The sequence below is a fragment of the Trinickia violacea genome, assembly GCF_005280735.1.
Classification (GTDB): domain Bacteria; phylum Pseudomonadota; class Gammaproteobacteria; order Burkholderiales; family Burkholderiaceae; genus Trinickia_A; species Trinickia_A violacea.
Map to the genome: position 1 here is coordinate 1654577 of NZ_CP040078.1, position 112250 is coordinate 1766826.

The window sequence follows — 112250 nt, forward strand, 5'->3', positions numbered from 1 at the left end:
CATCGAGAACGGTATTAGCAGAGCCATTTCCGGCCTTGGCGGGAAACTCGCGATCGAGCGCTCCGCCGACGATGAGCTCGACGATTTGCTGCTCGCTGAGTCCCTCGGCGTCGTAGGTGCCCTGTCCTTGTCCGTCGCGAAGTACCGTAATGCGGTTGGCGATTTTTTGCACTTCGCGAATCCGGTGCGAGATATAGACGACCGAGCAGCCCGAGGCGGTGACGCCGCGAATGCGCTCAAAAAGACGCTCGACGTCTTCCGCGAGCAGATGCTCGGTGGGCTCGTCGAGAACCAGGACTTTCGGTTTGGCCGCGAGCGCTTTCACGATCTCGACGATGAAGCGCTGCTCCGGGGTCAAGCTCGAGACTCGTTCGTTCGCGTCGATCGCAACGTTCTCGCTCCATTGACGAAGCCGCTGTTGAGCCCATTCGCTCGTGCTCATCAAAGACGGGCGTTGCTCGGACGGCACGCCGAGATAGAGATTTTCGGCGACAGTCAGGTCGGGCATGAGCGCCGGCTCTTGTCGAACGATCGCCAGCCCCAGGCGGCGCGCCTGTTCGGTATCGCCTTGGGTTTGAGTGCCATCGATGACGACGCGTCCGCTTTCAGCGACGAGCGCGCCCGATGCCACCGCCATGAGGGTGGATTTCCCGGCGCCGTTCTCTCCGACAAGACCGTGGACTTCGCCCGCAAGCACCGAGAACGTCACATTATCGAGTGCCCGCACGCCGGGAAACGTCTTGGTGACCCCATCGATCTGCAGCAGTGAATGCTGTTGGTTCATGACTCGTCCCGAGCTATCAATGTTCAAACACGGCCTTCAGCTTTTGAGGCGGGAGTGCAGACGAGAGGTCGGCATCCGGCGGAGCCGACGGATCGCACTGCGGGTCGAGCCCCTTGGCGCTGTCCGCATAGGGGTAGGGGAGAACGGCGGGAGACTCCTTATCCGCGGTGCCCTCGTAGGCGGCTACGCCTTGGCGTACCGCAAAGCGCACGTAAGTGGTCGTGCCGTCGAGCGTGTAATACGGAAATGACGTTCCTGCCTTCTTCGCAGCGAGGTAATGGCAATTCAATTCGTTGTCGCTTGCGATGGTCGCGATGGCCGGTACCGGAAGGTGGGCCTGCTCGAACGCCTTCACTGCGGAAAACGCGGTTTCGCCAAAGTCCGTCACGATGGCATCGATCTTCGGGTAGTGGGCAATCAGGCCTGCGGTCGCCTTTTGGGCGTCGACGGGGTTCCAGTTCGTCACGACGTACTGCTCGTTCAACAGCTTCAAGTCGGGGTACTTCTTGAGGCCGCTTTTCAGGCCATCCATGAAGTTTTGCGAGGTGGTCGCTCCGGGCGATCCCCCCATGAACACGACGTTGCCTTTCTTGAGCGTGGTTCCGAGCCAGTCGGCCCAAAGGACGCCGACTTCCTTGGTATCGCCGACGACGTTGACGACATAGTCGCGTCCGGGCACGCCGGGAATTTGCGCGGAGTAGGGAATGACCGATACGCCGGCTTTCATGGCGGCGCGCATGGCGGGGAGCTGCACGGCACCGAAGTCCGGAACCATGATGAGCACGTTGACGCCTTGCGCGACCATGCTGTTGATGTCGGAGTTCGCCTTCTGCGGGTCGCCGTTGGCATTGCTGTAGATGACTCGCGTGACGTTCTTGCAGCGGCTGAGCTCGTCCTTGACCTCTTCGAGACCGGTCTTGCGCCAGGTGTTGCCGCCATACCCATCGGATACGCCGACGATTATCGGCTTGGTGCCGCAGAGCGGCGCGATGTTGCCTTGATGGTTCGCGACGGAATCTCCCGCGGCGTGTGCCGCGGTACACATCAAGCCTGCTGAAACCAGCAGACCGGCACTTCTGAGAGCGCTCGAAATGACTTTGGAAAACATGACGATCCTCGACGTGGATGATGGGTGCGAATACACGCTTCGTTTGCACCGTCGACTTGCCGCCGCAAGCGACGCGGTGAGCTGGCTACATGATCCTGCTGGAGATGATGCGATACAAAATCGATTTATATCGAATCATGTGTTCCGGTGTGAATGAAGTCAAGAATCCTAGGGAATCTCCCTAGCGAAGGCGCGCGTGAAGGCGGTGAGGGCGACGGAACGCGATTGCGTGTCGTGATGAGGAAGTCGGGGGTGCCGATTGTTGCGGTGCCAAGCGCAATCGAAGCCCCGGCGTTGCCGGAGCGGCTTCTTAGTTAATCCACCGTATCGCCATTCGCCATCGACATGAGGTTCTGCTCGATCTGATGCAAGACCTTCCAGAAGATGAGTCTCTCTTCCTCATCGACCCCGTCGAACGATGCGTCGATCATCTTGAGGACATCCGGCAGCAATTGATCGACTAGACATTTGCCAGCGTCGGTCAGGCTCACGTAGTACTTTCGCCGGTCCTTCGGATCGCGGGTTCTCTTCAGCAGGCCGCGCCTCTCCATGCTGTCCAAAGCGGGCACGGCGGTGGTCGAGGCGATCCCGATACGCTTGCTGAGCTCCAGCTGATTCAGCTCGCCCCCCTGAGCCAGCACGCGGAGGTAGTACCAATGCGCGATCGAAATCCTCTCTTTGCCGAGCACTTTCTGCGCCTGGAGGTCGTAGAGGCGATGCAGCGTTCGCGTCATCCACGGAACGGTCCTGCTCCGCTCATCGAAGACCGGATGCGTCTCCATTCCCCCTGAGCCGCAAGCCGGCTCGGGGAGATCCAGGACCACGTCAATTGCAGTCGAGCCAGACTTGTTCATTCGCTCATTCCTCGGCAAACGGGATGCACTGGGCGGGAGCCGCGAGGCGCAAGGCCAGCCGCCGCGCCATCTTGCTAGGGGATTCCCTAGGTGCCTTGACTTTGTTCATTCCAAAGCTAATCATTCGATATAAATCGATCCCCTGTAGAATCATCGTAGCACAAACGATATGATCAGGGGGCGATGGGATCGTTACTCTCACTACCGACGTCGAGGTTCACATGATTGAAAAGTTGCCACTCTGGGAAGCCGCCAAGCGCGAAATGGAGGAGTACCAGTTCATTGCGGGGGCCGAGTTGCAGCCCAAGTGGAATGTGCCGGAGAGGATCGCAATCAACGCCGCGGTCTCCGGGCGCTTTGAAGACACGACGTCGTTCCAGGCGTACGTGGATGAAGCGACCAGGGTGATCGAAGCCGGCGCCTGTGGCGTTCACATCGACTTCTCGTTCATGACCGACGCACAGGGGCGCCGCATGGATCGCGACATCGTGCCGGTCGAAGCCTACAAGCAGGTTGTCGAGCCGCTGCGCGCCCGCTTCGGCAACGACTTCGTGCCGAACGTGAACGTGCTGCACGGCACGACGTTCGACATGTGCATGGACCCGGCGCGCGCGGGGATGTGCGAGGTGGCGCCGTGCGCGCCGGGCCATCCGGAGGCCTTTGCGGTGCCGGCCGTCGCCACGCTCGAAGAGGTCGGCGTCAAGCCCGAGCTGGCGGTCCACAGCTCCGGCGAAATCGAGCTGGCCAAGCGCAAGCTGATCGATACCGGCATTCTCAAGAAGCCGTACAACTGGATCATCCTCTACGGCCTGCCGTTCAACGTCGGGCGTACCCTGGTGTCGGGCACCTGGGTCAGTGACGCCCAGGACATGGCTCAACACATGTTCCTGATGGTGGACCAGATCCGCAAGATCGATCCGACGTCGGTCATCACCGTCTGCGCGGCGGGCCGCTCAACGCTCTATATGACCACCCTCGCCACCATGATGGGTCTGCATATCCGCGTCGGCACGGAAGACACGCCGTGGAAGTACCCGAACAGCGACGAGCGCCTCCAGAGCAACCTCGAGATGTTCAACATGGCGAAAGACATCGCGGAGCTGCTCGGGCGCAAGCCGGCAACGGCGAATGAGTACCGCACACTGTTGGGCAAGCCGACCCGTTAAAGATGAGCCATCCGGTGGCGCCGCTTCCGGCGCCATTGCATAGACTGGGTGTAGGACCGCCGAAGAAAAGCGCTGCCGAGCGCCGGACGGCGGCAGCGTACGAGAGCCAAGGAGGTTGACAAATGAGTGATAAGCCGCAGGACGCAGGGCCTCCCGTGCAGTTGTGGACTCGGGACGGGTTCCAAGGCGCGCTGTCGGTCGTGACGCGGCCGACTTACGCGCCGGACTATCTTTCGGTGCAAGGCCCGCACGCACCGCGAAGAGCGGTTCTGCAACGATTGACGCCTGACGATCAGGACGACGCCGAAGCCCTCCCGACCACGGTTGCCACCTCGAGGCAGGGCGTCAAGCTGCATGTGTCGGGACGGCGCAAGCCGATGCCGTACGTCGTTCGAAACGTCGAGGCGGACGAGATCCACTTCATCCAATCAGGCACGGTCAGGTTCGAAACGGATGTTGGGTGCCTCACCGCAGGCGAGGGCGATTTCGTCTGCATCCCACGAGCCGTGGCCTATCGGTACGCGCCTATCGGCGATGCCATGCGCAGCGTGATTGTCGAAAGTCCCTCGGCCTTGAAGCTTTCGCCGCCCATGCCTTCGGGAATGCTCAACGTCGCGCGGGACGTGAAGTACGCCGAGGTCGATCCCGGCATGGCGGCTGGCGGCCCGACAAAACTGGTGTTGAAGACCTTCGACGCGGAGAACACGGTCTTTACGATGCCGCACGATCCGCTTGCGCTTGGCATGCGGCTGTCGGAGTCCGTGCCGGTGTGGAAGCTGAACCTGGCCAGCATTCAGGTTCACGCCTATTTGCCCGAAGGCGGCCCGCCCAGCTCGTTCTTGTCGTCAGGCACGGGCGACATCCTGATGTTCAACCTGAGCGCGCGTCCCGGCGGACGGCCGCCGGTTCACATCAACGCCGATTTCGACGAATTGATCTGCTATGTGCGGGGCCCGGGCGTCTGGGGCGGCGTGTCGGAGCCCGGCACATTGACCTGCGTGCCGAAAGGCGTCATTCACCACGGCCCATCGGAGGACGTGCCTGAGGGCTATCAGGCCTGGCTGCTCGAAACGCGCGCGACGATGCGTTGGACGCCGAAGGCGCTTGCCGTCTCGGAGCTGATGGAAACAGGCCAATACGGACCGCATCCGAGCGTGGGCAAGTGATATCTGCAATTAAACAGGATACCTAACTTGGAACCGAAACTTCAACAGCTTCTGGACGAGGCGGAAATTCGCCGTGTCCATATCCGCTACTGCCGGGGCGTCGATCGCATGGACTGGGATCTGATCCGCTCGTGCTATCACCCGGATGCGATCGATCGGCACGGGGCCTATGAGGGCGGCGTGGAGGGCTTCATCAAGTGGGCCGCGGCGTTGTTGCCGGACTTCGAATGCACGCAGCACTTCACCGGCAACCAATATGTCAAGGTCGATGGGGACGTGGCTTACGCGGAGCATTACGCGCAGGCAATCCATCGGACCAAGCCGACGGGCGACGCGCCGGCCATGGATTGGATCGCATTCGTCCGATATGTCGACCGGATGGAAAGGCGCAATGGCGAATGGCGCATTGCCGACCGGATGGTGGTGCTCGATTCGCAGCGCTCCGATCCGGTTCCCGCCGATTCGGCGCCGCTCGCGGACTTCCACATCGGACGGCGCGACAAGGACGATCCGTCGTACCAGTACGGGCTCGCGTGAAGCGAGCGCCTTTGCCGACGCGGCGCCCGCAGGGCGTCGCTCGTGCCAGTGAATGAATTGACTTAGCGGTTTCGAGGAAGCAATGAAAAGACCTATTCGAGTGGGTATCGTCGGCCTTAGCGCGGAGCGCGGCTGGGGCACCACGGCTCACATTCCTGCCTTGCGCGCACTGCCCGATGTGTTCGATATCGTCGGCGTCGCCAACACGAGTCTCGCCAGCGCCCAGGCCGCCGCGGCGGCCTTCGATATTCCGCACGCTTTCGAAAACGTGGCGGCGCTCGTCGCCTCCCCGGATATCGACGTCGTGGCCGTGACGGTCAAGGTTGCGCACCATAAGGAAGTCGTCGCGGCGGCTTTGGAGGCGGGCAAGCGTGTCTACTGCGAATGGCCGTTGGGAAATGGTCTGGCGGAAGCGGTCGAGCTTGCCCGGCTTGCGCGCGAGAGAAAAGTGCCGACGGTCGTGGGAACCCAGGCCATCGTTTCGCCGGAGGTCGAGTTCGTGCGCAAGCTCGTAGCCGACGGATACGTGGGCGACGTGCTGTCGTCGACCTATCTCGGCAACGGCTTCACCTGGGGCGACGAAGTCACCCGCGGCGACGCCTACGCCATGGACTCGCGCAACGGCGCGACCATGCTGTCGATCATCGGCGGACACGCGATCGCAGCCGTGCAGCGCGTGCTCGGCCCCATCGACGAGGTGGGCGCGGTGCTGTCGCAGCGCCGCCAGACCGTACGCATCGTCGAGACGGGCGACACCATCCCGATGCGGACGCACGATCACGTGATGGTCAACGCCGTCCTGCAATCCGGGGCGCCGTTGTCGCTGGAGCTTCGCGGCGGCAATCCGCGCGGCACGCGGCTCTTGTGGGAGATCAACGGAACGGAGGGCGACCTGCGCATCACGGCGAGGAACGAGCACGTGCCCGTGATCAATATCTCGCCGTTGCGCGTCGAAGGCGGCCGGAAGGGGGAAGAGGGCTTTCGCGAGCTCGAGATCCCGCAGTCGTACTACTTCGGTCTCGAGGATGCGCTCGCGGCACGGAACGTCGCCGGCATCTATAAGTGGATGGCCGACGATTGGTTTCATGGAACCGGCACGGCACCCGACTTCGACGACGCGGTGGCCTTGCACCGGGTCGTCGACGCCATCGAGCAGTCGGATCGGACCGGCAAGCGAGTGCGAATCGGTTGACCGCCGTGCGGCCGCCCTGGGCGCTTGCTCCTCGGCGCGCAGTTAGAAGCCAAGCTTGCCGATCGACGCGCCGCCATCCACGTACAGCGTTTGCCCTGTCATGAACGCGGCGTCGTCCGAGAGCAGGAACGCGACCGTGGCGGCGATTTCCTCGGGCTTGCCGAAGCGCCCCATCGGCACGGCGGACAGGTAGCGCCGCTCGCCCTCGCTGCCTGGCGCGTTGTTCGCGCGGAACAGTTCGGTCTCGGTCGGTCCTGGCGCGACGGCGTTGACCGTGATCCCTGTGCCCGCCATTTCGAGGGCCCACGAACGCGCGAAGCTGACGAGGGCCGCCTTGGCCGCTGCGTAGGCCGTGCGATGGGTGATGCCGAGAACCGTCAAGCTGGAGATGTTGACGATGCGGCCCCAGCCCCGCGCGCGCATGCCAGGCAATAACGCCTGCACGGTCTGCACGGCGGGATGCAGATTGACGGCCAGCACGTCGTCGAGTGTGCTCAGGTCCACTTCGCCGATCAGCTGTGGCTTGACCAGACCGACGTTGTTGACCACGCCGTCGAAGCTGTAGCGCTGCGTCAGCTCGCCGAGAACCGCTTCGGTCGCTTCGGGGTCGCCAAGATCGACGCAGACGAGTTCGCCGGGGTACGCCGCGCTCTGGCGCGCGAGGCCGACGACGCGATGGCCCGCGCCGACGAGCCGCTCGCTCAGCGCGAGGCCAATCCCCTTGGTCGCGCCGGTAATCAGAAAAGTGCGTTGCGTCACGGAAGGCTCCAGGCAAGCATCACGCGGCGGCGGACGTCGCAGACGCGTCCGCGGGCTTTGTCCACTCGTTGCCCTTCATGAAGGCGTCGTACGGTGTGTGAACGATGTGATTCGTGTAATTGCTCATGACCTTGGTCGCGACGCCGAGAATGACCTCGAGCACATTGCGGCGCGTGTAGCCGGCCGCGAGGAAAGCCTCCACGTCCGCGTCCGGCACGAAGCCCCGCTCGCGCACGACGATCGTCGTGAAGCGATGCAGCGCTTCCAGTTTCGCGTCGGGCAGCGGCGTGCCGGCGCGCAGTGCGGCGATCACGGCCGGGTCCATCTTGATCATCTTCGCGAGCGTGCTGTGGCCCGCCATGCAGTAGTGGCAGTTGTTCTCGAAGTTCGACGTCAGGTAGACGACCTGCTGCTCGTGCGGCGTGAGCGAGCTTTTCGCAAAGAGATCCCACAGCGCCGTATAGCCGGCGAGCAGCTCGGGCGACTCGGCCATATGCGCCTGCAGGTTCGGGACGAAACCGAAAGTGCGCTTCGCTTCTTCAAGGGTGGACTTCGATGCGGCGGGGGCGGAGTCGATCGTGTAGGACGGGAAGGAGGTCATCATCTGCACCTGGTTGGTTGACGGTGAGCAGATGATGCGACGGGCGGTGCGCGCGAAGAAGGTGGGTGTGGTTGATAACTGTCATTCCCTGGGGGAATGGGGGGGAAGAAGGTTTGTCGGTCTGGCGCTGCCGTCTGGCTCGCGCTGAACCACCAGCTCCATGAATCCGGTACCGGCATCGAGCGCGCGGGAGAAGCGATGTTCGGGAAGCAGTACGAGCAGTATCTCGGCGGTTGTGCGAACCGTGCATCCACACGCCACATGGCCGCCGAACACTTGACCGCCTGCGTCGGAAACGGACATGTGCAGGTGCGCGCCATCGGGGGATACCGAGCCGGCCAAAGTCAATATTTCGAGGTCGCCGCGTAGCGTTACCGGTGTTTCGGCGCCTGCGAATCGCAATTGGGCGACGCTAAGGCTCCCGATGCCCTGGAGGACGAACGCCGCGCGCAATTCGCGCTGACGCAGCGCGTCTTCGACAGACGCGCGCAAATCATCGCCGGGCAAAAGGCGCAAAGGATGGGGCTGCATGCTTGGGAACCTGCTCTAGGACCGCGATTCCGACAAAGTTAAGGCCGAATAGACCTTACGCTTTAGACAGTACCCGCGCCGTTTCGTATGTGTGAAACCGCACGCCTGCCTTCAACTTCCCCTGCGCGCCGAGCCTAGATCGATCATATGCTGACCAGATGGCCCGGCCACTGATATTTTCGATCCGCTCAGCCTGATGAGAACGCTCATGAAGAGAATACTTGCTGCATGGATGCCAGCGATCGCACTGCTTGCCGCAGCTGGCATCGCCTTGATACCAGCCCCCACACGAGCCGAGGATGGCGCCCGCATTGCCGGGCAGATTTGCTCTGGCTGCCACGGCGTACACGGGCGCAGCGAATCGCCGATGTTTCCGAAGCTCAACGCCCAGACACCGGAATACATCGAAGCCCAGCTCAAGGGTTTCCGCGAACACGCGCGCGGCGAATCCGCTGCCCGGGATTACATGTGGGGCATGGCCGCACTGCTGGACGAGGCAGCCGTCAAATCGCTGGCCGATTATTACTCGCATCAGCCCGCAACCCGGGGCGCGGCGGGTGACCCCATCTTGATGGCGAAGGGGCAGGAAATCTTCGAACACGGCGTGCCGGACAAGGGGGTGCCGGCCTGCGCTTCATGCCACGGCGCGCAGGCCCAGGGAGCCGGTACATTTCCGCGCCTCGCAGGGCAGCATCGGGAGTATCTGCTGCGTCAGATCGAGGTCTTCCAGAACGGTACCCGCGCCAACGCGCCCGTGATGACCGCCGTCGCACATACGTTGAGTTCCGAACAGGCCAAGGCCGTTGCCGCCTATCTGCAATCCAGATAAGCGGTTGCCAAATTATGCAGTCGACGGGCGCTGAGATTATGGGCCTCCATGCCCTCCCAGCCGTTGATGGGCGGAAATCGACGCCGCCTTTGGAGCAAATCGTGATCCGTTCGACGGGGTAAAATTTGAAGACGATCTCGGCAAACTATTCTCGATGATCGTCAATACGATCCCGCAGACGGAAAGCTAGCAGTTCTGAGCGCCCGAGTCAGTTGACGCAGTCTGCCGCCAGCGTTCCCCCCGGATCAACGAATCAAGCGTCGCCTTTCCTGGCAGACCCACTTGCGCCGACCTTCGGCGATACGCGGAAATTGTCGACCAGGATGTGGAGGCTGAGAAGGAGAATCCAGATCGGGAAAACAAGCACGATCCAATCTATGTAGTGGCCAGCAACGAGCAACGCGAGCGCGGTGGCGTATCCAATAAACGCAATCCAACGCGAAACAAACCCAGTACGAAGCGCAAGTGTACTGGTGGCCGCCGTGAATACTGCGGCCATGCGGACCGCGTAAATATTCATGGCTTCGTTGGCGAACTCTCGCGCGACGGTGAACGTGACCGAGCCGGGAAGTCGATCGAACCCAATGCGATACGCGGCCACAATTCCACCGACGAACGCGGCAGCGGCAAACAGCATCGCCAGGAACAGGAGGCCACTTCCCATGAACACAGTAGCAAAGAAGCGATCCTCGCGATCTCCGAGGCGATCCCGCAGCACGCCAATGAACCAGAGAAAGGCAATGCCGGCAAACGGCACCAGGTTGAGCGCAACAGCTACCGTACCCGAACTTTCTCGAAGCCACTGGCCCGCTTCCAGGGGGCCAACCGGAACAGAACGCCGCAGCAGCAGAAGGCCGGTAATCAGTAAGACAGAAAACAGGATGCCGGCGACGGCAGCAGCGCGGGGGGCTCGCAGACGCGTGCTCGGGTCGATCCCCTGAAGTCGCCAGTCGTTCGGGTTCATGTTCAGCGTCCTTCGTACCCTGCTGCGATCTGCGCGGGCACATTGTTCATGCTAGGACAAGCAGCGTCCAACTTGAAGTCTTAACAGGGATCAATCCAATGGGGCGCAGTGAAACGGCTGGGAGAACTGTTACCTGCGTTTGGGTTCACGATGCGGTGCCGATTTCCATTCGGCGCGGAAACAGCGGAGTGCGCCCGCTGGAGAGAACGAGTGCGCGATACGGCCGCTCGCGAGGCGGGCGGATAGCCCACCCGCCTCACCCCGCGGGTAGCGCGATGCCCTCCTGCGCGAGCACGTCGGCGATCGCATCGCGCAACAGCTGCGCGGGCCGCATTAGCCGTCCCGGCAGCGAGCCGTGGATGAACCATACGGTCAGGCCCGCGCGAAAATCGACGGTGTCGACGACGTCGAGCTCGTCCCGATACGGCGAGCGCGCGAGCTTGTCGGGTGAGACGAGCCCGATCCCGAGCCCGCGCACGACGAGCGACAGTTGCAGGTCCGCACCAAACGCCTCGACGGCGACACTGAACGGCAGCCCGGCCGCGGCGAGCGCCCGGCTCAGCGCCGAGCGGAATCCGCAGCCGTCCTGGTTCAGCACCCAGTCGTAGCGCGAGAGCTCGGCCAGCGTGAAGGGCTTGCCGGACAGCCCGAGCGAGTGCGCCGCGACGACCACGGTCGGCCGGAACGCGAGCGACGTCGCATGCAGCGTGTCCGGCATCGAGAAGGTGTCAGGCATCAGCACGACCGCCGCATCCAGCACACCGCGCTCGACGTCCTGGATGAGCCCCGGCGACCAGCCGGACGTGACGCGCAGCGTCAGCTTCGAAAACGCGGCGCGCAACCGGTCGATCGGCTTCTCGAGTGCGAGCTCGGAGAGGAACGGCGGCACGCCGATTCGGAATTCGCCGGTCGATACGATGTCGGACGACGCGATCGCGAGCAGGTCGTCCACGGCCCGCAGTGCCGATCGCGCGAGCGTGTAGACCTCGTCGCCGGCGCGGGTCGGCTTAAGCGGCTTGCTTTGACGATCGAGCAGCTCGACGCCCAGCAGCGTCTCCAGGCTTTGCATCCGACGCGTCAGGCCGGGCTGCGTCAGGTGCAGCTTCTGCGCCGCGCGGACCATCGAACCACTCTCGACCACCGCGACAAACGCCTCCAGATCCCGCGTGTTCATAACATCTCCGCATATTGACTATCATCATATTTCAATTGTGGCATAGTCTGCGCACCATTACGCTTGGCTCAATTCGTTTGATCGAGAGCCAGCCCGATGAGCAGTTCCGTGAACACGCGCAAGTGCGAGGCCGCCGCCCCCGAACGCTCCGTTGCCGCCGACGACGCGCCGTCCGCGCTGACTGGCCCGATGACCGTGTTCTTTGCGGCAGCGGTCGGCGTGATCGTGATGAATCTCTTTGCCGCGCAGCCGCTGACCGGGCCGATCAGCCGCAGCCTGCACCTGGCGCCGGGCCTCACGGGGCTCGCGGCGACGCTTCCCCAGCTCGGCTATGCGGCCGGCCTCGTGCTGCTCGTGCCGCTTTGCGATCTCGTCGAGAACCGGCGGTTGATCGTCTGCGTGCTCGGATGCTGCGCGGCGTGCCTCGCGACCGCGGCGCTCGCGCATTCGGGCACGGTCTTTTTGCTCGCGTCGTTTCTCGCCGGCGCCACGTCGAGCGTCATCCAGATGCTGGTGCCGATGGCGGCGTCGATGGCGCCCGCGCATCATCGCGGGCGCGCGGTCGGCAACGTGATGAGCGGCCTCATGCTCGGGATCCTGCTCTCGCGTCCCGCCGCCAGTCTGGTCACGGGATTGGCTGGCTGGCGGTCGTTCTACCTGATTGCGGCACTCGTCGACGCGATCCTCCTGGTCGTGCTGCAGGCCCGCTTGCCGATGCGCAAGCCCGCAGTTGAGACGACTTACCCGGCGCTGCTGGGCTCGCTCGTGACGCTGCTGCGCGTCGAACCGGTGCTGCAGCAGAACGCGCTGTCGGCCTCGCTCGTGATGGGCGCATTCAGCGCGTTCTGGACCGCCATCGGGCTGCGGCTCGGCCAGCCGCCATTTGGCTTCGGGATGAACGACCTCGCGCTGTTCGCGCTGGCGGGGGCGGGCGGGGTGGTCGTGACGCCGTTCGCGGGCCGCGCCGGCGACCGCGGGATTGGGCGCCAAGTCTTGTTCGCCGGCCACGTGACGATGCTTGCCGCGTGGCTCGTGATCGGGGCCGCCGGCGCCGGCTGGCTGGGATTCTCGCCGGGGGCGCACCGAGCGGTCGCCATCTGCCTGCTCGCGGCAGGCGCCATCGCGCTGGATGCCGGCGTCGTGACGGACCAGACGCTCGGCCGGCGCGCGATCAACCTGTTGAGCGCGAGCGCGCGCGGCAGGCTCAACGGGCTTTTCGTCGGCGCGTTCTTCGTCGGCGGCGCGCTGGGCGCGATGCTCGCTGGGCTTGCATGGACGTCTGCAGGATGGCCTGGTGTGTGCGCAATCGGATTTGGCTTCACGGGCCTTGCGTTTGTGCTGCGGCGCGTGGGGCCGCAAACGCGCGATGATGTCCGGCTGTGATGCCGAGCGTCTTCGACGCGAGCTCCTCCCGTTCCGCTCTCTGCTCGACCCAATGTGCCAGCAGACGATGGTGTGCGGCCCGGTTCCAAATGGACTTCTCATGAAGCTCGCGCGTGAAAATCCTCAAGCTGGTGACACGTGACTTCGAAGAAGTGCAGGCGTCGATCACCAATGTGCTGGATAACAATCGATTGATTGCAGAAGCGGCCAAAAGAGGCGGGGTCGCGTCGCCACTGCTAGATGCCTGCTACGCGCTATACGGCGAGGCGCTGGCGTTGGGGCATGGGCAGTCCGATATGGCGGCCGTCGTCCACGCATTCGAGGCAAGAACCGATTCGGGCAAATGAGCGCGTTCGACTAGACCAACAATTTCGTTGCAGCGTCGATGAGGTCGCCCCTCAAATCCCGCGATCCCGCTATCAAACCGGTGACGTATGCGCCGTTGATGATCAGCATTATCTGAGAGGCCGTGCGCTTGGGATCCCTGACGCCCAGCCTTGCAACGATCGTCGCAAGCCTCGCCCGCAATTCCTCCTTGTTGTTTCGGGCGATAACCCGGCCAGGATGGTTGTCGTCGGGAAACTCCGTCGCCAGGTTAAGAAAGGGGCAGCCACGAAAGGCGGGATGCGCAATCCGTTTCGCAATTCCAGATAGCAGCGCGTCCAACAGGGCGCGCGGGTCTTCAGCGTGCTTCTCTTCAACGCCATCCCACCACGCCCAGAACAATTGATCTTTCTCGGCGGCGAAGGCGCAGATCAAAGCGTCCTTGGAATCGAACACGCGATAGAGGCTCGTCTTCGACACCCCAGATTGCTCGACGACCGTGTCGATGCCGATGGCACGGATGCCTTCGCGGTAGAACAGAACGCTTGCCGTCGCGAGGATACGCTCACGTGCGCTGACTTCGCCCTTTCGCGGGGCTCCCCGCCGGGGTCGGACTTCTGCTTTCATGTCCGCCAACTCCTTTCATTCGGATTATCTGTTTGACAAAGTAACAGATCTGTACCTAGTATAAAAGTAACTTACAGGTTTGTCACTTTATAGGACTCTATCCATGCGTGTGATCGAAGCGGAAACCTTTTCGGGCTATGGCGGATTGCGGCAGATCGAACTATCCAAGCCGCAACCGAGGAAGGACCGGGTGCTGGTTCGCGTGACGGCCGCTGGCGTCACGCCGCTCGAATACACCGTCCTGTCGGGCGGACACCCTCGCGCCGAGTCGCCGCTGGTGCTCGGCAATGAGGGTGTCGGTGTCATCGAGGATGCGGGCGACTCAGGACTTGCGGTCGGCAGCCGCGTGATGTTCACAGGACCCTACGGTGTTCGTGAGAATGGCGCGTGGCAGGAATGGTTGCTGGTAAGACCCGATGAGCTGGCGCTCGTCCCCGACGCGATCGACGACGTAGTCGCGGCCAGCCTTCCAGTGGCCTATCTGACGGCGCAGATCACGCTGGCACTGGCCGGATTCAAGCCGGGCATGACGGTGTTGGCTTCCGGGATCGGCGGGTCGGTCGGCAACGCGACCTATCAGCTTGCACGGGCGAAGGGCGCCGGCAAGGTGCTTTCGACGGCCGGCAGTGCGGCGAAAGCCGCCCGGGCTCGCGAGCTTGGCTTCCAGCACGTGGTCGACCTAAGCGCAGAAGGTCTCGCCGACGGCATTCACCGGATAACGGACGGCAAGGGCGTCGATATCGTTATCGAGAGCATCGGCGGCACCGTGACGAGCGAGGCGTTGAGCAGCCTGGCTCCCGGCGGCGTCCTGATCACATTGGGCTACTCCGCTGGCCGCAGAACCACGATCGATGTCACAGACCTGATCTGGAAACGCGCGTGGATGGCTGGCTTTTCCCTGTTCGCCCAGTCACCGGCCACGATCGCCACTGCGTGGCGGGACATCATCCCGTTGATCGTAAGCGGATCAGTCAAGCCGATCGTCGAACGGGTCTTCCCCCTCGCCGAAGCAGGCGAAGCCTTGCGTCACCTGATAGAGGATCGGCCGTTTGGCAAAGTCGTTTTAGCGATGCAACCATGAGGTCATAGACTCGACGGTAAGATGGCAAGTCTAGGACGCTGTTTGATCAGCCCAGGAACAGGAGCTGGCAATGGAACAGAAGGTTGCGCTCGTAACGAACGCCTCGGACTACGCGGGCCCTCCCGCAGTGACCGCGCTGCTGGAAGCGGGCTTCCGCGTTCTCGTTCACGATGACGTCTACACCGACGAGAACACCTGGACGAAGTTTGCGACCACGCATCCCGGAGCAGAGCGGGTGAATGCCGATACGCCCGAGTTGCTCGTGGAAGCCGCATGGCGCTCTTCAGGACGTGTCGATGCCATTGTCAGCAATGACCACTTTCCCGCGATACATCGGCCATCGCCCGAAGCATCGCTGGACGACATGAGGCAGACACTCGAGAAACTCGTGATTCGTCCGTTCGCACTCCTCAGGGCTGCGATTCCCTATTTCAAGGCGCAGGGCGGCGGAAACGTCGTCATGGTCACGTCATGTCGGACCCATCTTCCGATGTATGGTGGGGCAATCCCCGATGCGGCAAGGGCTGCCGCAAACGCGCTCGTTCGCTCGTTCTCCGTCGAACTTGCCCCGCTCAATGTTGCCGTGAACGCAGTGGCGCCGAACTTCCTCTACAGCGAGGCCTACTATCCTCGTGCGATCTTCATCGACGATTCCGCCGGCAGAGATTACGTTAGGTCGGAGGTACCCACAGGACGGCTCGGTCGTCCGGACGAAGTCGGTGATCTGATCAGATACCTGGCATCAACGCAGTCCCGGTTTTTGACCGGTGCGATCGTCGACTTCTCCGGTGGATGGCCAGCCGCGAAAACGAGACCTGGCAGCTAGCCCGTAGTAGCGCGTTGGTAGACCGACGACTAGCGCGCGCCGTGCGCGATGTCGCCGAAGAGCGACGCGTGTTCCTGGGGAGGCGCCCGCCAGTATTGCGGCGGCGCGTCGACATGCGCACCGAGTTTGGCTGCCGCGTGCCAGCCCCAGCGGGGGTTGTACAGCATCCCTCGGGCAATCGCGACGAGATCCGCCTGACCGTTCGCAACGATCTTCTCCGCCTCCTTAGGGTGGATGAGCTGATCTCACGCGTCGCGAAGAGGTCGTCATGATCCGAGTCCCAGTCAACGGCATGTGCCAACGGCGAAGCAGACGTTCGAGGCCGATCAACCCTGGTCGGCGGCGTTGCCGAGGTGGACATCCGCTACGTCTTCGCGCTGCGCTGGCTCTTCGCAGTCGATTCATTGCTCGCAAACAGTGCGGCGAGCCAGTCGATGAACACGCGAACCTTCGTGCTCAAGTGCCGGTTTGGCTGATACGCGACGAAAACGGGAACGGAATCCGATGCCCAGTCGTTCAGGACGGCTTCGAGCGCGCCGCTTCGAAGGTGTGCAGCGGCCGTAAACGTCAACGCGTGTACGACGCCGAGACCGGCGAGGCTCATGGTCAGACACGCCATGATGTCGTTCGAGGTGAGTCCGCGCCGATTCTGCACTTCCACGCGTTCACGATCTTTTGTTACCACAATCGGAAAGGGCCGGTTGGTTCGGGAAGCGATGGTTCGGATGACGACATGGCCATGCTCGAGGTCCGAGGGATGCGAAGGCCGCCCGTGCTTGTCCCAGTACGCCGGCGTCGCACACAGAATCTGCTTGACGGCGCCGATCTGTCGCGCCACGAGCGATTGATCGAAGATCTCGCCCGCGCGCACGACGCAGTCGACGTTCTCTGCGATGAGGTCGACCGGGCGGTCGCTGAGTCCGAACTCGAACTCAATGTCCGGATAACGCCCGATGAACGCGGGTAACGCAGGAAGGATCACGGACAGACCTAACGGCACAGGCAGATCGACACGCAGGCGTCCTCGCGGGCTGCTCTTCGCACGCGACATCGAGCCCTCGAGCTCTGCGAGATCGCTCATCAACTGCAGTGCGCGCTCGTAGTACGCGGCGCCATCCGCTGTCGTCGACACCTTGCGTGTCGTCCGGTTGAGCAGCTTCGTGCCCAACTCGACTTCGAGCGACGCGATCAGACGGGTGACCGCCGTCTTGGGTATATCGAGCATCTGAGCAGCTTTGGTGAAGGTCCCGCTTTCGACCACTCGAATGAACGCCTGCATGGCCTGAAACTTGTCCACGATCGGTCTCCTCGCTTTCCCAACCGGCCTGCATTGTTTCACGGAAGAAATAATGTGGAATCGTAGCAGCGGTTTATCCCTTTGCACGCGCTAGGTATTGTTCACCCATCGCAATCGTTGACGAACTTAAACGGCGCTTCGATTGGACCAAGCAGGTCACTCGTGCTCCAAGCGGCTCTGCCGCTGCCCTTGTGATCGACATTGTCTTTTCGGTTGGGCCGGGTGGCCCAGCCGCCAATCGAGGAAAAGGAGGGCTTTATGTCAGTTGCCAAGGCAGTAGTCGTGGGTGTCGGTGCCGAGGATGGTCTTGGAGCGGCGATAAGCCGTTGCTACGCGGCCAACAATCGTCACGTCCTGGTCGCCGGACGCACGCTCGAGAAAGTGGAGAAGGTTGCTGCCACGATCCGGAGAAACGGTGGCCGCGCGACTGCCTATGCCATCGACACAACGCGGGAAGAGGATGTAATTAGGCTGTTCGATGCCGCAATGACCCACGACGACGATGGCGCTCCCGCCGACCTGGTCACCTATAACGCCGGCAAGAACCTGAAGATCGACTTCCGGCAGATGGATGCCTCGACGTTCGAGGATTTCTGGCGGATGAACACGCTTGGAGGCTTTCTGGTGGGCCGTGAGGCGGCGCGGCGTTTGGTGCCGCTCGGTCGCGGTTCCGTCTTCTTCACCGGGGCCACGGGGGCGCTTCGCGGCATGCCTGGTTTTGCCCATTTCGCTGCGAGCAAGGCGGGTCTGCGAATGATCTCGCAAAGCATGGCGCGAGAGTTCGGACCACAGGGTATTCATGTCGCGCACGTCGTCGTCGACGGCGCGATCGACGGTGACCGGGTGCGTTCGCTGTTTCCTGGTGCCTTCGAGCAGGTGGGGGAGAACGGCATGCTCAATACCCAGGCGATCGCCGAGGCTTATTGGCAGCTCCATCTCCAGCATCCATCCGCCTGGACGCAGGAGCTGGACCTCCGCCCGTTCAAAGAACAGTTCTGATGCTTTGACACTTGCCACAACATGGAGAAAATGATGAAGCTTGTTGGCCCTTGGCTTTCTGGATTTACGCGCCGGACTGCGATCACGATGAAACTGCTCGGCATTCCTTTCGAGCATCTCGACCTCAACGCCTACACCGATAAAGACGAGGTTCGTCGCTACAGCCCGATGGGTAAGGTGCCGGCGCTTGTTTTCGATAACGGCGAAACCATGATCGATAGCAGCGGCATCATCGACGTGTTGCATGAGATGGCCGGGCCCGAGAAGGCGCTCATCCCGCCGTCAGGTCCGGCGCGTTTCAGGGCGTTGCAGCTCCTGGGAATCGGCATGAACATCTACCCGAAGCTCAGCTCCCTATTCGACGAAACCCTTCGTCCGAAAGAGCATCAACTGCAATCCGTGTTCGAGGGCCTCGCGGAACAGGTGATCATCGGGTTGACCTTGCTCGAAAAGGAGACCGGAGACGGCTGGCTCGTGAACGACAAGTTCGGTCAGGCCGATATCATGACGGCCATCTGCTATCAGGCGGCGTCCATGTTTATCCTTCCCGATCACGTCACCGCAAAGAATTTTCCTCGCCTGGCGGCGCTTACCGAGCGCGCGATGAAGATCGACGCCTTCGCATCTACTGTTCCGCACTTCTAAGCACTTTGTATGGCCGAGTCGTGGTTGCGGCATGGCGCAACCACGAGCGGACGAATTTGAATCTCGGTTAGCTCGCGGCCGCTTCCTTTTTTGCCCCGAGGTATACCATAGCTCGAGCGCCCTTCGCTTGACGGCTAGGGCGGCGTGATAGACAGGAGAAGCGGCGATGCTCGATTCCGCAGATGTGATCGTCATTGGCTCTGGCGGGCTTGGAGCGGCGACAGCCTACTACCTGGCAAAGCGGGGCACCCACCGGGTCGCACTGCTCGAGCGGCTCGAAATCGGCTCGCAAACCTCTCCGCGAGCGGCTGGCATGGTCAGTTGCATGCGCAAGGGCGACTTGATGATCGACCTGATCAAGCTGGCGGCTGCCAAGATCAGGCAATTCTCTGCGGACACCGGTCAGCCTCTGGATTGGGTGCAGTCGGGCAGCCTCAAGGTCGCGCGCCGACCGGAGGATGCCGAGGTCATTCAGGAAGACATCCTGCGCGGCCGGCGCCACGACCTGGGCGTGGAGGAAGTGTCCTTCGACGCGGCCCACGGGCTCAACCCGTTTCTTCAAACGACGGGAGTCGTTGCAGTGATGCGCATCGACGACGACATGTATTTCAATCCCGCTCAACTGGCCGTCGGCTTCGCTCGTGCTGCGCAGGCAAACGGCGCAGTGGTACTGCCGAACACGGCGGTTACGCGCATCCTGATTTCAGACGGCGAGGTGAGCGGGGTCGACACCTCGAGCGGCCGCATACGAACCCCCATCGTCGTTGATGCAGCCGGCGCCTGGACGCGACAAATCGCCGAAGCCAGCGGAATTCGAGTTCCTCTTGTTACGACAGCGCAGCAATTGTTCGTCACCGAGCCAGTGTCCGATGCCCGAGCCGAATTGCCGATGATCCGAATTATGGATGCTGCGGTGTATATGAGACCCTGCGACGGAGGATTTCTCTGGGGCGTCTACGAGGAAAATCCGAGATTCTTCGACATGAGTGGCTTCGACGCCAACTTTGACATGAAGGATCTGTCGCTCGATGCCAAGGTTCTCTGGCACTACGCTCGGGACGTTGAAGCTCAGCTTCCGGTTCTTCTGAAGGCAGGGGTCCGCGAGCATCGTGGCGGGCTGCCGACGATGACGGCCGATGGCCAGCACATCGTCGGACCCGCGCCCGCCATTCGGGGGTTTTACTTCGCGAGCGGTTGCAATGTCGCGGGACTCTCCATTGCGCCGGCACTGGGGGAAGCGCTTGCCGCGTGGATCGTCGACGGTGCGCCTCCTATCGATCTGGCGCCTCTTTCGATAGACAGATTTGGCACCGGCCTGTGGCCCGACGACGAGTTGATCAGGCAGGCTGCGTGGCAGTACCGTCATTTCTACGGTGCGAGATGACTTAAGCATCGACGCATTCCAGTCTGACGCCGAGCTTCCGAGTGCGACCAAGACGCGACGGTCGTTTCATCGCTTGGGACGTCCCATTCTCAAGGTATGGAGCCGTCATCAATGGCGCAGCTGGCGTTTCTCGATCAATGAGTTCCGGCGCGCTCCGATGCTCGCACGCTCGCCTGAGAGGCATGGCCGATACCGCCTTCCTGTAGCCAGTATCCAAGGCCCATGAAGATAGCTCCGCCCGCCAGATTGCCCGCAGTCACGAAGAATTCATTGTGGATCGCCCCTGCGAGCGTGATTGAGGCCGGGTGATCTGCCATCAATGCAAGCGCGAACGCAAACATGTTTGCGACGCTGTGCTCGAAGCCGCTTGCGACAAATGCGAATATCGGCCAGAAGATCAGTCCGAGCTTCGCTGCGTCGTTCGTCGTACGCGCGGCCATCCAGATCGCGAGGCAGACCAGCCAGTTGCAAAGGAGGCCCTTCGCGAACAGAGGGAGATCCGCTGCAGACATCTTTGCCTCCACGGCCTTGAAGAACGCCTCTGAACCGTCGGTCAATAGAACCCCGCCGCCTGCAGCGTGCAGTATGGCAGCCAGCACAATGGCGCCTAGAAGATTTCCAATCCAGCAGGTCACCCACACGACCAGCATGCCCCCGATTCCCGTCTCGCCTTTCAATACGGCAAACGGCATGTACATGGCCGTTCCCGTGAATAGATCGGACCCGGCAAACACAACGATGGTAAGGGCGCATGCGAATACGGCGCCCATCACGAGATGCACGTAGGCTGGGTCAACGTGCGCGCCAACCGAGAACATGAGAATGTCGCCGAAGCCAATATAGGCTCCGGCCATGGCTGCACCAATCAGAAACACCAGTGGCGAGCGTTGGACAGCCGATGCTTTGTGTGCACCCACCTTTGCGAACTTGTCGATACTTTCTGCGTACATGGCTGCTCCACATAGAGATGCACCTCCGCTGACCGGGAGGTGTTGGGGCAAACTGAGCCTGGCTTTATTCTTTGCCGCGACGGCTGTCCCCGCGATGACTCCCGCATTACAAGCGCGTTATCTTTTGCCGCAGGGCGTCTGTGCACATGCGGCCGCTTCCTGATTTCAGATTTGTGATTTGGCGGTTAGCTGCGGGTAGCAACACCTACCGCGGGCAGTGAGGGACGATGTGCAAATTCGGTGCTGAGATGCAGCCTTTAGTGTGTTGCATCCACCGATTGAATCCGCAAGGCAAAGCGGCCACGCCAGAGTTCGCCCAACGAGGGGTCGTCAGTTCCTGTCCTCACGGGTGTTAGCGCCGGAAGCGCGCGACGGCCATACCTACGAAGACCACCGCCCTGAAACACCGAGTTCGGGCTCGTGTCTTGAAGAGCGTTACGCATACTGGCGCTGCCTGGTGGAAGCCTTGATCTCCATCGAGATTGTTCCGTTCAGCAACTTGTGCGGAAGTGAGATATGATGAGCATCATGCAAAAATCATCATTCAATCGAAAAGCGGCCAGCCGTAAGGAAATCACACACGAGCGCATCGTCGAGGTTGCCGCGCGCGCAATTCGCCGCAGCGGCTACGACGGGACGGGAGTAGCCGACATCATGAAGGAGGCCGGCCTGACACATGGCGGCTTCTATGCGCACTTTCCATCGCGTGAGGCGCTGCTTGCCGAAGCGGCTGACCGTGCCGGTGCTGAGGCCGTGGCCCTGTCGGAGCAGATCGCCGCCTCCGTGCCGCCGGAGCAGGCATTGCCGTCGATGGTGCGCGCCTATCTGTCGAAGGAGCACCGTGAAGCCATAGAAACGGGCTGTCCGGTCTCCGCCCTTGGCTCGGAGATGCCGCGCCAGGCGCCGGTCGTGCGGCGCGCGGCCACCCGCCGTATCAAGGAGATGATCGATGTCATTGCGCGCCAGCTACCCGATTGGGGCCAGCCGGGCGCGCATGAGCAGGCACTTATTACCGTTGCCACTATGGTCGGCACCATGGTGCTGGCGCGTGCTGTCGACGACCCCAAGTTGTCGGACAGTTTTCTTGAAGCCGCATTAAAAAAATTCGCACCCGCTAATGAGTAAATCCGCTTGCTCGGTGTGCTTTTTGTTGGATTGAAAATATGATGATTATCATATTTTTGTCGAAACAAACGCTCGATGTAAACACATTCCACACTACCGGAAGGACATGATGAAAAGCGGAATAGCCCTCGTTACGGGCGCCTCATCAGGCATTGGCGAAGCAACGGCAAACCGCCTTGCCGAGGCCGGGCACAAGGTCTACGGCACCAGCCGGCGCGGTGCGGAAGCCGGTCAGTTGACGTTCGAGATGCTGCCGCTGGATGTGACTTGCGAAGCATCAGTCGAAGCAGCCGTCAAGGAAGTACTGCGTTTACACGGCCGCATCGACCTGCTGGTGAACAACGCTGGCTTCGGCATCGCCCCTGCGGCTGCCGAAGAAAGTTCGCTTGACCAGGCCCGTGCGATCTTCGATACGAACTTCTTCGGGATGATCCGCATGACCCGCGCCGTGCTGCCCCATATGCGGCGACAAGGTAGTGGCCGCATCATCAACATCGGCTCTGTCCTGGGATTCTTACCCATGCCCTATATGGCGCTGTATTCAGCCACCAAGCACGCGGTTGCAGCTTATTCGGAGTCGCTCGACCACGAGTTGCGCATGATGGGCATCCGCGTATCGGTCATTGAGCCTGCCTACATCAAGACGCCGTTCGACGCGAACTTCATGGCGCCCGACGCCCCCCTCGACGCGTACCGCGATGTGCGCGCGGCCGTAGGTAAGCGAGTCAAGGAGGTGGTCGAGGGCGCTGACGGTCCGGAGGTCGTGGCTGAGACTGTGCTGCAGGCCGCTCTCTCAGCTCGCCCGAAACTCCGCTATGCCGCGGGCGGACTCGCCGGCCGTCTGCGATTGCTAAGCAGATTTGCGCCTGTGGGTCTGGTGGACGCCGGCATCCGCAAAGATCTGCGGCTGGCAACGTAGACAGTATTACTTCACGCACCGAGAAACTGACAAGGAACAACGAATCATGATGAAGGCATTCGTCGTCGATCGATATGGACGCAAGAATGGCGTACGAGCCGGCGATATGCCGGTTCCGGAACTGCGTGAGGATGACGTATTGATCCAGATTCACGCCGCTGGCGTGAACCCGCTCGATTCAAAGATCAGGGATGGAGAGTTCAAGCTGATTTTGCCCTATCGTTTGCCGCTGATTTTGGGCAATGACCTTGCCGGGGTCATTGTCCGCGTCGGATCGCGCGTGCGGCGATTCAAGCCGGGCGATGAGGTAAATGCGCGACCGCCAAAAGATCGGATCGGCACCTTCGCGGAGCTTATCGCGATCAAAGAAGACGCAGTGGCGATCAAGCCCAAAGGGCTCAGTATGGAAGAAGCGGCTTCAATCCCATTGGTGGGCTTGACTGCGTGGCAGGCGCTGGTCGAACGAGCGCAACTGAAGAAAGGGCAGAAGGTGCTCATACACGCCGGCTCGGGTGGCGTTGGCACCTTTGCTATTCAACTGGCGAAGCATCTGGGCGCGACCGTCGCGACGACAGCGAGCGCCGCGAATGCCGGATTGATGAAGCAGCTCGGTGCGGATATCGTCATCGATTACAAGAAAGACGACTTTGCCGCTGTATTGAAAGATTGCGACGTGGTGCTGGATACGCAGGGCGGAAATACACTCGAAAAATCACTGCAAGTGCTCAAGCCGGGTGGCGAGCTCATCGGGATCGCCGGTCCTCCCGATCCTGATTTTGCTAAGCAGATGAGTGCCTCCTGGTTCCTGAAAACGGTGATGCGATTTCTAAGCTATCGCATCCGAAAGGCGGCGAGACGTCGCGGCGTCGGCTATTCATTCCTCTTTATGCGTGCCGATGGAGACCAACTAGCCCAGATCGCCAAGCTCGTCGACGCAGGCGCGATAACGCCTGTGATCGATCGGATTTTCCCGTTTGAATCAACGCGAGAGGCTTTGGCTTACGTCGAAACAGGACGTGCAAAGGGTAAGGTTGTCATCAAGATCCGATAGAAGGAGGGATCTCTGTGTATTTCCTCGCAGAGGCAACGGCGCTTGCTCGACGTGAAGTTCTTCCGACGTGGAACGTCACCGTCCGTTGTCAGCGTAGGAGCCGCGCTTGCACCGCTAACGGGCGCTTGCGCGCTGGGTCCTTCATCGGCGGTGGCGCGGCGTCTGGCAGGGGGTAGACACCTGCTGCAACAATAGCGCTCTGAGGGGAGGCGCGTAACCTTGGTGTTGCAATGACCTCAGCTCCATCGGACTCTTCCTGTTATTCACCAAAAGGTATCGAAATTGCCAGTTTCAATATATTGGAACGGCTTCCCCGTTGCCAGATACTTCTCTCACCGCAACTAACTCACGAGAGAACGACATGGCTGACACAACTTTGGCCGACCAACTGGCAAAGACCCTGGAACAGGCCGGCGTCCAGCGTATCTGGGGCGTGACTGGCGACAGCCTCAACGGCTTGAGCGATGCGCTACGCCGGATGAAGACCATCGAATGGATGCACGTGCGCCACGAGGAAGTCGCGGCATTCGCCGCCGGGGCCGATGCCGCTGCCACCGGCGAGCTCGCGGTCTGCGCGGGAAGCTGCGGACCGGGCAACCTTCACTTGATCAACGGATTGTTCGATGCCCACCGCAACCACGTGCCGGTGCTGGCCATCGCGGCGCACATTCCGTCGTCCGAGATCGGGCTGAACTACTTCCAGGAAACCCACCCGCAGGAATTGTTCAAGGAGTGCAGCCACTTCGTCGAACTGGTCACCAATCCGGCACAGATGCCGCAGGTCCTGCATCGCGCCATGCGCACGGCAATCCTCAAACGCGGTGTGGCCGTGGTCGTGATTCCGGGGGACGTCGCGTTGCAGCAGGCGGTGGGGCCCGCGTCGCGCTGGTCCCCGCCCGCGCCGGCGCAAGTGTTGCCCGATGAGCGCAGCCTCGATGACCTTGCCGCGCTGCTCGACGGCTCGGAGGCAATCACGCTGCTGTGCGGCAGCGGCTGCGAGGGCGCCCACGACGAAGTCGTCGCGCTTGCCGACAAGCTCGGCGCGCCCGTGGTGCATGCATTGCGCGGAAAGGAGCATGTCGAATGGGACAACCCGTTCGACGTCGGGATGACCGGGCTCATCGGATTCAGCTCCGGTTATCAGGCCATGCTGAACTGCGATGTGCTGCTGATGCTGGGCACCGATTTTCCGTATCGGCACTTCTACCCTAGCCAGGCGAAGATCGTACAGGTCGATATCGACCCGGACGCGCTGGGCCGCCGCGCGCAGCTGGACCTGGGAATCCTGGGAGGCGTTGCGGAGACGATCGACGCGCTACTGCCACGGCTGCAGCGTAAGACCAACCGGCAGTTTCTCGACGCCTCGCTGAAGCATTACCAACAGGCGCGCGAAGGGCTTGATGATCTCGCGGTGCCATCGGCGCCAGGTCGGCCGATTCATCCGCAGTACCTGACCCGTCTGGTGAGCGAACTGGCCGACGATGACGCGATCTTTACCGCCGATGTCGGTACGCCCACGGTGTGGGCGGCGCGCTACCTGACCATGAATGGACGCCGCCGCCTGCTGGGTTCGTTCAATCATGGGTCGATGGCCAACGCCATGCCGCAGGCGCTCGGTGCGCAGGCTGCATTCCCTGGGCGGCAGGTCGTTTCGCTGTCGGGTGACGGCGGCTTCTCGATGTTGATGGGCGATTTCATCTCGCTGGTGCAGCTTGGGCTGCCGGTGAAGGTCATCGTCTACGACAACGCGTCGCTGGGCTTCGTCGCCATGGAAATGAAGGCAAACGGCTACCTCGATACATCCACCGACCTGCGGAATCCCGACTTTTCCGCGATGGCGAATGCGATGGGGGTGCTCGGTCTGCGAGTTGAACATTCCGAAGACCTCGGCCCGGCGCTCCGCAAGGCGTTTGCGCACGATGGCCCGGTCCTGGTGGATGTGGTGACCGCCAAGCAGGAACTGGTGATGCCGCCAGCCATCAAGCTGGAACAGGCCAAAGGCTTCAGTTTGTACATGCTCAAGGCCATCATCAACGGCAGGGGCGACGAAGTGATTGAACTGGCGAAGACCAACCTCCGCCGCTGATGTCTGACATTCGCGAAATGCCCAGCGCATGTTCAATAATCTGATCAACGTCAGGATGCCTACGCGCGGCGCCATATTGCTGGCGCCGATTTTTCGGGTGCGAGGGCATGGCATTTGATCGCTGACAACTCTGGCCAGGCACCCGCAGTTCCACCTGTATGTTCAACGAACTAATCAATATCCGGATGCTGTCGCGTGGCGCCGTACTGCTTGCGCCGATTTTCATCGCGGGACTCGTGACAGGCGATCCAATGTGGTTTCGCGCTGAGATCGTGACGGTGTCCGTCTTCATTGCCGCGGAACGCTCGCGCCTTGCACCGGTTGGCGTGCTGCTGCATACGCTCGCAATAGGGTTCGGCGTCCTGGCCATGATCCTGTCGCTTGGAAGACCGGAGACGTTCGTGATGGCGTCCGTCCTGCTCGCCATCGTCTGCGTGGCTCTCACTGCCGCAGGGCCCAGCATGCGCTGGACCGGTAGCTTCACTTTCATTCCTGTCCTCTACATTGCCTGTGCATTGGCGGACAATGCCAACGGAGGTCGATTAGGGCAGCTCGGCCTGAAGGTGCTTCCGTATCTCCTTTGTTCAGCGATTCCCGTCATCCTCGCCTCGAGCGCGTCCCGGCTTTCGAAGCAGTTAGCGGGCAGATCGGCCGGCGGTGGTTGGCTCACGCTTCGGCAGGTGACTGAAGCGCCGGCGCCTGGATGTTTCGAAGGGATTGTCGCCGCTGCCCTAGCCGTCGGCGTGGCGGCGTCGCTCGTCGAATGGCAAGGCATTCACTTTCACTTCGCACAATGGCTGGTGTGGTCGGCGGCCAGCGTTGTCACGGGTGATGTCGCGACGGCGCGCGCCAAATGGAAAGACCGGATGACCGGCGCAATCGTTGGCGTTCCTGCAGGGATTCTGGTCGGAATCTTCATGCCCCACGCGCCGGTGTTCTTCGATGTACTGACAGCCGCCACCGTGTTGACGCTCGTCGCTTTCAACAGGTATGTCATTGCGTTCGGTACGAGATGCGCTCTACATGCCGTCACAATCATTGTTGCGGGGCACGCCGTTTTCTTGGCCGACTATCGGGCGATAGACGTCGTCGTCGGTAGCGTAATCGGCATCGTCTTCGTCTTGGGGACCCATCTGATTGCCGGCTCGCTCGGCGGCAACCGTACCTATGGCTGACTCAGGTCCCGACATATCGAGTGATGTTCATCGGGACCGATTCTGTCACCGCTGAGTCTTGCGCCACTCCCGTGCCATCTCCCGGGCTACCGCCAGAAAAAGGCGCACAACTGGCGAAGGGTTATGGCGTCGCCACGCAAGGCTTATCGGCGCCTTGGGCGCATTCCCCGCAATCGGCAGATACACCACTTCGTCCGTCTTTATTTGAGTCGTTGAGCGCGGGACAATCGATACGCCGAAGCCGGCTCCGACCAGCGGTGCGATAGACACGATCTGCGGCGCCTCCTGGCCGAGCCTCGGAAGAAAGCCCGCACGCTGACAAGCTGACGTAATCGCGTCATACAGACCCGCGCCGACTGCACGGGGGAACAGAAGGAACGTCTCCTCCGCGAGCGCGGACAGCGATACCGCCGCGCCGGCTCTCGCGAGCGGATGGTTGTGCGGCAGCACCACCACCATGTCCTCCCTTACGAGCAATTCAACTTCCAGTTCATCGGCGGCCATGATGGGTGGCCGGATGAATGCGGCATCGACGCGTCCCTCCACCAGCCCTTCCACCAGTGACGGCGTATTGCTTTGCTCCGGCGACAGCACGACATCGGGACGCCGGATACGGTATTCGCGAATGATGGCCGGCACGAGCGGTTGGAAGTAGGTAGCGCCTGCAAAACCGACACGCAAGTGACCGATCTCGCCGCGGGATAGCCGCTGCACGTCCGTACATGTGCGATCCACCAAGGCGAGGATATGCCGTGCACTGTCCAGCAACAGCGTACCGGCATCGGTCAGTTCGACACCCCGCGACAAACGGCGAAACAGCGTCGCACCCAATTCGCGCTCGAGCCGCTGGATTTGCAGACTCAGCGGTGGCTGCCCGATACCGAGGCGCTCCGCAGCGCGCGTGAAGTGCCGTTCCTCGGCCACTACAACGAAATACCTCAGATGTCGAAGCTCCATGGGGCACCTCAGCTATTTACTGAATGATATCGAAATTGCTACCGTCGATATATTGGACGATCTGCCGGACCAATAGATACTAAAACCCGTGGTGCTGATACGTAAGTGCGTACAGGACGACGCCATCTATAGGAGATCGAATCATGTCCAGCAATGTCGCGAGCACAACTGCAAACCATGCATCAGAACGCGAATCCATACACATTGGATTTGTGATCGCGTGGATCTTGTGCGTCGCGTTCTACTTTATGCAGTACGCGCTGCGTTCCGCGCCGGGCGTGATGATGCCCGAGCTGAGCGCGGCGTTCGCCCGCGATGTGGTGGGGGTGAGCGCGCTCGTTGGCCTGTACTACTACAGCTACGCAGTATTTTCGATCGTCGTCGGGGCGGCGCTCGACCGGCTTGGCGGCAAGGCTATTATTCCAGTTGGCATCGTTCTCGTTGCCGTCGGGGCAGCACTGTTCGGCATAGGCACCGTGCAGACTGCAGAGATCGGCCGCTTGCTGCAAGGTGCTGGCTCGGCGTGCGCATTTATCGGGGCGGTGTATCTCGCCACGCACGGCTTTCCGTCGCGCTATCTCGCGACGGCAGTCGGCTTCACACAGTGCTTCGGCATGCTGGGCGGCTTTGGCGGCCAGTTCGCCGTCGGTCGTCTGATTCACAGCCTTATCACGTGGCAGCAGTTCTGGTGGCTGTCCGGCGTCGTCATCTTTGTGATTGCAGTACTGGTGTTCATTGCGACGCCGGCAGGCCACGACGATAGCCCCGCAAGTCAGGGCTCGTGGGTGAAGATGTTCGCGCCATACAAAGAGGTGCTGTCCAACCCACAGTCGTATCTCTGCGGTCTCTGTGCTGGCCTGCTGTTCGTGCCGACCACGATCGGCGACATGATCTGGGGCATTGCGTTCCTCCGCCATGGTCTCGATGTCAGCTATGCCGAGGCCGTCAACCGCGCCAGCATGGTGCCGCTCGGCTGGGTGATCGGCTGCCCGCTGCTCGGCTACCTGTCTGACCAACTGGGCCGCCGCAAGCCGGTGCTGATCGGCGGCGCGCTGCTAATGCTTGTATCGGGCGCTGGCATTTTCTATCTGCCGGCAGGCGTGGCGCCGCCTTACGTGCTCGGCCTCCTGCTCGGCATTGGCTCGGGTGCGGCTATGCTGCCTTACACCGTGATCAAGGAAGTCAATTCCGACAACGTGAAGGGCAGCGCGACCGGAGCGATCAACTTCCTGGTGTTTGCATTTAGCGCCTTGCTCACGCCCGCATACGGCAAGCTGCTCGCCCACGTCGCGAATGGCGGCCCAATGAACCTGACAGTGTTCCGCACGACAAGCGTGTGGCTGCTCGGCGGCATCGTGCTTGCAATCGTCCTTGCACTGTTCCTGCGTGAGACCGGGCCGCGAGCTCGCGCGAACGCGTGAGCCTGCACTTGGGCGATATCGTGCGGTGTTGCTGTCATGGGCAGGCGGGGGCGGCCTGGCTCCGTACTGTAACGAGGTATTGCTGGTTATTCCTGCCTCGCTGGATGTCGACCAGGCACAGCATGACAAGCGATATGAGGTGTATTCCGCCGAATGCGACGGGTTTTCAGATCACAGCGCTTCGCCCAAAATTGTTTGGCGCTCCAATGAACTTCTAGATGTCTCGTTTTCAATCAACAGCACGGCTCTGTTCCCGAAAAACGTGGCGCTAAAAAAGGTTGATGCTTCGGGGAGCGTGAAGCTTGAATTCTCTGCGAAAGAATAGGTGTGCAAGGTCGAGGTGGTTGATGACTCTCCAGCTTGCCGGGTTGGCTGTGTGTTCGCGAGTCCTCGGTCTTGCGCAGGCATTGCGAATTTGAATGACCGTGTGAGAAGAGAAAAGCCAATCACACTACCAGGGTAACGCCAGCCCAGGCGATCAGCACGACACCCAGCACGCGGCCGGCACGCTCACCGCCGGGCAGGATTTTCTCCACGAAAACAATCAGCGACAGCGCCGCGATCCAAACAAGATTCATGATGCCGCCAACAAACAACAACGCCATCAGCAGCCAACAGCAGCCCACACAGTAAATGCCATGACGCATCCCGAGCAGGAAGCTGCCTGCGACGCCTGGACGCCAGTGCGCGGTAAGAAAATTCACGGGTGAACGGCACTGCGTCAGGCAGGCGTGCTTGAGCGGCGAGAACTGATAGACGCCCGCCGCGGCCAGCACGATCGCGGAAAGGGGCGCGCTCTTCGACCACAACATCATTTCCGAAATGAGGCCGGTCGGTTGCAGCACCTTCTGCAACGCTGCCGCGCAGATCGAAAATGCCAGCCATGCGGTCAGGTAACCGCCCAGGAGAAACAACGACGGGATGGCCGACTTGGCCTCGATTGCCTCGTGGTGCCGCAATACGCGTCGATACAACAGGACGAGCGGCGCCGCGCTGGGCGTCATCATCGCGATCATCATCACCCACCACATGAGGATCACGATCGGCAGCGACGGATCCATTCCCCCGCCGCCGTCCGCCAGTCGATGCGGGAACAGCGCGACGGCCGTCATCTCGCGCGCGGACATGCCGATTCCGGCGCCTGTCCACAAGTAGGCCCATGACAACGCGACGACGGCGACGATGCCGAACGCGGTGATGACACGCTCACGTCCGAGGATAGTGTCGATGCGGCTCATGCGGCGGCGCGATGCCGGATCAGGCCTTGGTTATTCAGGTGCAGTCGCGCGAACTGCGCGTAACTCCCCTTGAGATCCAGTGCGATGTTGCCTTGCGAGCGGCTGGTGCCGGAGCCGATTTCGGCAAGCTCGTATTCGAAGCCGTGCGGCAAGTCGATTCGAACGCGATGCTCGTCGCCCGTCACCGGATTGCGGATCGGTTCGCCGACGGTGTCGAATACGCCCTCGACATGAATCCGGCCGCGTCTGGCATCGACGTCGACATCGAAGTCGATCTTCGTAAAGATCGGATCGAATGCCTGCTCGAGTGTCGATGCGAATACGGCGAACATCGTGGCGAACGGCTCGGTGTCCTGCCCCGTCATGATTTTCAGAATGGCTTCGCGTTGCTCCGGGCTGGCCCGTTCGTCGACGATCGGCTGGCACTTGCCTTTCCCTTCGTGGATCGGTCCCGGCCACTGAAACACAACCGCGATGTTGACGCCGTCGAGTCGCACGTCGCCGTAGTAACCGTTGCTGATCGAGATGGCGCCCATTGCTTCGCAGAAGCCGTTGTTCGGCAATGCGTTGAATTGGCACGGGCAACCGTACGAGCAATTGCAGTTGATCAGTTCGGTGCCTTGGATTTCCCAGGGAGTCATGGTTGTTCTCCTTGTGCTCCGTGACGAGTGGCGTGCTTCGAATCTAGTGTATGGCGGGCGAAAGGGAAGTCAAAATTTGGGTTGACCGGGCGCGCGGGCGATTGTGGCGGGCGTTACATATGATGTTTTCCTCTTCTTCTTGACCGCCCCCGAGCGCATAGCTACAACGCTGAATATCAACGTTCCCGTAAATCAAGGAGGTTCGCATGGAAGACCCGTTCCGCCGTCCGACTTTCGGTTCCTGCGTGTTCTATCAAGACCCGTTCGCTGCGCTCGATTGGCTCGAAAAGGCGTTCGGTTTCGAGCGGTCGCTCGTCGTCGTCGATACCGACGGTCGGCTCGGCCACTCGGAGATGCGCTTCGGCGACGGCTACATCATGGTGTGCACGGAAGGTTGGGGCGCGTCGGCAAGCCCCGCTTCACTCGACGGCCGCAACTCGCAAACGGTTCATGTGCACCTGAAAGAGGGTATCGACGCACACTGTGCGCGAGCTCGCGCAGCGGGCGCCGTCATCACGCGCGAACCGGAGGACCAGTTCTACGGCGACCGCGTTTATGCCGCGCGCGATCCGGAAGGACACGTCTGGAGTTTCGGGCAAACGGTTCGCATCGTGTCGCGCGAAGAAGCCGAGCAAGCCGGCGGCGTGAAGATCGAAGGGTGGGCGTAGCGCGAAAAAGCGCCGGCCGGAATGCGTTCCGGCCGGCGCGTTGCGCGCTGAAGCGATTACACGACTAAGCGGTTACACCGCTTCGAGCGCCGGGTAATCGGTGTAACCCAATGCGCCTTCCGCGTAGAACGTCGCGGGATTCGGCTCGTTGAGCGGCGCGTCGATTTCGAAGCGCTTCGGCAGATCCGGGTTCGCGATGAACAGCTTGCCCCATGCGATGGCGTCGACGTCGCCCGAATCGAGCGCTTGCTGCGCCGTTTCCTTCGTGAACTTTTCGTTGGCGATATAGACGCCGCCGAATTCGGCCTTCAGCAAATGACCGATACGGTCGTCGCCGAGCGCTTCGCGCGCGCAGATGAACGCGATCTTGCGCTTGCCGAGTTCGCGTGCGAGATAGCCGAACGTCGCTACCGGATTGGAGTCGCCCATCGTGTGCGAGTCGCCGCGCGGCGCGAGGTGCACGCCGACGCGGTTGGCGCCCCACACGCCGATGCATGCGTCGGTGACCTCGAGGATCAGGCGCGCGCGGTTTTCGATCGAGCCGCCCCATTCGTCGGTGCGCAGGTTCGTGCTGTCCTGCAGGAACTGATCGAGCAGATAGCCGTTCGCGGCGTGAATTTCGACGCCGTCGAAACCGGCGGCCTTCGCATTTTCAGCGCCGCGGCGGAACGCTTCGATGATGCTGGGGATTTCCGAGGCTTCGAGCGCGCGCGGCGTCACGTACTCGCGTTGCGGACGCACGAGGCTCACGTGGCCTTTCGGCGCGATGGCGCTCGGCGCGACGGGCAGGTCGCCGTTCAGGAAGACCGGGTCCGATACGCGTCCCACGTGCCACAGCTGCAGAAAGATCTTGCCGCCCTTCGCATGGACGGCGTTCGTCACGAGCTTCCAGCCTTCGACTTGCTCTTGCGACCAGATGCCCGGCGTCGCGGCGTAGCCGACGCCTTGCGGCGTGACCGCGGTCGCTTCGCTCAGGATCAGCCCGGCGCTCGCGCGTTCCTCGTAGTATTGCGCCATCAGCGCGTTGGGGACGCGCACGTCGCCGGCGCGCTGACGCGTCAGCGGCGCCATGATGATGCGGTTCGCCAAGGTCAGGTCGCCCACGCGGAGCGGATCGAATAGTGTCGGCATAGCAATTCACCTCTTCGGCGGGCACGTGCCCGCGCTGGTCGGTTCAAACGTTGACGATGGGAGACGCTGCACGCGCGGACTAAAGCTCGGTGTGCAGCGCATCGAGGAATGCCTGAATGACGGCTTCGTTGCGCTTGAAGAACGCCCACTGGCCGACGCGCGTCGAACTGACGAGCCCCGCGTTTTGCAGCACGGCGAGGTGCGCCGAAACGGTCGATTGAGAGAGACCGCAGTGCGCGTTGATCGCGCCCGCGCACACACCGTTCTCGAGCGACAGCACTTGCTCCGGAAAGCAGGTGGCCGGCTCTTTCAGCGACGAGAGAATTTCACGCCGCACGGGGTTGGCAAGGGCCTTGTGGATTGCGTCGATGTCGATCGTCGTCATGGTTCAGGCAGGGTTTCGCTAACCAGCGCAAACGGCGTTCGCCGCCGAGGCGGCAGCAGCCATCTGAATCGCTGTTGTCAGAATCATATATCGTAATTTGACGATATGTGAAAAGGCACTTCCCGATATAGGTGTATTCGTTGTCGACATACTTGTGAAAAACATCGATAGACCCGTGTATTTGTTGAGATATTTTTGCGAGTGCTCGGTGCGGCGCCATGAGGATCGCCAAAGGGCGGGAGTAAAGCGCACCGGATTCCAGCGAGCGTTGGAGCGGGTTCGTTCCTGTTTCGTATGACAAGACGAGATCGCCGGATAACGCTATTACAGCGTGTTTTCCATGACTAGAATATTTGGCGAGGGCGTGCTGGCAGCCATCGCCCGGCAAAAGCCGCCCGTGGCGACAGGTGCCGGTTTCGTACGAGTGCGCAGTGATTAAACAGGGGGATGAAGATGAACTCGGCGCCCCGTGCTGGCGGGGCAGGGGAATCGATGGTCTACGTCCTGGACGACGACCAATCGATACGGCTATCGCTGAGCAGCCTGCTGCGGTCAGTGGGACTGAATGTGGAAGTATTCGAATCGTCTGAGCAATTTCTCGCGTTTCCCAAGCGCGAGGTGCCCAGTTGCCTGATCCTCGACGTCAGACTGCACGGGGAGAGCGGGCTTACGTTTCAGGAGGAGCTGGCCAAGAGCGGCCGGCGCATGCCGATCGTGTTCATAACCGGACACGGAGACATCGCGATGACGGTGAAGGCCATGAAAGCGGGCGCGCTCGACTTCTTTGCGAAGCCGTTTCGCGACCAGGACATACTGGACGCGGTCACGCAAGCGCTGGCGCACGATGCCGAGCGTCTTGCCGCCGAGCATTCGACAGACGAACTACGCACGTCCTACGCATCATTGACGCCACGCGAGCAGGAAGTCATGGCATTCGTGGTGGCCGGACTCATGAATAAGCAAATCGCCTCCGAGATGAATCTCAGCGAAATCACCGTGAAAATCCATCGTGGTCAGGCAATGAAGAAGATGGCGGCGCGTTCGGTGGCCGATCTGGTCCGCAAGGCGGAAGCCATCGGCGTTGCCCCCCAGCATCGAAAGACGTGACAGGCGGGCCGATTCTGACGTGCGCAAATATGAAGGCGAGCTGGAACGCTACGGTTGACCTAAAAGTTGTTTGAGACAGGAAGCGACTACCGTGGCATCGATCGGTTTATCGAGAAAGGCGAGGACTTCCTTTGCCTCAATGGTTGCCCGAAGCGCGGAGGTCGAATACGCGGTCATGAAAATGGTTGGAGGCGCAGATCCGAGTTCGAGCAGGCGGTCATGGAGATCGATCCCTGACATGCCCTGCATCATGATGTCGGAAATCAGGCACGAAGTTTTCCCCGCGCATCCGGACTGCAAGAATTCCTCGGCCGACGCGAAAGTACGCGCCTGCCATCCGAGCGAGCGCACCAAGCTCGACGTCGCCAGGCGAACCGCCTCGTCGTCGTCGACAATAGAAACTATTTGATCATTGTTCAAAAGATAGACCTCGGGTTGCGGTGCCAGAGCCCAGGGGTTGAAACCGCTTCGATCGTTAAGTGGAAGCGTAGAACGTGAATCGCCGCAAGAAAATCATACGAACGTATAGGCGAATTGTCAGTTATCAGGAAACGTCATCATGATCTCGCTTTTCGAACCGCGGCAGGGAACGAAACGATGGACGGCATCCCCCGTGCAATGGATGGCAATGCATGGAGTCGACCGCATCCGGTACCTGATGTCGCTCTGGGTCTTTGGCTGCATTGTCTTGGGCGCGGTAACCTGGGTGTGCTACCGGCTCCAGCTCAGCATTGCCACGACCGGGTTCATCTATTTGATCGTCATCGTGCTGCTGTCTGTCATGGATAGCTATGTTTCATCCATCATCTTCTCGATGGCCGCCGTCGCACTGCTCAACTACTTCTTTACGCCGCCGTTATTCACCTTCCAGGTATTTTACGGAGACGACGTCACCAAGCTGGTCGCGTTTCTGATCACCTCACTTGTCGTGACGGCACTGATCAGGCAGGTCCGCCGGCTCTACGAGACACAACGTCGGAACGAGGCCGTCTTTCTGGCGGAAGCACAGAATCTGAGCCTCACCGGAAGTTTTGGCTGGAATGCGTCGAGTGGAGAGATTGTCTGGTCGGAGCAGATCTTTCGTATCTTCGGGCTCGAGCTGTCCGAGGATCCCTCCATCGAACTCGTGTTGCAACGCGTGCACCCTGACGATATCTCGCGCGTCAGGCAGGTGATCGGGCAAGCCGCAACCGCCAGACAGGATTTCGATTGCGAACATCGCTTGCTGATGCCGAACGGCTCGGTGAAGCACGTGCACGTTGTGGGGCATGTGGTGATGGATGAGCCAAATCAACTGCAATTCATGGGTGCCATCATGGACGTCACGGCTGCGAAAAGAGCCGAGGCGCAGCTTCAAGAGGCACAAGCCGAACTCGCGCATGTCACGCGGGTGACGACGCTTGGACAGTTGAGCACATCCATCGCGCACGAGCTGGGCCAGCCGCTGGGGTCGATCGTGACCGACGGCGAGGCGAGTCTGCGATGGCTCGACCGGCCGCAGCCGGATCTGGACGAGGTGCGCGCGTGTGTCAAGCGCATGATCGGCGACGGCAGGCGCGCAGCTGAGATCGTGCAGCGCATTCGCTCGCTCGCCAAGCGGGCGACCCCGCAGAAGACGCAATTGGAGATCAACGATGTCGTTCGCGATGTCGTATCCCTCATCAACCGCGAGGTGTCGGATCATCGCGTGGTGCTGCGCCTGAAACTCGGCTCAGGGCTTCCGCGGCTGCTTGGAGACCGGGTTCAGCTTCAGCAGGTATTGATCAATCTGGTGATCAACGGCATGCAGGCAATGGACGACGTCGGCGACAGGCCGCGCGAACTGCTGATCGAATCGAGTCAGGACGCATTGGGGCAACTGGTTGTCGCCGTACAGGACTCGGGCCTGGGCATCGATGCCGACAATGCGGGGAGGGTGTTTGCCCCATTCTTCACGACCAAGTCGCAGGGGTTGGGGATGGGGTTGCCGATTTGCCGTTCGATCATCGAAGCTCACGGGGGGGAGATATCGGCATCCAACAACGCCAAGTATGGCGCGACGTTTCGATTCAGTCTGCCTTCGGCGGAAATGGGCGCGCCGGCTTGATGATCGGCCCGTTGAGGGCATCAAGCATCATGATTCGGCGGCACGCCGCGATGGCGTGATCGCGAGCGGATGACCTTGGCATGGCGTTACAGCATACAGACCTGGCTCAGGTCCACGGTGCGCCGATATACGTTGCGATTCAGCCAGGGCACGAAAGTGTACTCGTCGTACGCGTTGAATCCGATGTAGATCCAGTTGTGCAGCGTGTTCATGATGGGCTCCGCGGGGCTGTCCTTGTCCCCATGAGACAAAGGTAGGCGCCTGCGAGCGGCAAAGCTATTCTACGAACGGTTGGCGGCCTCCTGCGAAAGCGTGGCGGGTTCATACCTTGGTATGAGGCGCGCGCGGCGCGACGGGCGAACGAGCGGCGCTTGGTCGTCGACGGCAAGGTGGACCTCGCACGCTCGCCGATCGGCATGGTGGTTCGCGAGGGTGCGCCGAAACCCGACATCAGCTCTGCCGACGCATTGCGCAGCACGCTGCTCGCAGCGAAGTCAATCGTCTATCCGGACAGCGCGAGCGGAATCTATATCGGCAACGAACTGTTTACGCGTCTTGGCTGTCGCCGCTCACCGACTCGCGCTTGAGGGTTTTCCTTAGCCTCGAGCACGGCAACAATGCCGATGGTTGGCCGTAGGCGGACATGCTAGGATTTCTTTCAAACAACTCCGGAAACTGCTATGCCGTTCATCTGCGAAAATGTTGAATGTCGTGCCGTGCTGGCTCGCGGGCAAGTCAGATCCAGTCACGAGGACGAGGGGTGGTACTTCTACTGCCCGGACTGCAAAACCAGGAACGAGTTGAAAGATATCGGCGTACCTGGCGGACCTGTCGAGTTGGTTCAGCCAGAAAGATCCGACCTTCCGCACAAGATAATAGCGACTGCTCGACCATTGGAGGACGGGCGGTACGCAGCGCAATTGCGCGTTCAAAGGGCACTCGGAACCAAAGGAACTTACGCGGTCGAAGAGCACTGGGAGCAGCTCGGTGTATTCCCCGACGCGCAAGAGGCCATAGCGCATGCGAAGTCTATGGCAATCGACTTGCTGGAACGAAAGGCATAGTCTCGAGCGGCACGCTGAATTGAGCCATACGTATCCATGAGCGGATCGTTACTGCCGGCCCACGACCATCGATCCGCACGGCAGCTTGGTGCTGTGCGGTGCGCATGCCGTGCAGAAAGCGATTCAGCTTTCGGGGCGCTCAATAAGCGGCATAAGCGAATGCTGAATCACGCCGAATACGTCGTTAGACACGATGTGACTGGCTTGTATTCAACGAACCTTAACTCACGAAGCACCACTGGCAGCGAGCTTGACAAATAGTTTGGCTGCTTCGTTGCCATGGGACAAGGCGCGCAGTGCAAGGGAGAGCGCTAGCTGGGCGTCGTGGGAGGCTGCGCTACGATCCTGATCGAAGAGCTTGGCCGCGTGGCGCATATGCTGAGCCGCCTGCGTGTGAAGATCCACAGCTGCCGCATGATGTTTTGCAACGTCTGCGGCACTGACGTCTGAGCCGGTCGATGGAGGCGTTATCGACGGCGGATTGGCGCTATGCGCGCCAGCTTCGTGTGCCTGATCGATCGCGTGCAACGTATGGCCATGGGCCATCATCGCCAGTTGTGCGGCGTGAACAAGGTCTCGACCGTCCTCGAAATGCCGCGACGCCTCGCGGTGATGTCGCGCGGCCTGCTCGTGGTGCGACGCCGCGGCTTCGAGATGCCCCTTCTTACTGTGCTTCGTGTTCATACGGGCTCCTGTGCAACTTCAGGACTGACTCCGATGGCGACCGATTTGAAGGCACAGTGGCGGGTCGCAAACTACCAGATCCTAGTCTACATCAGGGTCACGGGTTGATCTGGCGAGCAATGTAATCCCAATAGAGGTGGCAGCGCGAACGGGGCGGTGGCGGCCCGTCCGCAAGCGGTCATCGAGGCCGGCTAGCGATGGCCTGCTAATATTTGCTCTCTTGAGAGACAGTTACAGGACGAGGCATGGGTTTCGAGCAACTCGCAGTACTTAAGCAGCAGCTGACAAAAGAAGCGAAAGAAGCAAAGCGGCAGGCGGCGAAGCCGCTTCGCCTCGCACAGCCTGCCGAATCCAAGGCGACCGGCCGTGGCCCGAAGAACGGGGCGGTCGACCCGGTCCTGCGCGCGATCGGCAAGTTACAGAAGCGCTTTCCGGCGGCCTTCCCCAAAAATCCAGCGCCGAAGGTGCCGCTGAAGATAGGGATTCTGACAGATCTCCTTACTCACGCTGGAGAACTCGCGCTGAATGAAGCAGAGATCCGTCACGCGGTCGGCACGTGGTGCCGCGGTAGCCGTTACTGGGCATGCCTGACCGATGGAGCAGCACGCGTCGACTTGGCCGGCGCGTCGGCGGGCCTAGTTACCGCGCGCGACGCTGCGTTCGCGCGCAACCAGGCGAAGGGTGCGTACGCTTCGCGCCGGCGAGGCCGAGGAGCGCCACCGCCGGACAACGCGCCGACGAGGCAGCCGCCATCCGCCGCGGGAGAGGTAGCGTAATCGCGGTCGATCTGCTTCGCAATCTGCCGCCCATCACGACAGTCACTTCAATCTTCCGAAGTTCGACAGTGCGATTAGTGCTGTCTGGACTAACGGCCGGTCAATGTGCCGTAGATTGCTCCGAACCATCGAGCAATAGCTCGTCGATCAGGCGCGTGGTCAGTGCCAGCTGCTTTTCGAGCGACACGCGCGCCACTTCCGCACCTACTTTGTCGCCACGTGCGACGGCGATGTGAGTCTGCGTCGCGAGGCGCAACACGGACTCCGATGCGAGATGCAGACCGCGCATCATGCCCGCGTCGAAGTCCTGCGACGGACTGTTCCATTCGGACATCGATGCGTCCGGCAGGCCAACTTCGAACTGACGACTTTTGCGGTGACGGAAGGACATCTCAAGCTCCCTGCGCGATTGGCGCGATGTTAGTGTGCGCCGACGAGGGGGAGTCCAATTGGTTGAAAAGAAGCCAACTTTTGAGTTAATCCCTCGCGATCGAAAGGACGAGAATGTTGCTGAGAATGGGGCGGGTCGCGCTTTCTAGCAGCGACGGGGGAACGCCTGAAGCCCGTGCTGGCGAGGAGTTGGGTTGCAGGCTTTCTTGTGTGCTCACATTCGTACCGATTCGGCTACCCGGCGATTTGTGTCGCAATGTATCCACGGCCCGTCGCGATACACAACCTTTCAGAAGCGCGGTGGGCTCGACACAAGCCAGATACGTCCGCGGGGTCTAATCGATTCGACCCAACAAGGAGAATGACTCATGTCCAATGAGATCAACAACCGTCGCCGGCGCTTTTTCGGGGCGGCGGTCGTCAGCGTCGGTGCGATGGAATCCCTCTTGAGCGGGCTCGTGCACGCGCAATCCGCGCAAGCGAGCGAGCCTTCCGCCAAGGCGGGTATCGCGACATCGAGCGCCGTGTTCACCGACATCAAGCAGATCAACGCCGGCGCTTTGAATATGGGCTATGCGGAAGTCGGCCCCGCCAATGGCCCAGTGGTCATCTTGCTGCATGGCTGGCCGTATGACATCCAGAGCTATGCGGATGTCGCGCCTCGGCTTGCGTCGGCGGGGTATCGTGTGATCGTTCCGTACTTGCGCGGCTACGGGACGACGCGCTTTCTTTCCAGTGAAACGGTCCGCAACGGCCAGCAGTCGGTAGTCGCCGTCGACATCATCGCGCTCATGGATGCGCTGAAGATCCAGAAGGCCATCCTTGGCGGTTACGACTGGGGCGCACGCACGGCCAACATCATCGCGGCGCTGTGGCCGGAGCGTTGCAAGGCGATGGTGTCGGTGAGCGGTTATCTGATCGGCAGTCAGGCGGCCAACGCGGCGCCGTTGCCGCCGAAGGCGGAGCTGGCATGGTGGTATCAGTTCTACTTCGCGACGGAGCGGGGCAGGCTAGGCTATGAAGCGAATCGGCACGATTTCGCGAAGCTGATCTGGCAACTTGCCTCGCCGAAATGGAACTTCGACGATGCGACCTTCGATCGAACCGCAAGCGCCTTCGACAATCCGGACCACGTCGCCGTCGTGATCCACAACTACCGCTGGCGGCTGGGCCTCGCAGAGGGCGAACCGCAGTACGACGCGCTGGAAAAACGTCTTGCCACGGCGCCGTTGATCGCCGTGCCGACGATCACCCTCGAAGGCGACGCCAATGGCGCGCCTCATCCCGAGCCGGCTGCGTATGCGAAGAAGTTTTCGGGCAAATACCTGCATCGGACCATCACAGGCGGCATCGGCCACAACTTGCCGCAGGAAGCGCCGAAGGCGTTTGCGGACGCGATCATCGAGGTCGCCAGTTATTGAGTCCGGTCGAAGCAGCGCTCCGGCATGCCTTGTTTGAGGCGGGCGTCGATTCATGAAAAAGGGCACGACATTGTCGTGCCCTTTCGTCTTAGCAAGTCAACGCGCCACCACGCGTTGACGAACCGCCGCTGTTAGAACGCGACGTAAGGCCCGGTGCCGCCGGGCGTCGAGTGGCCTTGAATCGCCGTGTACACCGTGCGGCCAAAGAAGAACGGCAGCCCCAGATCCGCGAGCTGGCCAGTGCCGAACGTTGCGGTGAGCGGGGTCGACGGCGTCGAATCGGCGCCGAGCGAATTCTGCACCCAGTTCCCGGTCGCGTGCAGCGTCTGTTCGCTGACGATATCGAAGCTCACCGACGCGTTGGTGCCGCTCACCCCTTGCAGCGTCCCAGCGATCACCCACGGCACGGTGGGACACAGCCAGCTCGTGCTGGCGCAAACCGGAAGCCCGGTGTTCGGCAGGAAGTAGTTGTTCGTGCCGCTATCGATGATCGTGAACGGTGTCGAGTTGCCGTTCAAATTCGAGCTGAAATAGTGCGTGCCCGCTTGGGTCGTGAAGATCTGCGCCGACCCCAACTGGTTGTTCGACTGCGTGCCGATGCCGAAGGTCAGCGTGCCGAAGATGGCTGGCGCAGTCGTCGCCACTGCCGGGAGTTGTAGCGCGACGCCGTTGTTGTCGGTTGCGAAGTGCGCCACGGGATTGACGACCAGCGAGGACGTCGGCGTCAAGACCGGCGTGCAGGCGGTCGACGACGACGTGCACGAGTAGTACGACGGCGTGCCGGTCGTGCTCGACGTGCAGCCCGAGCAGTCTTCGGCCTGTGTGCCGATGCCGAGAATGCCGTTTGCGCCCATGATCGACGGCGTGTCCATGGCCTGCGAGCCGCTGCAGTTGCTGGTCGGCACGGGGCCGACCGAGTCGCCGGCGATCTGCACCGGAATGTTCGACGCCGTTTCGCTCGCGAGCTTCACGTCGAGCATGCGGACCGAACCCCACGTGTAGCCGCTGCCGAACTCCGCGCACTCGGCGAGCGAGCCGCCGCCTGTCGCGGTTGCAGGGGCGAGCGCGGCGAACGTCGAGTTCAGCACCGATGCCTGGAGACGCAGCCCCGACGAGCCGGTATCGACGAGCACGTTGTTGATCGTCTGGCAGTTCGTCGTGTTGGGAACGCAGATCGTCACGCTCGTCATCGGCACGTTGGGCGCGTTGTTGAACGAGTTCTGGGTGACGATGACGAGCTGCTGGTTGCTCGCCAATGCCGGCGTGGGCGTCGAAGCCGGCGTCGACGGGCTCGCGGTGGTCGAGCTGGAATTGGCGGCCGTGCCGCTGCTGCCGCCGCCACCGCCGCATGCGGTGAGGGCGAGTGCCGCGATCAGGGCGGAGAAGGGTGCGAGGAGGCGAGTCATCTTCATGTCCGCGCCTCCTTATTGAATCGCGCTGGCGGCGACGCCAGACGGCAGTGCGTTGGGCAGATAGGCGTGGCCGCTGAAGGCGCCGGCCCGGCCGCCGACCTGGGCGACCAACCCCGCTTGATTGACGATGACCATGCTCAAGCCGCCGTTGGCTTTGCGGTAGTCGCTCGCGCCTTGCTGCAGCGGCGCGTAGTAGCTGCCGAACAGCACCGTGAGGTCGGGCATCGACGGGCCGCTCCAGCTCACGCCGAACACGGCGCCGTTCGCGACGTACTCGCGCACGACCAGGCCATCGCTGAACGTCGTGACATTGACCGAGTAACCGGACCCGGCTTGCGTCGCGACGCTGGCCGAAGCGGTGGGGTGGAGGTTGGCGGGGGTGGAGGGGCTACCTCCGAGTGCGGCGTATGCCGTGGACGTGAAGCAAAAGGCGACCGTCGCGGCGCAGGCCGCGATTCTTGTAATGCGCATGAAAACCCTCGTAAGCCATTTATTTTGTAAAGGTCCGCTCGATATCGAGCGGGGCCCGAGGGAGTATTACGGCGAAGATTTGGAAATATTTAGGGGCGGGATGCTGAAGCGGGCTGTAAGGTAATCCGTACATCGCAACTAACGGTCAGCCCCGCCAACCCCCGCCAAATTGGGCGAGGGCGCGGCTAGATAGAAACGTCGACGCCCTTATCCCGTGCGCTCAGGGCGTGCGCACGGCTACTTCGCTCAACGGTTGCCGTCAAGCAAATCGCCCAGGATTTCGTCGAACGCGGCTTGCGCGTCTTCGAGTTCTTGCAGGGCGGCGTCGAACGTTTGCAGCGCGAATTGTGACGGGTTGCCGGCGCCTTGCGGCGGGAACTGTGATTGCAGCGACGCGAACGCCGTCTGGACTTGGCGCGTGGCGTTCAGGACGCGCTCCATCGCGCGGGTTTCTTCGGCTCGTGCCTGTTCGGGATTCATCGGAAAGACTCCATGGTTCGTTGGCGTCGCCACTATGCCATGCGCGGCCCAGGCAGGTTAGGGGAAAGCTCCAAAATATCGATATGACGCTTTGAAAATGGCCAGAAATCTCTCCGCCGTCGATTGCAAGATAGAGCCCTATTTAGAACCTTATTCATCCACGTCGCGCGTCATGGTTTCCAGTCATTTGCTGATCGTTTATATCGCTGCATTGGTCGTCGTTTTTGCGGTGCCGGGGCCGGACATGGCCCTCGTGCTGCAAACCAGCATCGGACGGGGTGCGCGCTCGGGGCTCGCCGCCGCGGGCGGGCTCGGCGTTTCGCGGGCGACGCACGTGACGCTCTCGGCGTGCGGCGTGGCGGCGCTTCTGCAAAGCGCGCCATGGCTCTATGAAGCGGTGCGGTATGGCGGCGCGGTGTATCTGGCCTACGTCGCGATTCAGATTTTCCGCTCGCCTGTGTTCGCCTTGCCGGCGGGCGACGAGGCGGATCGCTCATCCAGCCCTTCGCGCGCGATGTTCGTCAAGGGCTTGTTCACGAACCTGCTCAATCCGAAGGCGCTGTTGTTCTGTTCCGTGCTGCTGCCGCAGTTCGTGCGTCCCGAGGCAGGCCCGGTCGCGCTGCAAGTGACCGAACTCGGCGTTCTGCTCGTGGTGACCGGCGCGTGTTTCGACATGGTCTACGCGTTCGGCGCCGCGCGGATCTCGAACTGGATGCGCTCGCATCCGCTCGCGCAGACCCTGCAGCGTTGGACGTTCTCCGCCGCGCTGATCGGCTTTGCGTTGCGCCTGTCTTTGGACTGAACGCCGGACTGCAATCCCCTCAGCGGATAATTCGGATCGATAGGGAATCCGAACTAACGGGTGTGCCTTGCGAAGCGGCGGCGGCCTTCGCCCGCGACTTGCGCGGCGTCGGCTTTGCTTGATGAGGGTGGTGGGCACTCTCGGACGCGCGGCGCACGGCCGCCGCAAAACGTTCGAGCGCGGATACCGAGCCGGACACGCTTTGGTAAATCTCGCTGCCGATCCGGCCGTCGAGGATGACTTGCATGCCCGAAGCACGCGCCAAGTCGATGATGTCCATTTGCGCCCCCTCTTTCGAATTTCACAGTTCTTGATTGGATAACACGGCGTCGCGGGTGTTTATTCCGCGTGTTGATCCAGTTTCGGCGAGGCTTTCGTTCGCGGTCCGGGCTCGCTTGGATGGCGGCCCTCATGCCGTCAAGACGAATGCGGCGGCCGGGCTTTTCAAGGGGGAGGGGGTGTGGATTACGCGGATAGGCGGCGCCCCGCTGCCGGGGGCGCCGCCGTCGTGCTTAGTTCGACTTGCCGAGATAGTCGAGCTTGCCGATGTCGACGCCGTTGTGACGCAGGATGTCGTACGCAGTCGTGACGTGGAAGTAGAAGTTGGGCATCACGAAGTAGAGCAGGTAGCTCGAGCCGGTGAACTCGATCGGGCCGGAGCGCATCTTGAGGACGATGTTGCGCTCCTCGCTGCCGTCGACCTGCGCGGGCGTGAATTCCTTCAGATACGCGATGGTCTTGTCGAGGCGTTCGCACAGCTCGTCGAATGTCACTTCGACGTCTTCGAATTTGGGCGCATCTACGCCGGCGAGACGGGCCACGCAGCCCTTCGCCGTGTCGGTGGCGATGTGCACCTGCCGGTTCAGCGGCAGCATGTCCGGAAAGAGGCGGGCGCTTACGAACGCCGCTTGGTCGATCTGCTTTTCGGCGGCGTGTGCCTGGGCTTTGCCGAGGATGGTCTTCAGATTGGTCAGGCCGCGGACGAGCACGGGCACCGATGCTTGGTACATGGACAGGGTCATGGAGGGTTCCTCGAGTTCTTCGATGGGCGCGCGCGACGTGCGCCGCAGGTGCCGCCTGTAACGCGGCGGTGGCGGACAAAAACCGCCGCCAGCATGATATGCCGAAAGCGGCTCGGCGCGCCGGCTTCCAAATCGGCCGCGATGATTCGTCCAACGGATATCGAGGCCGCGCGACGCGTGTTGCGGTGCGTTTCTCGCGCCGCACAAGAATAGGTGGTGCGGCATCGTGTATCCCGGAACTGCGCACGAGCGCTATTGTCGGAGCTTTGGCGTAGTCCTCGAATAGGAGCGTCAGACCATGGCAAAACATCCACTGGCCGGCAGTGAACGAGCGGTAGCGGAAGGATCGAAATGTTTGGGGCAGTGCGACCCAGGCGAAGAGATTCAAGTGGTAGTGATGCTGCGCCGCCAATCGGAAGCGGCGTTGCAGCAGCTACTGGGAGAAATCGGCAAGGGTTCGGAGGTCGCGCCGCTCGCGCGCGATGCGTTCTCGCAACGCTTCGGCGCCGCGGCCGAAGATATCGCCAAGGTGCGCGACTTTGCGGCGCAACATGGGCTCGCGGTCGTGCGCGCGAGTTCGGCCGAAAGCACGGTCGTGCTGTCGGGCACCATCGCTCAATTCCAGGCGGCGTTCGACGTCAAGCTCGAGCGCTACGAACACCACACGATCGGCCACTATCGCGGCCGCACCGGCGCCATCAACCTGCCGGACGAGCTGCACGGCGTCGTCACCGCCGTCCTCGGGCTCGACAACCGGCCGCAGGCGCGCACGCATTTTCGGATTCGCCCTCGTTTTCAGCCGGCGCAAGCGGCGGCGGAATCGTTTACACCGCTGCAGATCGCGTCGCTCTACGACTTCCCGGCCGGCAATGGCAGCGGTCAGTGCATCGGCATCATCGAACTCGGCGGCGGCTATAGCAGCAGCGACCTGCAATCGTATTTCTCGACCCTCGGCGTGCCGCTGCCCAAGGTGGTGCCGGTGTCCGTCGACAGCGGCAGCAATGCGCCAAGCGGCGACCCGAACGGTCCCGACGGCGAAGTGACGCTCGACATCGAAATCGCCGGGGCGATCGCGCCGGCTGCGACGATCGCCGTCTATTTCTCGACCAACAGCGACGCCGGTTTTATCGACGCCGTCAACCAAGCGGTGCACGATACGACGAACCGTCCGTCGGTCATCTCGATCAGCTGGGGCGGACCGGAATCGGGGTGGACGCAGCAGTCGGCGCAGGCATTCAACAGCGTGCTGCAAGCGGCCGCGGCGGTCGGCGTGACGGTCTGCGCGGCGTCGGGCGACAGCGGATCGAGCGAAGGTGTCGGCGACGGCGCCGATCATGTGGATTTTCCCGCGTCGAGCCCGTATGTGCTCGCTTGCGGCGGCACGCGCATCAGCGCCTCGGGCGACGCGATCAAGAGTGAAGTCGTGTGGAACGACGGCGCCTCCGGCGGCGCATCGGGCGGCGGCGTGAGCACGCTGTTCGCGCTGCCGTCGTGGCAGGAAGGGCTCGCGGTGACGCGCACGAAGGGCGGCGCGTCGCCGCTTGCCAATCGCGGCGTGCCCGACGTCGCAGGCGACGCCTCGCCGGATTCCGGTTTCGTCGTGCTGGTCGACGGCAGCCAGTCAGTGGTCGGCGGCACGAGCGCGGTCGCGCCGCTCTGGGCCGCGCTCATTGCGCGCATCAACGCGGCGAAGGGCACGCCGGCCGGCTTCGTTAACCCGAAGCTCTATCAGGCGACAAGCGCGTTCAACGACATTACAAAGGGCAACAACGGCAGTTTCAAGGCATCGCCCGGCTGGGATGCCTGCACCGGCCTCGGCAGTCCCAACGGCCAGAAGGTGGCCGCGGCGCTTTAGTTGGCATTTAGTTGGCAAGGGAAGTCAGCAGGAGCAGTCAGTTCGTCAAAGCCTAAACACTGAAACGACGCCAGACGTCGCTAACGAAATCGATGGAGCGGTCATGATGAATACCGATTCAGGTTCCGGCAGCACGCAATCGCAACACTCGCCTCATAACTCCCATGCCTCGCCCACGCCAGGGGTGGTGTCGATGGCGCATGCACTCGGCGCGGCCGACGGCGACCAGCCTTTCTTCGATCCGGTCGCCTACGGCAACGGCCCCAACGATTCCGTCACGGATACGACCGAAGGCGCGGCCGTTACGCACCATTCGGTCGTGATCGGCGGGCGCCAGATCGCCTACACGGCGACGGCGGGGCACCTCGTCACCGTCGACGAAAGCAGCTCGCAGCCGAACGCGAAGATGTTCTACGTCGCGTTCACCGAAGACAACCAGCAGGAAGAGACGCGGCCTGTCACGTTCTTCTATAACGGCGGGCCGGGCTCGTCGGCGGTGTTCGTGCTGCTCGGCTCGTTCGCGCCGCGCCGCATCAAGACCGCGATGCCGAGCTTCACGCCGCCCGCGCCGTACCAGATGGAGGACAACCCCGACAGCCTGCTCGACAAGAGCGATCTCGTCTTCATCAACCCGGTCGGCACGGGCTATTCGGCGGCGGTCGCGCCAAACAAGAACATCAACTTCTGGGGCACCGATCCGGACGCGGTCTCGATCAAGCAGTTCATCAAGCGGTTCCTGACCAAGAACAACCGCTGGAACTCGCCGAAGTTCCTGTTCGGCGAGTCATACGGCACGGCGCGCAGCTGCGTGCTCGCGTACCTGCTGCATGAGGACGGCGTCGATTTGAACGGCGTCACGCTGCAATCGTCGATCCTCGACTACACGCAGGCGGGCAACCCGGTAGGCGCGCTGCCGACCGCCGCCGCCGATGCGTGGTACCACAAGAAGCTGGGCGTCTCGCCGACCCCGGCCAGCCTCGGCGATTTCGCCGAAGAGGTCGCGCAGTTCGCGCGCAGCGACTATCTGCAAGCGCTGCAGAAATTCCCGCAGACCGACGACGCCACCGTCGAAAAGCTGAGCGAATTCACGGGCATCGACAAGACGACGCTGATCGCGTGGAGCCTCGACATCGCCGGCTACGACAGCCGCGGCAACTCGCTGTTCCTGACGACGCTGCTCAAGTCGAAGGGGCAGGCGCTCGGCGCGTACGACGGCCGCGTGACCGGCATCGAGACGGGCATCGCGGGCAAGATCGATCCGAACTCGGGCGGCAACGACCCGACGATGACGGCGGTCACGGGCGTCTACACGGCGATGTGGAATTCGTACCTGAACGAGCAGCTGAAGTACACGTCGAACTCGGCGTTCACCGATCTGAACAACCAGGCGTTCCAGAACTGGAATTTCAGCCATATCGATCCGACCGGTGCGCAAAAGGGCGTCGACGCGCAGGGCAACGTGATTCTCTACACAGCGGGTGACTTGGCGGCGGTGATGGCGTTGAACGTCGACTTGAAGGTGCTGTCGGCGAACGGCTTCTACGACTTCGTCACGCCGTTCTATCAGACGGTGATCGATCTGCAGAAGATGCCGCTGATCGAGCAGCAGGTGCGCGCGAACTTGTCGGCGCGGTTTTATCCGTCGGGGCATATGGTGTATCTCGACGGCAATTCGCGCACGGCGTTGAAGGCGGATCTCGCGAAGATGTACGACGCGGCGACGGCCAACGAACCGGCGATGGGGCGCATTCGCGCATTGCAGCAGCGGCATAAGGCTTGACGCTTCAGGGCCGCGGTGCTGAAGGAGGCGGGGCTGGCCGAATCTCTTGGCTCAGCCCCGCCGGCGTTTGGAGCGGCGCGCGGCAAGCGCATGAGGCCGCTAATCGCCTGACTGCGCGGCGGGTGTTTCTCCAAGGGGGCTCCGATTAGCAAGGCCGATCAAACTCGCAGCTCGTGCTGCGGATATAAAACAGTCATGCCTTCGCCTGGAACCAGAACCCCATGAATCCCGTTGGACGCGCACTGTGGTTTATCGAAAGTCACTTTTCCAGCGACATCTCGCTTGACGACATCGCAAGCGCCGGGTGCGTGTCGCGCTTTCATCTGTCGCGGGCCTTCGGCGTCGCGACGGGACATTCGATCATGCGATACGTGCGCGCTCGCCGGCTGAGCGTCGCGGCGAAGTCGCTGTCGAACGGCGCGCCGGACATCCTCTCCGTCGCGCTCGAAGCGGGCTACGGTTCTCACGAGGCATTCACGCGTGCGTTTCGCGAGCAGTTCGGGCTCACGCCCGAGCAGGTTCGCGCACAACGCCGGATCGATAACCTTGAACTCGTGGAGCCGATCAAAATGGACGATGACCTCATCACCCAGCTGGAACCGCCGCGTTACGAAGACGCGAAGGCATTGCTGATCGCCGGACTAGGCGAGCGCTACACCTGCGAGACGGCCGCCGGCATTCCGGCGCTGTGGCAGCGCTTTTCGCCGCATATCGGCAATGTGCCGGGCCAGGTCGGAAACATGGCATACGGTGTGTGCTGCAACGGCGACGGCACCGGCAATTTCGATTACATCTGCGGCGTCGAAGTCTCTGACTTCGGGCGGCTGCCGGCAGAGTTTGCGCGGGTACGGATTGCGGCGCAGCGTTATGCGGTGTTTTCTCATCGCGGGCATATCTCGACGATTCGGCGCACCTGGAACACGATTTTGAGCCAGTGGCTTCCGGATTCGGAATTCAAGGCCGCCGACGCGCCGGACTTCGAGCGCTATGACGAGCGGTTCGATCCGAAGACGGGGAACGGGGTGGTGGAGATTTGGGTGCCGGTCAAAAGTTGATTCGAGGCGATACCGCGCCGGCTAGCCGAGCACCGCCGATTGAGCGCTCACGACCGCGCCAGCAACACCCCCGCCAGCGCCACGCCAAATCCGGCGATCTGCACGAGCGACAGCGTTTCGCCAAACCCCGCATAGCCTTCTAGCGCCGCCAGCGGCGGCGCTAGAAACAGCAGCGCGGTGGCGCGCGACGCGTCGCCGCGCCGCACCATCCACATCAAAAGCGTCACGCTGACGCCCGACAGCATCACGATCCCCCAGGCGACCGATATCCAAAGTGTGGTCGACGGTATCCAATGTTTTTCATGCAATGCCAAAGCAAGCACGCCGGCGACGAGTGCCGCGCCGAAGTTCTGCACCGCGCCGGCGCTGCGGATATCGGCCTTCGCGAGCGATGTCTTTTGAAACAGCGTCCCCGCCGTAATCGCGACGACCGCCAGAATCGATATCGCGACGACGAGCCACGACGGCGCGTGACCTTGCTGCACCGGCGAAGCGGCGGCGAACTTCGGCGCCAGCACGAGCGCCACGCCGGCAAGCCCTAGCGCCATGCCGCTCCAGCCGCGCGCCGACAGGCGCTCGCCGAAGAGCGGCGCGGCCAGCGCGGCGGTCATGAGCGGCTGCAGTGCGCCGAGCAGCGCCATCACGCCGGCGCTCAAGCCTTGCGCGACGGCCCAATAACCGGCCCCGAGATAGACGCCCTGCAGCAACGCCCCGGCAAGCACATGCTTGCCGAGCGCACGTCCGCGCGGCCACGCCACGCCTGCCGCCCAAGCGGCGAGCGCGAACAGCACCGCCGTGCCGCCGAAGCGGCAAAGCAGAAACAGATTGGGATCGGCGTAAGGCTTGATCGCGCGGGCGACGACGAATCCGGTCGACCAGAGCAAAACGAAAACAGCGGCTAAGAAGGTGGCGAGCATTGCGAATCGGCGTCGGCATCGAGGCAAAAAGACGAGCCGAAGTATTGCGCGTGCGGCGCAACACGTCTTGTTCGAGACTGCAACGCGTGACGACCGGGAAAACCCGCGTTTGTGCCGAGCCATTCGTGCGGCTTAATCATGAATGGCGCACCGTGCCAAGACGGTGCGCGCGCCGGTGCTCCGACATCTGTCGAGCACAAAGTTGGTGCTTGATCCGTGCGTAAGCACCGGCGGCAGTTAAAGCGGCAGGACGCCTCTTGGCGACCCGCGAGTGCATCGCGCGCACGCAGCAGGTGCGCCCGGCGCTTTGTTGCGCTGCGCGATACGCAAGGCGGGCGGAAGACCCTGTCTTCGGCATGGAAGTTGCGTCTGCCGCTATCGACGCCTGGTTGCCTCGGCGTCGCGACATCAGCCGCACATGGCGATCTACGGCTTGGTTGCGACGCAACGAGTGAGCGGTCCAGCAGTATCGGACTGCATGAGCGATGTTCCGATCGGGCGCGAACTACGCTGCGAGCCGCAGCGCATTTTCGCTGGAAGTCTGCTTGTCGCCTTGCCACGCCGGCAGGCGAGGAGCGTTGGCTCCGGCGGATCGGCGGTTCGATCGGAAGAACGCGAAGCGACGGATTGCGGGTGCAACCGGGCGGCACATTGGGCACGCACAACAAACGGGTACCGCTTATGACGCAAGCATTCTTCAACGAGATGTTCGAGCGCTGCGAGATCGAGGCCTGCGGCGCGGCCGCCGCGGCGTTTCTGACCAGCGGCGAGCCTCGCGCGCATTACCGCCAGTTGCTCAGCTGGATGCAAAGCCAGAGCGAGCAGCAGATCCGCGACAAGCGAGCCGAAGCCGACCTGATCTTCCGCCGCGTCGGCATTACGTTCGCGGTATACGGTGCACAAGATGAAAGCGGCGTCGGCACCGAGCGGACCATCCCGTTCGACGTGATCCCGCGTATCTTTCCCGCCGACGAGTGGGCCGGGCTCGAGCGCGGCCTGCGGCAGCGCGTCAATGCGCTGAATCAGTTCATCCACGACATCTATCACGAGCAGAACATCGTGCGCGCGGGTGTGGTGCCGGCCGACCAGATCGTCGGCAACGCGCAATATCGTCCGGAGATGCAGGGCGTGTCGGTCGCGCGCGATATCTATGCCCATATCGCCGGCATCGACATCGTGCGCGCGGGCGCCGGCGAATTCTACGTGCTCGAAGACAATCTGCGCGTGCCGTCGGGTGTTTCCTACATGCTCGAAAACCGCAAGATGATGATGCGGCTCTTTCCGGAGCTGTTCGCACGCAACCGGGTGGCGCCCGTCGCGCACTACCCGGACCTGCTGCTCGACACGTTGCGCGCCGCGGCGCCGCAAGACGTCGACAACCCGACCATCGTCGTGCTGACCCCCGGCATGTACAACTCCGCTTACTTCGAGCACGCGTTTCTCGCGCAGCAGATGGGCATCGAACTGGTCGAAGGGCAGGACCTGTTCGTCGAAAACGATTACGTGTACATGCGGACCACGCAGGGCCCGCAGCGCGTCGACGTGATCTACCGGCGCGTCGACGACGACTTTCTCGATCCCGCCGTCTTTCGCGCCGATTCGGCGCTCGGCGCGGTGGGCCTGATGTCCGCTTATCGCGCGGGCAACGTGACGTTGTGCAACGCGGTGGGCACGGGCGTCGCCGACGACAAGTCGATCTACCCGTACGTGCCCGACATGGTGCGCTTCTATCTCGGCGAGGAGCCGATCCTCAACAACGTGCCGACGTGGATGTGCCGCAAGCCCGACGACCTCAAGTACGTGCTCGACCATCTTCCGGAGCTGGTCGTGAAGGAGACGCACGGCGCGGGCGGCTACGGGATGCTCGTCGGTCCCGCGTCGACCCAGGCCCAGATCGAGGAATTTCGCGCGGTGCTCGTCGCCCATCCCGAGAAGTACATCGCGCAGCCGACGCTCGCGCTCTCCACGTGCCCGACCTACGTTGAAGCGGGCATCGCGCCGCGCCATATCGATTTGCGTCCGTTCGTGCTGTCCGGGCACGACGTGAAGATGGTGCCGGGCGGTCTCACGCGCGTCGCGCTGCGCGAGGGCTCGCTCGTCGTGAATTCGTCGCAGGGCGGGGGCACGAAGGACACCTGGGTGCTGGAGCGCTGATCGAAGCCAGTCGAATACGCCGAACAAGCCAAAGACGAACCAAGCTTATTGGGAGCTGCCATGCTGAGCCGCACTGCCGACCACCTCTTCTGGATGGCGCGCTACATCGAGCGCGCCGAAAACACCGCGCGGATGCTCGACGCGAACTACCAGCTCTCGCTCCTGCCGCAATCGGACGAGTTCGCGAAGTCCGGCTGGCGCGCGATGCTGTCGATCTCCGAGCTCTCGGGCGCCTACGCCGCCGAGCACGCGAACCTGACGAGCCGCGACGTGATCGCCTTCATGGCCCGCGATAAAAACAATTTGTCGTCGATCGTGAGCTGCCTGCGCGCCGCGCGCGAAAACGCGCGCGCCGTGCGCGGCTCGATCACGACGGAGCTGTGGGAAAGCCTGAACACCACCTGGCTCGAATGCCAGAAGCTGCTCGCGGACGGCATTCTCGAGCGTGATCCGGCCGAGTTCTTCGAATGGGTCAAGTTCCGCTCGCATCTGGCGCGCGGCGTGCAGACCGGCACGATGGTGCGCGACGAATCGTACTATTTCATGCGCCTCGGCACCGTCATCGAGCGCGCGGACAATACGGCGCGCATTCTCGACGTGAAGTTCGAAATGCGCGAACAGACGGGCACGCCCGGCGGCACGCAGTCGCTCGATTATTACCACTGGACGGCGTTGCTGCGCTCGGTATCGGGCTTCGAGGTGTATCGCAAGGTCTATCGCGACGTGATCACGCCGGAGCGCGTCGCGGGCCTCCTGATCCTTTTCACGGACTGGCCGCGCTCGCTCGCGGCGAGCCTCGACGAGGTGCGCGAGATCCTTGGCCGCGTGCGCAACGCGCGTTCCGCGCAGACCGAGCGGATGGCCGAGCAGCTGTTCGGCGACGTGCGGCGCGGGCGCATCGGCGAGATTCTCTCGAGCGGCCTGCACGCGTATCTCACCGAGTTTCTCGCGCGCGTGAACGACTTGGCGTGCTGCATCAGCCGCGATTTCCTGGTGCCGCTGGTGCCGACGGAGCCCGAGAGCATCGCGGCGTGAGCGCGTGGTCCGGGTCGCAGCCAGGCATTGCTTGGCTAACTCTTGGGAGCCGAAGTGAGGATCACGCGATGCACGAAGCGCAGCTTGTCGACGACGGGGGGCGGCAGCGTGAACGGGTAGCCGTCGGGCATGCCGAGGCTGCGGTTCAGGCTGTTCAGCACGTAGGTGAGCGGAAACCAGCGCGCCATCAGGCTATCGAAGCCGGCGTCCTCGACGGGCGTCTGGTCGGTCAGCGTCGGCTCGTGCGGGCTGTCGGGCAAGAGCGCGAGTCCGCACGAAACGGCTGTGTCGAGCGTATCGACGATGTGCAGGTAGTGCGCCCACGTCTCCGCCCAGTCTTCCCACGGATGCATCGTCGCGTAGGCGCTGATGTGCGACTGCGCCCAGTCCGCGGGCGGGCCGTTCTTGTAGTAGGTGTCGAGCGCCGCTGCGTAGTCGGCGGTCTCGTCGCCGAAGCGGCGGCGAAAGAGCGGCAGCCAGCGCGTTTGGCCCACCAGGCGGTCGAAGAAGTAGTGGCCGGTTTCGTGGCGGAAGTGGCCGAGGAGCGTGCGGTACGGCTCGCCGAGCGACGAGCGGGTGTGCTCGCGATAGGCGTCGTCGGCTTCCGCGGCGTTCAGCGTGACGACGCCGCGATGGTGGCCCGTCATCACGACGTCGTCGTCCCCGGTGCTCTGGAGGAAGTCGAATTGCAAGCCGCCCTCGGGGTTTTCGGCGCGCGATTCGAGCTTGAGCCCGAGCGCCATCAGCGTGTAAAGCAGGCGCCGTTTCGCCGTTTCAAGCCGGTACCAATAGACGCGGTTTTCCGGAAGGTCCAGGTTCGGAATCGTGCCGTTGAACTGGCACGAGCGGCACAGCGTGTCGGGCGCATCGGCGGGGATCATCCAGTTGCAGACGTTTTCGACCGCGTAGTTGCCGCACTGGCGGAACAGCGCGGCTTCGGCGCCGGGATGCAGGCTGCGCCAGAGGCCGTCGCCCGCGTCTTCGAACGCGCTGATCTCGCCGACTTCGGGGACGTAGCCGAGCAGCGCGTTGCAGCGCTCGCAGAGCACGTTCTCGAAGAACACCAGTTGTTGGCAGCGGTTGCAGTGGAAGGTTTTCATCGCGTTGTGGCTGGTTTCGTTGCGTGCGCGTGAACGGCAGCGATGGCGTTGAGCGGCAACGCCGTCGCGCGTTGCCTGATGTTGCCTCGCGCCGTGCTGCAAACTTTATGCCGTGCCGCGCGCCCGTGTCACGCGTTTCACTCGGAGCGCGCGCAAGAATACAGCTTTGTCCATTGGTTCATTCGGTTCTATCGGTTCAACCCGTTCACGATCTAGTCAGGAGCCCTGTGTGTCTATTCGAGTCGCGCTGAATCACGTCACGCATTATCGCTATGACCGCCTGGCCGCGCTGTCGCCGCAAGTCGTCCGCTTGCGGCCCGCGCCGCACTGCCGCACGCCGATCGCCTCGTATTCGATGCGCGTGGAGCCTGCGCAGCACTTTATCAACTGGCAGCAAGATGCGTTCGCCAACTATCAGGCGCGGCTCGTGTTTCCCGAGAAGACGCGCGAATTCAAGGTGACGGTCGACCTCGTCGCCGAGATGGCGGTCTACAACCCGTTCGATTTCTTCCTCGAACCGGACGCCGAGCGCTTTCCGTTCGTCTACTCGGACGATCTCGTTCACGAACTTGCGCCGTACCGCGTGAAGCGCGAGCCGACGCCGCGCTTCGCCGAGTTTGTCGCGAGCATCGACCGCACGCCGATGAAGACCATCGACTTCCTGGTCGAACTGAACCAGCGGCTGCAGCGCGAGATCAGCTATCTGATCCGGATGGAGCCCGGCGTGCAGACGCCGGAACGGACGCTCGAGCTGCGCTCGGGCTCGTGCCGCGACACCGGGTGGCTGCTCGTCGAAACGCTGCGTCAGCTCGGGCTGGCGGCGCGCTTCGTGTCCGGCTATTTGCTGCAGCTCGCGCCCGACACGAAGTCGCTCGACGGCCCGAGCGGAACCGAAGTCGACTTCACTGATCTGCACGCGTGGTGCGAGGTCTATCTGCCGGGCGCGGGCTGGATCGGCTTCGATCCGACCTCCGGCCTGCTGGCGGGCGAAGGGCATATCCCCGTCGCGTGCACGCCGGAGCCGGGCAGCGCCGCGCCGATTTCAGGGGCCGTCGACGAATGCGAGGTGGAGTTCTCGCATGCGATGTCGATCGTGCGCGTGCTCGAAACGCCGCGCGTGACCAAGCCCTATACCGAGGAAGACTGGGCGGACGTCGTGAAGATGGGCGCGCACGTCGACTCGCAACTGCTCGAGGACGACGTGCGCCTGACGATGGGCGGCGAGCCGACCTTCGTCGCGGTGCGCGACCGCGACGCGGCCGAGTGGAACACCGACGCGCTCGGTCCGACCAAGCGCGGCTACGCGGTCGCGCTGATGAGCAAGCTGCGCGAGCGTTACGGCACGAACGGGTTTTTGCATACCGGGCAGGGGAAGTGGTATCCCGGCGAGCAGTTGCCGCGCTGGGCGATGTCGCTTTATTGGCGAGCCGATGGCGAGCCGTGCTGGCACGATCCCAAGCTCTTCGCCGACGAGCGCGAACCGGGCGTCCATACGTCGTCGGACGCCGAGCGCTTCATCCGGCACGTCGCGGCCAAGCTGCAAGTCGACGCGAAGCATGTGCTGCCGGGCTATGAGGATGTCTGGTACTACCTGTGGCGCGAGCGCCGTCTGCCGGTGAACGTCGATCCGTTCGACTCGCGGCTCGACGACGAGATGGAGCGCGTGCGTCTGCGCCGCGTGTTCGGCGCGGGGCTCTCGGCGGTGACGGGCTACGTGCTGCCGCTCGATCGCGCGGACGATAATCCCGCGCTGCAAGGTCCGCGCTGGGTCAGCGGGTCGTGGTTCTTCCGCGACGAGCGGATGTACCTGATTCCCGGCGATTCGCCGATGGGCTATCGGCTGCCGCTCGATGCGCTGCCTTGGGTGTCGGAGGCCGACTATCCGTATCGGCATGCGCAGGACCCGTTTGCGCCGCCGTCGCCGCTGCGCTCGGCGGCGGAATTGCGTATGCAATATGCGGTCGACGGTATACAAAATGCCGCGCCCGGGGGGCACGCAAACGGGCAGCCGTACGGCGGCGAGGGCAGCGGCGGGCGTTCAGGCGACGGCGCTTCCGGAGAGGGCCGCGGTGAACCGGCGGGCGCCGACACGCAGCGCGTCCCCGCGCGCGGCGAATCGGCCGCATGGGTTCGGCGCACGGCGCTGTGCGTCGAAGCGCGCGACCCGGCGCGCGCGGCCGGGCCCAAAGTGGAAGCCGACGCTTTCGGGCGCGGCCGCCAATTGCTGCACGTCTTCATGCCGCCGCTCGCCGCGCTCGACGACTACCTCGACCTGCTCGCGGCCGTCGAAGCCACCGCGGCCGAGCTGAACGTGAAGGTCGTGATCGAAGGCTATCCGCCGCCGCGCGACCCGCGCCTCAAGGTGCTGCAGGTGACGCCCGATCCGGGCGTGATCGAAGTGAACATCCATCCGGCGTCGAACTGGGACGAGCTCGTCGACCACACGGAATACCTGTACCAATCGGCCCATGAGTCTTATCTGTCGACCGAGAAGTTCATGCTCGACGGCCGCCACTGCGGCACGGGCGGCGGCAATCACTTCGTGCTGGGCGGCGCGACGCCGGCCGACAGCCCGTTCCTGCGCCGGCCCGATTTGCTCGCGAGCCTGATTGCGTATTGGCACAACCATCCGTCGCTGTCGTATCTGTTCTCGGGGCTCTTCATCGGACCGACGAGCCAGGCGCCGCGCGTCGACGAGGCGCGCAACGACCAGGTCTACGAACTGGAAGTCGCATTCCGCGAGCTGCAGCGCCAGCTCGACCTGCTCGGCGGGATCGACGGAAGCGGCGAAAGCAACGGCGGCCGGATTCCCCCGTGGCTCATCGACCGCTCTCTGCGCAACATCCTGATCGACGTGACCGGCAATACGCATCGCGCCGAGTTCTGCATCGACAAGCTCTATTCGCCCGACGGCCCCACGGGCCGCCTCGGTCTGCTCGAATTGCGCGGTTTCGAAATGCCGCCGCACGCGCGCATGAGTCTCGTGCAGCAACTGCTGCTGCGCGCGCTCGTCGCGCGTTTCTGGCGCACGCCGTACACGACGCGGCTCACGCGCTGGGGCACGGAACTGCACGACCGCTTCCTGCTGGGCACCTTCGTGCAGATGGATTTCGACGACGTGCTGGACGATTTGCGCGAAGCCGGCTTCTCGTTCGAGCGCAATTGGTTTGCGCCGCATTTCGAGTTCCGCTTCCCGCTCGTCGGCGAGCTTGATACGGGCGGCATCTCGATGACGGTGCGCAACGCGCTGGAACCGTGGCACGTGATGGGCGAGGAGGGCGCGGCGGGCACCACGGTGCGCTACGTCGATTCGTCGGTCGAGCGGCTCGAAGTGCGCGTGCTCGGCGCGAACGACAATCGCCACATCGTGACCGTCAACGGCGCGCCGCTGCCGCTGCAGCCGACGGGGCGCGTCAGCGAATCGGTCGCCGGCGTGCGGTTCCGCGCGTGGTCGCAGCCGTCCGCCTTGCATCCGACGATCGGCGTGCACGCGCCGCTGACGTTCGACCTCGTCGATACCTGGACCGGCCGCTCGCTCGGCGGATGCCAGTATCATGTCGCTCATCCTGGCGGCCGCAATTATCAGACCTTTCCCGTCAACGCTTACGAAGCCGAAAGCCGGCGTCGCGCGCGCTTCTTCACGACCGGGCATACGCCCGGATCGCTCGACGTGAAGGTGCCCGATCGTGCGCTGGAGTTCCCGTTCACGCTGGATTTGCGTCATCGTTGAGTGGAAGGCAGCGAAGCGGGCCGCCGTGCTTTTGAACGACTAGAACCGATACGACCTTGTCTTTTCAACCGACCTTGCCCTTCGACGCCACGACGCTCCATGCGGACGCCGTGGCGCGTCTTCGTGCCTTGCCGGTGCGCGACGGGCATTGGGACGAGCTGCGCGACGCGTCGGGCCTGTTGCGCGAGCCGTGGCGGCATTTCTTCGAGCTGCTCGGCGACGAAGGCGTGGCCGGGCTCGATCAGGCGCGCGCGTCGGTCGCGCAGCAGGTGCGCGACAACGACATTAGCTACAACGTTTATGTCGACAAGGGCGAGCCGCGTCCGTGGTCGCTCGATCTGCTGCCGTACCTGATCGACGACGCCGAGTGGGCCGTGATCGAGCGCGGCGTCGCGCAGCGCGCGCATTTGCTCAACGCGATCGTCGCCGACATCTACGGCCCGCAGACGCTGCTGTCGCATGGCCTGTTGCCGCCTGCGCTGGTGTTCGGGCACGCGGGCTATCTGCGCGCGGTGAAGGGCTTCACGCCGCCGGGCGGACGCTATTTGCAGATCGTCGCGGTCGAGCTCGTGCGCGCGCCCGACGGCCAGTGGACGGTGATGTCCCATCGCACGGAGGCGCCATCGGGCCTCGGTTACGCGCTAGAAAACCGGCTGATCGTTTCGAGCCTGTTTGCGGAGCCGTTTCGTGCGATGCACGTGAGCCGGCTCGCCGCGACGTACTCGCAACTGATGGCGACGCTCGCGGACGCAGCCCGCACGACGATGCGCGGCGGCGACCCGGGCGATTCGCCGCACATCGTGCTGCTCACGCCCGGCCCGTTCAGCGAGACCTACTTCGAGCATGCCTTCCTCGCGCGCTATCTCGGCATCACGCTCGTCGAAGGCAAGGACCTGACGGTGCGTGACGACATGCTGTATCTCAAGACCTTCACCGGGCTCGAGCGCGTGCACGCCGTGCTGCGGCGACTCGACGATACGTTCTGCGATCCGGTTGAATTGCGTGCCGATTCGACGATCGGCGTGCCCGGTCTCCTGCAAGTGATGCGCGCGGGCAACGTAATGGTGTCGAACGTGCCCGGCGCCGGCTTTGCCGAATCCGCGGCGCTGCACGGCTTCATGCCGGCCATCGCGCAGGCGTTCTTGAACGAGCCGCTCGCGCTGCCGAGCGTCGCGACCTGGTGGTGCGGCGAGGACGCCGCGCGCGAGGCCGCGTTCGCCCAGCTCGACGAAGCGTTTCTGCTGCCGACTTGGCCCGCGCCGCAGCCCGGCGGCCCGCCCGGCATGGCGCAGGGGCGGCAGCGGCTCGCGGCTTGGCGCGAGCGCATCGAGCGTTCGCCCGATGTCTACACGATCCAAGCGCCGCTGCCGTATTCCTATACGCCGCGCTACGAGGAGGGCACGCTCGCGGGACGGCCCGCCGTGTTGCGCGCCTACGCGATCGCCGATTCCATCGGCGGCTGGCACGTGATGCCCGGCGGTTTCACGCGCTTGGCCGCCGCGCGGCAGGCGAGCGCGTCGATGCAGTTCGGCGGGAGCAGCGTCGATACCTGGGTGCTGTCGAGCCAGCCCAGTTCGACGTTCACCCTCTTGCCATCGCCGATGGCGCCCGGCGATCTCGCGCGCAAGCATCATCGGATCGTGTCGAGCCGCGCCGCGGAGAACCTCTTCTGGTCGGGCCGTTACGGCGAGCGCGCGGAAAACAGCGTGCGCCTGTGCCGCTTGATCCTCGGTTCGCTCGAAAGCACCGACGACGAATCGACGCTTGCCACGCTGACCGATCTCGCGACACGCTTCGGCCTGCTGCCGAACGACGACGCGCCTGAAAAGCTCACGCCGAGCGCGTTCGAGCGCGCGCTCATCGCGGGCCTCAGCGAACACGCGAGTGCGTCCGGCATCGGCTACAACCTCGCAAGCCAGGCGCGCGCGGGCGGCGAAGTGCGCGCGAGGCTGTCGACCGACCACTGGCGCACGATCCTCGCGTCGCGCAACAACTTTCGCGATGCGCTCGCGCGCTTCACGCAGACGGGCAACGGTGCGCGCTACGATCGCGTCGCATTGACGGATGCGCTCGAACATCTCGCAACGCAGCTCTCGGCGATCAGCGGCGCGCAGGGCGACCGCATGACCCGCGACGAAGCGTGGCGCCTGCTCTTCGCAGGGCGGCATATCGAACGCGTGTGGGCGATGTCGACGCTCCTGCGCGTCGTCGCCACGCACGGACGGCTCGCGCGCCCGGAAAGTTTCGATCTGCTGCTGCAGATGTTCGACAGCACGCTCACGTATCGATCGCTCTATCCCGGCCGCTTCGAGGTGCCCGCGCTGCTCGATCTATTGGTTGTGGATACAACCAATCCGCGCGGGCTCTATGGCGTCTACGCGCGGCTGTGCAAGAAGCTCGACGAGATCGCGGAAGCGGCGGGCAGCACCTGGCGGCTGCCGTTCGCCGAATTGATGCCGAGCGTCGACACGCTGCCGACGCTCGAACGCCTGTGCGCGACCGATGCGGACGGCGCCTACCCCGAGCTCTGCGACGTATGCGATCAGCTCGGCATGTATGTCGCGGCGGCGTCCAACGAGATCAGCGCGCGCTACTTCAGCCACGCGAACACGTTTGTCGCGCAGGTGTCGCCATGACGGCCGCCCGTACCGTGCTGTCGGTCTCGCACCGCACGACTTACCGCTACTCCACCTTCGTCGAGACTGCGCAGCATCTCGCGACGATCCGTCCGTTGTCCTGCGCGTGGCAGCACGTGATGTTGCACGAGGAGAAGATCGAGCCGAAGCCGTCGTACCAGACGAGCCGCGTCGACGCATTCGGCAACGATGTCCTGTACTTTTCGCTCGACGCGCCGCACGACAGCCTGCATATGACGAGCGAAACCATGGTGCATCTGTTGCCGCGCTGGGCCTCGCTCGACGCGGAGAAGACACCTGCGTGGGAGCAGGTCGCCGAACGGCTGCGCTATCGCGCGGGCGCGGCGTTTCATCCGGAGTCGGAGTTCTGCTTCGCGTCGCCGAATATCCTGCCGCGCGCCGAGTGGCGCGCATACGCGCTGCCGAGCTTCGCGCCGGGCACACCGGTGGTGGCCGGCGCGATCGACCTGATGCACCGCATTCACGCGGATTTTGAATACCAGCCGTCGGCGACGGCATTCGATACGCCGGCCTCGCGCGCGTTCGAGCTGCGCCGCGGCGTGTGCCAGGATTTTGCGCAAGTGATGATCGGATGCCTCCGTTCGCTTGGGCTTCCGGCGCGCTACGTGAGCGGCTATCTGCGCAACGATCCCGCACCGGGGCAGCCGAAGCTGATCGGCGCGGATGCATCGCATGCGTGGGTATCGGTGTTTTGCCCGGAGAGCGGCTGGGTCGATCTCGATCCGACCAACGACGTGCTCGCCGATCTCGATCACGTGACGCTCGCGACGGGGCGCGACTACAGCGACGTATCGCTATTGCGCGGGATGATTCTCGGCGGCGGGCAGCATCAGGTGGAAGTGGCGGTGAGCGTGCTGGCGCTTGGAGCGTGACCGGGCGCTAGTGCGTCAGCCAAACCGCCCCGGCGCCAAGCAACCCCCCGCACACCACACATGCCCATACCAGCACGCGCGTGCGCCGGTATTCGCGCTGTAATTCATGCGCCCACGCAACCGTATCGAATGACGAACGATGCCGATCGTGATGCTGTTGCAGCCGCCGCATCACGAGCTGCGGCAGCCGCGGCACGATGTGCGCGAGATGCGGCAGCTCTTGCGACAGGCGCTTGATCCAGCCGCGGTGATCGAGGTCCTTGCGCGCGATCTCGCCGAGCACCTCTTTTGCGATGCGCCACGTATCGACGCCCGGATGCAGCGTGCGTGCGAGCGCTTCGGCTTGCGCAAGCGAATATTGCGCCGCGACGAGCCGTGGCGACACCTCGCCGTCGAACGCATGCGCCGCGCCCAACAGGTGCTGCAAGAGGCCGCTTGCCGAGCGTTCTTGCACATCCGCGGCGAAGTGCGCCTCGCTGCGCCTGCGCAGCTCCGCCTCGAGCACTTCGGTGCGTGTGGTGTGCGGCACGTGGCCGGCGTCGCGATGCATGTCGGCGATGCGTGCGTAGTCCTGCTCGAATAGCGCAGTCGCGCCATGCACGAAAAACTCGCGCTCGGGCGCCGACAGGCTCGACATGATCGAAAAATCCACCAGCACGAGGCGGCCGAGCGTAGCGGGCTCGATACTCACGCGCACGCGCCGCGCGTCGAGCGCCGCGTGAAAGAAGCCGTGCTCGAACGCTTGCTGCGCGATGACTTCGACGATATGCGCCGCGAGCCGCGCGACGTTCACATGATGCGCATGCAGGCCGTCGATATCGGTGGCGGCGAGCGTATCGATGCGCTGTGTGACGAGCGTGCTCGGTGTGACGAGGTCCCAGATGACGTCCGGCACGACGAGCCGCGCATCGCCTTCGAAATGACGGCCCGATTGCGAGAGATTGGCCGCTTCGGCACGGGGGTCGAAGCGGCGCAGGATGTCGGCCGCGAACGATTCGGCGAGCGCGTGCACCTTCAGTTTGCGCGCGGCCGGCGAAAACTTCTCGATCAAACGCGCGGCCCAGCAGAGCAGCGCGGCCTCGTCGCCGATCTGCTGAACTTGTTGCATGCGCAACAGTTTGATCACCACGTCCTTATGGCCGCTCTCGGGTACCGCCAGCCGCGCGACGTGGATCTGTTCGGCAAAGCCGCTTTGCACAGGGACCAGGTTGATTTCGGCGAACAGGTCCGCGAGCGGCCGGCCGAACGCGCCCTTCAACGCATGCTCGGATTGCTCGGGAGACAACGGCGCTTCGAGACGGCTGACGGCGTCGATTGCGTCGTGCAGCGTGTGCGTGGCGAGTTCGGGATGCTCGCCGAGGCTTTCCGCGAACGCGCTCGCAAGCGGGCCCAATTGCGGCAGCGCGCGATGCAGGCTCGAGCGAGCGCCGCCGGCCTCGTGCATGCCTTTGACGAGGGTCGCGAACCAATGAAGCTTGTGGTCCTGCGGCGCCGCAAGCCAAAGAAGGCGCGCACCATAACGCAGGATGCAAAAGAGCAGCGACAGCCGACGAAACAAAGTCCTCATGAACGGGGCGGGGTGAGGCAAGCAGGGCGGGCAGGTCGCTTAGGTTAGCAGGGATGCACGGCAATGGGGAGCGTCGCTTGGTTTTCGGGCCAGAAGTCAATTGCGTCCGCTGTGGATGTAAGGATTGTCCTACAGGCTAAAACGTGCGCACGTAATACAATACGCGCGCTTACATTCGACTTTACGCGCCGTTTCAGGTGCTTTCAGGCCGCCATTCGCGATGCTCGCAGAACAACGACACCAATACATCCTGTCGCAATTGACGAAGACCGGCGCGCTGTCGGTGGCTGAACTTGTCCAGGCGCTCAACGTTTCGCGCGAGACGATCCGGCGAGATCTCAACGCACTCGCCGAGCGCGGCCTCATCATGACGACGCACGGCGGCGCGCTTGCCGCGGACCGCCGCGAGCCGAGCCTCGAAGCGCGCGAAGCCGCCAACGCCGCGGCCAAGCGTGCAATCGGCGCGCGTGCGGCCGAGCTGGTGCCGGACGGCGCCGCGCTGATCATCGATTCGGGCACGACGACGCACGGAGTGGCGCGCGCGCTCGCCGATCGCCATCAGCTCACGGTCTACACGAACGACTGGCGCATCGCGCAAGTGCTCGCGCGCCGCAACGGCAACCGCGTGACGCTGCTCGGCGGCGAGCTGTCGGACGACGAGGACGCGACCTTCGGGCTCGACACGGTGCAGCAGCTGGCTCAGTACCACGTCGATTTCGCGTTCGTCGGCGCAGGCGGCGTCTCGGCCGAGGCTTATTTGACGGACTACACGCGGATGGCCGCGGAAGTGCGCAGCCGCATGATCGCGTCGGCGAGCGTCGCGGTGGTCGTCGCCGATCATTCGAAGTTCGGCCGCGTGACGCCCGTGCGGATCAACGGCTTCGAAAACGTCCGCTATCTCGTAACGGAACTCGCGCCCGATCGCGCGCTGCGCAAGGCGCTGGCGGCGCGCGGACCGGAGCTGCTGATCGCGTGACGCGGCTTGAGCGGCGCATCGGCCCATGCATGATGTAGCCGTCGCAATCCATCATCAATGCGCGCCGCTCGCATCCCCGCCGCCGCCTTTGCCGGGCCGCGTTATCCAGATCAGCGGGATGATCACGAGGAAGATGATCGCCGAGATGTAGAAAATATCGTTGAGGCCCATCATCGCCGCTTGCGTGTTCACCGTGAAATCGAACAGCGCGTGGGCGGTCTGGTCGTTCACGTTCAAGAGCGATTGCGTCGAGCTCATTTGCTGAGCGAACACCGGATTGGTGGCCGTCGCCTGCTCGGTCAGCCGCGCGTGATGCAGGATCGTGCGGTTGTTCCACTCGTTGCTGGCAATCGACGTTCCCACTGCCCCGCAGAACACCCGTACGAAGTTCGATAGACCCGCCGCCGCGGGCACCTTGTGCGGAGGCTGTCCGGCGAGGATGATCGCCGTCAGCGGCACGAAGAAGAGCGCCATCGGAATGCCTTGCAGCAGGGTGGGCAGCACCAGGTGCCAGGTGTCGATCTCGATCACGTAGTTCGAGCGCATCCAGAACACGATGGCAAAGCCGATGAACGCGAGCGTCGCGATGATGCGGGCGTCGGAGCGCGGCAGCACGCGTCCCATCACCGGCGCGAGGATCACGGCGAACACGCCGAGCGGCGCGGTGACGAGCCCGGCGTCGACCGAGCGATAGTTCAGATACTCCTGCATCCACTGCGGCAGCAGCACCAGATTGCCGAAGAACACGCCGTAGGCCACCGAGATCGCGATCGTGCCGCCCATGAAATTGCGCTGCGAGAAGAGCCGCAGATCGACGATCGGATGCTCCTCGGTCAGCTCCCACACGAGAAAGAACGCAAAGCAGATGAGCGCCGTGATGCCGAGCCCGACGATGAATGGCGACGAGAACCAGTCGAGATCCTTGCCTTTGTCGAGCATGATCTGCAGCGACGCGACCCACGCGATCAGCAGCCCGAGGCCGACGACGTCGATCGGCGGCTGCTTGGTCGGGCTCTCGCGCTTGCGGTAGATGGCCCAGGTCGTGAAGGCCGCGAAGATGCCGACCGGAATGTTGATATAGAAGATCCACGACCAGCTGTAGCTATCGGTGATCCAACCGCCGAGCGCGGGGCCCGCAATCGGGCCGACGGTGGCGGTCATCGCCCAAAGCGAGAGCGCGACTGACGATTTTTCCTTCGGATACGAGCCGAGCAGGATCGCCTGCGAGAGCGGGATCAGCGGCCCGGCGACCGCACCTTGCAGCACGCGCGACGCGAGCAGAAACGGCAGGTTCGGCGCGACGCCGCACATCCACGACGACAGCACGAACATCAGGATCGCGCCGACGAAGAGCTTCACCTGGCCGATGCGCTGCGTGAGCCAGCCGGTCAGCGGAATCGCAACGGCATTGGCCGCGGCGAACACGGTGATGACCCAGGTGCCTTCGTCGACCGATACGCCCAGATCGCCGGAGATGGTCGGAATCGCGACGTTGGCGATCGACGTATCGAGCACGTTCATGAACGTCGCGAGCGCGACGGCAAAGGTGGCGAGCGCGAGCTGGGCGCCCTCGAGCGGCGGTGGCGGCGCGGCGGGGGCTGCGGGCGCGGCGGATGAGGCGGAGGCAGGGCTGCTCAATCGATTCTCCATTTCGCAATGGGGAGCGGGCGATGCGCGCGATAGGTGGCATGCGGTATGCCAGATACCGCATGCTGCATGCAGCGAAGCCACTGAGAATACGCGCTTTCCGCAACGCTTGCTGACGGCCGAAGGCGTGGCGGATGAGGACGGGAGCAGGAACCCGCTGTGGCCGGTTCGAGGCGGTGCCGGCGCTATGACAGCCGCGCTGAGGCGGGCACGCGTCCGGCAACCCGCAAACGATTGCCCGTTAGTGCGAAAGGGACACTAAGGGAACGTAAAGGGACACTAAGCGCTTTCCTGCACGCTCGCGCGTGCGAAGTTGAAATTCGACAGGGCCGCGTCGTTCGAGGAGCCGATCGAGCGCAGATGCTTGCTGCGGATGTTCAGGTAGTCGCCCAGCGCATGCAGCGCCGAGGGCACGCGCCGCAGGTGCTCGTCCTCGAGCATGACCTGCGTGTCGCTCATTAGCGACGCGAGCAGCTCCAGCGTATCGGCAACGGCTTCGAAGTCCTTCAACCCGAGCGCGAACTCGGCGGTTTCGACCAGCGTGTAGTCGCTGGGATAGGCGGCATTTCCCATGATCGCTTGCTCCGCTCAATAGATGGGCTGGACAAAAGGGGGGCCGGGCTTCCGGCATTCGGCGCGTGCGTCGCGGGGGCGGCTCACGCGTCGCTTCCGATGGCCCCCAGATTGTCGAGAAGTTCGTCCTGCGCGAGTTCGGGGTAGGGCTCGCCGGACATCCGCATCGCGACCGCCGTGGCGACGGTGCTTGCGTAGACGTTCAGCGCGGTGCGGCCCATGTCGAAGAAGGCGTCGATGCCGAGAATCAGCACGACGGCTTCGGCAGGCAAACCGATGGCCGACAGGATGACGGTGATCGCCACGATCGCACCGGACGGCACGTTGGCGGCGCCGTCGATCGTGATGATCGTGAGGATGGCGATCGTGAAGAGCAGCGGCCAGCTCCAGGTCAGGTGATACGCGTCCGCGAGGTAGCCGACCGCCAGCGCGGTATAGAGCACCGCGCCGTCGCGGTTGAAGATGTACGACAGCGGCAGGATTGTCGACGCAACGGATTTCGGCACGCCCATCTCGGTCAGCCGTTTCAGGTGAACGGGGAACGTGATTTCCGAGGACCGCGTCGTGAACGCGAGAATCAGCGGTTCGCTGACGCGCTTGATCACCGCGGCCGGCGACAGGCCGATCGACTTGACGATCAGCGTGAGCAGCAGCGCCAGGATCGCCATCCCGAGATACGCGACGCCGAGCAGCTTGAGCAACGGCAGGATCGCGGTCAGCCCCTTGGCGCCGAGCATCGACGCGAGCCCCGCGAAGATCGCGAGCGGCGAGAGCGCGATGATCCACTCGGTCATCTTGAAGAGGGCGCCGAGCAGCGACTCGACCACCGCGATGAACGGCGCCGCGCGCTCTTCGATCGTGGACAACGCCGAGCCGAGCAGCACGCCGAACACGAGCACGGGCAGCGCGTTGCCGGATGCCAGCGCGCCGACGATGTTGGTCGGCACCATGTCGACGAGGAAGTTGGTCCAGTCGATGCTGCCCGCGAGGTTCTTCGGCATCGCGGCCGTTTGCGTCATGGCCGCGTTGAGACCCGGCCGGAAGAACATGTTCAAGCCGAGGCCGAGCGCGCTGGCAATGAGCGTCATCAGCACGAAGAAGGCGATGCTGAACAGGACGGTCTTGCCGAGACGGCTGCGTTGCACGCCGAGCCGGAACACGCCGACCGTCACCGAGAGCAGGATCAGCGGCATGACGACCATCTTGATCGCGTGTCCGAACATCGTGGCAAGAAACGCGAGCTTGGTGCCGGCCGACGGCGCGAAGATGCCGAACAGAACGCCCAGTACGAGCCCGGCGAGCATTTGCACGGGCATGGAGATGCGTTTACGCGGTTGATTCATGTTCGCCTCGGATGATTTTGATTCGTGCGTCGGTGCCGTCGATGATGTGGTTCCACATGTGCCGCCGTGCCGCTTCGGGGTCCTTGGCGCGGATCGCCGCGTAAATCTCGAGGTGCTCCAGCGTGCCCCGGCGGACCGTCCCCACATCGCTGCGCTGCAGCTCGTTGAGCGCGAGCCCGGTCTGCACGCGCAGCATTCTGTATGTGGTATACAAACGCTCGTTTTTTGAGGCCGCGAACATTTCCTGATGGAACACCCAGCCGATCCGCTGTTCGACCATCACGTCGGCCGAGTCGTCGTCGATCAGCTGCTGTAGTTGCTCGGCGGCCTGGGTCAGTCCTGAGGTCGCCCCGTTGACCGCGGCGAGGTAGGCGGCCGTGCTTTCCAGCGCAAGCCGGACTTCGAAGATTTCGCGCAGGTCGTCGAACGTCGGGGCGGCGACATAGGTCCCTTTCCGCGGGACGACTTCGACCAATCCTTCGACCACCAGCCGCTGTATCGCGGAACGCACGGGCGTGTGGCCGAGCATCAGCTCGTCGGCCATGTTCCGCGGCGAAACCGGACGGCCCGGCGCAAGGCGGCCATCGAGGATGCGAGAGCGGATCTGGACATAGGCCGCCTGCGTGTCGGATTGATCATTCACGAGCATCTGAGATCTCAAGATTCTTAAATAACCAAACTGAAATTAAGACGAGTCCGAGAATACTCAGTCGTGTTGAGTTGCACACCTGTCAGATTTATGAGGTATCAGGCCGAACATCGGCCTCGGGATGCTTTGAGTGTTGCGTAGCGAACAAAGACTGGGTAGCGTGCACGCTTCGGGCCCGCTATTAGCGGGAACAGGCCCGAACGGTTCGACCTCGGCACGCGATGAGAACAAAAGCAGTCGAATACAGAATCCGTCGATCCATTGCCACGGGGATAGCTCCGACTCATGTCCGACCATCACATGCTTTTCTCTGTCTGCTCCGTTTCCGCGGAGCAGGTGTTTCCGCTGCGAAGCGAAGTCTTGCTGGACGGCAAGGCCGAATCGTGCCGCTTCCGCCACGACGAAAACGACTCGACCTTGCATCTGGCGGTCTACCGCAACGAGAGGATCGTTGCGGTCGCAACCATATGCCAGGAATCGCTGCCCGGCTCCGAGAGGCACGATGAGTGGCGACTGCGCGGGGTTGCCGTCGAAGCGAGGTTGCGGGGCTATGGTTTGGGCCGGCTCCTGGTCAAGCTGTGTCTCGACCACGCGCAGAATGAGGGCGGGCGGCTCGCTTGGTGTACGGCGAGAGAGTCCGCGCGCGGTTTCTACGAGACGCTGGGATTCGCCTCTTCCGCGCCGCCATTTCAACTGCCGTCGCGCGGCGACGTGCTTTTCCACGAAATGCACTACGTTCTGCCGGTCGAGGCCGTATCGAAAACCGGCTGAGACGCTGCCTCCGACCGCTGTCAAATGCGGCTTTCAAATACGGCTGTCAAATACGGCTGTCAAATACGGCTGTCAAATACGGCTGTCAAATACGGCCGTCACATACCGGTCACACACACGAATCGCCAACCCGGCGTATGCTCCCGGCTGTGCGCAACATCCCGCCGTCTGCGGGGTGGCTTGTCTACCCCCGAAGGGGCTGCCCGGGAGATTCCAATGGACTGGAACCGATTCGAACACGGCTGGCGCCGCGCTCCGCTCGAGGGCCCGGCGCAGTCGCTCGTCGTGCTGCTGCACGGTGTAGGCGGCAGCGCGCTCGACCTCCTGCCGCTCGCCGACTCCTGGTGCCAGGCCTTGCCCGACACGGCCTTCGCATCGCTCGACGGCAGCGAGGCGTTCGACGGCGGCGCGGGCGGCCGTCAATGGTTCAGCCGGCGCGAGATCGACGAGTTGCGCCGTCCGTTGCGCGTCGCCAATGCGTATCCGGCGCTGCATCGCATGCTGAGCGGCGAACTCGCGCGCTACGAGCTGGATTTCGATTGCCTTGCGATCGTCGGCTTTTCGCAAGGTTCGATCATGGCGCTGCATCACGTAGCGACGAATTCCGCCGGCGCGGCGGCCGTGGTCGCCTATTCGGGCCGGCTCGCGTCGCCGGTCGGGCAGCGGTGCCGTGCGTCCATCACGCTCGTGCACGGCACCGACGACGACGTCATCCCCGTGCTCGAACTCGAGCGCGCCGCGCACGCGTTCAGCGACGCCGGCTGCGCGGTCGAGGCGTATGCGCTGCCTTCCGTCGGCCACACGATCTCCAGTGACGGCGCGCTGCTCGGACGCGACGCGCTGGTGCGCGCGCTCGTCGAGCGCCCGCGCGTGCTTGCCCACTTGCGCAGCAAAACCGCCATCGGCGCCCATAAAACGCTCTGACGTGCGCGAGAAAATCGCTAGCGTTCACCAATTGTTCTGAACATTGGGTTTTCCCTGGCCTAAAGTTATGGCGAGGGATGCCGTAATTCGCTTATCGGCAGGGTGGATGTAGACCCTTCGGCCCGCGGCGGCGGGTAGCCTGCACGACGCAACAACAATCAGGCCGCTGGCGAGCGAGTTACTTCAGAGGCTACGATGTCGCACACACCATTCTTTGGACGATTGTTCCAGCAAAGCGTCGCGGTCGACCTCGGCACGGCAAACACGCTCATTTACATGCGCGACAAGGGCATCGTGCTGAATGAGCCTTCCGTGGTGTGCTTCCAGAAGCACGGCATGCCGGGGCCCGGATACGCGCGCATCGCGGCGGTGGGCACGCAGGCCAAGCAATTGCTCGGGCGCTCGCCCCTCAACCTCGAAGCCGTGCGGCCGATGCAGCACGGCGTGATCGCCAATTTCCCCGCAGCCGAGCAGATGTTCCGCGAATTCGTCGACATGGCGCAGCTGCGCTCGCTCTTCGTGCGGCGCGCCGAGTTCACGGTTTGCGTGCCGTCGAATGCGACCGACGTCGAGCGCCGCGCGATCCGCGAAGCGGCAATGGCGGCGGGCGCGTCGAAGGTCAACCTCATCAGCGAATCGCTTGCCGCCGCGGTCGGCGCAGGGCTGCCGGTCGGACAGGCACGCGGTTCGATGGTCGTCGCCGTCGGCGGCGGCACGACCGAGGTCGGTGTGATCGCGCTTGGGGGCGTGGTCTACAAGGGCTCGGTTCGCGTCGGCGGTGATCAATTCGACTCGGCGATCATCAACCACGTGCGCAACCTGTATGGCGTCGTGCTCGGCGACCAGACGGCGGAGTACGTGAAGAAAACCATCGGCACGGCCACCTACGACGTTCCGCAAGAAACGATGCGGGCGACCGGGCGCAGTCTCGAGGATGGCTTGCCGCGCACGATCGAATTGTCCAATCACGACGTCGCTGATGCGCTCGCCGTGCCGCTCAAGCAAGTGATCGGCGCGGTGAAGGCGGCGCTCGAAAATGCGCCACCCGAGCTCGTGACCGATATCGCCGACACCGGCATCGTCCTGGCCGGCGGCGGGGCGCTGCTCGCGAATCTCGACCGGCGGCTCGTCGCGGAGACGGGGTTGGAGGTGCGCGTCGCGGACGAGCCGCTGACCTGCGCCGTGCGCGGGGCCGGCGCCGCGGCAGAACGGGTCGATATGGGCGCGTTCGAGTAAGCGGCTGCGTTTTCCGGCGAAGCGGTGCTACCATCGCGGCTCTCAGCCGTTGCTCTCCCGATCTCCCGCATCGCCCCATGCCAGCCATCAGCCAACTCATCGTCTATCCGATCAAGTCTTGCGCCGGAATCGCGTTCGATACCGTCCGTCTGCTGCCGTATGGCCTCGAATACGACCGCAACTGGATGCTCGTCGACGCGGCAGGCCGATTCATCACGCAGCGTACGTTTCCGCGGCTCGCGCTCGTCAAGGTCGAGATCGGCGCATCCGAGCTCATCGTTTCGGCGCCAGGCATGGATGCATTGCGCACGCCGCTCTCGGCTGACGATTTGCAAGGGGCTCCGGTCGTCAAAGCAACGGTCTGGCGCGATACGGTCGCCGCGTTCGATACGGGGCCCGATACGGCCCGCTGGTTTTCGGCGTTTCTCGGCACGCCGGTGCGGCTCGTGCGTTTCGATCCGTCGGCGCTGCGCCTTGCGATCCGCACGTGGACCGGCGACATCGACGTGCCGACCCGCTTCGCCGACGGCTACCCGCTGCTCGTGATCAGTCAGGCATCGCTCGACGACTTGAACGAGCGGCTCACGCGCAAAGGCGCGACCGCGATTCCGATGAACCGCTTTCGTCCCAACATCGTCGTGACGGGGCTGGAGGCGTACGAAGAGGACTACGTCGAGACGTTGCGCTGCGAAGGCGGCGACGCAATCGAGTTGCGCGTGGTGAAGCCGTGCGCGCGCTGCCCGATGCCGACCATCGATCAGGCGACCGGCGCGCCCGATCCGCAATGGCCGAACGAGCCCACCGACACGATGAGCGCCTATCGCGCGAACAGCCGGCTCGACGGCGCGCTGACGTTCGGCCAGAACGCGATCGTGATCGCCGGCGCCGGCGCGCACCTCGCGGTCGGGCAAAGCCTCGACGCGGAGCTGGGCTTCGGCGACTAGCACGCTCACCGCTTTGCTTTAATCGAACCTCTACGTCCCCGCGAAAAATGGATTTACCCGACGAGCCCGATTCGCGCGCGGCAGCGCCGCACGTGTCCCGCTTCACGGATGCCGTCGACCTGTCGTTGCGCGAAATCGAATTGGCAAGCGGCTTGCGAATGCCGTATGTCGCACGCGGCGAGGGTCCGCTGCTGCTGTTCGTGCACGGCTCCCTCTGCGATTACCGCTACTGGCAGCCGCAGCTCGATGGGCTGTCGGCGCGCTACCGCTGCGTGAGCGTGAGCCTCACGCACTATTGGCCGCTCGCGCGCATAGCGGCCGACGTCCCGTTCAGCTGGAGCCGCCACGCGGACGAGCTGGCCGACTTCCTCACGCGATTGAATGAAGGACCGGCTCACGTGGTCGGACATTCGCGCGGCGGTTGCGTCGCGTATCACTTCGCGCGCCGTCACGCGCAGCACGTCCGCACGCTGACGCTCGCCGACCCAGGCGGTCCGCTGCAGATTCCAGGGCGGCCGCAAGCGCAAATGCCCGAAACCGTGAACGCGCTGCGCGCCCGCGCCGCGCAGCTGATCGAGAGCGGTGAGATCGACGCGGGGCTGCAACTGTTCGTCGATTCCGTGAGCCGCCCGGGCTTCTGGGAAAAGAGCACGACGGCGTTCCGCACGATGGCGACGGACAACGCGGGCACGCTGCCGCGTCAGTTCCTGGATCCGCTGCCTGCCTACCTCGCGGAAGATGCCGCCGAGGTGCGCTGCCCGGTGCTGCTGATCGACGGCGAAAAGAGCCCGCTGATGTTCAAGCGCACGGTCGCCGCGCTGGAAGCGTGGCTCGCGGACGCACGCCGGCAAACCGTGCGCGGCGCATCGCACGGAATGAATCTCGCGCATCCGTCGGCATTCAACCGCTTCGTCGACGAATTCATTCGCAGCGTGGCGTGAATGAAGTGACGGATGCGTGTAACGTCACCGCCGTGACGCGAGCGCAACGCATCGCCTCGTTGAACTTCCGGTTTGCGCATACCTCTCTACAATCGGAACGACGTCGCGCGTGTGGGCCTGGAGTAAGTGCTGAAGCGCTAACTCCAGACAACCACAGCATGGGACCAGAGTAAGAGCTCTGCATGGGGCTGGAGTAAGTGCTGAAGCACTAACTCCAGCCGACAGCTAAAGCGCTAATTCTGGTCGACACCGCTATTGCACGGAGGCAAGACGATGCTGGACCCAGAATCACTCGGCGGAATTAGCCCAGGCGAGCCGCCCGAGCACGAGCATGAACCGGACGGCGCATTCATCCCGACCGAAAACCCCAACATTGCAAGCGCAAGCCAGTACGTACTGAAATCGGGCGACACCTTCGTCGTCAACGATCCGCTCGGCGACATCATCGGCCACGACGACGGCCTGTTCGTCAACGACACCCGCGTGCTGTCCCAATTGCGCCTGACGTTCGGCGGCCGCGCGCCGTCGCTCCTGTCGGGCAACGTCAGCAGCGACAACACCGCATTTACCGCGCACCTGACCAATCGCCCGCTGCCGCCGCTCGGCGGCGCGGTGACACCCGAAGGCGTGATCCACGTCGAGCGGCTGCGCGTGTTGAGCGGCACCGTTCTTTACGAAGCGATTACGCTCACCAACTATGGCATGACCGATGCGGTCGTGCCGCTTTCCGTTTCGTTTGCGAGCGACTTCAAGGACATGTTCGAAGTCCGCGGCCTGAAGCGCGAGAAAAAGGGCGCTGTCGAGCCGGCGCGCATCGAGAACGGTGAAGTGCTGCTCGGCTACGTGGGGCTCGATCGCGTGGAGCGCGACGTGCGCATCGCGTTTTCGCCGGAGCCCGACAAGCTTCTTTCGGACCGCGCCGACTATTCGGTGCAACTGCCGGCGCAGGCGTGCGTGTCGGTGTATTTGTCGGTGGCGGTGCAGGCGCGCGCGCAGCAGGGCGCCGCTTCAGGCGCGGACGTGGCCAAGCCGCCGCACAGCGCAAGCCCCGCGCATTTGACTCAGATCGATGCCGTCCGACCGCGCGTGGGCCGCGCCGCGGTGCGGGCCGCGCTCGTCGATGCGCACTTGGCGATGCGCGAGCGCCGCCGCGCGACGGCGCGTGTGAGATCGAGCAATCCGCTGTTCAATGCCTGGCTCGACCGTTCGTTCGCGGACCTCGGTTTGCTGACGACCGATCTCTCGACCGGGCCGTACCCCTACGCCGGCATCCCGTGGTTCTCGACGCCGTTCGGACGCGACGCCATCATCACCTCGCTGCAGACGCTGTGGCTGCAGCCGCTGCTCGCACGCGGCGTGCTGCGCTTTCTCGCCGAGCACCAGGCGCATGAGGACTCGGCGTTCCGCGATGCGTCGGTCGGCAAGATCATGCACGAGATGCGCAAGAGCGAAATGGCGGCCACGGGCGAGGTGCCGTTCGCACTCTATTACGGCGGTGTCGATTCGACGCCGCTCTTCGTCGTGCTCGCGGGCGCCTATGCGGCGCGCACGGGCGATATGGCACTGATCGACGAATTGTGGCCCGCGCTCGAGCGCGCGACGAGGTGGGTCGCGGGCGTATGCGACAAGAACCGTTTCGGTCTGCTCGACTACCAGCGCGCCTCCGACGGCGGCCTCGCGAACCAGGGCTGGAAGGACAGCCACGATTCCGTCTTTCACGCGGACGGTCGCTTCCCGGAAGGGCCGATCGCGCTCGTCGAAGTCCAGGCTTACGCGTGCGCCGCGTTCGACACGATGTCGCATTTCGCGACGCTGCGCGGCCATCCCGCCGATGCGGTGCGCTACAAAGCGCGCGCGACCGCGTTCCGCGAACGCGTCGAGGAAAAGTACTGGATGCCCGAGGAAGGGTTCTATGGCATCGCGCTCGACGGCAAGGGTGACCTGTGCCGCGTGATGGCATCGAACGCAGGGCACCTGCTCGCGTTCGGACTGCCGGGGCGCGAGCGCGGCGAATCGGTCGCGCGTCATCTGGAATCGACGATCTTCCACACCGGCTGGGGCGTGCGCACGCTCGCGGCGAATCAGACGCGCTTCAACCCGATGGCGTATCACAACGGCTCGGTCTGGCCGCACGACAACGCGTTGTGCGCACGCGGCCTCGCGCGCTATGGCGACAAAGGCGCGGCGGTGCGGCTGTTGCAGGCGCTCTTTCAGGCAGCGGTCAATTTCGACATGCGCTTGCCCGAGCTCTTCTGCGGGTTCCCGCGCCGGCGCGGCGAGCCGCCCACGGCCTATCCTGTCGCGTGCCTGCCGCAAGCATGGGCCGCAGGCTCGCCGTTCATGATGCTCGAGGCGTGTCTCGGCATGTCGATCGACGCCGAGCGTCACGAAGTGCGGATCGAACAGCCGGCGTTGCCCGAGGGCATCGATTGGCTCGAGGTCGGCGATTTGCGCGTCGGCGACAAGACGGTGTCGATCATGTTCAGCCGGGTCGGCGGCAAGGTCGTGGCGTCTGCGGAGCAGGGCGACGTGCGGGTGGTGGCGTTGCTGTAGGCGGCAGGCTGACGGTCGACGTTCGACCGTCAGCCTGTGATCACCGCTTCAGCCGTTCATCAGGACTGCTTGGCTAGCTTCAGAATGGTCAGCGAATCTCGGCGGTACCCCGGCAGTTATCTCATTTTCTCTCGCTGGCCTGTTTAAACAGCGCTTATGATCAATTCAACCGAAGCTGATCCTCTGCCGGTGAACGGGTTTTCGCGTTAGCGTGCTGGAGTCTTGCACTTCCTGAATGCGGGTAGCGTGGTAACCCGCGTGCTGCGCGCCGCAGGAGAATCGAGGATCTCGCGACATGCAAAATTCCGGATATGAACCGATGGTCTGCGGCGATCTGCCGATACTGGTGGTGACGCCGCACACAGGCACGGCGCTACCCAGCGAACTGCTGCGACACCCCGCGTGGGTGCCGATCGAGGGGCGGCTCGCTGATCCGGCCGGCACGCTGCTGCGCTCGGCGGCGAGGCGGGCCGGCGCTTCCGTATTCTCGGCGCACTACCATCCTTGCGTGATCGATTTCAACGTCGCGGCGGACAACCGTTCGCTCACACCCAGCCTCAATCGCCTGGGACTCTGCCGCACGCATACGTCGCGAGGCGAGGCGCTTTACGAACCGGGCGCGGAACTCTCGGCCGACGAGGTCGAGCGGCGCGTCGAAGCCTACTGGCGGCCGTTCCACCGATGCGTCGCCGACGAATTGAGCCGTCTTCGGGCAAGGCACGAGCATGTTCTCCTGCTCGTCTCGCATGCGAGCTTCTGGCTGTCGCCTTACCGTCTTCAGCCGGGCGGGATGGACTGCAACGTCGGGACCTATCGCGGCGAATCGTGCGATCGCCGGCTGGTGTCCTCGCTCACCGAGGCGGTTCAGGCACACGGGCGGTCGTGGGTCGTCAACGGCAGGATCGCCGACTGTTTTGCGGCGCAGCATTATGGCCAGCCCGCCGCCGGCGTGCACGCCATCGAATTGGAAGTGGCCGGCCGGTGGCGCACCGACTGTACCGCCTGCATCGACGAGGCGGCCGCGGGCAGCGCCGGCCTCGAAGCCGTGTGGCTCGACGTGTTACGCGCGCTCGAACTGCGGCTGAAGCAGCTTTCGCGGGCCGAAACGCTTTGAACGAATGGGTTCGCGTCCCGTAGAATTTGATCCATTGGCAGCGCACAGTCTTTTCCTCAGCGCTGCCGTGTCAGTTTCGGCTGTTCAACCTCGCCGACATGAAAGACAGTGCACCTGATCAGATTCCCGACTGGGACCTGCTGGCAAGCTGGGTTGCCGTCGTAGAGACCGGCTCGATTTCCGATGCGGCGAGCCGGCTCGGCATTTCGCAGGCGGGCGTGTCGCAACGTATCAAGGCGCTGGAGGCGCTGCTCGATACGACGCTGCTCGATCGGGCCACGCGTCCCGCGCGGCCCACGGCCGCGGGCCAGCGGCTCTTCGAGCATGCCAACGTGCTGATGCAGGGCGCCCACCAGATGGTGGAGAGCGTGCGCAACGTGACGCGCGCCAAGCGCGTCGTCGTGCGTCTCGGCTGCATCGATTCGTTTGCCGCCACCATCGGTCCGATCGTGATACGGGCGCTCGCGGACACCTCGCATTCGATCCGTATGTGGTCGGGCATCACACCCACGCTCGATGGGCAGCTCGAAGCGCGTCAGCTCGACATCGTCGTCACCACCAGCAGCACGTCGCAGGCGCCCGGCGTGCGCCGCCAAAAGCTCTTTTCCGAGCCCTATTTCGTGGTGCTGCCGAAGAGCTTCGAGATCGACCGCTTCACCACGCTCACCGAACTGAGCCGTCATCTGCAACTGATCCGCTATAGCGCGCGCTCAATGATCGGTCAGCAGGTCGACGGCTACCTCACGGCGCACGCGGAGAACATCGAACGCACCTACGAACTCGACGCCACCGACCCGATGCTCTCGCTCGTGGCGGCCGGCCTCGGGTTTGCCCTGACGACGCCGCTCTGTCTTTGGCAGTCGCGTCACTATGTGCCGGATGTCCGGGTCGTGCCGCTGTCGTCCTTCTCCCGGCACGGCCGCCCATACGAGGGTCTGAGCCGTGCGTTCTACCTCGCCTATCGCGAGAACGAGCTGGGCCGTCTGCCTGCGGATCTGTATGAGATGCTGCGGCTCGCCTACAGCCGGCAGGTGTCGCGCGACATCGCAGCCGCGATCGGACTCGATGCGCGGGACATCTGCGCCCTCGACGAAACGTGACGCGCTGCGCGGCTTCGCGGGTGGCCGTCACGGTCCGCGCCGCATCGCCGGACGGCGGTCCATAACGGCCAGCGATCCTATGCATAAGGGCACTTGAAGCAAGTGCCTGTTTTTTTGGCCACCACTACGCTCGATTCTGCATCCGACCGGCCGGAGTCAGGCGGACTCCCGAGGCCGCACACAGGCGCCGGCCGGCCATCCGTCCCACCGTATTCGAAGGAGCATGGGTGAATTCCAGTCCAAACTTTCCGTTGCCGGTCAATGAACCCGAGGTGCATTTCGGCGCCGGAACCGAGGCCGCGGCGCAACTGCGCCAGGCGCTGAACACGCGCGACGTCGTCGAGATTCCAACCGTGATCGGCGGCAAGCGCTACTTCTCGAATAACGTCGTCGAAGTGCGTGCGCCGCACGACCACTCGCGTCTGCTCGCGCGCATTCACCGTCCGACCGAAGCGCAGATCGGCGAGGCGATCGCCAATGCAAAGTCGGTGTCGCGCGACTGGGCGGCGCTGCCGCACGCGAGCCGCGCGACGGTCCTGCATCGCGCGGCGGACATCATCGCGACGCGTCAGCGCATGCGCATCAATGCCGCGACGGTGCTCGGCCAGAGCAAGACCATCGACCAGGCCGAGCCGGACGCCGCCTGCGAACTGATCGACTTCCTGCGCTTCAACTCGTACAACGCGCAGCGTGTCTACGCCGAGCAGCCGATGTCGGTCGCCACCGCCGTCAACCGCACCGACTGGCGTCCGCTCGAAGGCTTCGTGTACGCCGTATCGCCGTTCAACTTCACGGCCATCGGCGGCAACCTGACGACGGCACCCGCCATCATGGGCAACACCGTGCTGTGGAAGCCGTCGGAAAAGTCGGCGCTGGCCAACTGGATTTTCTACGAGGCGCTGGAAGAAGCGGGCTTGCCTGCCGGTGTCATCAACTTCGTGCCGGGCGAAGCCGAACTGACCACGCGAGTCGTGATGGATTCGACCGATCTGGCGGGCATCCACTTCACCGGCTCGTCGGCGGTGTTCCAGTCGCTGTGGAAGGGCGTCGCATCGAAGGTCGACGCGTTCCGCACGATTCCGCGCCTCGTCGGAGAGACGGGCGGCAAAGACTTCGTGCTTGCGCATCCGTCCGCGCATCCGGCCGAGCTCGCCATCGCGCTGATCCGCGGCGCGTTCGAGTATCAAGGCCAGAAGTGCAGCGCCGCGTCGCGCGCATACATTCCGCGGAGCCTGTGGCCCGCCGTGCGCGAGCAGATGGTCGAGCGCCTCGCGCAACTGAAGGTGGGAGACCCCGCCGATCTCGGCAACACGTTCATGGGCGCGGTGATCTCGCAGGCTTCGCACGCGAAGCTGACGGCTGTGCTGAACGCGGCGAAGGACGACAGCGGAGTCACGGTCGTCACCGGCGGCAAGACGTGGTCGGAGCCCGGTTTCTTCGTCGCGCCGACGGTGCTCGAAGTCTCGGATCCGAAGCACGCGCTGATGACCGAAGAGCTGTTCGGGCCGGTCCTCTCGGTGTTCGTCTACGCGGACGATGCCTGGCCGGACACGCTTGCGCTGATCGATTCGACGAGCCCGTACGCGCTGACCGGATCGATCTTCTGCACCGATCGCTTCGCGCTGCGCGAAGCGGAAGCCGCGCTGGTGAACGCAGCCGGCAACCTGTATCTGAACGACAAGCCGACCGGCGCGATGATCGGCCAGCAGCCGTTCGGCGGCGGCCGCGCGAGCGGCACCAACGACAAGGCCGGTTCGTACCTGAACCTGCTGCGCTGGACGTCGCCGCGGGTGGTCAAGGAGACGTATCTGCCGTCGCGCGAGTGGTCGTTTGGCGGCTGAAGCGGGCATGGCGCATGGCCGCGATGGGCCGCTTGATTCACGCGCTCTTATGGAAAGGCTAACGGCGAGTGATGATGTGAGCAGGGTAATTTTGGCTTCATATCGTTGTAACCAGCCGATGACCGGATGCATGACGCGCAAAGCGGCCTACCTTCAATAAAACACAGATCTGAGACGATGAGCACGAACCACCCGTATGCAGGGATCCTGACAGCGGTGCCGACGCCGCTCGACGCGAGCGGCCGCTTCAATCCGGCGCCGCTCGCACAGCATATCGCCAACCTCGCGGCGGCAGGCGCGGACGGCATCGTGCCGCTTGGCGGCAGCGGCGAGGCGATTGCGCTGACCGCGTCCGAGCGTCTTCGCGTGGTCGCGACCGCGCTCGAAGCGGGCGCGGGCAAGATGCACGTCGTGCCGGGCGTGCTGTCGCCCGGTCTGGGCGATGCCATCGAAGCGGGCAAGGCCTACGTCGCCGCCGGGGCGAAGGCGCTGATGGTCGTGACGCCGTACTACTACCGTCCGTCGCAGGCCGGCATCCTCGACTACTACAAGCGCTTCTCGGACGAAGTCGACGCCGACATCATCCTGTACGAGATTCCTTATCGCACGGGCGTGTCGATGCACTACGAAACCGTCGACAAGCTCGCGGACATGACCCGCGTGGTCGGCATCAAGGCGTGCAATCCGGACCTCGCGCAACAGATGCGCGTCGCCGAGCTCGCGAAGGACAAGATGGCGATCCTGACCGGCGAGGAAGACGTCCTGCCGCTACACGTGGCGATGGGCGCGGTGGGCGCGATCATCGTCAGCTCGAACCTGATCCCGAAGCATTGGGCAGAAGTGCTGCGTCTGGCGATGAACGGCCGGCTCGCCGAAGCCGTTGCGCTGCACGCGTCGATGCGTCCGCTGATCGACGCGATGTTCGCCGAGCCGAATCCGGCGGGCGTGAAGGCGGCATTGCAGCTGCGCGGCCTCGATTTCGGCGGCCTCGTGCCGCCGTTGATGGCGGCATCGGACAGCCTGCGCCGCCGCCTCGCCGATATCCTTGCGCCGCTTGTCGCGCGCGAATCCGAGTGGACCGCTCGTTCATAACCAGGGGCAATGCCATGTCATCGAACTCAAAACCCGTTTTGCCGCGGCGCAGGTTCCTGCAAGGCGCCGGCGCGACGCTGCTCTCCGGCGCGATCGGCGCGCCGATGGTGATGACCTCGCGCAAGGCGATGGCCGCAGGCAATCTCGTCGTGGTGAGCTGGGGCGGCAACTATCACCAGGGCGTCGAAGCGGCGCTCGCCAAGCCCTTCGAAAAGGAATTCGGCGTGCAAGTCACGCTGGTCGACACGCCGGATCTCGCGAAGGTCAAGGCGCAGGTGATGACCAACAACGTGCAGTGGGACGTGTTCGATGCCGTCGGCCCGATGGCGATGACCGGCTCGAAGAACGGCTACTGGGAACCGCTCGATCCTGCGCTCTTCAACACGAAGGACCTGATTGCGCCGATGACGAAGGAGGCCGTGCCGTTCTACGGCTTCACCGGCGGGATCTGCTGGGACAACAGCCGGTTTCCGGACGGCAAGCACCCGGAGACCTTCGCGGATTACTGGGACGTCAAAAAATTCCCGGGTCATCGGACGTTGCGCAATCGCGCGAGCGAGACGCTGGAAATCGCGCTTCTCGCCGATGGCGTGCCACCCGACAAGCTGTATCCGCTCGACGTGGAACGTGCCTTTCGCGCGCTCGATCGCATCAAGCCTTACATCTCGAACTGGGTCGATCAGACGCCGCAGACGGTGACGCTCGTCGAAACCGGTCAGGTCGATTTCAGCTACACGTATTCGACCCGCGTGAAGGCCGCGCAGGAAGCGAAGAAGCCGATCGACTTCTCGTTCAAGCAGAACCTCGTCGGCCTCGAATATCTCGTCGTGTTGAAGAATGCACCGAACAAGGCCAACGCGATGAAGTTCGTGCAGTTTGCGATGCGTCCCGACCGTCAGGCCGCGCTGATGGAGTACCTGGTCAATACGCCCGCCAGCCGTTCGGCGCTCGCGATGATGAAGCCGGAAACGCGCAAATGGCTGTCGGACCCGTCCAGCAAGTCCAATGCGATCAGCAATGACGTATGGTGGGCAGACCACTACGACGAGCTGACGCTGCGTTTCAAGGAGTGGGTGCTCGGTTAGTCGCGGATGCGTCACGCTCCGCGAGGCCGTAGATGGAGGAGACGAAAATGAAATCTCGCCACGATGGGCTGCTCTATGTCGGCCCGGCGACGGTGTTCCTGTTTGTCATCATGCTGGTGCCGCTCGCGTATGTCGTCTACACGAGCTTGTGGGGCGCCGATGGGCCGACGCTGGCCGCCTACCAGCGGCTGCTGCGCAGCGCACTCTTTCTGCGGACCCTGTGGTCGACGTTCGAGATCAGCATCAGCGCCGCGGCGGCGAGCATGCTGCTCGGCTATCCGATCGCCTTGCATCTCGCGCGCCAGAGCCCGCGCAAGAGGGCAATCTTCATGGTGCTCGTGCTGGTGCCGTTCTGGACCAGCATTCTCGTGAAGAGCTATGCGTTCACCGTCCTGCTCGGCCGCCACGGGCTCGTCAATCAAGGGCTTTCCGCGCTATTTCACACGCAGGTCCAGTTGCCGATGCTCTTCAACCGCTTCGGCGTGATTGTGGGCATGACGAACTACCTGATTCCGTTCATCGTGTTTCCGGTGTTGGCCAGTCTGCTGGCCATCGACCGGTCGCTCTATCTCGCCGCCGAGATTGCCGGTGCGAAGCCCCCTCGCATCTTCTTTCAGATCACGCTGCCGCTGAGTTTGCCCGGCGTCGTTTCGGCGGGGCTGAGCACGACCGTCATGTCGATGGGGTTCTTCGTGATTCCCGCGCTGCTCGGCGGACGGAAGGACGCGATGATGTCCAACCTCGTCGATTTCTATACCCGTGAGGCGCTGGACTGGAACATGGCGTCGGCGATCGGCGTGATCCTGCTCGGCATCGTGACGCTCGCCGCACTCGGCACAGATGGGTACCGAAAATACAGCGCACGCCGCATGGCGGCGAGCCATGCGGAAAGCGACACGAAACAAGGAGTCTTCGCATGACACCCTCCATGGAGATGCCCGCGCGCGCGAAGAGCGGCGGGGCAGTGGTCGATCGTTTGACGCGCCGCTATGCGCGGCTGGGCAATGTGATCGCGCTGGCCGTGTACCTGTTCATCCTGGTGCCGACGCTGATCGTCCTGCCGATCTCGTTCGGCGGAAGCGGGGAGCTGACGTTTCCGCCGCGAGTGTGGACACTGGAGCTGTACCAGCATCTTTTCGGCTCCGCTGCATGGGTCGGCTCGATCCTGCAAAGCGTGAAGGTGGCCGCGATGACGACAGTCGTCGCGGCGCTGATCGGCGTGCCCGCGGCTTATGGACTCGTGCGCTTCGAGTTTCCCGGCAAGCGTCTCGTGATGTTGCTGCTGATGAGCCCCATCCTCGTGCCGGTGATCGTCATGTCGCTCGGCCTCTATCTGTATCTGTCGCGCCTGCATCTGGTCGGCACGACTGCGGGTCTCGTCGTGAGCCACGTCGCGTATGTCACGCCGTTCATGATGATGACGGTGATGGCAGGCGTCAAAAAGCTCGACCCGGCGCTCGAGTTTGCGACGACCATCATGGGCGCGAAGCGCAGAACGGTGTTCATGAAGGTCGTGTTGCCGCAATTGCGGCCGTCGATTTTCGCGGGTGCGCTTTTTGCCTTCCTGGTGTCGTTCGACGAGGTGGTGATCGCGTGGTTTATCACGAGCCCGACCACCACGACGCTGCCGGTCAAGATGTACAGCAGTATCCAATGGGATGTTTCGCCGGTGATCGCCGCGGTGTCCGCTTTGCTCACCGTGCTTTCGCTGGTGTTCTGCTGCGTCTCGGCTTTGCTGCAACCGGCCGCACCTAAGCGGGCCGCGCCGAAGTCCTCACATTGAAGCGGGAGGTAACAATGGCTCACGTACTGCTCGAGAACGAAGGGCTGCCTTCGGCGGGTGTGGAACCGCGCAGCGATATCAGCACGCGTGCGGCATCCGGCGCAACGAACGTGAAGGGCAACATGATTGTTTTCGAAGGCGTCGGCAAGACGTATGGCAGTTCGGTTGCGCTGCAGACGACGGATCTCGTCGTGCGCGAAGGCGAATTCCTGAGCCTGCTCGGGCCGAGCGGATCGGGCAAGAGCACGATCCTGAACATCGTCGCAGGCGCGATCGCGCCGACGAGCGGACGCATCCTGCTGAACGGCACGGACGTGTCGACCGTACCGCCGCGTGAGCGCGGGCTCGGCATGGTGTTCCAGAACTACGCGCTGTTGCCGCATCTGAACGTGTTCGACAACGTCGCGTTCCCGCTGCGGATTCGCGGACTCGGCAAGGATGAAATCGCGCAGCGCGTGCGCAACGCGCTGGAGCGCGTCGGCCTTGTCGGGTACGAGCAGCGCAAGCCGCGCGAAATGTCGGGCGGACAACAGCAGCGCGTGGGCATCGCGCGCTGCATCGTGTATTCGCCGTCGGTGATTCTGATGGACGAGCCGCTCGGCGCGCTCGACAAGAAGCTGCGCGACCAATTGCAAGGCGAGATCAAGCGCCTGCATAAGGATCTCGGCACGACGCTCGTGTACGTCACGCATGATCAGGAAGAAGCGCTGAACCTGTCGGATCGCGTGTGCCTGATGAACGCCGGACGCATCGCTCAGATCGGCACGCCCGACGAGCTGTATTTCGAGCCGGTCAACGAGTTCGTCGCGGACTTCGTCGGCGAATCGAACCTGATCGAAGGGACGGTGACGGCGAACGGCACGGTCGCGACCGCGGACGGCTTCGCGCTTGCCGTGCGCAGCACCGAAGGTCATGCAACCGGCTCGCGCGTGAAGGTGCTCGTGCGTCCCGAGAAGATCGCCGTGCTGGAAGGCGACTCGGCGACGACGGCCGGGCAGAACGTGTGCACCGGCACGATCGCGCAGACTTCGTTCGTCGGCGGCATGACGCGCATCGAGCTGCAACGCCAGGGCGGCGCGCCGCTGCTGGTCAAGACGATTTCATCGCGCGCCACGGAGCGCTTGCCGGCGGGTCATCCGATGACGGTCGCGTGGTCGGCGAGCGATAGCGTGGTGCTGAAGAACTAGGGCGAACATGGAACAACAGAAGATAGCCGAAACGATGCGCGAGCTGGTGGGCGCAGCCAACGTCGTCAACGCCGCCGCCGACATGTCGCCGCATCTGATCGACTGGCGCAAGCGTCATACCGGGACGGCCGCGTGCGTGGTGTTTCCGCGCAATGTCGAGCAGGTGTCGAGGGTGCTCGCTCACTGCAACGCGAACGGTATCAAGGTGTTTCCGCAAGGCGGCAACACCAGTGTGTGCGGCGGCTCGGTGCCGGACGCGAGCGGCAACAGCATCCTGCTGAACCTCGGCAAGATGAACCGCATCCTCGAGATCAACGCGAACGACAATTCGATGACGGTCGAAGCGGGCTGCATCCTCGCGGACTTGCAGGAAGCGGCGCTCGAAGCGGATCGCATGTTCCCGCTCACGCTCGGCGCGGAAGGCTCGTGCCAGATCGGCGGCAACATCGCGACGAATGCCGGTGGCACGAACGTCGTGCGCTTCGGCAACACGCGCGATCTCGTGCTCGGCCTGCAAGTCGTACTGCCCGACGGCAAGGTGTGGAACGGCTTGCGCACGCTGCGCAAGAACAACAGCGGCTACGACCTGAAGAACCTGTTCGTCGGCTCGGAAGGCACGCTCGGCGTGGTGACGGCGGCGTCGCTCAAGCTCTTTCCGAAGCCGCGCGCGGTCGCAACCGCGCTGCTCGGCTTCGATACCGTCGATGCGGCCGTGCAGGCCGGCATCGCGTTGCAATCGGCGTTTCCGGGCGAATTGGTCGGACTCGAGCTGATCTCGCAGAGCGAGTTCGAGATCTCGCTGCGTCACGCGGCCAAGGCGCGCAATCCGTTTCAGCACACGCCGCTGTGGATGGTGCTCGTCGAGCTCGCGGCGTCGACGGGGACGAGCGAGGCGCTCGCGGACAGGCTTACGGAAGCGCTCGAAGCGCCGTCGGAAACGGGCGCGATCGTCGATGCGGTGATCGCGTCGAGCGAGCAGCAGCGAGGCGACCTGTGGCACATCCGGCACAGCGTGACCGAGGCGAACGGGCGCGAAGGCATGGGCCTCACGCACGACATCGCGGTCCCGACGTATCGCATTCCCGATTTCGTCGCGCAGGCAGGCGCCGCGCTCGCGGAGCACTATCCGATGGCCGTGCCGGTGATCGTCGGCCATATGGGTGACGGCAACCTGCATTACATCGCGATGTTCACGCATGAATTCTGGGCCCAGGTGCCCGACAAGATGCGTATGCAGCGCGACGTGAGCCATCTGCTCTACGACATCGCGGCGGCGATGGGCGGCACGTTCAGCGCGGAGCACGGCATCGGTTCGCTGCATGTCGAGGAGATGTCGCGCTACAAGGACGCGCAGGAACTCGCGATGATGCGCCAGATAAAGGACTTGCTCGATCCGAACGACACGATGAATCCTGGCCGAGTGTTGCCGCCGGCGTCTGACGGTTTGCGGTGAGTGCATGACTGCGGCAAACGTAGCGGATTACGTCGAGTCGGCGCGGCGTTTCCTGCCCGACTTCGCGTACCAGTATCTCGAGGGAGGCGCGGAAGACGAGATCACAATGACGGCGAACCGCGCCGCGTTCCGGCGTATCGGCTTTACGCCGCGCGTGCTCGTCGATGTCGATGCGGTCGATACGCGCGCGACGCTCGCGGGCGCATCGGCCGCGTGGCCCGCGGTCGTCGGGCCGACCGGGCTCAACGGACTCTACTGGCCGCGCGCAGAGGAAACCCTCGCGCAGGCTGCGCACGCGGCGGGGTTGCCGTTCGCGCTTTCGACCGCGTCCACCAGCCTGATTGAAGACGTGCGGCGTGCAAGCGACGGCGAATTGTGGCTGCAACTCTACGTGCAGCAGGACCGGCGGATCGCCGAAAGCATGATGGCGCGCGCCCGCGCGAACGGCTTCACGACGCTGCTGCTGACCGTCGATACGCCCGTCACCGGACAGCGCGACCACTACGCGCGCACCGGCTTCACGCTGCCGCTGCGCTGGACGCCACGTCTTCTGTGGGACGTGCTCGCGCATCCGCGCTGGGTTGCGCGGGTGGGGCGGCATGGCGTGCCGCAGCTCGTCAACATCGCGAAGAGCGCGGGCCTCGGGCCGGGCATCGAAGCCCAGGCCGCCGCGCTGAGCCGCCAGATGGACCGCTCGCTCGCCTGGGACGATCTCGCGTGGCTGCGCCGGCATTGGCCAGGCCGAATACTGGTCAAGGGCGTGCAGAGCGTCGACGATGCCGTGCGCGCGTCGCGGCACGACATGGATGGCGTCGTGCTGTCGAATCATGGCGGACGTCAGCTCGACGGCGCGCCGAGCGCGATGGAGATACTCGCCGGCGCGCGTGCGTCGACGCCGCGCGGCTTCGAGCTTTTCATCGACGGCGGCGTGCGGCGCGGCAGCGACATTGTCAAGGCCGTCGCGCTGGGTGCGCGCGGCGTGCTGCTCGGCCGTGCGCCGCTCTACGGACTGGCCGGACATGGCCGCGCAGGTGTCGATCACGTGCTTGCGCTGGTCTTCAACGAATTGCAGATCTGCTTGCGGCTGATCGGCTGCGCGCGCATCGACGCTCTCGACGCGTCGTGGCTGAGCGTCGCGTGCGACGCTCATGCGTTTGATAGATAGCGTGCGCCGTTCAGGTCACAAAGCCTGCGTCATCTCCGGCACCGCCTCGAACAGATCGCCGACGAGGCCGTAATCCGCGACGCTGAAGATCGGCGCCTCGGCATCCTTGTTGATCGCGACGATGACCTTCGAATCCTTCATGCCGGCGAGATGCTGGATCGCGCCCGAAATGCCGACCGCGACATACAGCTGCGGCGCGACGATCTTGCCGGTCTGACCGACCTGCCAGTCGTTCGGCGCGAAGCCTGAATCCACAGCGGCGCGTGACGCGCCCACCGCCGCGCCGAGCTTTTGTGCGAGCGGATCGAGCAGCGAGAAGTTGTCCGCGCTGCCCATGCCGCGGCCGCCCGACACGACGATGCGTGCCGAGGTCAGTTCCGGCCGCTCGCTCGTCGCTATTTCGCGGCGCACGAAACGCGCACGGCCGGTTTCGGCGACCGCGTCCTTCGTTTCGATGGGCGCGCTGCCTCCGCTTTCAGACGCGGCATCGAACGCGGTCGTGCGGATCGTCGCGACCACGATCGCATCGGCGCATTGCACCGTGGCGATCGCGTTGCCCGCGTAGATCGGCCGGTCGAATGTATCGGCGGAATGGATCGCGATCACGTCCGAGATCTGCGATGCGTCGAGCTTCGCTGCGACACGCGGCGCGACGTTCTTGCCTGCGGCCGTCGCCGGAAACAGCACATGCGTGTATGAGGAGGCGAGCGCCAGGACCTGCGCGGCGACGTTCTCCGCGAGGCCCTCCGCGAGGTGGGGGGCATCGATCAGGACCACCTTCCCGACGCCTTCGATTGCGCTCGCGGCTTCCGCGGCGGCTCGCGCGCCGTGTCCGGCGATCAGCACATGCACGCCGTTGTTCAACTGCCGCGCGGCAGCAACCGTATGCAGCGTCGCTGCCTTGAGCGACGCGTTGCCGTGTTCGGCAATGACGAGAGTGGTCATTCAGATTACCTTCGCTTCGTTTTTCAGCTTGTCGATGAGGGCAGCGACGTCCGCCACGCGCACGCCCGCTTTGCGCGCCGCCGGCTCGACCACTTTCAGCGTTTTCAGGCGCGGGGCAGGATCGACGCCGAGGTCAGTGGGGCTTACCGTGTCCACCGGCTTCTTCTTCGCCTTCATGATGTTGGGCAGCGTGACGTAGCGCGGCTCGTTCAGGCGCAGATCCGTCGTGACGATGGCGGGCAGTGGCAGTTCGATCACCTCGAGGCCACCGTCCACTTCGCGCGTGACGGTGATCTTGTCCCCTTGAATGTCGATGGCGCTCGCGAACGTTGCCTGCGGCCAGTCGAGCAGCGCGGCGAGCAACTGGCCGGTCTGGCCGGCGTCGTCGTCGATGGCCTGTTTGCCGAGAATCACCAGTTGCGGCTGTTCGCGCTCGACGGCGGCCTTCAGCAGCTTCGCGACCGCGAGCGGTTGCAGTTCGACGTCCGTCTGGATGTGCAGCCCGCGATCCGCGCCGATGGCAAGGGCCGTGCGCAGCGTCTCCGTGCACTGCGCCGGACCGCAGGTGAACGCGATCACGTCGCTCGCCTGACCGGCCTCCTTCAGACGCGTCGCCGCTTCGACGGCGATCTCGTCGAACGGATTCATCGACATCTTCACGTTGCCGATATCGACACCGCTCTGGTCCGCCTTCACGCGAACCTTCACGTTGTAGTCGACAACGCGCTTGACTGCTGTCATGACCTTCATGCGTGGTTTCCTCAATGCTCGAGTGAGTTTCAATGCGTGCCGTCGTCAGCTGCGCGTCAGGACACGGCGCCGAGGCCGTATTTGCCGGTGAGCAGGGCACCGGTGGAGAAGCGTTCGATCGAGTACGGCTCGAGCGATACATCAGTCGGCAGGTCGAGCGCGGCTTGTGCGAGGATCTTGCCGACCGTCGGCGAGAGCTTGAAGCCGTGACCGGAAAAGCCATAACCGACCACTAGACCGTCAACGCCGGGCAACGCGCCGAGCACCGGATTCCAGTCGGGCGTGACGTCGTAGACGCCCGTCCATGACGATGCGATGCCCGCCGTTTCGTAAGCGGGGAAGCGCTCGGCGACCTGAGCGCCGACTTCGACGACATAGTCCATCGGAATGTCGCCCTGTTCGGTGTCGGCGGCATTGAGCTTCTCGCCGACCACGCCTTCGCTGACCAGCATCTGGTTGCCGCCGTAGCTGCGGTAGTACAGCATGCCTTCGGACGCGAGATCCTTGAACACCGGCATCGAGAACGTGTAGGGGGCTTCCGCGCATTCGAGCGCGAGCACCGCGTGCCGTTCCGGCGCGATCGGCAGCGTCTTGCCGGTCCAGCCGGCGAGTTCCGGCGTCCAGATGTTCTGCGTGCTGATGACCGTCGAGGCCGCGAAATCGCCATCGCTGGTCGACACGCCGACCACCTTGCCGTTCTCGATCAGCAGCCTGTTCACGGTGACGTTCTCGCGGATCGTCACGCCGCCGCGGCGCGCGGCGCGCGCGAAGCTGGTGGCGGTGAGGTACGCGTCCGCAAAGCCCGCCTCGGGTTCGTAGCCGATCAGGGCGGCGTCGTCGAACCGCGCAATCGGCATCAGTTCGTGCGCCTCGCGCGCATCGAGCAGTTCGAGCGGTATGCCTTGCTGCTTCTGCTGGTCGAGCGACGCGCGCAGCGGCTCCAGCTTGTCGCCTTCGGCCGCGACGATCATGTAGCCGCATTTCACGAGACCGCACGACGCTTCGTCGTCGCCGAGGTAAGCTGGGAAATCGTTGAACACCGACCACGACTTGCGCGCCAGTTCGACGTTTTCCTTTACCGAGTAGTGCGTGCGCAGGATGCCCGACGACTGCGAAGTCGTGCCGGCTCCGATGGTCGCGCGGTCGAGCACCAGCACGTTTTTCGCGCCGAGCCGCGACAGGTGGAACGCGACCGAACTGCCGATCACGCCCGCGCCGATCACCACCACATCATAGGTTTTCACTGTTCGCACCCTTCATATTCTGACTGTGCGAATAGTGTGCGGGGTCAAAATCCGAAGGCGGCGAATATAAGCGAAAGCGATTTTTAGTAGAAGCGTCGCTCTTTATCAGTCGGGGTTGGGTATAAAGCGGGACGCGGCCGTGCGTCTTCCCTTAGTATCGGGTCGTTACCAAGACCGGCAGCGAACTGATGCGACCGGTTGCGGCACGTGGTGGTGATAACATTTGTTGTCAAAATCGTTTTGCGGTGCACCACATGCCCGATAGCTTCGATCAGCTCGCCTCCCTGATCCGCGCGCAGTTTGCCGAAATGAGCCCGCAGTTCCAGGCGGGCGCAGCCTTTTTGCTGGACCATCCCGACGAAATCGCCGTGTCGTCGATGCGCAAGATCGCCGAGCGCGCGCAGGTGCAGCCCGCCGCGCTCGTGCGGCTGTCGCAGCAACTCGGTTTTCCCGGCTGGAACGAGCTGCGCGAATTGTTCGTCGCGCGCGTGCGCACGCGGCCCGAGCCCTTGACCGACCGGGCGCGCTCGCTCGTCAAATCCCCCGTGAAAGAGGCGCTCGCGCACGATCTGCTCGTCGCGCAGCATCACAATCTCGACGTCACCGGCGCGCACAACGCGAGTTTGATCGTCGACGCCGCGAAGCTCTTGCGCAAGGCAACGCACGTGCATGTCGCCGGATTCCGTTCGTGCTATCCGGTGGCGTTCGGGTTCGTCTACGGCTACCGGCTGTTTCGATCCTCGGTATCGCTGCTGACCGGCGAAGCGGGCACGCTCGAAATGCAATTGCGCGGCATCGAAAAAAGCAGTGCGACGATCGTCGTGGGCTTTGCGCCGTACTCAGTCGAGTCGGCGCGCGTCGCGGCCGCCGCCGTGGAGCGCGGCAGCAAGCTCATCGCGATCACCGATAGCGCCGTCGCTCCGATCGCGCTCAATGCCGACAAAGTCCTGATCTTTTCGCACGAGAGTCCGTCGTTTTTCCCGTCGCTCGTTGCCGCGTCGGCGATCGCCGAATCGCTCGTCGCGCACTTGCTCGCGCTGGAAGGGAACGAGGCCGTCGCGGCGCTCGCGAAAGCGGAGGCCGAGCTGCACGCCAAGGGCGCGTACGTGGCTTGAGGACTAGCGGCCACACCGCGCCGGGGGATTGTATTTTGTTGTGTTTGATGTCGCGCATGACAACATTTGTTGTTGTACAATGCCCGCAAAGCTTCATTCGAAGCGAAGTGCGTGCATTGCCGCCGCCGACTCGCGAAACAGCAAAGGAAACAGCATGACCACCGTCTTTCATCGCGCCCCCAAGCGGACGCTGCCGGTTGCCGTTGCGGGCGACGGCATCGAAATCATCGATTCCACCGGCAAGCGCTATATCGACGCCTCGGGCGGCGCCGCGGTTTCGTGTCTCGGTCACAGCAACCAGCGCGTGATCGACGCGATCAAACGGCAGGCGCAGCAGCTCGCGTACGCGCACACGTCGTTCTTCACGACGCAGCCGGCCGAGGAACTGGCCGACTGGCTCGTCGAGCGCGCGCCGCAGGGGCTCGAGCACGTGTATTTCGTGTCGGGCGGCTCGGAGGCGGTTGAAGCGGCGCTCAAGCTCGCGCGCCAGTACTTCGTCGAGAAAGGCGAGTCCGAACGACGGCATTTCATCGCGCGCCGGCAGAGCTATCACGGCAATACGCTCGGCGCGCTCGCGATCGGCGGCAACGCTTGGCGGCGCGAGCCGTTCCTGCCGATGCTGATCGAAGCGCATCACGTGAGCCCCTGCTACGCGTATCGCGAGCAGCGCGAAGGTGAATCCGACGACGCGTTCATGCAGCGCCTGGCCGACGAGCTCGAAAGCAAGATTCTCGAACTCGGGCCGCAAACGGTGGCGGCGTTCGTCGCGGAAACGGTGGTGGGCGCGACGGCCGGCGCCGTGCCTCCGGTGGGCGACTACTTCCGCAAGATCCGCGCGGTCTGCGACAAATACGGCGTGCTCTTGATCCTCGATGAAATCATGTCGGGCATGGGACGCACCGGCTATCTGTACGCATGCGAAGAAGAGGGCATCGCGCCCGATCTGCTCACGATCGCCAAGGGCCTCGGCGCCGGCTATCAGCCGATCGGCGCGACGCTCGTCAGCGGCAAAATCTACGACACGATCGTCGGCGGCTCGGGGTTCTTCCAGCATGGGCACACCTATATCGGGCACGCCACCGCCTGCGCGGCCGCGCTCGAAGTGCAGCATGTGATCGCCGAAGAGCACCTGCTGGACAACGTCAAGGCGCGCGGCGAACAGTTGCGAGCCCGCTTGCGGGAACATTACGCGCAGCACGAATTCATCGGCGATGTGCGTGGACGCGGACTGTTCGTCGGCGTCGAACTCGTGCAGGATCGGGCGACCAAGACGTCGTTCGACAGCAAGCTCGCATTGAATGCTGCAATCAAGCGCGAAGCGATGCAGCGCGGGCTGATGGTGTATCCGATGGGCGGCACGGTCGACGGCGCGACGGGCGACCACGTGTTGCTGGCGCCGCCGTTCATCTGCACCGCTGGCGACATCGACAACATCGTCAACCGCTTGACCGATGCAATCGAAGGTGCGCTGCGCGCCGCCGGCGTGCGCTAAACACGATAAGCACGGCGCCGCTTAGCGGCATCGATCGCGACACTTGCCACGAACTCCATTCACGACACCATCATGACCGATCGCTCACCCGCTGCGCGTCTGCCCGTGTTCGACAGAGCGCATGCCACGCCCGAACAGGAAGTGGTGCTAGACGAAATCCTGTCGGGGCCGCGCGGCAATCTGAACGGCCCGTTCCTCGGCTGGATTCATAGCCCGGAACTCGCGCAGCACGCGCAGCGTCTCGGCGCGTTCTGCCGCTATCGGACAGGGTTGCCGCTGCGCTTGTCGGAGCTTGCGATTCTCGTCACGGCCGCGCGCTGGCAAGCGCAAGCCGAGTGGTACATCCACTATCCGATCGCGCTCCAAGCCGGCTTGCCGGCCGCGACGGCAGAGGCGATCCGCACGGGGCAGCGTCCCGATTTCGAAGACGCCGACGATGCGCTGATCTTCGATTTCGCCACCGAGCTCTATGAGGCGAAGCGTGTTTCCGATGCGACGTTCCGCAAGACGGTCGAGCGCTTCGGGCATCCGGTGACAATCAACCTGGTCAGTCTGCTGGGTTATTACGCGCTGGTGGCGATGACGCTGAACGTCTTCGACATGCGCGCGGACGGGCAAACGGAGCTGCCGTTTCCCGAGTGACATCGACATTTCGCTGCAAGGCGTAACGTCGATAGCGGTGCATGGCCTATTCTGTAGTCGGAACGCCGCATGCGGCTGCCGGTTTTCGAATCCCCATCCTTGAAGGCGGAACAGGCTATGAACACGCAGAGCACTCAACACCATCAAATCGATAAAGCGCGCGCGTTTCGCGCGTATCACGAGGCACCGGGCGCTTTCATTATTCCGAATCCGTGGGACATCGGCACGGCGCGGCTGCTTGCGCAAGCCGGCTTCAAGGCGCTCGCGACGAGCAGCGCCGGCTACGCGTTCTCGCGCGGCTTGCCGGACAGCGCGGTCGGCCGTGAGCAGATGCTCGTGCATCTCGCCGAGATCGCCGGCGCGACCGATCTGCCGGTGAACGCGGATCTCGAGAACGGCTTCGGCGATGCCCCCGAAGACTGCGCCGAAACGATCGGCCTCGCGGCGCAAGCGGGGGTGGTCGGCGGGTCGATCGAAGATGCGACGACGCGCGTCGACGATCCGATCTACGCGCATGACGCGGCCGTCGAGCGTGTGCGCGCCGCGGTGGAGGCGGCGCGTGCGTTGCCGTTTCCGTTCACGCTGACGGCTCGCTGCGAGAACTACCTGTGGGGCCGTCCGGATCTCGACGATACGATCCGCCGCTTGCAGGCATATCAAGAAGCGGGCGCCGACGTGCTCTATGCGCCGGGCCTCAAGACGCGCGAAGACATCGCGACGCTCGTCCGTTCGGTGGACCGGCCGGTCAACGTCGTGATGGGTTTGCAGGGCGTGCGCCTGAGCCTCGACGAGCTGGCCGAGCTTGGCGTGAAGCGCGTGAGCGTCGGCGGCTCGCTCGCCCGCGCGGCGTTCGGCGCGTTCTTGCGCGCCGTGCGCGAGATGAGCGAGCACGGCACGTTCAGCTACGCGGACGAGGCGATTCCGAGCAAGGAGATCAACGAACTGTTTGCGCGCGCGGCGAGTGAGGCGGCGCAACGCAAGGCTTGATCACGCGTAGCGGCTAGCGAAAATGAAAGCGATCGCTGTCGAGGGGCTCGCCATCGAGGGGCTTGCTTTTGCCGTCGCGCAGCGCGTTGTTGTCGTTCCACGTCGGGTAGAACGCCGGCCCGTGGATGACGGGCCAAACTTTCGTTCCCGCCATTTTCCCTGCGACACGCAGCATGCCGTTATCGACGCGTGTGTGGCTGCTCGTGACTGGAGGGTCTAGCATGGCAAGCTTGGTGCTACCTGCCTGCGCGTGAACAGGAAAACTGACGAGTAGCGGCGCCGCAGCGGCGACTGCGGCAATCAGCTTAGGCAACATGATTTCCTCATCAACGTTGGCGTTAGAGAACCGCGGCGGACGTCACCACGAGAACAATTTCGCGAGGAGACCGAGCATGCCGATTAAGACGAACATCGCGGCAAACATGACGGGAAGCACCAGCACGATGACGGCATATGGCCCAAGGCGCTTGGACGGTGTGCGCTCTCGCGCGGATGCCGATGTGCAATCGGCGCATGCTCGCTCTGGAGTGACCTCATCGCTGGTTGGCATCACCCGATCTCCTTTCCGTTCCTGAGCGTTCCGAGCGTCACGCATTCAAACCGTGGCGCGCGGAACGCTCGCAATCTCGTGCTACATCGCCCAGATGAACACTTCGTGCGCGCGCGTGGTGGACGCGATATTCACCGTACGGCTTTGGGTCTTACCGTCGTGACGCGCCGTTACCGTGTAGCGCCCATCCGGCAGCGATAGCAGCATGAACGGTCCGCGCGAGTCTGTCTTGAGGACCGTCGTTCCATGCGCATTTGCGATTTGAACCGGGACGTCTGCCAGATATTCGTTGCCGCTGTTCGTCTTGCCCGCGAATTCCAAGGTCAGCGGATAGTTGTGCATCACGCTCTTGATCGCCGCGGATTGGTCGCTGCCTACCCCTCCCGACAAATAGCTGATGTTGCCGCTATGCTGAAGCGGCGGTAATGCCGGCGTTGCGGCCAGGGCGATTTGACACGTACCGGCAGCAAGAATAGCGGCCGCACTAATGAGCGAAAGTAGACGTGGCTTCATTTGTTTCTCCGTCGAACACCCTTGACGACACAAAAGGCCCCTGCGCTTCGCTTGCCGAAGCGGTGTCGTTTTTGCCGAGCCTAAACGAGGACCGGGATGCGTTTTCCGGTCATCTTTGCTCGTCCCGTTCACGTCCTCGTCGAGGCACGGAACTGCATCGGGATGTCTTTGAGCGTACGAACGAAACCTTAAAAATGCCTTAATTCATGGGGGTGTTGAACGGCTGAAGCGTCGGCGGCGCGTCAAGCCTCCAGCGCGAGCAGCGCGAACGTGGCGAGCCAATGCTCACCCATGTAGTCGCCGGCGACGTGTTCGAGCGCGGTGCGCAAATGCAGCTCGGCCGCTTCGTGCAAACGCGTTGCGCGGATGTCGCCGGCAGGCAGCGCGCGCGCAATCGAACGCTGGCACCACGCACGGCTGAGGTTGAGGCCGTCGAGGTGCGCGATCTTGCCGTCGGTGCGGTCGGTGACGGTGGCCGGAACGAACAGTGTCTCGGGCTTGCGTGCGGCCAAATCAGGGAGGAAACGATCGAACCAGCTGGCGAACTCGCCGGCCGGCAACACGCGCCGCATCAATTCCGCTTCCATCAGCGCGGGCGACAGAAACTCGTCGCCGCTCGGCTCCCACGCCTGGCAGCCCGCATCGTTCGAATACCAGCGCTCCGCCGTCAATACGATCAGCGTTTCGAGCGCACCGTTCGACGTAAGGCGCGCGAAGTCGAGCGCCAGCGCAAGCGCGAACGCCGTGTTGAAATGCGTGCCGACGCGCAGCGGATACGTCGACTTCGGCAGGAACTCGGTGAAGCGTTCGACGAACGCTTCCGTGAGCGGCGTGAGCGTCTTGCTCCATCGCGCGGCTTCGGGCAACGACGTCATCGAATGGAGCTGGCCCGCGAGCGCAAGGAGCCACGTCCAGCCATAGGGCCGCTCGAAGCCGCGGTTGTGAGCAAGGTTCAAGTAAGCGAGCTCGCCCGCGACGTTTTCCTCCGTGAAATGCGCGTCGACGACGGCGGCGATGGGCGACGCTTCCGGCAGGTCGGGGTATCGATCGACGAGACGCAGCACCAGCCAATAGCCATGCACGCACGAATGCCAGTCGTAGCTGCCGTAGAAGATCGGGTGCAGCGCGCGAGGGCTCTGCACGTCCTCTGGGCCGGCCAGCGAGTGCGTGAGCTTGTTCGGATATTCGCGAGTCAGGTGGGCGAGCGCCAGCGAGGCGAACTTCGACGCAATGGCGGGGGTGAGATGAGCGGTCATCGGCGTGTCGTCAGAAGTGGAGTGGCGGGCTGACGGGCGGTGCGCGAGTGTGCGACTAGCGGGTGAGACCCGTCGCTGTCCTGTCAGACGATTCGGCAACGCCGATCAATCTAACACGCGCTTTACGGCGGTGGTGGGTTGCTTGTTCGTCCGCGTCGCCGCCTCGTAACGGCGCGTCGCTTCGTCGAGATCGTTCTTCAACTGCACGAGCGCGGCCAGCTCCGCCTGCGGCGGCTGCAACGCGGCCCACAGCACGTCGACCAGACGGTCGGCCGTCGCATCGATGTCGGTGCGGCGGTTCGCGAGCGTCGCGTCCCACAGCACATGCTCCATCGGGCCGAACACCATCGAGCGCAAGAGGCGCAGCGGCACGTCGGCGCGGATTTGGCCGATTTCCTGGCCATGCGCGAGCACGCGCATCAGCGGCGCGGTGTAGCGGCGCTGGAGCTCGGTCAGCTCGTCGCTGAGTTCGTGATGCTTCGTGCGTCCCTCGGACAGCACCAGCGCGCAAAGCCCCGTGCCGTTCAGCAGCATCAGACGCAAATGCGTGCGGACGATGAACGCGAACTGCTGGCGCGTGCCGCCGTCGCGCGGCAGGCCGGTTTCGATCGCGGCGATGATTTCGTCGTACCAATCCGCGATGACGCGCGCGCACAGGTCGCGCTTGCCGCGGAAATAGCTGAACACGGTCGCTTCGGAAATGCCCACGCGCTGCGCGATTTCGGCGGTGGTCGCGCTCTCGTACCCTTTTTCCGAGAACACGTCGCGCCCCGCCTGAAGGATGTCCTTCACGCGTTGCTGCGACTTGCGCCCTGCCGGCTGGCGGCGCGCGCCTGCGGGTTCGGCCTTGGTCTCCGCCGTCATATGAGTCGAGTTCAGATTGTGTGGTTTATGCGGTCTGCCTGATGGGGATGTTAGCACGTGTTTACAAGGCTTCAAGCTGATTTGAGGAAATCTGAGCGTTACTCATAAAAACCTATTGACGTTTACGTCAATGTAGCGTGAAATTCGCGGTGTTCGAGCGCAACATAGGCGGCGGGCCACGAGCCTGCCAATGCCGCAATGCCACATCGCGCTTCCCAACTTCGAGGAGACATCAATGAGCAATCTGCCTGGACTGCAATTCCCGCTTGGCGAAGACATCGAAATGCTGCGCGATACGCTCGCGAACTTCGCCGCGAAGGAAATCGCGCCGCGCGCGGGCGAAATCGACCGCACCGACCAGTTCCCGATGGACCTGTGGCGCAAGTTCGGCGAGCTCGGCGTGCTCGGCATGACGGTCTCCGAGGAGTACGGCGGCGCGAACATGGGCTATACGGCGCACATGGTCGCGATGGAGGAGATTTCGCGCGCGTCGGCGTCGGTCGGACTTTCTTACGGTGCGCATTCGAACCTGTGCGTGAACCAGATCCACCGCAACGGCACCGAAGCGCAGAAGCGCAAGTACCTGCCGAAGCTCGTTTCCGGCGAGCACGTCGGCGCGCTCGCGATGAGCGAGCCGAACGCCGGCTCGGACGTCGTCAGCATGAAGCTGCGCGCCGACAAGCGCGGCGACCACTATGTGCTGAACGGCACCAAGATGTGGATCACGAACGGCCCGGATTGCGACACGCTCGTCGTCTACGCGAAGACCGACGTCGACGCCGGCCCGAAGGGCATCACGGCGTTCATCGTCGAAAAGGGCATGAAAGGGTTCTCGGTCGCGCAGAAGCTCGACAAGCTCGGCATGCGCGGCTCGCATACCGGTGAGCTCGTGTTCGAGAACGTCGAGGTGCCCGAAGAGAACATTCTCGGCCAGCTCAACGGCGGCGTGAAGGTGCTGATGAGCGGCCTCGATTACGAGCGCGCGGTGCTCGCGGGCGGCCCGACGGGCATCATGCTCGCGTGCATGGATGCGGTCGTGCCGTATATCCACGATCGCAAGCAGTTCGGCCAATCGATCGGCGAATTCCAGCTGATTCAAGGCAAGGTCGCCGACATGTATACGACGCTGCAAGCCTGCCGCGCGTATCTGTATGCGGTGGGCCGCCAGCTCGACACCATCGGCAGCGACCACGTTCGCCAAGTCCGCAAGGATTGCGCAGGCGTGATCCTCTACACGGCCGAGAAGGCGACGTGGATGGCCGGCGAGGCGATTCAGATCCTCGGCGGCAATGGCTACATCAACGAGTACCCGGTGGGCCGCCTGTGGCGCGATGCGAAGCTCTATGAAATCGGTGCGGGCACGAGCGAAGTGCGCCGCATGCTGATCGGCCGCGAACTGTTTGCCGAAACGCTTTGAGCTTGAACGCCGCCGCACGGAGCCACACGACATGCCGATCATCGAAACCAAGCTGAACCCGCGCTCGGACGACTTCCGGGCCAACGCCGCCGCGCTCGAAGCGCTCGTCGCCGATCTGCGCGCGAAGATCGAGCATGTCGCGCTGGGCGGCGGTCAAGCCGCGCGCGACAAGCACGTCTCGCGCGGCAAGCTGCTGCCGCGCGATCGCATCGCGCAACTGCTCGACCCCGGCACGCCGTTCCTCGAGTTCTCGCAGCTCGCCGCGTTCGGCATGTATCACGATGCCGCGCCGGGCGCGGGTGTGATCACGGGGATCGGCCGCATCGCGGGGCAGGAGTGCGTGATCGTCTGCAACGACGCGACGGTCAAGGGCGGCACCTATTATCCGGTCACGGTGAAGAAGCACGTGCGTGCGCAGGAGATTGCGCAGGAAAACCGGTTGCCGTGCGTGTACCTGGTCGATTCGGGCGGTGCGAACCTGCCTAACCAAGACGAAGTGTTTCCCGATCGCGATCACTTCGGGCGCATCTTCTACAACCAGGCGAATCTGTCGTCGCAAGGCATTGCGCAGATCGCGGTGGTGATGGGTTCGTGCACGGCGGGCGGCGCGTACGTGCCCGCGATGAGCGACGAATCGATCATCGTCAAGAATCAAGGGACGATTTTTCTGGGCGGTCCGCCGCTCGTGAAAGCGGCGACCGGCGAGGAAGTGAGCGCCGAGGATCTCGGCGGCGGCGACGTGCACACGCGCTTGTCCGGCGTGGCCGACCATCTCGCGCAGAACGACGCTCACGCGCTTTCGATCGCGCGCAACATCGTCGGCAAGCTCAACCGCGTGAAGCAGCCGAGCGTGGCGTTGCAGGAACCGAAGCCGCCGCGTCACGACGCCCAAAGCCTCTACGGCGTGATTCCCGTCGATACGCGCAAGCCGTTCGATGTGCGCGAGGTGATCGCGCGCATCGTCGACGATTCCGCTTTCGACGAATTCAAAGCCCGCTACGGCACGACGCTCGTCACGGGCTTCGCGCATATCTGGGGGCACCCGGTCGGGATCATCGCGAACAACGGCATTCTGTTTTCCGAATCGGCACTGAAGGGCGCGCATTTCATCGAGCTGTGCTGCCAGCGCAAGATTCCGCTCGTGTTCCTGCAGAACATCACGGGCTTCATGGTGGGCCGCAAATACGAGAACGAAGGCATCGCGCGCAACGGCGCGAAGATGGTGACGGCGGTGGCCACGGCGAAGGTGCCGAAGTTCACGGTGATCATCGGCGGCTCGTTCGGCGCGGGCAACTACGGCATGTGCGGCCGCGCGTATTCGCCGCGCTTCCTGTGGATGTGGCCGAACGCGCGCATCTCGGTGATGGGCGGCGAGCAGGCCGCATCCGTGCTCGCGACGGTCAAGCGCGACGGCATCGAAGCGAAGGGCGGCGCGTGGTCGGCCGACGAGGAAGAGGCGTTCAAGAAGCCGATCCGCGATCAATACGAGCACCAGGGCCACCCGTACTACGCAAGCGCACGCTTGTGGGACGACGGCGTGATCGATCCGGCGCAGACGCGCGACGTGCTCGGGCTCGGCTTGTCGGCGGCGATGAACGCGCCGATCGAAGACACGCGCTTCGGCGTGTTCCGGATGTGACGGCGGCGAGACAGGAGACAGACATGCCATACGAAATGCTGAACGTCGAGTTTGCCGAGCGCATCGCGACGGTGACGCTCAATCGTCCCGAAGTCCGCAATGCGTTCAACGAGGCGATGATCGCCGAGCTGACCGACGTGTTTACCGCGCTCAATACGCACGACGAGATTCGCGCGGTCGTGCTCGCGGCGAACGGTGCCGCGTTTTGCGCGGGCGCGGACCTGAACTGGATGAAGAAAATGGCGACGTTCTCCGATGCGGAGAATCGCGCCGATGCGAAGCGCCTCGCGAACATGTTGGCTGCGATCTACCGCTGCACGAAGCCGGTTGTCGCGCGTGTCTCCGGCGATGTTTACGCGGGCGGCATGGGCCTGATCGCGGCAAGCGACATCGTCGTTTCCGTCGACACCGCACGCTTCTGCCTTTCCGAAGCACGCCTTGGCCTCATTCCCGCCACGATCGCGCCATACGTGATTCGCGCGCTCGGCGAACGCGCGTCGCGCCGCTACTTCACGACGGCCGAGCAGTTCGATTGCGCGACGGCGCTGCGTCTTGGCTTCATCCATGAGGCTGTGAGCGCCGACGAACTCGATGCCACTGTGCAAAAGCTCACGCAGACGCTTTGCTCGAACGGACCGAGCGCGGTGCGTGATTCGAAGCAGCTCGTGCAGGATGTCGCGGGCCGCGTGCTCGATGAAGCGCTGCTCGACGATACGGCGGAACGCATTGCACGTGTGCGCGCCGGTGTCGAAGGACGCGAAGGTGTCGCGTCCTTCCTCGAAAAGCGCACCCCCGTGTGGCGCGATTGACTCCGGCATCGCTGTTAGCCTTTCGCCCTTAGCCGAATCCCAGCCTCTTTGCGAGACCTTTCATGTTCAACAAGATTCTGATTGCGAACCGCGGCGAAATTGCCTGCCGCGTCGCCGCAACCTGCAAGCGGCTCGGCATCGTGAGCGTCGCCGTCTATTCGGATGCGGACGCGAACGCGAAACACGTCGCCGCGTGCGACGAAGCCGTGCATATCGGCGGCTCGACGGCGGCGGAAAGCTATCTGCGGATCGAACGCATCATCGAAGCGGCGAAGAAGACCGGCGCGCAAGCGGTGCATCCGGGCTACGGCTTCTTGTCCGAGAACGAGGATTTCGCGCACGCCTGCGAAGCAGCGGGCATCGTGTTCATTGGACCGCCGGTCAGCGCGATTGCGGCGATGGGCTCGAAGGCGGCGGCGAAGGCGCTGATGCACGCGGCGGCGGTGCCGCTCGTGCCGGGCTACCACGGCGACGATCAAGAGCCGCAGTTGCTGCAGCGCGAGGCCGATACGATCGGCTACCCCGTGCTGCTGAAGGCGAGCGCGGGCGGCGGCGGCAAGGGCATGCGCGTCGTCGAGAAGAGCGCGGACTTCGCGGCCGCGCTCGCGTCGTGCAAGCGCGAGGCGGCGTCGAGCTTCGGCAACGACCGCGTGCTGATCGAGAAGTACCTGACGCGTCCGCGTCACGTCGAAGTGCAGGTGTTCGCCGACCAGCACGGCGGCGCGGTCTATCTGTTCGACCGCGACTGTTCCGTGCAGCGCCGCCACCAGAAGGTGCTCGAGGAAGCGCCCGCGCCGGGACTCTCCGCCGAGCTGCGCCGCGAGATGGGCGAGGCGGCGGTGGCGGCGGCGCGCGCGGTCGAGTATGTCGGCGCGGGCACCGTCGAATTCATCATGACCGGCGACGCGTTCTACTTCATGGAGATGAACACGCGCTTGCAGGTCGAGCACCCGGTCACCGAGATGGTGACGGGACAGGATCTCGTCGAATGGCAATTGCGCGTGGCCGCGGGTGAACCGTTGCCGCTGAAGCAGGATCAGCTCAAGCTCGACGGTCACGCGATCGAAGCGCGCATCTACGCGGAAAACCCCGCGCGCGGCTTCCTGCCGTCGACGGGCGCCCTCAAGCATCTGCGCATGCCCGAGGGTGTCGAGTTCACGATCGGCGAGACGACGCGCGCGCCGGTCCGGATCGACAGCGGCGTTCGCGAAGGCGACACGATCACGCCGTTCTACGATCCGATGATCGCCAAGCTGATCGTGCACGGCGCGGATCGCGACGAGGCGCTCGCGCGCATGAATCGCGCGCTGCGCGCGTGTGAAGTGGTCGGGCCGCATACGAACGTGGAGTTTCTGCAGCGCATCGTCACGAGCGAGCCGTTCGCGACGGCGGATCTGGATACGGGCCTCATTGAGCGTCACCACGACGCGCTGTTCGCGCCGGCGCAAAAGCCGTTCAAGGAGGCGGTCGCGCTCGCGTGCGCCGCGTTGATGACGCGCGAGGGCGGCGTCGCGCACGGCGCTTCGCCGTGGGATGCGCTGTCGCACTGGCGGCTGAACGGCAGCTATCGGCAGAAGATCGAATGGCGCGACACGGAGACGGACAGCGCCTTCGCAGCGACGTACGTGCGCGACGGCGCGTTGCGTTCGCTCGAGTATGCGGGCGCCAGCGAGCCTTTCAAGTGGCAAGCGGGTGAGGGCGCACACGAGTTCCGCGCGACGATCGGCGACTCGCGCGTGAAGGGCCGAGTGTTCATCGACGGCGATGTCTTTCACGTGTTCTGTCAAGGCGCCGCGCTGGCGTTCGAATGGAAGAACCTGCTCGCGCATGCGGCGGACACCGAACACGGCGAAGGGCGCTTGACCGCGCCGATGCCGGGCAAGGTGATCGCGGTGCTGGTCGAGCCGGGCGCGGTGGTCGAGAAGGGTGCACCGCTGATCGTGATGGAAGCGATGAAGATGGAGCACACGATCGGTGCGCCGGCGGCGGGCAAGGTGGCCGAGGTGCTGTATGCGGTCGGCGATCAGGTCACCGACGGTGCGCAGTTGCTCGTGATGGAAGTCGAATGACGCCGGTTGTGGCTTGAGATGGCTTAGTCAATTCGACGTATGCGTTCGGCGTGCGTCATCCGAGGCGCGGATAGCCGGCTGCCCGCGCCTCGTCTTCCAACTGCTCGATGCGTGCGTAATCGGCTAGCGAGAGCGTCGAAAAGCGTTTGAGACGCAAGCGCTGCGCGAGCGGCGCATCCGCTGCGATCGCATCATTCAACGCCTCGCGTATCGGCTCGATGAGCGTTTTCGGAGCCGCGCGTGACGCGATCAACGGCAAGCCGGGCGACGCCGCGGTGAAGCCGATTTCCCTGACAGACTGGGCCAAGTCCGGCAGATGGTCGCGCACGAAGGCCATCGTTACGCAGTCGATCGAGGCGACTTCCGCGTGCCCTTGCGCGAGTGCGCGCAGCGACTCGATGTGTGAGCCTGTGCGCACGACGCCGCCGAAGAACACCCCATCGCGTGCAAACGGTGCCGCCGCGTGCCGCAGCACATTCATTCCGCTATTCGAATCGTCCTGGTTACATGCCGCGCGCAGACCGCGGCACGCTTCGAGCGTCTGTGCGCTCACATGGCGGCCGGTTATGAGCACGCCGCGGTAGTTGGCGCCGTCGCAGCCGGGTGCTTCGAAGTGCGGTGTCGCGACCAGTTGCACGTGCTCGTGCAGGCCATGCATGAGCGGGTAGCCGCACGTCTGCGAAATCAGGAGATCGGTGCGGCGCCAAAAGGCATGCAGGTCATCGCCGGGATCGGTGATGCGAATGCCGGTTCCGTCAACGCCCAGCGCGCGCAAGACGTGACGCAGCAGCGAACGCCAGTCCGCGGCGAGTGAGGGACTGACGTTGTACATGGGGAGGGCGGCGAGCCAGGTCATGGGCGTGATTGTCGGGTATTTCGGTTGCGTCCGCAGTGAATGGATCGCGACATGCGCACGAATGCTTGGTGTAACAAGTCTTTTGCTTGTCGATCAGTTTAACTTAGAGGTTGACCTCAATAAAATGCATTCACCTGGCAAGAACAGCAGTTCTCGGTCAATCTAGATCATTGAGGTGAATCATGAACTCCGTTATCAAGGTCATTGGAATCGCAGCGGTCATAGTCGCTCCTGTCGTCGCCGTCGCGCAATCGAACACTCCAGTTACGCGTGCGCAAGTGCGTAGTGAACTCGTTCATGTCGAGAAGGCGGGCTATCGCGTAGGCGATGGCGATCAAGCTCAGTACCCGACGCAGATCGAAGCGGCCGAGGCACGTTTGGCTGCGCGAAACGCGGCACAAAGCGGATTCGGTGGTGTCGCCGGTGGTTCGTCGGGGGCTGGCCGTCCGGCTGCTTCGGGTGCCGAGTGGAATGCCATGTACACTCGCCCGTAATCACAACCTCGTGAGGCCGCAGTCGCGACCAAGCGTAATACGAACCGGCAGTCGGCTAAAGAGCGGGCTGCCGGTGATGCCGTAAACGATGGGTCAGTTGGAGAAGCGGAAATGAAATTCTCGGTGAAGCAAACCATTCGCTCGGACGATGTATCTAGAGTCGAGCGTGCGATGAAGACCGTCGACGCCGACGCGAAGGTGTCCGTCGACGTTGGCGCAAATACGGTGAGTGTGGATTCGTGGCTGATGCCCGAAGAATTCTTCGTTGCCTTCGACGACGAAGATTATGAAGTGACCATTATCGAAGGATAGTTCGCGGGTGCGGACGATAGCGGTTTGCGGCCGGCCGTGCCGCTGGCGGATCTGGACGGATTCAATCGGAAGACGCCGAGCGATCGACGTGCACCGCCAGGCACGCTGACACGGCACACGAGGCGTTGGCACAGGACGTGTATATCACCACCTCTACCGAAGCACAGTGGCCTGTGTTTCACGAGCCGAAATAAATAGTGCAGTAGCTGACAGGTCCGACGCAGGTCGAGGGACTTGCGGGATGCGTATCCTGTTTTTTGTGGCCGGAATCGTTCGTGCCTTTCATTTCGGGGCCCATGCCACTGTCGCTTTTTTGTTGCTGGGGCGTGGCGGCTTGCTGTTCGGCATCCTGGGCGGCTACCTTCGCCTCCGCGGCCTGGATATCGGCAGGATAGTTCACGTCGTTCTCAGACGCCGGATTGTATCCGGCCTGTTCGATCCTGACGAGGGCGGCGCGGACCTGTGCGCGGGTGAGCGGGACGGACCCGGACTGCGCAAAAGTCGCTGTGGAGCCGACAACCGCACTGAGCGTCAATGCCAGCAGGGCTAGCTTTTTCATGATCTTGACTCCTTCCAACAAGGGACCCGGTTTGCCGGGAAACCGTGAAACACGTTGATGTATGGCTCAAGAGCCGGAATAAATAGTGCAGAAGCTGACAGGTCCAACGCAGGTTGACGGATCTGAAGGAGGCGTTTCCCGTTTGATGTGGCTGGCATCGCTGGTGCCTGTCGTTGCACTACCCATCCCACCGTCGCTGTTTTGCTGCTTGAGTCGCGCGACTTGCTGTTCAAAGATCGGTGCAACGTCGGGGTATGACGTTTCACTCACGAAATTCCTGCCGTTGCGCTCGGCTTCAATCAACTCCTGCCGCACCTGCGCCCGCGTCTTTTCTTGAGCATGCGAGTTGATCGCAATACTCGATCCGGCGACGAGAATAAGGGTGAAAATCATGGTTTTCGTATTCACTTTGGACTCCAATATAAGTGACGGAAAATTACTGGTTTTGCATCATCAAGCGCGCGGAAAACTCGACCGGGTTCCGTCGGGCCACATGCATCGTAGAGGCCTTACAGTCGGAGACAGGCTCAACACCATCAGCGTGCTCACACTGCGGTATACCGGGAGGGGGCGTCGCTTATTCCCAAGGTTGCCGGGAGTGCAGCAAAAGCAAGAAGCATTGGAGAGTGCGTCACCCGGCAAGTTGCTGGGGCAGGTCGCACCGTAACCGTCCGTTCTATAGGAGGCCGCATCTTGACCGGATCGGCCTTGATCAAGAGATTCCGAGAAAACTCAGATAGGTTGTTCAGGTGCGCTCGAAATGGCGGCATGCCATCACACGCGAGCCTCCGGAATAAAGCGGACGCTGGCGTGGTTAACTCAGTGTACGCAGCACGATCCACAGGTCACAGGGTTTTGCTACCAACCGCCGATCGGCGTGAGCTGCGGAAGAAATGGAAGGAGGCGGACATGAACATCGCCGAGAAGTCCCTGCGTTTCCTGGTAGAAAAATGGCTTACCCCAACTCCGACGACGCGGCTCCGTGTCATTCAATTTGGCCGCACGGGTCGCGAGAGGCGACGCTATGTGCGCGTCGAGGCGATGGCCCCGAGCGGTTCGCGTGCGATTTTCTTCTTTCGTCACGATGACGGCTGCTGGTGCGTCTTTCCGCCCTCGACTGCACGCCCGGCATTGGCGAGTCAGCGGCTTGCAGCGTAGGAGAGCGTGATACGGATCGAAGGGGTAGCTGTTTGTTTTCTCGCAAAGGCCGTCGCCAGTGCGGCGTTTAATGCCGGTGACATGGCTATGCAAACCGAGGCGCCTGAACGTATCGCATATCAGCGTCGATCGCGGCCTGCCAAGTCAAACCAAAATTCAATCAAGCAATTAAGCGGGTTCCGTCAAGTCGATCAACAGAGGTCTGACGGGGATAACGTTGGATTCGCCGCAGCATTCACGTCATTCGAAGTTCAAGTGGTTTGTCGCTGACGATACGCTCCCTGCCCAATGCCCGAGGTCGATGATGAGATCGCTGCTAAGTCACCATGAGATCGCCATTCTGTTTCTACTGCTTGATGCGCCCAGCCAGGTGGAACCTGGCGATCCCGATGCGGTCGCTCTTCAAGAAGCAAGCCTCGTCGAAATCGTCCCTTCGGCTTTCGACGAGGGCGGATTTCGGTTAACGCCAGCCGGTGCGGAGCTACTCCGTCGTCTAGGCATGACAGCGGATTGAAGTACAAATTGGTTCGCGCCGCAATCGGCGTGGTGTCGCCGCCGGCATTGCTTGACTTTGTCGCGTCCTCGTAGGGTAGGCGGCGTCGATGCGAATGCCGGCTGGCGGCCGTTTCAATGAATATTAGTCTTACATCGGCGCTAACAGGCCCCTTCTCGAATCAATCCGTGCCGTGGGCACCTTCACGTTTTCTCCGAGACAATCGGCACGGTACTTCAACCGAAGCCGCGCTTGCGCCAGCAGGACGTCCGATGGATAGTAGCTATCGTCGTAGGCCGACGGATCGTAGCCGACCGATTCCAGTTCTCTGAGTTCTCGCATCAGTTGGGCATGTGTGACCGGTTTGCTTAATGGCTTGAAAGGATAGTCGTTGCATTCGGCTGGCGTCAGCTTGCTGGCTGCCGACGCCGCACCGCTTGCCAGCAGCACGCAAAGCGCCACCGCAGTTTTGCTCCAGATGAGTTTCATGTCGTCCGCTCCTTGTGCGGTGTTGTGACGATGCAATGTTGGGCTGCGACAACGTGTCGAGCTGCAATGAAACAGATGAACGTTTGGGTAGCGCTCGCGCTCGCCGGCCGGGCCGACAACGACTGGGAAAAGTCAGCGCTTACCAAAGTAGATCGGTTTCGTGCCGTCATTGGGGTCGGGGCGGATCGACGAACGAATCGCATGTCCCATCGAGTGAATCGAATGATCCAGTGCTAGAAGCGGATGATGTGAACCTGACGCCGACGTTTCGTCGGCTGCACCTCCGTAGCCTGACACAGCGGCGTTGTTCTTGGCGGCGCTGGCGTCCGACTGAGCAAACGATACGGTCGGGACGCTGAGTACCGCGGCAACTGCAATAGCTTGAATGAGTGACTTCATGATGAACCTCCAGTCTTGGCTTCGCTTCGAACCGTTATGTAAGTGGTCCGAAACGCTCTAGTCGTCACGAGGCCTGCTTACCCGAAGGTATACCTGGGATGAGCGCCGCTTATTCCGCCTGGTTCAATGGGTTTGTACAAAAACATGAAGCACTGACGAATGCGTCGCGCGGCGAGTTGCCGCCACACGACTATGGCATCGGGTCGCTCCATCACTGACGGCGTATTCACGGCAGTTGCACGGCGCCGCGTCGCTGCGGGAATAAATGTCGGCCAGGAACGGTTTTGCTCGACAAGCCTGTCGACAGACGAGCCCAAACGAGCCGCTGTCTCAGTGCAAGATCGACCTTCGAGTTATGTAGCAATCCTGGATTGGGAAGTATTTTGCCCGTGCCATCGATTCGAAGTGCGCATATGTGAGAAGTACAGGGGGCGTGACGCACGCCTCTCGTGTCACGGCCTTGCCGGGAGATCGCGATGAAAAACGCTCTGTTGCTTGCCAGTCTGATTTCAGGATCGTTTTTGTTTTCCATCGACTCGAGCGCTCATGCTCGACCGCCTTCCGCCCAAGATGACGTCTATTCACCGGAGAATAGCCTTGCGCTAATGCCGAATGCTCCGCTCGGAAGCGAATATCCCACGCATGGAGTCAGGCAAGCGGGTGAACTCCCATTGAACCCTACCGATCCGCGTGCACAACTGGCGAACGGCTTGCCCAACAACGCGCAGTCCGGTGGCTATGGCTCACCGCTTGCCGGCGTGCGTCGAGCGCCGGTTGTGCCGCCGGGTAATCAATGACCTTCATCCCTGACAGGCTGTTGAGAAGCGCCTCGTCATGGCTGGTCGACTCGCTGGATGCCGCGATACTCCGACGAATCCGGCCGACCGTCTTGCGCCAGCCGAATGGCTCCTCGATACGCCCGCCGGATTGGTGTTTCCTTTTGACGACACTCTTTTTTGTTCATTCGTCGACACAACGCGCTCGGGCTATTCTCAATTCCGTAGCAGTCACCAATCTATCCGCATGGAGAAGTGATGAAAAAAATCGCATCGTCGGCGTTCGCGCTCGTGCTCATCGGCGCAACCGGAGCTGCTCACGCACAAAGCAGCGTGACGCTCTACGGCACCATCGATACGTCGATCACGTACGTGAATCATGCCGACGGCAATAAGAATCTGTGGTCGCTCAGCAACGCGAGCGGTGGCGACTTGTCGGGCACGCGCTGGGGCTTGAAGGGGACGGAGGACATCGGTGGCGGGTTGGCTGCGATCTTCCAGTTGGAAAACGGCTTTGACCCGGGTACCGGCAAGTTGTTGCAGGGTGGCCGCGAGTTCGGCCGTCAAGCATTCGTCGGTCTGCAGAGCAGCCAGTACGGTACGCTGACCCTCGGTCGCCAATACGACCCGAGCGTCGATCTCGTGCAAGCCATCACCGAAGACAACTACTTCGGCAGCATCTTCGCGACGCCAGGCGATGTCGATAACTACGACAACAGCTTCCGCATCAACAATGCGGTCAAGTACCTGTCGCCGACGTATGCTGGCTTCCAGGTAGAAGCGATGTATGCATTTGGCGGCGTTGCGGGCCAAACGGGTGCGGGTCAAACGTGGTCGTTCGGAGCGGCCTACAACAACGGTCCGATCGCCTTGGCGGCCAGCTATTTGGTCGTCGACAACACGAACGTGTTGACCGATGGCAAGCGCACGACCTGGGGCGGTACGTCTGACGGTCCTTTCGATACGTTCAATGCCGGTGCCTCGACGGTCAACTTTGCGTACCAGACGGCCAAGTCGATCCAGATCGCCCGCGCTGCCGGCCAGTATACGCTTGGACAGTTCACGTTCGGCGCGAGCTATAGCAATGCGCAATACAAGTCCGACGGCTACTCACTGTTCGCCACCGAGAAGTACAACACCGCTAACGCGTTCGTGAACTATCAGTTGACGTCTGCGCTGCTGCTTGGTCTTGGTTATAGCTATACCGCCGGCACCGGCGATACGAGCAACCACTACAACCAAATTTCGACAGGCGCCGACTATAACCTGTCGAAGCGCACTGACGTTTATCTCGTCGGCGCATGGCAAAAGGCGAGCGGCACGCAGCGCAATGCCGATGGCTCGCTGTCGTCTACGGTTGCATCGATCGGTTCGTACGGCTATAACGGCACGAGCAGTCAGACGCTCATCAGCCTCGGCCTGCGCCATAAGTTCTAACGATGCGCTAGTAGGCAAAGCCTAAAAGCAGCAGGAAAACCGGCCGAAGACCCGTCCTTCGGCTTAATGCCGTTCAGTTAAGGTCCCGCTTCAGGTACCGGACGGTGTAACGGAAAGGTCTGGACTTGACGGCCCGAGCGCATGAGCGCCCGGGCCGTTTTTCGTTGGGAAGCTGCTTGAGGCGCTCGCGCAG

The 112250-nt window shown here is 63.3% G+C and carries 108 protein-coding genes and 3 pseudogenes (2 of these 111 running past the window's edge); 65 read left to right on the plus strand and 46 right to left on the minus strand.

Annotation, left to right across the window (positions count from 1 at the left end; all coding sequences use genetic code 11):
* The 3 genes from FAZ95_RS29505 to FAZ95_RS29515 all read right to left on the minus strand — a co-directional run.
* On the minus strand, positions 1-784 hold the 5' end (the start) of the coding sequence (locus FAZ95_RS29505) for an ATP-binding cassette domain-containing protein (RefSeq protein WP_137335980.1). 1694 nt of this gene lie to the left of the window's left edge; the window shows 784 of its 2478 coding nt (coding positions 1-784); the start codon lies at positions 782-784; its stop codon lies beyond the left edge, outside the window.
* Between the two features lie 16 nt (positions 785-800).
* Entirely contained in the window at positions 801-1892 is a 1092-nt protein-coding gene (locus FAZ95_RS29510; protein ID WP_137335981.1) for a substrate-binding domain-containing protein, read from the minus strand.
* Positions 1893-2206: 314 nt separating this feature from the next.
* Positions 2207-2746: a MarR family winged helix-turn-helix transcriptional regulator gene (locus FAZ95_RS29515; RefSeq protein ID WP_137335982.1), complete on the minus strand. Its 540-nt coding sequence runs from the start codon at positions 2744-2746 to the stop codon at positions 2207-2209.
* Between the two features lie 221 nt (positions 2747-2967).
* Here FAZ95_RS29515 and FAZ95_RS29520 point away from each other — a divergent pair, with 221 nt between their 5' ends.
* From FAZ95_RS29520 to FAZ95_RS29535, 4 genes are all read left to right on the plus strand, one after another.
* Positions 2968-3912, plus strand: coding sequence for a 3-keto-5-aminohexanoate cleavage protein (locus FAZ95_RS29520; RefSeq protein WP_137335983.1), 945 nt, complete (start codon positions 2968-2970; stop codon positions 3910-3912).
* A 122-nt stretch (positions 3913-4034) separates the two neighbouring features.
* The gene (locus FAZ95_RS29525; protein ID WP_137335984.1) at positions 4035-5078 is read left to right on the plus strand and encodes a homogentisate 1,2-dioxygenase; all 1044 of its coding nucleotides are present in this window, start codon (positions 4035-4037) and stop codon (positions 5076-5078) included.
* 27 nt (positions 5079-5105) lie between these two features.
* The gene (locus FAZ95_RS29530) at positions 5106-5615 is read left to right on the plus strand and encodes a nuclear transport factor 2 family protein (protein WP_137335985.1); all 510 of its coding nucleotides are present in this window, start codon (positions 5106-5108) and stop codon (positions 5613-5615) included.
* A gap of 82 nt (positions 5616-5697) precedes the next feature.
* The gene (locus tag FAZ95_RS29535; protein ID WP_137335986.1) at positions 5698-6807 is read left to right on the plus strand and encodes a Gfo/Idh/MocA family protein; all 1110 of its coding nucleotides are present in this window, start codon (positions 5698-5700) and stop codon (positions 6805-6807) included.
* Between the two features lie 42 nt (positions 6808-6849).
* Here the strand turns inward: FAZ95_RS29535 and FAZ95_RS29540 are convergent, their stop codons facing one another.
* From FAZ95_RS29540 to FAZ95_RS29550, 3 genes are all read right to left on the minus strand, one after another.
* The gene (locus tag FAZ95_RS29540; RefSeq protein ID WP_137335987.1) at positions 6850-7566 is read right to left on the minus strand and encodes an SDR family oxidoreductase; all 717 of its coding nucleotides are present in this window, start codon (positions 7564-7566) and stop codon (positions 6850-6852) included.
* A gap of 19 nt (positions 7567-7585) precedes the next feature.
* Positions 7586-8167: a carboxymuconolactone decarboxylase family protein gene (locus FAZ95_RS29545; protein ID WP_137337664.1), complete on the minus strand. Its 582-nt coding sequence runs from the start codon at positions 8165-8167 to the stop codon at positions 7586-7588.
* 81 nt (positions 8168-8248) lie between these two features.
* Positions 8249-8698 carry a PPC domain-containing DNA-binding protein gene (locus FAZ95_RS29550; protein ID WP_137335988.1) on the minus strand — a complete coding sequence of 150 codons (450 nt, stop codon included), beginning with the start codon at positions 8696-8698 and terminating at the stop codon, positions 8249-8251.
* Positions 8699-8906: 208 nt separating this feature from the next.
* On the opposite strand from FAZ95_RS29550, the gene FAZ95_RS29555 reads away from it, so the two are divergent.
* Entirely contained in the window at positions 8907-9527 is a 621-nt protein-coding gene (locus tag FAZ95_RS29555; protein ID WP_137335989.1) for a c-type cytochrome, read from the plus strand.
* Positions 9528-9780: 253 nt separating this feature from the next.
* Here FAZ95_RS29555 and FAZ95_RS29565 read toward each other — a convergent pair whose 3' ends face one another.
* Both FAZ95_RS29565 and FAZ95_RS29570 read right to left on the minus strand, forming a co-directional pair.
* On the minus strand, positions 9781-10491 hold the full coding sequence (locus FAZ95_RS29565) for a hypothetical protein (RefSeq protein ID WP_137335990.1): 711 nt from the start codon (positions 10489-10491) through the stop codon (positions 9781-9783).
* A 256-nt stretch (positions 10492-10747) separates the two neighbouring features.
* On the minus strand, positions 10748-11665 hold the full coding sequence (locus FAZ95_RS29570; RefSeq protein ID WP_137335991.1) for a LysR family transcriptional regulator: 918 nt from the start codon (positions 11663-11665) through the stop codon (positions 10748-10750).
* Positions 11666-11761: 96 nt separating this feature from the next.
* Between FAZ95_RS29570 and FAZ95_RS29575 the strand changes: the two genes are divergently transcribed.
* Entirely contained in the window at positions 11762-13048 is a 1287-nt protein-coding gene (locus FAZ95_RS29575; protein ID WP_137335992.1) for an MFS transporter, read from the plus strand.
* A gap of 34 nt (positions 13049-13082) precedes the next feature.
* Positions 13083-13395 (plus strand): annotated as a pseudogene (locus FAZ95_RS29580) (NAD(P)-dependent oxidoreductase); the annotation flags it as partial.
* A gap of 10 nt (positions 13396-13405) precedes the next feature.
* Here FAZ95_RS29580 and FAZ95_RS29585 read toward each other — a convergent pair.
* Complete coding sequence (locus FAZ95_RS29585) at positions 13406-13999, minus strand: TetR/AcrR family transcriptional regulator (protein WP_137335993.1); 594 nt, start codon at positions 13997-13999, stop codon at positions 13406-13408.
* A gap of 103 nt (positions 14000-14102) precedes the next feature.
* On the opposite strand from FAZ95_RS29585, the gene FAZ95_RS29590 reads away from it, so the two are divergent.
* Positions 14103-15080: a quinone oxidoreductase family protein gene (locus tag FAZ95_RS29590; RefSeq protein ID WP_137335994.1), complete on the plus strand. Its 978-nt coding sequence runs from the start codon at positions 14103-14105 to the stop codon at positions 15078-15080.
* A 70-nt stretch (positions 15081-15150) separates the two neighbouring features.
* The gene (locus FAZ95_RS29595) at positions 15151-15906 is read left to right on the plus strand and encodes an SDR family oxidoreductase (RefSeq protein ID WP_137335995.1); all 756 of its coding nucleotides are present in this window, start codon (positions 15151-15153) and stop codon (positions 15904-15906) included.
* A gap of 29 nt (positions 15907-15935) precedes the next feature.
* Here the strand turns inward: FAZ95_RS29595 and FAZ95_RS29600 are convergent.
* Both FAZ95_RS29600 and FAZ95_RS29605 read right to left on the minus strand, forming a co-directional pair.
* Positions 15936-16106: pseudogene (locus FAZ95_RS29600) on the minus strand (oxidoreductase); the annotation flags it as partial.
* 164 nt (positions 16107-16270) lie between these two features.
* Positions 16271-17203, minus strand: coding sequence for a LysR family transcriptional regulator (locus FAZ95_RS29605; protein ID WP_137335996.1), 933 nt, complete (start codon positions 17201-17203; stop codon positions 16271-16273).
* Positions 17204-17461: 258 nt separating this feature from the next.
* On the opposite strand from FAZ95_RS29605, the gene FAZ95_RS29610 reads away from it, so the two are divergent.
* The 3 genes from FAZ95_RS29610 to FAZ95_RS29620 all read left to right on the plus strand — a co-directional run bounded on the left by FAZ95_RS29610 (position 17462) and on the right by FAZ95_RS29620 (position 20231).
* The gene (locus tag FAZ95_RS29610; RefSeq protein ID WP_137335997.1) at positions 17462-18202 is read left to right on the plus strand and encodes an SDR family NAD(P)-dependent oxidoreductase; all 741 of its coding nucleotides are present in this window, start codon (positions 17462-17464) and stop codon (positions 18200-18202) included.
* A 30-nt stretch (positions 18203-18232) separates the two neighbouring features.
* Positions 18233-18847: a glutathione S-transferase family protein gene (locus FAZ95_RS29615; protein WP_254700339.1), complete on the plus strand. Its 615-nt coding sequence runs from the start codon at positions 18233-18235 to the stop codon at positions 18845-18847.
* 166 nt (positions 18848-19013) lie between these two features.
* Positions 19014-20231 (plus strand): NAD(P)/FAD-dependent oxidoreductase, encoded by a 1218-nt coding sequence (locus tag FAZ95_RS29620; RefSeq protein WP_137335998.1) that lies wholly within the window; start codon positions 19014-19016, stop codon positions 20229-20231.
* A 134-nt stretch (positions 20232-20365) separates the two neighbouring features.
* Here the strand turns inward: FAZ95_RS29620 and FAZ95_RS29625 are convergent, their stop codons facing one another.
* Positions 20366-21181, minus strand: coding sequence for a formate/nitrite transporter family protein (locus FAZ95_RS29625; protein ID WP_137335999.1), 816 nt, complete (start codon positions 21179-21181; stop codon positions 20366-20368).
* A gap of 516 nt (positions 21182-21697) precedes the next feature.
* On the opposite strand from FAZ95_RS29625, the gene FAZ95_RS29630 reads away from it, so the two are divergent.
* The 5 genes from FAZ95_RS29630 (at position 21698) to FAZ95_RS29650 (ending at position 27537) form a co-directional block, all read left to right on the plus strand.
* The gene (locus FAZ95_RS29630; RefSeq protein ID WP_137336000.1) at positions 21698-22306 is read left to right on the plus strand and encodes a TetR/AcrR family transcriptional regulator; all 609 of its coding nucleotides are present in this window, start codon (positions 21698-21700) and stop codon (positions 22304-22306) included.
* A gap of 109 nt (positions 22307-22415) precedes the next feature.
* Positions 22416-23225, plus strand: a complete 810-nt coding sequence (locus FAZ95_RS29635; RefSeq protein WP_137337666.1) for an oxidoreductase — start codon at positions 22416-22418, stop codon at positions 23223-23225.
* Positions 23226-23274: 49 nt separating this feature from the next.
* Positions 23275-24276 carry an NADP-dependent oxidoreductase gene (locus FAZ95_RS29640; RefSeq protein WP_137337667.1) on the plus strand — a complete coding sequence of 334 codons (1002 nt, stop codon included), beginning with the start codon at positions 23275-23277 and terminating at the stop codon, positions 24274-24276.
* 361 nt (positions 24277-24637) lie between these two features.
* Positions 24638-26362: a ubiquinone-dependent pyruvate dehydrogenase gene (gene poxB, locus FAZ95_RS29645; protein WP_137336001.1), complete on the plus strand. Its 1725-nt coding sequence runs from the start codon at positions 24638-24640 to the stop codon at positions 26360-26362.
* A gap of 158 nt (positions 26363-26520) precedes the next feature.
* Positions 26521-27537, plus strand: coding sequence for an FUSC family protein (locus tag FAZ95_RS29650; RefSeq protein WP_137336002.1), 1017 nt, complete (start codon positions 26521-26523; stop codon positions 27535-27537).
* A 45-nt stretch (positions 27538-27582) separates the two neighbouring features.
* On the opposite strand, the gene FAZ95_RS29655 is transcribed toward FAZ95_RS29650, so the two are convergent.
* A complete protein-coding gene (locus FAZ95_RS29655) occupies positions 27583-28494 on the minus strand; it encodes a LysR family transcriptional regulator (protein WP_137336003.1) in 912 nt (303 codons plus the stop codon).
* 143 nt (positions 28495-28637) lie between these two features.
* On the opposite strand from FAZ95_RS29655, the gene FAZ95_RS29660 reads away from it, so the two are divergent.
* Together FAZ95_RS29660 and FAZ95_RS29665 are read left to right on the plus strand one after the other, a co-directional pair.
* Positions 28638-29915 (plus strand): MFS transporter, encoded by a 1278-nt coding sequence (locus tag FAZ95_RS29660; protein ID WP_137336004.1) that lies wholly within the window; start codon positions 28638-28640, stop codon positions 29913-29915.
* A 25-nt stretch (positions 29916-29940) separates the two neighbouring features.
* Positions 29941-30240: a hypothetical protein gene (locus tag FAZ95_RS29665; protein ID WP_137336005.1), complete on the plus strand. Its 300-nt coding sequence runs from the start codon at positions 29941-29943 to the stop codon at positions 30238-30240.
* A 121-nt stretch (positions 30241-30361) separates the two neighbouring features.
* Here the strand turns inward: FAZ95_RS29665 and FAZ95_RS29670 are convergent, their stop codons facing one another.
* Entirely contained in the window at positions 30362-31153 is a 792-nt protein-coding gene (locus tag FAZ95_RS29670; protein WP_137336006.1) for a DUF2182 domain-containing protein, read from the minus strand.
* On the minus strand, positions 31150-31794 hold the full coding sequence (locus FAZ95_RS29675; protein WP_137336007.1) for a DUF1326 domain-containing protein: 645 nt from the start codon (positions 31792-31794) through the stop codon (positions 31150-31152). The genes FAZ95_RS29670 and FAZ95_RS29675 overlap by 4 nt, the downstream gene beginning before the upstream one ends.
* A 206-nt stretch (positions 31795-32000) precedes the next feature.
* On the opposite strand from FAZ95_RS29675, the gene FAZ95_RS29680 reads away from it, so the two are divergent.
* Positions 32001-32462: a VOC family protein gene (locus FAZ95_RS29680; protein WP_137336008.1), complete on the plus strand. Its 462-nt coding sequence runs from the start codon at positions 32001-32003 to the stop codon at positions 32460-32462.
* 72 nt (positions 32463-32534) lie between these two features.
* Here FAZ95_RS29680 and FAZ95_RS29685 read toward each other — a convergent pair whose 3' ends face one another.
* Complete coding sequence (locus FAZ95_RS29685) at positions 32535-33593, minus strand: alkene reductase (protein WP_137336009.1); 1059 nt, start codon at positions 33591-33593, stop codon at positions 32535-32537.
* Between the two features lie 79 nt (positions 33594-33672).
* Positions 33673-33978 carry an ArsR/SmtB family transcription factor gene (locus FAZ95_RS29690; RefSeq protein ID WP_137336010.1) on the minus strand — a complete coding sequence of 102 codons (306 nt, stop codon included), beginning with the start codon at positions 33976-33978 and terminating at the stop codon, positions 33673-33675.
* A 492-nt stretch (positions 33979-34470) separates the two neighbouring features.
* Here FAZ95_RS29690 and FAZ95_RS29695 point away from each other — a divergent pair, with 492 nt between their 5' ends.
* Positions 34471-35085, plus strand: a complete 615-nt coding sequence (locus FAZ95_RS29695) for a response regulator transcription factor (RefSeq protein WP_254700340.1) — start codon at positions 34471-34473, stop codon at positions 35083-35085.
* 48 nt (positions 35086-35133) lie between these two features.
* Here the strand turns inward: FAZ95_RS29695 and FAZ95_RS29700 are convergent, their stop codons facing one another.
* On the minus strand, positions 35134-35505 hold the full coding sequence (locus FAZ95_RS29700) for a response regulator transcription factor (RefSeq protein WP_137336012.1): 372 nt from the start codon (positions 35503-35505) through the stop codon (positions 35134-35136).
* A gap of 139 nt (positions 35506-35644) precedes the next feature.
* Between FAZ95_RS29700 and FAZ95_RS29705 the strand changes: the two genes are divergently transcribed.
* On the plus strand, positions 35645-37171 hold the full coding sequence (locus tag FAZ95_RS29705; RefSeq protein ID WP_137336013.1) for an ATP-binding protein: 1527 nt from the start codon (positions 35645-35647) through the stop codon (positions 37169-37171).
* 86 nt (positions 37172-37257) lie between these two features.
* Here FAZ95_RS29705 and FAZ95_RS40580 read toward each other — a convergent pair whose 3' ends face one another.
* Positions 37258-37383, minus strand: coding sequence for a hypothetical protein (locus FAZ95_RS40580; protein WP_302674763.1), 126 nt, complete (start codon positions 37381-37383; stop codon positions 37258-37260).
* 111 nt (positions 37384-37494) lie between these two features.
* Here FAZ95_RS40580 and FAZ95_RS29710 point away from each other — a divergent pair.
* Both FAZ95_RS29710 and FAZ95_RS40260 read left to right on the plus strand, forming a co-directional pair.
* A pseudogene (locus FAZ95_RS29710) lies at positions 37495-37731 on the plus strand (substrate-binding domain-containing protein); the annotation flags it as partial.
* A gap of 120 nt (positions 37732-37851) precedes the next feature.
* On the plus strand, positions 37852-38235 hold the full coding sequence (locus FAZ95_RS40260; protein WP_137336014.1) for a hypothetical protein: 384 nt from the start codon (positions 37852-37854) through the stop codon (positions 38233-38235).
* A gap of 225 nt (positions 38236-38460) precedes the next feature.
* Here FAZ95_RS40260 and FAZ95_RS39590 read toward each other — a convergent pair whose 3' ends face one another.
* Positions 38461-38919, minus strand: coding sequence for a hypothetical protein (locus tag FAZ95_RS39590; RefSeq protein WP_175425804.1), 459 nt, complete (start codon positions 38917-38919; stop codon positions 38461-38463).
* 245 nt (positions 38920-39164) lie between these two features.
* On the opposite strand from FAZ95_RS39590, the gene FAZ95_RS29725 reads away from it, so the two are divergent.
* Positions 39165-39695, plus strand: coding sequence for a ProQ/FinO family protein (locus FAZ95_RS29725; RefSeq protein WP_137336016.1), 531 nt, complete (start codon positions 39165-39167; stop codon positions 39693-39695).
* A 100-nt stretch (positions 39696-39795) separates the two neighbouring features.
* Here the strand turns inward: FAZ95_RS29725 and FAZ95_RS29730 are convergent, their stop codons facing one another.
* The gene (locus FAZ95_RS29730; RefSeq protein WP_137336017.1) at positions 39796-40086 is read right to left on the minus strand and encodes a hypothetical protein; all 291 of its coding nucleotides are present in this window, start codon (positions 40084-40086) and stop codon (positions 39796-39798) included.
* A 367-nt stretch (positions 40087-40453) separates the two neighbouring features.
* On the opposite strand from FAZ95_RS29730, the gene FAZ95_RS29735 reads away from it, so the two are divergent.
* A complete protein-coding gene (locus FAZ95_RS29735) occupies positions 40454-41506 on the plus strand; it encodes an alpha/beta fold hydrolase (RefSeq protein ID WP_137336018.1) in 1053 nt (350 codons plus the stop codon).
* Between the two features lie 131 nt (positions 41507-41637).
* Here the strand turns inward: FAZ95_RS29735 and FAZ95_RS29740 are convergent, their stop codons facing one another.
* The 3 genes from FAZ95_RS29740 to FAZ95_RS29750 all read right to left on the minus strand — a co-directional run bounded on the left by FAZ95_RS29740 (position 41638) and on the right by FAZ95_RS29750 (position 43869).
* Complete coding sequence (locus FAZ95_RS29740; protein WP_137336019.1) at positions 41638-42918, minus strand: DUF3443 family protein; 1281 nt, start codon at positions 42916-42918, stop codon at positions 41638-41640.
* Positions 42919-42930: 12 nt separating this feature from the next.
* Positions 42931-43389, minus strand: a complete 459-nt coding sequence (locus FAZ95_RS29745) for a DUF2844 domain-containing protein (protein ID WP_137336020.1) — start codon at positions 43387-43389, stop codon at positions 42931-42933.
* 246 nt (positions 43390-43635) lie between these two features.
* Positions 43636-43869, minus strand: coding sequence for a hypothetical protein (locus tag FAZ95_RS29750; RefSeq protein WP_137336021.1), 234 nt, complete (start codon positions 43867-43869; stop codon positions 43636-43638).
* Positions 43870-44041: 172 nt separating this feature from the next.
* On the opposite strand from FAZ95_RS29750, the gene FAZ95_RS29755 reads away from it, so the two are divergent.
* A complete protein-coding gene (locus tag FAZ95_RS29755; protein ID WP_137336022.1) occupies positions 44042-44671 on the plus strand; it encodes a LysE family translocator in 630 nt (209 codons plus the stop codon).
* 19 nt (positions 44672-44690) lie between these two features.
* Here the strand turns inward: FAZ95_RS29755 and FAZ95_RS29760 are convergent, their stop codons facing one another.
* The gene (locus FAZ95_RS29760) at positions 44691-44951 is read right to left on the minus strand and encodes a hypothetical protein (RefSeq protein ID WP_137336023.1); all 261 of its coding nucleotides are present in this window, start codon (positions 44949-44951) and stop codon (positions 44691-44693) included.
* A 232-nt stretch (positions 44952-45183) separates the two neighbouring features.
* The gene (locus FAZ95_RS29765; RefSeq protein WP_137336024.1) at positions 45184-45693 is read right to left on the minus strand and encodes a DUF1993 domain-containing protein; all 510 of its coding nucleotides are present in this window, start codon (positions 45691-45693) and stop codon (positions 45184-45186) included.
* Between the two features lie 298 nt (positions 45694-45991).
* Between FAZ95_RS29765 and FAZ95_RS29770 the strand changes: the two genes are divergently transcribed.
* From FAZ95_RS29770 to FAZ95_RS29780, 3 genes are all read left to right on the plus strand, one after another.
* Positions 45992-47548: a S53 family peptidase gene (locus FAZ95_RS29770; protein WP_137336025.1), complete on the plus strand. Its 1557-nt coding sequence runs from the start codon at positions 45992-45994 to the stop codon at positions 47546-47548.
* Between the two features lie 103 nt (positions 47549-47651).
* Entirely contained in the window at positions 47652-49328 is a 1677-nt protein-coding gene (locus tag FAZ95_RS29775) for a S10 family peptidase (protein WP_137336026.1), read from the plus strand.
* Positions 49329-49549: 221 nt separating this feature from the next.
* A complete protein-coding gene (locus tag FAZ95_RS29780; RefSeq protein WP_137336027.1) occupies positions 49550-50383 on the plus strand; it encodes an AraC family transcriptional regulator in 834 nt (277 codons plus the stop codon).
* A gap of 47 nt (positions 50384-50430) precedes the next feature.
* Here the strand turns inward: FAZ95_RS29780 and FAZ95_RS29785 are convergent, their stop codons facing one another.
* Positions 50431-51300 carry a DMT family transporter gene (locus FAZ95_RS29785; RefSeq protein ID WP_137336028.1) on the minus strand — a complete coding sequence of 290 codons (870 nt, stop codon included), beginning with the start codon at positions 51298-51300 and terminating at the stop codon, positions 50431-50433.
* Positions 51301-51981: 681 nt separating this feature from the next.
* Here FAZ95_RS29785 and FAZ95_RS29790 point away from each other — a divergent pair.
* Positions 51982-53454 (plus strand): circularly permuted type 2 ATP-grasp protein, encoded by a 1473-nt coding sequence (locus FAZ95_RS29790; RefSeq protein ID WP_137336029.1) that lies wholly within the window; start codon positions 51982-51984, stop codon positions 53452-53454.
* Between the two features lie 60 nt (positions 53455-53514).
* A complete protein-coding gene (locus FAZ95_RS29795) occupies positions 53515-54489 on the plus strand; it encodes an alpha-E domain-containing protein (RefSeq protein WP_137336030.1) in 975 nt (324 codons plus the stop codon).
* A gap of 35 nt (positions 54490-54524) precedes the next feature.
* Here the strand turns inward: FAZ95_RS29795 and FAZ95_RS29800 are convergent, their stop codons facing one another.
* Positions 54525-55589 carry a zinc-binding metallopeptidase family protein gene (locus tag FAZ95_RS29800; RefSeq protein ID WP_137336031.1) on the minus strand — a complete coding sequence of 355 codons (1065 nt, stop codon included), beginning with the start codon at positions 55587-55589 and terminating at the stop codon, positions 54525-54527.
* Positions 55590-55818: 229 nt separating this feature from the next.
* Between FAZ95_RS29800 and FAZ95_RS29805 the strand changes: the two genes are divergently transcribed.
* The 3 genes from FAZ95_RS29805 to FAZ95_RS29815 are packed head-to-tail and all read left to right on the plus strand — an operon-like array spanning position 55819 to position 62848.
* Positions 55819-59319: a transglutaminase family protein gene (locus tag FAZ95_RS29805; RefSeq protein ID WP_137336032.1), complete on the plus strand. Its 3501-nt coding sequence runs from the start codon at positions 55819-55821 to the stop codon at positions 59317-59319.
* A gap of 56 nt (positions 59320-59375) precedes the next feature.
* Positions 59376-61955: a circularly permuted type 2 ATP-grasp protein gene (locus FAZ95_RS29810; RefSeq protein ID WP_137336033.1), complete on the plus strand. Its 2580-nt coding sequence runs from the start codon at positions 59376-59378 to the stop codon at positions 61953-61955.
* Positions 61952-62848, plus strand: a complete 897-nt coding sequence (locus tag FAZ95_RS29815; RefSeq protein ID WP_137336034.1) for a transglutaminase family protein — start codon at positions 61952-61954, stop codon at positions 62846-62848. The genes FAZ95_RS29810 and FAZ95_RS29815 overlap by 4 nt, the downstream gene beginning before the upstream one ends.
* A 7-nt stretch (positions 62849-62855) precedes the next feature.
* Here the strand turns inward: FAZ95_RS29815 and FAZ95_RS29820 are convergent, their stop codons facing one another.
* The gene (locus tag FAZ95_RS29820) at positions 62856-64415 is read right to left on the minus strand and encodes an ABC1 kinase family protein (protein WP_137336035.1); all 1560 of its coding nucleotides are present in this window, start codon (positions 64413-64415) and stop codon (positions 62856-62858) included.
* Positions 64416-64635: 220 nt separating this feature from the next.
* Between FAZ95_RS29820 and FAZ95_RS29825 the strand changes: the two genes are divergently transcribed.
* Entirely contained in the window at positions 64636-65391 is a 756-nt protein-coding gene (locus FAZ95_RS29825; RefSeq protein ID WP_137336036.1) for a DeoR/GlpR family DNA-binding transcription regulator, read from the plus strand.
* A 54-nt stretch (positions 65392-65445) separates the two neighbouring features.
* Here FAZ95_RS29825 and FAZ95_RS29830 read toward each other — a convergent pair whose 3' ends face one another.
* The 4 genes from FAZ95_RS29830 to FAZ95_RS29845 form a co-directional block, all read right to left on the minus strand.
* A complete protein-coding gene (locus FAZ95_RS29830) occupies positions 65446-67041 on the minus strand; it encodes a DHA2 family efflux MFS transporter permease subunit (protein ID WP_137336037.1) in 1596 nt (531 codons plus the stop codon).
* Between the two features lie 276 nt (positions 67042-67317).
* Positions 67318-67611: a hypothetical protein gene (locus tag FAZ95_RS29835; RefSeq protein ID WP_137336038.1), complete on the minus strand. Its 294-nt coding sequence runs from the start codon at positions 67609-67611 to the stop codon at positions 67318-67320.
* Between the two features lie 83 nt (positions 67612-67694).
* Entirely contained in the window at positions 67695-68954 is a 1260-nt protein-coding gene (locus tag FAZ95_RS29840) for a dicarboxylate/amino acid:cation symporter (RefSeq protein ID WP_254700341.1), read from the minus strand.
* Positions 68938-69603 (minus strand): GntR family transcriptional regulator, encoded by a 666-nt coding sequence (locus tag FAZ95_RS29845; protein WP_137336039.1) that lies wholly within the window; start codon positions 69601-69603, stop codon positions 68938-68940. The genes FAZ95_RS29840 and FAZ95_RS29845 overlap by 17 nt, the downstream gene beginning before the upstream one ends.
* Before the next feature lie 360 nt (positions 69604-69963).
* On the opposite strand from FAZ95_RS29845, the gene FAZ95_RS29850 reads away from it, so the two are divergent.
* From FAZ95_RS29850 to FAZ95_RS29925, 16 genes are all read left to right on the plus strand, one after another.
* Complete coding sequence (locus FAZ95_RS29850) at positions 69964-70374, plus strand: GNAT family N-acetyltransferase (protein WP_254700342.1); 411 nt, start codon at positions 69964-69966, stop codon at positions 70372-70374.
* Between the two features lie 216 nt (positions 70375-70590).
* On the plus strand, positions 70591-71298 hold the full coding sequence (locus FAZ95_RS29855; protein WP_137336040.1) for an alpha/beta hydrolase: 708 nt from the start codon (positions 70591-70593) through the stop codon (positions 71296-71298).
* A 195-nt stretch (positions 71299-71493) separates the two neighbouring features.
* Positions 71494-72534, plus strand: a complete 1041-nt coding sequence (locus tag FAZ95_RS29860; protein WP_137336041.1) for a rod shape-determining protein — start codon at positions 71494-71496, stop codon at positions 72532-72534.
* 77 nt (positions 72535-72611) lie between these two features.
* Entirely contained in the window at positions 72612-73478 is an 867-nt protein-coding gene (locus FAZ95_RS29865) for an MOSC domain-containing protein (RefSeq protein WP_137336042.1), read from the plus strand.
* Between the two features lie 158 nt (positions 73479-73636).
* Positions 73637-74419 (plus strand): alpha/beta fold hydrolase, encoded by a 783-nt coding sequence (locus FAZ95_RS29870; protein WP_137337670.1) that lies wholly within the window; start codon positions 73637-73639, stop codon positions 74417-74419.
* 273 nt (positions 74420-74692) lie between these two features.
* Entirely contained in the window at positions 74693-76972 is a 2280-nt protein-coding gene (locus FAZ95_RS29875) for an amylo-alpha-1,6-glucosidase (RefSeq protein ID WP_137336043.1), read from the plus strand.
* A gap of 319 nt (positions 76973-77291) precedes the next feature.
* On the plus strand, positions 77292-78086 hold the full coding sequence (locus FAZ95_RS29880) for an N-formylglutamate amidohydrolase (RefSeq protein ID WP_254700343.1): 795 nt from the start codon (positions 77292-77294) through the stop codon (positions 78084-78086).
* Positions 78087-78184: 98 nt separating this feature from the next.
* A complete protein-coding gene (locus FAZ95_RS29885; protein WP_137336045.1) occupies positions 78185-79186 on the plus strand; it encodes a LysR family transcriptional regulator in 1002 nt (333 codons plus the stop codon).
* Positions 79187-79413: 227 nt separating this feature from the next.
* Positions 79414-81027, plus strand: coding sequence for an L-glutamate gamma-semialdehyde dehydrogenase (pruA, locus tag FAZ95_RS29890; RefSeq protein WP_137336046.1), 1614 nt, complete (start codon positions 79414-79416; stop codon positions 81025-81027).
* A 177-nt stretch (positions 81028-81204) separates the two neighbouring features.
* Positions 81205-82119 carry a 4-hydroxy-tetrahydrodipicolinate synthase gene (dapA, locus tag FAZ95_RS29895; protein WP_137336047.1) on the plus strand — a complete coding sequence of 305 codons (915 nt, stop codon included), beginning with the start codon at positions 81205-81207 and terminating at the stop codon, positions 82117-82119.
* A 14-nt stretch (positions 82120-82133) separates the two neighbouring features.
* On the plus strand, positions 82134-83204 hold the full coding sequence (locus FAZ95_RS29900) for an ABC transporter substrate-binding protein (protein ID WP_137336048.1): 1071 nt from the start codon (positions 82134-82136) through the stop codon (positions 83202-83204).
* Between the two features lie 47 nt (positions 83205-83251).
* Positions 83252-84124, plus strand: coding sequence for an ABC transporter permease (locus FAZ95_RS29905; protein ID WP_137336049.1), 873 nt, complete (start codon positions 83252-83254; stop codon positions 84122-84124).
* A complete protein-coding gene (locus FAZ95_RS29910) occupies positions 84121-84987 on the plus strand; it encodes an ABC transporter permease (protein WP_137336050.1) in 867 nt (288 codons plus the stop codon). The genes FAZ95_RS29905 and FAZ95_RS29910 overlap by 4 nt, the downstream gene beginning before the upstream one ends.
* Positions 84988-85001: 14 nt before the next feature.
* Positions 85002-86174 carry an ABC transporter ATP-binding protein gene (locus FAZ95_RS29915; RefSeq protein WP_137336051.1) on the plus strand — a complete coding sequence of 391 codons (1173 nt, stop codon included), beginning with the start codon at positions 85002-85004 and terminating at the stop codon, positions 86172-86174.
* 7 nt (positions 86175-86181) lie between these two features.
* Complete coding sequence (locus FAZ95_RS29920) at positions 86182-87627, plus strand: FAD-binding oxidoreductase (protein ID WP_137336052.1); 1446 nt, start codon at positions 86182-86184, stop codon at positions 87625-87627.
* Positions 87628-87631: 4 nt separating this feature from the next.
* A complete protein-coding gene (locus FAZ95_RS29925) occupies positions 87632-88792 on the plus strand; it encodes an alpha-hydroxy acid oxidase (RefSeq protein ID WP_137336053.1) in 1161 nt (386 codons plus the stop codon).
* 15 nt (positions 88793-88807) lie between these two features.
* Here the strand turns inward: FAZ95_RS29925 and FAZ95_RS29930 are convergent, their stop codons facing one another.
* Genes FAZ95_RS29930 through FAZ95_RS29940 form a run of 3 tightly spaced genes read right to left on the minus strand, consistent with a single transcriptional unit; the run spans position 88808 to position 91731 of the window.
* On the minus strand, positions 88808-89737 hold the full coding sequence (locus FAZ95_RS29930) for an electron transfer flavoprotein subunit alpha/FixB family protein (RefSeq protein ID WP_137336054.1): 930 nt from the start codon (positions 89735-89737) through the stop codon (positions 88808-88810).
* Positions 89738-90487 carry an electron transfer flavoprotein subunit beta/FixA family protein gene (locus FAZ95_RS29935; RefSeq protein ID WP_137336055.1) on the minus strand — a complete coding sequence of 250 codons (750 nt, stop codon included), beginning with the start codon at positions 90485-90487 and terminating at the stop codon, positions 89738-89740.
* A 56-nt stretch (positions 90488-90543) separates the two neighbouring features.
* Positions 90544-91731: an NAD(P)/FAD-dependent oxidoreductase gene (locus FAZ95_RS29940; RefSeq protein WP_137336056.1), complete on the minus strand. Its 1188-nt coding sequence runs from the start codon at positions 91729-91731 to the stop codon at positions 90544-90546.
* A gap of 254 nt (positions 91732-91985) precedes the next feature.
* Between FAZ95_RS29940 and FAZ95_RS29945 the strand changes: the two genes are divergently transcribed.
* From FAZ95_RS29945 to FAZ95_RS29960, 4 genes are all read left to right on the plus strand, one after another.
* Positions 91986-92846, plus strand: coding sequence for a MurR/RpiR family transcriptional regulator (locus tag FAZ95_RS29945; RefSeq protein WP_137336057.1), 861 nt, complete (start codon positions 91986-91988; stop codon positions 92844-92846).
* 154 nt (positions 92847-93000) lie between these two features.
* The gene (locus FAZ95_RS29950; protein ID WP_137336058.1) at positions 93001-94338 is read left to right on the plus strand and encodes an aspartate aminotransferase family protein; all 1338 of its coding nucleotides are present in this window, start codon (positions 93001-93003) and stop codon (positions 94336-94338) included.
* A 72-nt stretch (positions 94339-94410) separates the two neighbouring features.
* A complete protein-coding gene (locus FAZ95_RS29955; protein ID WP_137336059.1) occupies positions 94411-94980 on the plus strand; it encodes a carboxymuconolactone decarboxylase family protein in 570 nt (189 codons plus the stop codon).
* A 117-nt stretch (positions 94981-95097) separates the two neighbouring features.
* Positions 95098-95967: an isocitrate lyase/PEP mutase family protein gene (locus tag FAZ95_RS29960; RefSeq protein WP_137336060.1), complete on the plus strand. Its 870-nt coding sequence runs from the start codon at positions 95098-95100 to the stop codon at positions 95965-95967.
* Positions 95968-95980: 13 nt separating this feature from the next.
* Here the strand turns inward: FAZ95_RS29960 and FAZ95_RS29965 are convergent, their stop codons facing one another.
* The 4 genes from FAZ95_RS29965 to FAZ95_RS29980 form a co-directional block, all read right to left on the minus strand.
* On the minus strand, positions 95981-96283 hold the full coding sequence (locus FAZ95_RS29965; RefSeq protein ID WP_137336061.1) for a hypothetical protein: 303 nt from the start codon (positions 96281-96283) through the stop codon (positions 95981-95983).
* A 315-nt stretch (positions 96284-96598) separates the two neighbouring features.
* Positions 96599-97030 carry an RgsD C-terminal domain-containing protein gene (locus tag FAZ95_RS29970; protein ID WP_137336062.1) on the minus strand — a complete coding sequence of 144 codons (432 nt, stop codon included), beginning with the start codon at positions 97028-97030 and terminating at the stop codon, positions 96599-96601.
* 242 nt (positions 97031-97272) lie between these two features.
* Positions 97273-98286: a DUF2891 domain-containing protein gene (locus FAZ95_RS29975; RefSeq protein ID WP_137336063.1), complete on the minus strand. Its 1014-nt coding sequence runs from the start codon at positions 98284-98286 to the stop codon at positions 97273-97275.
* A 105-nt stretch (positions 98287-98391) separates the two neighbouring features.
* Positions 98392-99150 carry a TetR/AcrR family transcriptional regulator gene (locus FAZ95_RS29980; RefSeq protein WP_137336064.1) on the minus strand — a complete coding sequence of 253 codons (759 nt, stop codon included), beginning with the start codon at positions 99148-99150 and terminating at the stop codon, positions 98392-98394.
* Positions 99151-99385: 235 nt separating this feature from the next.
* Between FAZ95_RS29980 and FAZ95_RS29985 the strand changes: the two genes are divergently transcribed.
* The 4 genes from FAZ95_RS29985 to FAZ95_RS30000 all read left to right on the plus strand — a co-directional run bounded on the left by FAZ95_RS29985 (position 99386) and on the right by FAZ95_RS30000 (position 105084).
* Positions 99386-100567: an isovaleryl-CoA dehydrogenase gene (locus tag FAZ95_RS29985; RefSeq protein ID WP_137336065.1), complete on the plus strand. Its 1182-nt coding sequence runs from the start codon at positions 99386-99388 to the stop codon at positions 100565-100567.
* A 31-nt stretch (positions 100568-100598) separates the two neighbouring features.
* Complete coding sequence (locus FAZ95_RS29990; protein ID WP_137336066.1) at positions 100599-102206, plus strand: carboxyl transferase domain-containing protein; 1608 nt, start codon at positions 100599-100601, stop codon at positions 102204-102206.
* A gap of 23 nt (positions 102207-102229) precedes the next feature.
* The gene (locus FAZ95_RS29995; protein WP_137336067.1) at positions 102230-103015 is read left to right on the plus strand and encodes an enoyl-CoA hydratase/isomerase family protein; all 786 of its coding nucleotides are present in this window, start codon (positions 102230-102232) and stop codon (positions 103013-103015) included.
* 62 nt (positions 103016-103077) lie between these two features.
* Positions 103078-105084 (plus strand): acetyl-CoA carboxylase biotin carboxylase subunit, encoded by a 2007-nt coding sequence (locus FAZ95_RS30000; RefSeq protein ID WP_137336068.1) that lies wholly within the window; start codon positions 103078-103080, stop codon positions 105082-105084.
* 55 nt (positions 105085-105139) lie between these two features.
* Here the strand turns inward: FAZ95_RS30000 and FAZ95_RS30005 are convergent, their stop codons facing one another.
* On the minus strand, positions 105140-105940 hold the full coding sequence (locus FAZ95_RS30005) for a phosphate/phosphite/phosphonate ABC transporter substrate-binding protein (RefSeq protein ID WP_137336069.1): 801 nt from the start codon (positions 105938-105940) through the stop codon (positions 105140-105142).
* Between the two features lie 182 nt (positions 105941-106122).
* Here FAZ95_RS30005 and FAZ95_RS30010 point away from each other — a divergent pair, with 182 nt between their 5' ends.
* Complete coding sequence (locus FAZ95_RS30010) at positions 106123-106434, plus strand: DUF4148 domain-containing protein (protein ID WP_137336070.1); 312 nt, start codon at positions 106123-106125, stop codon at positions 106432-106434.
* A 111-nt stretch (positions 106435-106545) separates the two neighbouring features.
* Positions 106546-106746, plus strand: coding sequence for a copper chaperone (locus tag FAZ95_RS30015; protein WP_137336071.1), 201 nt, complete (start codon positions 106546-106548; stop codon positions 106744-106746).
* 178 nt (positions 106747-106924) lie between these two features.
* Here the strand turns inward: FAZ95_RS30015 and FAZ95_RS30020 are convergent, their stop codons facing one another.
* Together FAZ95_RS30020 and FAZ95_RS30025 are read right to left on the minus strand one after the other, a co-directional pair.
* On the minus strand, positions 106925-107305 hold the full coding sequence (locus tag FAZ95_RS30020; protein ID WP_137336072.1) for a DUF4148 domain-containing protein: 381 nt from the start codon (positions 107303-107305) through the stop codon (positions 106925-106927).
* A 66-nt stretch (positions 107306-107371) separates the two neighbouring features.
* A complete protein-coding gene (locus FAZ95_RS30025) occupies positions 107372-107713 on the minus strand; it encodes a DUF4148 domain-containing protein (protein WP_137336073.1) in 342 nt (113 codons plus the stop codon).
* A 501-nt stretch (positions 107714-108214) separates the two neighbouring features.
* Here FAZ95_RS30025 and FAZ95_RS30030 point away from each other — a divergent pair.
* Positions 108215-108463, plus strand: a complete 249-nt coding sequence (locus tag FAZ95_RS30030; RefSeq protein WP_137336074.1) for a hypothetical protein — start codon at positions 108215-108217, stop codon at positions 108461-108463.
* A gap of 643 nt (positions 108464-109106) precedes the next feature.
* On the opposite strand, the gene FAZ95_RS30040 is transcribed toward FAZ95_RS30030, so the two are convergent.
* Together FAZ95_RS30040 and FAZ95_RS30045 are read right to left on the minus strand one after the other, a co-directional pair.
* Positions 109107-109445 carry a DUF4148 domain-containing protein gene (locus tag FAZ95_RS30040; RefSeq protein WP_137336076.1) on the minus strand — a complete coding sequence of 113 codons (339 nt, stop codon included), beginning with the start codon at positions 109443-109445 and terminating at the stop codon, positions 109107-109109.
* 132 nt (positions 109446-109577) lie between these two features.
* Positions 109578-109844, minus strand: a complete 267-nt coding sequence (locus FAZ95_RS30045; RefSeq protein WP_137336077.1) for a hypothetical protein — start codon at positions 109842-109844, stop codon at positions 109578-109580.
* Between the two features lie 476 nt (positions 109845-110320).
* Between FAZ95_RS30045 and FAZ95_RS30050 the strand changes: the two genes are divergently transcribed.
* Complete coding sequence (locus FAZ95_RS30050; protein ID WP_137336078.1) at positions 110321-110641, plus strand: hypothetical protein; 321 nt, start codon at positions 110321-110323, stop codon at positions 110639-110641.
* Between the two features lie 237 nt (positions 110642-110878).
* Positions 110879-112057, plus strand: coding sequence for a porin (locus FAZ95_RS30055; protein WP_137336079.1), 1179 nt, complete (start codon positions 110879-110881; stop codon positions 112055-112057).
* Between the two features lie 73 nt (positions 112058-112130).
* Here the strand turns inward: FAZ95_RS30055 and FAZ95_RS30060 are convergent, their stop codons facing one another.
* Positions 112131-112250, minus strand: the end of a protein-coding gene (locus FAZ95_RS30060; protein ID WP_175425684.1) for an IS4 family transposase. Its footprint extends 1209 nt past the window's final position; the window shows 120 of its 1329 coding nt (coding positions 1210-1329); its start codon lies off the right edge, out of view — the gene reads right to left on this strand; its stop codon occupies positions 112131-112133.

Excerpts from the sequence above, each read along its gene's own strand:
- FAZ95_RS29510 (WP_137335981.1), bottom strand. The coding sequence starts at position 1,892 with ATGTTTTCCAAAGTCATTTCGAGCGCTCTCAGAAGTGCCGGTCTGCTG.
- FAZ95_RS29515 (WP_137335982.1), bottom strand. The coding sequence starts at position 2,746 with ATGAACAAGTCTGGCTCGACTGCAATTGACGTGGTCCTGGATCTCCCC.
- FAZ95_RS29520 (WP_137335983.1), top strand. The coding sequence starts at position 2,968 with ATGATTGAAAAGTTGCCACTCTGGGAAGCCGCCAAGCGCGAAATGGAG.
- FAZ95_RS29525 (WP_137335984.1), top strand. The coding sequence starts at position 4,035 with ATGAGTGATAAGCCGCAGGACGCAGGGCCTCCCGTGCAGTTGTGGACT.
- FAZ95_RS29535 (WP_137335986.1), top strand. The coding sequence starts at position 5,698 with ATGAAAAGACCTATTCGAGTGGGTATCGTCGGCCTTAGCGCGGAGCGC.
- FAZ95_RS29545 (WP_137337664.1), bottom strand. The coding sequence starts at position 8,167 with ATGACCTCCTTCCCGTCCTACACGATCGACTCCGCCCCCGCCGCATCG.
- FAZ95_RS29550 (WP_137335988.1), bottom strand. The coding sequence starts at position 8,698 with ATGCAGCCCCATCCTTTGCGCCTTTTGCCCGGCGATGATTTGCGCGCG.
- FAZ95_RS29555 (WP_137335989.1), top strand. The coding sequence starts at position 8,907 with ATGAAGAGAATACTTGCTGCATGGATGCCAGCGATCGCACTGCTTGCC.
- FAZ95_RS29565 (WP_137335990.1), bottom strand. The coding sequence starts at position 10,491 with ATGAACCCGAACGACTGGCGACTTCAGGGGATCGACCCGAGCACGCGT.
- FAZ95_RS29570 (WP_137335991.1), bottom strand. The coding sequence starts at position 11,665 with ATGAACACGCGGGATCTGGAGGCGTTTGTCGCGGTGGTCGAGAGTGGT.
- FAZ95_RS29575 (WP_137335992.1), top strand. The coding sequence starts at position 11,762 with ATGAGCAGTTCCGTGAACACGCGCAAGTGCGAGGCCGCCGCCCCCGAA.
- FAZ95_RS29585 (WP_137335993.1), bottom strand. The coding sequence starts at position 13,999 with ATGAAAGCAGAAGTCCGACCCCGGCGGGGAGCCCCGCGAAAGGGCGAA.
- FAZ95_RS29590 (WP_137335994.1), top strand. The coding sequence starts at position 14,103 with ATGCGTGTGATCGAAGCGGAAACCTTTTCGGGCTATGGCGGATTGCGG.
- FAZ95_RS29595 (WP_137335995.1), top strand. The coding sequence starts at position 15,151 with ATGGAACAGAAGGTTGCGCTCGTAACGAACGCCTCGGACTACGCGGGC.
- FAZ95_RS29610 (WP_137335997.1), top strand. The coding sequence starts at position 17,462 with ATGTCAGTTGCCAAGGCAGTAGTCGTGGGTGTCGGTGCCGAGGATGGT.
- FAZ95_RS29615 (WP_254700339.1), top strand. The coding sequence starts at position 18,233 with ATGATGAAGCTTGTTGGCCCTTGGCTTTCTGGATTTACGCGCCGGACT.
- FAZ95_RS29620 (WP_137335998.1), top strand. The coding sequence starts at position 19,014 with ATGCTCGATTCCGCAGATGTGATCGTCATTGGCTCTGGCGGGCTTGGA.
- FAZ95_RS29625 (WP_137335999.1), bottom strand. The coding sequence starts at position 21,181 with ATGTACGCAGAAAGTATCGACAAGTTCGCAAAGGTGGGTGCACACAAA.
- FAZ95_RS29630 (WP_137336000.1), top strand. The coding sequence starts at position 21,698 with ATGATGAGCATCATGCAAAAATCATCATTCAATCGAAAAGCGGCCAGC.
- FAZ95_RS29635 (WP_137337666.1), top strand. The coding sequence starts at position 22,416 with ATGAAAAGCGGAATAGCCCTCGTTACGGGCGCCTCATCAGGCATTGGC.
- FAZ95_RS29640 (WP_137337667.1), top strand. The coding sequence starts at position 23,275 with ATGAAGGCATTCGTCGTCGATCGATATGGACGCAAGAATGGCGTACGA.
- poxB (WP_137336001.1), top strand. The coding sequence starts at position 24,638 with ATGGCTGACACAACTTTGGCCGACCAACTGGCAAAGACCCTGGAACAG.
- FAZ95_RS29650 (WP_137336002.1), top strand. The coding sequence starts at position 26,521 with ATGTTCAACGAACTAATCAATATCCGGATGCTGTCGCGTGGCGCCGTA.
- FAZ95_RS29655 (WP_137336003.1), bottom strand. The coding sequence starts at position 28,494 with ATGGAGCTTCGACATCTGAGGTATTTCGTTGTAGTGGCCGAGGAACGG.
- FAZ95_RS29660 (WP_137336004.1), top strand. The coding sequence starts at position 28,638 with ATGTCCAGCAATGTCGCGAGCACAACTGCAAACCATGCATCAGAACGC.
- FAZ95_RS29670 (WP_137336006.1), bottom strand. The coding sequence starts at position 31,153 with ATGAGCCGCATCGACACTATCCTCGGACGTGAGCGTGTCATCACCGCG.
- FAZ95_RS29675 (WP_137336007.1), bottom strand. The coding sequence starts at position 31,794 with ATGACTCCCTGGGAAATCCAAGGCACCGAACTGATCAACTGCAATTGC.
- FAZ95_RS29680 (WP_137336008.1), top strand. The coding sequence starts at position 32,001 with ATGGAAGACCCGTTCCGCCGTCCGACTTTCGGTTCCTGCGTGTTCTAT.
- FAZ95_RS29685 (WP_137336009.1), bottom strand. The coding sequence starts at position 33,593 with ATGCCGACACTATTCGATCCGCTCCGCGTGGGCGACCTGACCTTGGCG.
- FAZ95_RS29690 (WP_137336010.1), bottom strand. The coding sequence starts at position 33,978 with ATGACGACGATCGACATCGACGCAATCCACAAGGCCCTTGCCAACCCC.
- FAZ95_RS29695 (WP_254700340.1), top strand. The coding sequence starts at position 34,471 with ATGGTCTACGTCCTGGACGACGACCAATCGATACGGCTATCGCTGAGC.
- FAZ95_RS29705 (WP_137336013.1), top strand. The coding sequence starts at position 35,645 with ATGATCTCGCTTTTCGAACCGCGGCAGGGAACGAAACGATGGACGGCA.
- FAZ95_RS40580 (WP_302674763.1), bottom strand. The coding sequence starts at position 37,383 with ATGAACACGCTGCACAACTGGATCTACATCGGATTCAACGCGTACGAC.
- FAZ95_RS40260 (WP_137336014.1), top strand. The coding sequence starts at position 37,852 with ATGCCGTTCATCTGCGAAAATGTTGAATGTCGTGCCGTGCTGGCTCGC.
- FAZ95_RS39590 (WP_175425804.1), bottom strand. The coding sequence starts at position 38,919 with ATGAACACGAAGCACAGTAAGAAGGGGCATCTCGAAGCCGCGGCGTCG.
- FAZ95_RS29725 (WP_137336016.1), top strand. The coding sequence starts at position 39,165 with ATGGGTTTCGAGCAACTCGCAGTACTTAAGCAGCAGCTGACAAAAGAA.
- FAZ95_RS29730 (WP_137336017.1), bottom strand. The coding sequence starts at position 40,086 with ATGTCCTTCCGTCACCGCAAAAGTCGTCAGTTCGAAGTTGGCCTGCCG.
- FAZ95_RS29735 (WP_137336018.1), top strand. The coding sequence starts at position 40,454 with ATGTCCAATGAGATCAACAACCGTCGCCGGCGCTTTTTCGGGGCGGCG.
- FAZ95_RS29740 (WP_137336019.1), bottom strand. The coding sequence starts at position 42,918 with ATGAAGATGACTCGCCTCCTCGCACCCTTCTCCGCCCTGATCGCGGCA.
- FAZ95_RS29745 (WP_137336020.1), bottom strand. The coding sequence starts at position 43,389 with ATGCGCATTACAAGAATCGCGGCCTGCGCCGCGACGGTCGCCTTTTGC.
- FAZ95_RS29750 (WP_137336021.1), bottom strand. The coding sequence starts at position 43,869 with ATGAATCCCGAACAGGCACGAGCCGAAGAAACCCGCGCGATGGAGCGC.
- FAZ95_RS29755 (WP_137336022.1), top strand. The coding sequence starts at position 44,042 with ATGGTTTCCAGTCATTTGCTGATCGTTTATATCGCTGCATTGGTCGTC.
- FAZ95_RS29760 (WP_137336023.1), bottom strand. The coding sequence starts at position 44,951 with ATGGACATCATCGACTTGGCGCGTGCTTCGGGCATGCAAGTCATCCTC.
- FAZ95_RS29765 (WP_137336024.1), bottom strand. The coding sequence starts at position 45,693 with ATGACCCTGTCCATGTACCAAGCATCGGTGCCCGTGCTCGTCCGCGGC.
- FAZ95_RS29770 (WP_137336025.1), top strand. The coding sequence starts at position 45,992 with ATGGCAAAACATCCACTGGCCGGCAGTGAACGAGCGGTAGCGGAAGGA.
- FAZ95_RS29775 (WP_137336026.1), top strand. The coding sequence starts at position 47,652 with ATGATGAATACCGATTCAGGTTCCGGCAGCACGCAATCGCAACACTCG.
- FAZ95_RS29780 (WP_137336027.1), top strand. The coding sequence starts at position 49,550 with ATGAATCCCGTTGGACGCGCACTGTGGTTTATCGAAAGTCACTTTTCC.
- FAZ95_RS29785 (WP_137336028.1), bottom strand. The coding sequence starts at position 51,300 with ATGCTCGCCACCTTCTTAGCCGCTGTTTTCGTTTTGCTCTGGTCGACC.
- FAZ95_RS29790 (WP_137336029.1), top strand. The coding sequence starts at position 51,982 with ATGACGCAAGCATTCTTCAACGAGATGTTCGAGCGCTGCGAGATCGAG.
- FAZ95_RS29795 (WP_137336030.1), top strand. The coding sequence starts at position 53,515 with ATGCTGAGCCGCACTGCCGACCACCTCTTCTGGATGGCGCGCTACATC.
- FAZ95_RS29800 (WP_137336031.1), bottom strand. The coding sequence starts at position 55,589 with ATGAAAACCTTCCACTGCAACCGCTGCCAACAACTGGTGTTCTTCGAG.
- FAZ95_RS29815 (WP_137336034.1), top strand. The coding sequence starts at position 61,952 with ATGACGGCCGCCCGTACCGTGCTGTCGGTCTCGCACCGCACGACTTAC.
- FAZ95_RS29820 (WP_137336035.1), bottom strand. The coding sequence starts at position 64,415 with ATGAGGACTTTGTTTCGTCGGCTGTCGCTGCTCTTTTGCATCCTGCGT.
- FAZ95_RS29825 (WP_137336036.1), top strand. The coding sequence starts at position 64,636 with ATGCTCGCAGAACAACGACACCAATACATCCTGTCGCAATTGACGAAG.
- FAZ95_RS29830 (WP_137336037.1), bottom strand. The coding sequence starts at position 67,041 with ATGGAGAATCGATTGAGCAGCCCTGCCTCCGCCTCATCCGCCGCGCCC.
- FAZ95_RS29835 (WP_137336038.1), bottom strand. The coding sequence starts at position 67,611 with ATGGGAAATGCCGCCTATCCCAGCGACTACACGCTGGTCGAAACCGCC.
- FAZ95_RS29840 (WP_254700341.1), bottom strand. The coding sequence starts at position 68,954 with ATGAATCAACCGCGTAAACGCATCTCCATGCCCGTGCAAATGCTCGCC.
- FAZ95_RS29845 (WP_137336039.1), bottom strand. The coding sequence starts at position 69,603 with ATGCTCGTGAATGATCAATCCGACACGCAGGCGGCCTATGTCCAGATC.
- FAZ95_RS29855 (WP_137336040.1), top strand. The coding sequence starts at position 70,591 with ATGGACTGGAACCGATTCGAACACGGCTGGCGCCGCGCTCCGCTCGAG.
- FAZ95_RS29860 (WP_137336041.1), top strand. The coding sequence starts at position 71,494 with ATGTCGCACACACCATTCTTTGGACGATTGTTCCAGCAAAGCGTCGCG.
- FAZ95_RS29865 (WP_137336042.1), top strand. The coding sequence starts at position 72,612 with ATGCCAGCCATCAGCCAACTCATCGTCTATCCGATCAAGTCTTGCGCC.
- FAZ95_RS29870 (WP_137337670.1), top strand. The coding sequence starts at position 73,637 with ATGCCGTATGTCGCACGCGGCGAGGGTCCGCTGCTGCTGTTCGTGCAC.
- FAZ95_RS29875 (WP_137336043.1), top strand. The coding sequence starts at position 74,693 with ATGCTGGACCCAGAATCACTCGGCGGAATTAGCCCAGGCGAGCCGCCC.
- FAZ95_RS29880 (WP_254700343.1), top strand. The coding sequence starts at position 77,292 with ATGGTCTGCGGCGATCTGCCGATACTGGTGGTGACGCCGCACACAGGC.
- FAZ95_RS29885 (WP_137336045.1), top strand. The coding sequence starts at position 78,185 with ATGAAAGACAGTGCACCTGATCAGATTCCCGACTGGGACCTGCTGGCA.
- dapA (WP_137336047.1), top strand. The coding sequence starts at position 81,205 with ATGAGCACGAACCACCCGTATGCAGGGATCCTGACAGCGGTGCCGACG.
- FAZ95_RS29900 (WP_137336048.1), top strand. The coding sequence starts at position 82,134 with ATGTCATCGAACTCAAAACCCGTTTTGCCGCGGCGCAGGTTCCTGCAA.
- FAZ95_RS29905 (WP_137336049.1), top strand. The coding sequence starts at position 83,252 with ATGAAATCTCGCCACGATGGGCTGCTCTATGTCGGCCCGGCGACGGTG.
- FAZ95_RS29910 (WP_137336050.1), top strand. The coding sequence starts at position 84,121 with ATGACACCCTCCATGGAGATGCCCGCGCGCGCGAAGAGCGGCGGGGCA.
- FAZ95_RS29915 (WP_137336051.1), top strand. The coding sequence starts at position 85,002 with ATGGCTCACGTACTGCTCGAGAACGAAGGGCTGCCTTCGGCGGGTGTG.
- FAZ95_RS29920 (WP_137336052.1), top strand. The coding sequence starts at position 86,182 with ATGGAACAACAGAAGATAGCCGAAACGATGCGCGAGCTGGTGGGCGCA.
- FAZ95_RS29925 (WP_137336053.1), top strand. The coding sequence starts at position 87,632 with ATGACTGCGGCAAACGTAGCGGATTACGTCGAGTCGGCGCGGCGTTTC.
- FAZ95_RS29930 (WP_137336054.1), bottom strand. The coding sequence starts at position 89,737 with ATGACCACTCTCGTCATTGCCGAACACGGCAACGCGTCGCTCAAGGCA.
- FAZ95_RS29935 (WP_137336055.1), bottom strand. The coding sequence starts at position 90,487 with ATGAAGGTCATGACAGCAGTCAAGCGCGTTGTCGACTACAACGTGAAG.
- FAZ95_RS29945 (WP_137336057.1), top strand. The coding sequence starts at position 91,986 with ATGCCCGATAGCTTCGATCAGCTCGCCTCCCTGATCCGCGCGCAGTTT.
- FAZ95_RS29950 (WP_137336058.1), top strand. The coding sequence starts at position 93,001 with ATGACCACCGTCTTTCATCGCGCCCCCAAGCGGACGCTGCCGGTTGCC.
- FAZ95_RS29955 (WP_137336059.1), top strand. The coding sequence starts at position 94,411 with ATGACCGATCGCTCACCCGCTGCGCGTCTGCCCGTGTTCGACAGAGCG.
- FAZ95_RS29960 (WP_137336060.1), top strand. The coding sequence starts at position 95,098 with ATGAACACGCAGAGCACTCAACACCATCAAATCGATAAAGCGCGCGCG.
- FAZ95_RS29965 (WP_137336061.1), bottom strand. The coding sequence starts at position 96,283 with ATGTTGCCTAAGCTGATTGCCGCAGTCGCCGCTGCGGCGCCGCTACTC.
- FAZ95_RS29970 (WP_137336062.1), bottom strand. The coding sequence starts at position 97,030 with ATGAAGCCACGTCTACTTTCGCTCATTAGTGCGGCCGCTATTCTTGCT.
- FAZ95_RS29975 (WP_137336063.1), bottom strand. The coding sequence starts at position 98,286 with ATGACCGCTCATCTCACCCCCGCCATTGCGTCGAAGTTCGCCTCGCTG.
- FAZ95_RS29980 (WP_137336064.1), bottom strand. The coding sequence starts at position 99,150 with ATGACGGCGGAGACCAAGGCCGAACCCGCAGGCGCGCGCCGCCAGCCG.
- FAZ95_RS29985 (WP_137336065.1), top strand. The coding sequence starts at position 99,386 with ATGAGCAATCTGCCTGGACTGCAATTCCCGCTTGGCGAAGACATCGAA.
- FAZ95_RS29990 (WP_137336066.1), top strand. The coding sequence starts at position 100,599 with ATGCCGATCATCGAAACCAAGCTGAACCCGCGCTCGGACGACTTCCGG.
- FAZ95_RS29995 (WP_137336067.1), top strand. The coding sequence starts at position 102,230 with ATGCCATACGAAATGCTGAACGTCGAGTTTGCCGAGCGCATCGCGACG.
- FAZ95_RS30000 (WP_137336068.1), top strand. The coding sequence starts at position 103,078 with ATGTTCAACAAGATTCTGATTGCGAACCGCGGCGAAATTGCCTGCCGC.
- FAZ95_RS30005 (WP_137336069.1), bottom strand. The coding sequence starts at position 105,940 with ATGACCTGGCTCGCCGCCCTCCCCATGTACAACGTCAGTCCCTCACTC.
- FAZ95_RS30010 (WP_137336070.1), top strand. The coding sequence starts at position 106,123 with ATGAACTCCGTTATCAAGGTCATTGGAATCGCAGCGGTCATAGTCGCT.
- FAZ95_RS30015 (WP_137336071.1), top strand. The coding sequence starts at position 106,546 with ATGAAATTCTCGGTGAAGCAAACCATTCGCTCGGACGATGTATCTAGA.
- FAZ95_RS30020 (WP_137336072.1), bottom strand. The coding sequence starts at position 107,305 with ATGAAAAAGCTAGCCCTGCTGGCATTGACGCTCAGTGCGGTTGTCGGC.
- FAZ95_RS30030 (WP_137336074.1), top strand. The coding sequence starts at position 108,215 with ATGAACATCGCCGAGAAGTCCCTGCGTTTCCTGGTAGAAAAATGGCTT.
- FAZ95_RS30040 (WP_137336076.1), bottom strand. The coding sequence starts at position 109,445 with ATGAAACTCATCTGGAGCAAAACTGCGGTGGCGCTTTGCGTGCTGCTG.
- FAZ95_RS30045 (WP_137336077.1), bottom strand. The coding sequence starts at position 109,844 with ATGAAGTCACTCATTCAAGCTATTGCAGTTGCCGCGGTACTCAGCGTC.
- FAZ95_RS30050 (WP_137336078.1), top strand. The coding sequence starts at position 110,321 with ATGAAAAACGCTCTGTTGCTTGCCAGTCTGATTTCAGGATCGTTTTTG.
- FAZ95_RS30055 (WP_137336079.1), top strand. The coding sequence starts at position 110,879 with ATGAAAAAAATCGCATCGTCGGCGTTCGCGCTCGTGCTCATCGGCGCA.